Origin of the sequence: Prochlorococcus marinus CUG1438 (genome assembly GCA_017644325.1) — a bacterium.
GTDB lineage: Bacteria > Cyanobacteriota > Cyanobacteriia > PCC-6307 > Cyanobiaceae > Prochlorococcus_A > Prochlorococcus_A marinus_AA.
Map to the genome: position 1 here is coordinate 1 of JAEPLS010000003.1, position 115343 is coordinate 115343.

130 protein-coding genes and 3 tRNA genes (1 of these 133 running past the window's edge) are annotated in these 115343 nt (G+C 32.5%); 65 read left to right on the top strand and 68 right to left on the bottom strand.

Annotated features, from left to right (window positions below; translation table 11 throughout):
• The 3 genes from lgt to JJ847_08300 form a co-directional block, all read right to left on the bottom strand.
• On the bottom strand, positions 1-658 hold a 658-nt coding region (lgt, locus tag JJ847_08290; GenBank protein ID MBO6960884.1), incomplete at its 3' end, for a prolipoprotein diacylglyceryl transferase.
• Positions 659-669: 11 nt separating this feature from the next.
• Positions 670-1623 (bottom strand): apocytochrome f, encoded by a 954-nt coding sequence (locus JJ847_08295; GenBank protein ID MBO6960885.1) that lies wholly within the window; start codon positions 1621-1623, stop codon positions 670-672.
• Positions 1624-1627: 4 nt separating this feature from the next.
• The gene (locus JJ847_08300) at positions 1628-2164 is read right to left on the bottom strand and encodes a cytochrome b6-f complex iron-sulfur subunit (protein ID MBO6960886.1); all 537 of its coding nucleotides are present in this window, start codon (positions 2162-2164) and stop codon (positions 1628-1630) included.
• A gap of 123 nt (positions 2165-2287) precedes the next feature.
• On the opposite strand from JJ847_08300, the gene JJ847_08305 reads away from it, so the two are divergent.
• Positions 2288-2605 (top strand): DUF3067 family protein, encoded by a 318-nt coding sequence (locus tag JJ847_08305; GenBank protein MBO6960887.1) that lies wholly within the window; start codon positions 2288-2290, stop codon positions 2603-2605.
• Here JJ847_08305 and tatC read toward each other — a convergent pair.
• The 3 genes from tatC to JJ847_08320 all read right to left on the bottom strand — a co-directional run bounded on the left by tatC (position 2574) and on the right by JJ847_08320 (position 5404).
• Positions 2574-3332 carry a twin-arginine translocase subunit TatC gene (tatC, locus tag JJ847_08310; protein ID MBO6960888.1) on the bottom strand — a complete coding sequence of 253 codons (759 nt, stop codon included), beginning with the start codon at positions 3330-3332 and terminating at the stop codon, positions 2574-2576. The genes JJ847_08305 and tatC overlap by 32 nt on opposite strands.
• A gap of 81 nt (positions 3333-3413) precedes the next feature.
• Positions 3414-3674 (bottom strand): hypothetical protein, encoded by a 261-nt coding sequence (locus tag JJ847_08315; protein ID MBO6960889.1) that lies wholly within the window; start codon positions 3672-3674, stop codon positions 3414-3416.
• Positions 3675-3703: 29 nt separating this feature from the next.
• A complete protein-coding gene (locus tag JJ847_08320) occupies positions 3704-5404 on the bottom strand; it encodes a DUF814 domain-containing protein (GenBank protein ID MBO6960890.1) in 1701 nt (566 codons plus the stop codon).
• A 73-nt stretch (positions 5405-5477) separates the two neighbouring features.
• On the opposite strand from JJ847_08320, the gene gmk reads away from it, so the two are divergent.
• Positions 5478-6032, top strand: a complete 555-nt coding sequence (gene gmk, locus JJ847_08325) for a guanylate kinase (GenBank protein MBO6960891.1) — start codon at positions 5478-5480, stop codon at positions 6030-6032.
• Positions 6033-6047: 15 nt separating this feature from the next.
• On the opposite strand, the gene psaJ is transcribed toward gmk, so the two are convergent.
• Positions 6048-6182, bottom strand: a complete 135-nt coding sequence (gene psaJ, locus JJ847_08330) for a photosystem I reaction center subunit IX (protein ID MBO6960892.1) — start codon at positions 6180-6182, stop codon at positions 6048-6050.
• Positions 6183-6210: 28 nt separating this feature from the next.
• Positions 6211-6765: a Photosystem I reaction center subunit III gene (locus JJ847_08335; GenBank protein MBO6960893.1), complete on the bottom strand. Its 555-nt coding sequence runs from the start codon at positions 6763-6765 to the stop codon at positions 6211-6213.
• A 74-nt stretch (positions 6766-6839) separates the two neighbouring features.
• Between JJ847_08335 and tsaD the strand changes: the two genes are divergently transcribed.
• The 3 genes from tsaD to JJ847_08350 all read left to right on the top strand — a co-directional run bounded on the left by tsaD (position 6840) and on the right by JJ847_08350 (position 9453).
• Positions 6840-7910 carry a tRNA (adenosine(37)-N6)-threonylcarbamoyltransferase complex transferase subunit TsaD gene (gene tsaD, locus JJ847_08340; GenBank protein MBO6960894.1) on the top strand — a complete coding sequence of 357 codons (1071 nt, stop codon included), beginning with the start codon at positions 6840-6842 and terminating at the stop codon, positions 7908-7910.
• A 5-nt stretch (positions 7911-7915) separates the two neighbouring features.
• Positions 7916-8092, top strand: a complete 177-nt coding sequence (locus JJ847_08345; GenBank protein MBO6960895.1) for a high light inducible protein — start codon at positions 7916-7918, stop codon at positions 8090-8092.
• A 164-nt stretch (positions 8093-8256) separates the two neighbouring features.
• Positions 8257-9453 (top strand): cation:proton antiporter, encoded by a 1197-nt coding sequence (locus tag JJ847_08350; protein MBO6960896.1) that lies wholly within the window; start codon positions 8257-8259, stop codon positions 9451-9453.
• 7 nt (positions 9454-9460) lie between these two features.
• Here the strand turns inward: JJ847_08350 and JJ847_08355 are convergent, their stop codons facing one another.
• The 6 genes from JJ847_08355 to JJ847_08380 form a co-directional block, all read right to left on the bottom strand.
• Entirely contained in the window at positions 9461-10894 is a 1434-nt protein-coding gene (locus JJ847_08355) for a glutamate--tRNA ligase (GenBank protein MBO6960897.1), read from the bottom strand.
• Positions 10895-10911: 17 nt separating this feature from the next.
• Positions 10912-10985, bottom strand: a tRNA-Asp gene (locus JJ847_08360).
• Between the two features lie 150 nt (positions 10986-11135).
• Positions 11136-11330 (bottom strand): hypothetical protein, encoded by a 195-nt coding sequence (locus JJ847_08365; GenBank protein ID MBO6960898.1) that lies wholly within the window; start codon positions 11328-11330, stop codon positions 11136-11138.
• Positions 11331-11365: 35 nt separating this feature from the next.
• Positions 11366-11438, bottom strand: a tRNA-Trp gene (locus tag JJ847_08370).
• Positions 11439-11491: 53 nt separating this feature from the next.
• Positions 11492-11962: a 50S ribosomal protein L19 gene (gene rplS / locus JJ847_08375; protein MBO6960899.1), complete on the bottom strand. Its 471-nt coding sequence runs from the start codon at positions 11960-11962 to the stop codon at positions 11492-11494.
• A 32-nt stretch (positions 11963-11994) separates the two neighbouring features.
• On the bottom strand, positions 11995-12303 hold the full coding sequence (locus JJ847_08380) for a PepSY domain-containing protein (GenBank protein MBO6960900.1): 309 nt from the start codon (positions 12301-12303) through the stop codon (positions 11995-11997).
• A 92-nt stretch (positions 12304-12395) separates the two neighbouring features.
• Here JJ847_08380 and map point away from each other — a divergent pair, with 92 nt between their 5' ends.
• A complete protein-coding gene (gene map / locus JJ847_08385; GenBank protein ID MBO6960901.1) occupies positions 12396-13235 on the top strand; it encodes a type I methionyl aminopeptidase in 840 nt (279 codons plus the stop codon).
• A gap of 3 nt (positions 13236-13238) precedes the next feature.
• On the opposite strand, the gene JJ847_08390 is transcribed toward map, so the two are convergent.
• The gene (locus JJ847_08390; protein ID MBO6960902.1) at positions 13239-13958 is read right to left on the bottom strand and encodes an NAD-dependent epimerase/dehydratase family protein; all 720 of its coding nucleotides are present in this window, start codon (positions 13956-13958) and stop codon (positions 13239-13241) included.
• 148 nt (positions 13959-14106) lie between these two features.
• On the opposite strand from JJ847_08390, the gene JJ847_08395 reads away from it, so the two are divergent.
• The 5 genes from JJ847_08395 to JJ847_08415 all read left to right on the top strand — a co-directional run bounded on the left by JJ847_08395 (position 14107) and on the right by JJ847_08415 (position 17466).
• A complete protein-coding gene (locus JJ847_08395; GenBank protein ID MBO6960903.1) occupies positions 14107-15216 on the top strand; it encodes a phosphotransacetylase family protein in 1110 nt (369 codons plus the stop codon).
• Between the two features lie 25 nt (positions 15217-15241).
• Entirely contained in the window at positions 15242-15754 is a 513-nt protein-coding gene (locus JJ847_08400; GenBank protein ID MBO6960904.1) for a DNA recombination-mediator protein A, read from the top strand.
• A gap of 66 nt (positions 15755-15820) precedes the next feature.
• Entirely contained in the window at positions 15821-16318 is a 498-nt protein-coding gene (locus JJ847_08405; GenBank protein ID MBO6960905.1) for a YajQ family cyclic di-GMP-binding protein, read from the top strand.
• Positions 16319-16344: 26 nt separating this feature from the next.
• Positions 16345-16551 carry a hypothetical protein gene (locus tag JJ847_08410; protein ID MBO6960906.1) on the top strand — a complete coding sequence of 69 codons (207 nt, stop codon included), beginning with the start codon at positions 16345-16347 and terminating at the stop codon, positions 16549-16551.
• A gap of 111 nt (positions 16552-16662) precedes the next feature.
• Entirely contained in the window at positions 16663-17466 is an 804-nt protein-coding gene (locus JJ847_08415; protein MBO6960907.1) for a prohibitin family protein, read from the top strand.
• A 71-nt stretch (positions 17467-17537) separates the two neighbouring features.
• On the opposite strand, the gene hemL is transcribed toward JJ847_08415, so the two are convergent.
• Positions 17538-18839 (bottom strand): glutamate-1-semialdehyde 2,1-aminomutase, encoded by a 1302-nt coding sequence (hemL, locus tag JJ847_08420; protein MBO6960908.1) that lies wholly within the window; start codon positions 18837-18839, stop codon positions 17538-17540.
• Positions 18840-19069: 230 nt separating this feature from the next.
• A complete protein-coding gene (gene xth / locus JJ847_08425) occupies positions 19070-19915 on the bottom strand; it encodes an exodeoxyribonuclease III (GenBank protein MBO6960909.1) in 846 nt (281 codons plus the stop codon).
• A 71-nt stretch (positions 19916-19986) separates the two neighbouring features.
• Here xth and JJ847_08430 point away from each other — a divergent pair, with 71 nt between their 5' ends.
• From JJ847_08430 to JJ847_08445, 4 genes are read left to right on the top strand one after another with little or no spacing between them, the layout of a single operon-like run.
• On the top strand, positions 19987-20268 hold the full coding sequence (locus JJ847_08430; protein MBO6960910.1) for a hypothetical protein: 282 nt from the start codon (positions 19987-19989) through the stop codon (positions 20266-20268).
• Between the two features lie 39 nt (positions 20269-20307).
• Complete coding sequence (locus tag JJ847_08435) at positions 20308-20907, top strand: hypothetical protein (GenBank protein MBO6960911.1); 600 nt, start codon at positions 20308-20310, stop codon at positions 20905-20907.
• A 52-nt stretch (positions 20908-20959) separates the two neighbouring features.
• Positions 20960-22186: a nickel pincer cofactor biosynthesis protein LarC gene (gene larC, locus JJ847_08440; GenBank protein ID MBO6960912.1), complete on the top strand. Its 1227-nt coding sequence runs from the start codon at positions 20960-20962 to the stop codon at positions 22184-22186.
• Entirely contained in the window at positions 22183-23139 is a 957-nt protein-coding gene (locus JJ847_08445; protein ID MBO6960913.1) for a hypothetical protein, read from the top strand. The genes larC and JJ847_08445 overlap by 4 nt, the downstream gene beginning before the upstream one ends.
• On the opposite strand, the gene JJ847_08450 is transcribed toward JJ847_08445, so the two are convergent.
• The 4 genes from JJ847_08450 to JJ847_08465 are packed head-to-tail and all read right to left on the bottom strand — an operon-like array spanning position 23136 to position 26604.
• Positions 23136-24674 carry an iron ABC transporter permease gene (locus tag JJ847_08450; protein ID MBO6960914.1) on the bottom strand — a complete coding sequence of 513 codons (1539 nt, stop codon included), beginning with the start codon at positions 24672-24674 and terminating at the stop codon, positions 23136-23138. The two genes, JJ847_08445 and JJ847_08450, sit on opposite strands and share 4 nt — an antisense overlap.
• 26 nt (positions 24675-24700) lie before the next feature.
• On the bottom strand, positions 24701-25789 hold the full coding sequence (locus tag JJ847_08455) for a GTP-binding protein (protein MBO6960915.1): 1089 nt from the start codon (positions 25787-25789) through the stop codon (positions 24701-24703).
• 31 nt (positions 25790-25820) lie between these two features.
• Positions 25821-26111 (bottom strand): 4a-hydroxytetrahydrobiopterin dehydratase, encoded by a 291-nt coding sequence (locus JJ847_08460; protein MBO6960916.1) that lies wholly within the window; start codon positions 26109-26111, stop codon positions 25821-25823.
• A 37-nt stretch (positions 26112-26148) separates the two neighbouring features.
• The gene (locus JJ847_08465) at positions 26149-26604 is read right to left on the bottom strand and encodes a YjbQ family protein (protein ID MBO6960917.1); all 456 of its coding nucleotides are present in this window, start codon (positions 26602-26604) and stop codon (positions 26149-26151) included.
• Positions 26605-26711: 107 nt separating this feature from the next.
• On the opposite strand from JJ847_08465, the gene JJ847_08470 reads away from it, so the two are divergent.
• The gene (locus JJ847_08470; protein MBO6960918.1) at positions 26712-28217 is read left to right on the top strand and encodes a carboxypeptidase M32; all 1506 of its coding nucleotides are present in this window, start codon (positions 26712-26714) and stop codon (positions 28215-28217) included.
• Positions 28218-28280: 63 nt separating this feature from the next.
• Positions 28281-28868: an inorganic diphosphatase gene (locus JJ847_08475; protein ID MBO6960919.1), complete on the top strand. Its 588-nt coding sequence runs from the start codon at positions 28281-28283 to the stop codon at positions 28866-28868.
• Positions 28869-28874: 6 nt separating this feature from the next.
• On the opposite strand, the gene hemC is transcribed toward JJ847_08475, so the two are convergent.
• Together hemC and rpoD are read right to left on the bottom strand one after the other, a co-directional pair.
• Entirely contained in the window at positions 28875-29825 is a 951-nt protein-coding gene (gene hemC / locus JJ847_08480) for a hydroxymethylbilane synthase (GenBank protein MBO6960920.1), read from the bottom strand.
• A gap of 89 nt (positions 29826-29914) precedes the next feature.
• A complete protein-coding gene (rpoD, locus tag JJ847_08485) occupies positions 29915-31096 on the bottom strand; it encodes an RNA polymerase sigma factor RpoD (protein ID MBO6960921.1) in 1182 nt (393 codons plus the stop codon).
• A 325-nt stretch (positions 31097-31421) separates the two neighbouring features.
• Between rpoD and priA the strand changes: the two genes are divergently transcribed.
• Positions 31422-33698, top strand: coding sequence for a primosomal protein N' (gene priA, locus JJ847_08490; protein ID MBO6960922.1), 2277 nt, complete (start codon positions 31422-31424; stop codon positions 33696-33698).
• Here the strand turns inward: priA and JJ847_08495 are convergent, their stop codons facing one another.
• The 3 genes from JJ847_08495 to JJ847_08505 form a co-directional block, all read right to left on the bottom strand.
• On the bottom strand, positions 33699-34808 hold the full coding sequence (locus JJ847_08495; protein MBO6960923.1) for a DUF3153 domain-containing protein: 1110 nt from the start codon (positions 34806-34808) through the stop codon (positions 33699-33701).
• 3 nt (positions 34809-34811) lie between these two features.
• A complete protein-coding gene (argB, locus tag JJ847_08500) occupies positions 34812-35663 on the bottom strand; it encodes an acetylglutamate kinase (GenBank protein ID MBO6960924.1) in 852 nt (283 codons plus the stop codon).
• Positions 35664-35726: 63 nt separating this feature from the next.
• Entirely contained in the window at positions 35727-36257 is a 531-nt protein-coding gene (locus tag JJ847_08505; GenBank protein ID MBO6960925.1) for a DUF2854 domain-containing protein, read from the bottom strand.
• A 41-nt stretch (positions 36258-36298) separates the two neighbouring features.
• On the opposite strand from JJ847_08505, the gene JJ847_08510 reads away from it, so the two are divergent.
• Entirely contained in the window at positions 36299-36478 is a 180-nt protein-coding gene (locus tag JJ847_08510) for a hypothetical protein (GenBank protein ID MBO6960926.1), read from the top strand.
• A 1-nt stretch (position 36479) separates the two neighbouring features.
• Here the strand turns inward: JJ847_08510 and JJ847_08515 are convergent, their stop codons facing one another.
• Positions 36480-36905 (bottom strand): single-stranded DNA-binding protein, encoded by a 426-nt coding sequence (locus tag JJ847_08515; protein ID MBO6960927.1) that lies wholly within the window; start codon positions 36903-36905, stop codon positions 36480-36482.
• A gap of 28 nt (positions 36906-36933) precedes the next feature.
• On the opposite strand from JJ847_08515, the gene JJ847_08520 reads away from it, so the two are divergent.
• Entirely contained in the window at positions 36934-37731 is a 798-nt protein-coding gene (locus JJ847_08520) for a precorrin-6A/cobalt-precorrin-6A reductase (GenBank protein ID MBO6960928.1), read from the top strand.
• Positions 37732-37744: 13 nt separating this feature from the next.
• Complete coding sequence (locus tag JJ847_08525; GenBank protein ID MBO6960929.1) at positions 37745-38050, top strand: divalent-cation tolerance protein CutA; 306 nt, start codon at positions 37745-37747, stop codon at positions 38048-38050.
• Positions 38051-38055: 5 nt separating this feature from the next.
• On the opposite strand, the gene JJ847_08530 is transcribed toward JJ847_08525, so the two are convergent.
• The 4 genes from JJ847_08530 to JJ847_08545 form a co-directional block, all read right to left on the bottom strand.
• Positions 38056-39060 (bottom strand): adenosine kinase, encoded by a 1005-nt coding sequence (locus JJ847_08530; protein MBO6960930.1) that lies wholly within the window; start codon positions 39058-39060, stop codon positions 38056-38058.
• Between the two features lie 14 nt (positions 39061-39074).
• Positions 39075-40385 carry an adenylosuccinate synthase gene (locus JJ847_08535; protein ID MBO6960931.1) on the bottom strand — a complete coding sequence of 437 codons (1311 nt, stop codon included), beginning with the start codon at positions 40383-40385 and terminating at the stop codon, positions 39075-39077.
• 81 nt (positions 40386-40466) lie between these two features.
• Complete coding sequence (gene psb27, locus JJ847_08540) at positions 40467-40904, bottom strand: photosystem II protein Psb27 (protein MBO6960932.1); 438 nt, start codon at positions 40902-40904, stop codon at positions 40467-40469.
• A 24-nt stretch (positions 40905-40928) separates the two neighbouring features.
• The gene (locus JJ847_08545; GenBank protein ID MBO6960933.1) at positions 40929-42731 is read right to left on the bottom strand and encodes a proline--tRNA ligase; all 1803 of its coding nucleotides are present in this window, start codon (positions 42729-42731) and stop codon (positions 40929-40931) included.
• Between the two features lie 173 nt (positions 42732-42904).
• On the opposite strand from JJ847_08545, the gene JJ847_08550 reads away from it, so the two are divergent.
• From JJ847_08550 to lepB, 5 genes are all read left to right on the top strand, one after another.
• Positions 42905-43255 carry a resolvase gene (locus JJ847_08550; GenBank protein ID MBO6960934.1) on the top strand — a complete coding sequence of 117 codons (351 nt, stop codon included), beginning with the start codon at positions 42905-42907 and terminating at the stop codon, positions 43253-43255.
• A 96-nt stretch (positions 43256-43351) separates the two neighbouring features.
• Positions 43352-43606: a hypothetical protein gene (locus JJ847_08555; protein MBO6960935.1), complete on the top strand. Its 255-nt coding sequence runs from the start codon at positions 43352-43354 to the stop codon at positions 43604-43606.
• Positions 43596-44147, top strand: coding sequence for an inorganic diphosphatase (locus tag JJ847_08560; protein ID MBO6960936.1), 552 nt, complete (start codon positions 43596-43598; stop codon positions 44145-44147). Before JJ847_08555 ends, JJ847_08560 begins: the two co-directional genes overlap by 11 nt.
• Positions 44148-44504, top strand: coding sequence for a Spx/MgsR family RNA polymerase-binding regulatory protein (locus tag JJ847_08565; protein MBO6960937.1), 357 nt, complete (start codon positions 44148-44150; stop codon positions 44502-44504).
• A gap of 29 nt (positions 44505-44533) precedes the next feature.
• Positions 44534-45190: a signal peptidase I gene (gene lepB, locus JJ847_08570; protein ID MBO6960938.1), complete on the top strand. Its 657-nt coding sequence runs from the start codon at positions 44534-44536 to the stop codon at positions 45188-45190.
• 49 nt (positions 45191-45239) lie between these two features.
• Here lepB and JJ847_08575 read toward each other — a convergent pair whose 3' ends face one another.
• Complete coding sequence (locus JJ847_08575; GenBank protein ID MBO6960939.1) at positions 45240-46568, bottom strand: histidine phosphatase family protein; 1329 nt, start codon at positions 46566-46568, stop codon at positions 45240-45242.
• A 114-nt stretch (positions 46569-46682) separates the two neighbouring features.
• On the opposite strand from JJ847_08575, the gene JJ847_08580 reads away from it, so the two are divergent.
• From JJ847_08580 to tal, 4 genes are all read left to right on the top strand, one after another.
• Positions 46683-48044, top strand: a complete 1362-nt coding sequence (locus tag JJ847_08580; protein ID MBO6960940.1) for a CPBP family intramembrane metalloprotease — start codon at positions 46683-46685, stop codon at positions 48042-48044.
• An 87-nt stretch (positions 48045-48131) separates the two neighbouring features.
• Positions 48132-48560, top strand: coding sequence for a hypothetical protein (locus JJ847_08585; protein MBO6960941.1), 429 nt, complete (start codon positions 48132-48134; stop codon positions 48558-48560).
• Positions 48560-50311: a penicillin-binding protein 2 gene (locus tag JJ847_08590; protein MBO6960942.1), complete on the top strand. Its 1752-nt coding sequence runs from the start codon at positions 48560-48562 to the stop codon at positions 50309-50311. Before JJ847_08585 ends, JJ847_08590 begins: the two co-directional genes overlap by 1 nt.
• A gap of 90 nt (positions 50312-50401) precedes the next feature.
• A complete protein-coding gene (gene tal / locus JJ847_08595) occupies positions 50402-51403 on the top strand; it encodes a transaldolase (protein MBO6960943.1) in 1002 nt (333 codons plus the stop codon).
• 26 nt (positions 51404-51429) lie between these two features.
• On the opposite strand, the gene JJ847_08600 is transcribed toward tal, so the two are convergent.
• The 5 genes from JJ847_08600 to JJ847_08620 all read right to left on the bottom strand — a co-directional run bounded on the left by JJ847_08600 (position 51430) and on the right by JJ847_08620 (position 55857).
• Positions 51430-52563 carry an NAD(P)/FAD-dependent oxidoreductase gene (locus JJ847_08600; GenBank protein MBO6960944.1) on the bottom strand — a complete coding sequence of 378 codons (1134 nt, stop codon included), beginning with the start codon at positions 52561-52563 and terminating at the stop codon, positions 51430-51432.
• The gene (gene frr, locus JJ847_08605) at positions 52560-53108 is read right to left on the bottom strand and encodes a ribosome recycling factor (protein ID MBO6960945.1); all 549 of its coding nucleotides are present in this window, start codon (positions 53106-53108) and stop codon (positions 52560-52562) included. The genes JJ847_08600 and frr overlap by 4 nt, the downstream gene beginning before the upstream one ends.
• Before the next feature lie 22 nt (positions 53109-53130).
• Entirely contained in the window at positions 53131-53835 is a 705-nt protein-coding gene (locus JJ847_08610; protein MBO6960946.1) for a UMP kinase, read from the bottom strand.
• Between the two features lie 126 nt (positions 53836-53961).
• Complete coding sequence (gene cobO, locus JJ847_08615; GenBank protein ID MBO6960947.1) at positions 53962-54654, bottom strand: cob(I)yrinic acid a,c-diamide adenosyltransferase; 693 nt, start codon at positions 54652-54654, stop codon at positions 53962-53964.
• A gap of 33 nt (positions 54655-54687) precedes the next feature.
• Positions 54688-55857, bottom strand: a complete 1170-nt coding sequence (locus JJ847_08620; protein ID MBO6960948.1) for a site-specific integrase — start codon at positions 55855-55857, stop codon at positions 54688-54690.
• Positions 55858-55922: 65 nt separating this feature from the next.
• Between JJ847_08620 and JJ847_08625 the strand changes: the two genes are divergently transcribed.
• From JJ847_08625 to JJ847_08635, 3 genes are all read left to right on the top strand, one after another.
• The gene (locus JJ847_08625) at positions 55923-57098 is read left to right on the top strand and encodes a ferrochelatase (GenBank protein MBO6960949.1); all 1176 of its coding nucleotides are present in this window, start codon (positions 55923-55925) and stop codon (positions 57096-57098) included.
• Positions 57099-57234: 136 nt separating this feature from the next.
• The gene (gene ilvB / locus JJ847_08630) at positions 57235-58998 is read left to right on the top strand and encodes a biosynthetic-type acetolactate synthase large subunit (GenBank protein ID MBO6960950.1); all 1764 of its coding nucleotides are present in this window, start codon (positions 57235-57237) and stop codon (positions 58996-58998) included.
• Between the two features lie 68 nt (positions 58999-59066).
• Positions 59067-59417 carry a hypothetical protein gene (locus JJ847_08635; protein ID MBO6960951.1) on the top strand — a complete coding sequence of 117 codons (351 nt, stop codon included), beginning with the start codon at positions 59067-59069 and terminating at the stop codon, positions 59415-59417.
• Here JJ847_08635 and pgeF read toward each other — a convergent pair whose 3' ends face one another.
• From pgeF to JJ847_08650, 3 genes are read right to left on the bottom strand one after another with little or no spacing between them, the layout of a single operon-like run.
• A complete protein-coding gene (gene pgeF, locus JJ847_08640; protein MBO6960952.1) occupies positions 59418-60203 on the bottom strand; it encodes a peptidoglycan editing factor PgeF in 786 nt (261 codons plus the stop codon).
• 21 nt (positions 60204-60224) lie between these two features.
• A complete protein-coding gene (locus JJ847_08645) occupies positions 60225-61130 on the bottom strand; it encodes a Tab2/Atab2 family RNA-binding protein (GenBank protein ID MBO6960953.1) in 906 nt (301 codons plus the stop codon).
• Positions 61127-62341 carry a S1 RNA-binding domain-containing protein gene (locus tag JJ847_08650; GenBank protein MBO6960954.1) on the bottom strand — a complete coding sequence of 405 codons (1215 nt, stop codon included), beginning with the start codon at positions 62339-62341 and terminating at the stop codon, positions 61127-61129. The genes JJ847_08645 and JJ847_08650 overlap by 4 nt, the downstream gene beginning before the upstream one ends.
• A gap of 66 nt (positions 62342-62407) precedes the next feature.
• Here JJ847_08650 and JJ847_08655 point away from each other — a divergent pair, with 66 nt between their 5' ends.
• From JJ847_08655 to JJ847_08680, 6 genes are all read left to right on the top strand, one after another.
• Positions 62408-63196, top strand: coding sequence for a creatininase family protein (locus JJ847_08655; protein ID MBO6960955.1), 789 nt, complete (start codon positions 62408-62410; stop codon positions 63194-63196).
• Between the two features lie 111 nt (positions 63197-63307).
• Positions 63308-64036, top strand: a complete 729-nt coding sequence (locus JJ847_08660) for an aldehyde oxygenase (deformylating) (protein MBO6960956.1) — start codon at positions 63308-63310, stop codon at positions 64034-64036.
• Positions 64037-64144: 108 nt separating this feature from the next.
• Positions 64145-65185, top strand: coding sequence for a long-chain acyl-[acyl-carrier-protein] reductase (locus JJ847_08665; protein MBO6960957.1), 1041 nt, complete (start codon positions 64145-64147; stop codon positions 65183-65185).
• A 3-nt stretch (positions 65186-65188) separates the two neighbouring features.
• Positions 65189-66196, top strand: coding sequence for an acetyl-CoA carboxylase carboxyltransferase subunit alpha (locus JJ847_08670; GenBank protein MBO6960958.1), 1008 nt, complete (start codon positions 65189-65191; stop codon positions 66194-66196).
• Entirely contained in the window at positions 66171-66905 is a 735-nt protein-coding gene (locus JJ847_08675; GenBank protein MBO6960959.1) for an SDR family oxidoreductase, read from the top strand. The genes JJ847_08670 and JJ847_08675 overlap by 26 nt, the downstream gene beginning before the upstream one ends.
• Positions 66906-67058: 153 nt before the next feature.
• Positions 67059-67799, top strand: a complete 741-nt coding sequence (locus JJ847_08680) for a GTP cyclohydrolase I (protein ID MBO6960960.1) — start codon at positions 67059-67061, stop codon at positions 67797-67799.
• Here JJ847_08680 and JJ847_08685 read toward each other — a convergent pair.
• Positions 67796-68452 (bottom strand): phosphoribosylanthranilate isomerase, encoded by a 657-nt coding sequence (locus JJ847_08685; GenBank protein MBO6960961.1) that lies wholly within the window; start codon positions 68450-68452, stop codon positions 67796-67798. The two genes, JJ847_08680 and JJ847_08685, sit on opposite strands and share 4 nt — an antisense overlap.
• A gap of 55 nt (positions 68453-68507) precedes the next feature.
• Between JJ847_08685 and JJ847_08690 the strand changes: the two genes are divergently transcribed.
• Entirely contained in the window at positions 68508-69731 is a 1224-nt protein-coding gene (locus JJ847_08690) for a site-2 protease family protein (protein MBO6960962.1), read from the top strand.
• 3 nt (positions 69732-69734) lie between these two features.
• Here JJ847_08690 and JJ847_08695 read toward each other — a convergent pair whose 3' ends face one another.
• A complete protein-coding gene (locus JJ847_08695) occupies positions 69735-70484 on the bottom strand; it encodes a protein ligase (protein MBO6960963.1) in 750 nt (249 codons plus the stop codon).
• 71 nt (positions 70485-70555) lie between these two features.
• On the opposite strand from JJ847_08695, the gene JJ847_08700 reads away from it, so the two are divergent.
• The 3 genes from JJ847_08700 to JJ847_08710 all read left to right on the top strand — a co-directional run bounded on the left by JJ847_08700 (position 70556) and on the right by JJ847_08710 (position 72177).
• On the top strand, positions 70556-70690 hold the full coding sequence (locus JJ847_08700) for a photosystem I reaction center subunit XII (protein ID MBO6960964.1): 135 nt from the start codon (positions 70556-70558) through the stop codon (positions 70688-70690).
• An 83-nt stretch (positions 70691-70773) separates the two neighbouring features.
• On the top strand, positions 70774-71121 hold the full coding sequence (locus tag JJ847_08705) for a hypothetical protein (GenBank protein ID MBO6960965.1): 348 nt from the start codon (positions 70774-70776) through the stop codon (positions 71119-71121).
• A 51-nt stretch (positions 71122-71172) separates the two neighbouring features.
• Positions 71173-72177, top strand: coding sequence for a protochlorophyllide reductase (locus tag JJ847_08710; protein ID MBO6960966.1), 1005 nt, complete (start codon positions 71173-71175; stop codon positions 72175-72177).
• A 6-nt stretch (positions 72178-72183) separates the two neighbouring features.
• Here the strand turns inward: JJ847_08710 and JJ847_08715 are convergent, their stop codons facing one another.
• The 4 genes from JJ847_08715 to JJ847_08730 all read right to left on the bottom strand — a co-directional run bounded on the left by JJ847_08715 (position 72184) and on the right by JJ847_08730 (position 76624).
• On the bottom strand, positions 72184-73071 hold the full coding sequence (locus tag JJ847_08715; protein ID MBO6960967.1) for a ferredoxin:protochlorophyllide reductase (ATP-dependent) iron-sulfur ATP-binding protein: 888 nt from the start codon (positions 73069-73071) through the stop codon (positions 72184-72186).
• Positions 73072-73263: 192 nt separating this feature from the next.
• Entirely contained in the window at positions 73264-74835 is a 1572-nt protein-coding gene (locus JJ847_08720) for a ferredoxin:protochlorophyllide reductase (ATP-dependent) subunit B (protein ID MBO6960968.1), read from the bottom strand.
• 6 nt (positions 74836-74841) lie between these two features.
• On the bottom strand, positions 74842-76098 hold the full coding sequence (locus JJ847_08725; GenBank protein MBO6960969.1) for a ferredoxin:protochlorophyllide reductase (ATP-dependent) subunit N: 1257 nt from the start codon (positions 76096-76098) through the stop codon (positions 74842-74844).
• A gap of 157 nt (positions 76099-76255) precedes the next feature.
• Entirely contained in the window at positions 76256-76624 is a 369-nt protein-coding gene (locus JJ847_08730; protein ID MBO6960970.1) for a hypothetical protein, read from the bottom strand.
• A 97-nt stretch (positions 76625-76721) separates the two neighbouring features.
• Between JJ847_08730 and JJ847_08735 the strand changes: the two genes are divergently transcribed.
• Complete coding sequence (locus tag JJ847_08735) at positions 76722-77492, top strand: BMC domain-containing protein (GenBank protein MBO6960971.1); 771 nt, start codon at positions 76722-76724, stop codon at positions 77490-77492.
• A 6-nt stretch (positions 77493-77498) separates the two neighbouring features.
• On the opposite strand, the gene JJ847_08740 is transcribed toward JJ847_08735, so the two are convergent.
• Positions 77499-78083 (bottom strand): non-canonical purine NTP pyrophosphatase, encoded by a 585-nt coding sequence (locus JJ847_08740; GenBank protein ID MBO6960972.1) that lies wholly within the window; start codon positions 78081-78083, stop codon positions 77499-77501.
• Between the two features lie 328 nt (positions 78084-78411).
• Between JJ847_08740 and JJ847_08745 the strand changes: the two genes are divergently transcribed.
• The 8 genes from JJ847_08745 (at position 78412) to JJ847_08780 (ending at position 85394) form a co-directional block, all read left to right on the top strand.
• Positions 78412-78723, top strand: a complete 312-nt coding sequence (locus JJ847_08745) for a BMC domain-containing protein (GenBank protein MBO6960973.1) — start codon at positions 78412-78414, stop codon at positions 78721-78723.
• Between the two features lie 69 nt (positions 78724-78792).
• On the top strand, positions 78793-80208 hold the full coding sequence (locus JJ847_08750; GenBank protein ID MBO6960974.1) for a form I ribulose bisphosphate carboxylase large subunit: 1416 nt from the start codon (positions 78793-78795) through the stop codon (positions 80206-80208).
• A gap of 93 nt (positions 80209-80301) precedes the next feature.
• Entirely contained in the window at positions 80302-80643 is a 342-nt protein-coding gene (locus JJ847_08755) for a ribulose bisphosphate carboxylase small subunit (protein ID MBO6960975.1), read from the top strand.
• Between the two features lie 78 nt (positions 80644-80721).
• Positions 80722-83019, top strand: coding sequence for a CsoS2 family carboxysome shell protein (locus JJ847_08760; protein MBO6960976.1), 2298 nt, complete (start codon positions 80722-80724; stop codon positions 83017-83019).
• Between the two features lie 7 nt (positions 83020-83026).
• Positions 83027-84556 (top strand): carboxysome shell carbonic anhydrase, encoded by a 1530-nt coding sequence (locus JJ847_08765; protein MBO6960977.1) that lies wholly within the window; start codon positions 83027-83029, stop codon positions 84554-84556.
• A 2-nt stretch (positions 84557-84558) separates the two neighbouring features.
• Positions 84559-84810, top strand: a complete 252-nt coding sequence (locus tag JJ847_08770) for a carboxysome peptide A (GenBank protein MBO6960978.1) — start codon at positions 84559-84561, stop codon at positions 84808-84810.
• A gap of 20 nt (positions 84811-84830) precedes the next feature.
• Positions 84831-85079 (top strand): carboxysome peptide B, encoded by a 249-nt coding sequence (locus JJ847_08775; protein ID MBO6960979.1) that lies wholly within the window; start codon positions 84831-84833, stop codon positions 85077-85079.
• 75 nt (positions 85080-85154) lie between these two features.
• Complete coding sequence (locus JJ847_08780) at positions 85155-85394, top strand: 4a-hydroxytetrahydrobiopterin dehydratase (protein ID MBO6960980.1); 240 nt, start codon at positions 85155-85157, stop codon at positions 85392-85394.
• Positions 85395-85399: 5 nt separating this feature from the next.
• Here the strand turns inward: JJ847_08780 and JJ847_08785 are convergent, their stop codons facing one another.
• From JJ847_08785 to gloB, 3 genes are all read right to left on the bottom strand, one after another.
• On the bottom strand, positions 85400-85627 hold the full coding sequence (locus JJ847_08785) for a DUF3136 domain-containing protein (GenBank protein ID MBO6960981.1): 228 nt from the start codon (positions 85625-85627) through the stop codon (positions 85400-85402).
• 85 nt (positions 85628-85712) lie between these two features.
• Positions 85713-86105 (bottom strand): RidA family protein, encoded by a 393-nt coding sequence (locus JJ847_08790; protein MBO6960982.1) that lies wholly within the window; start codon positions 86103-86105, stop codon positions 85713-85715.
• Between the two features lie 24 nt (positions 86106-86129).
• Positions 86130-86870 (bottom strand): hydroxyacylglutathione hydrolase, encoded by a 741-nt coding sequence (gene gloB, locus JJ847_08795; protein ID MBO6960983.1) that lies wholly within the window; start codon positions 86868-86870, stop codon positions 86130-86132.
• Between the two features lie 40 nt (positions 86871-86910).
• Here gloB and JJ847_08800 point away from each other — a divergent pair, with 40 nt between their 5' ends.
• From JJ847_08800 to JJ847_08810, 3 genes are read left to right on the top strand one after another with little or no spacing between them, the layout of a single operon-like run.
• A complete protein-coding gene (locus JJ847_08800) occupies positions 86911-87549 on the top strand; it encodes an ATP phosphoribosyltransferase (GenBank protein MBO6960984.1) in 639 nt (212 codons plus the stop codon).
• A 12-nt stretch (positions 87550-87561) separates the two neighbouring features.
• Positions 87562-89358, top strand: coding sequence for an ABC transporter ATP-binding protein (locus tag JJ847_08805; protein MBO6960985.1), 1797 nt, complete (start codon positions 87562-87564; stop codon positions 89356-89358).
• Positions 89358-89888: a GNAT family N-acetyltransferase gene (locus tag JJ847_08810; protein MBO6960986.1), complete on the top strand. Its 531-nt coding sequence runs from the start codon at positions 89358-89360 to the stop codon at positions 89886-89888. Before JJ847_08805 ends, JJ847_08810 begins: the two co-directional genes overlap by 1 nt.
• Here JJ847_08810 and JJ847_08815 read toward each other — a convergent pair whose 3' ends face one another.
• Both JJ847_08815 and JJ847_08820 read right to left on the bottom strand, forming a co-directional pair.
• Positions 89889-90572 (bottom strand): TIGR04283 family arsenosugar biosynthesis glycosyltransferase, encoded by a 684-nt coding sequence (locus JJ847_08815; GenBank protein MBO6960987.1) that lies wholly within the window; start codon positions 90570-90572, stop codon positions 89889-89891.
• 5 nt (positions 90573-90577) lie between these two features.
• Positions 90578-91189 carry a TIGR04282 family arsenosugar biosynthesis glycosyltransferase gene (locus JJ847_08820; GenBank protein MBO6960988.1) on the bottom strand — a complete coding sequence of 204 codons (612 nt, stop codon included), beginning with the start codon at positions 91187-91189 and terminating at the stop codon, positions 90578-90580.
• A gap of 190 nt (positions 91190-91379) precedes the next feature.
• On the opposite strand from JJ847_08820, the gene dnaA reads away from it, so the two are divergent.
• Positions 91380-92774, top strand: coding sequence for a chromosomal replication initiator protein DnaA (dnaA, locus tag JJ847_08825; protein ID MBO6960989.1), 1395 nt, complete (start codon positions 91380-91382; stop codon positions 92772-92774).
• Here the strand turns inward: dnaA and JJ847_08830 are convergent, their stop codons facing one another.
• A complete protein-coding gene (locus JJ847_08830; GenBank protein MBO6960990.1) occupies positions 92775-94004 on the bottom strand; it encodes a glutathione S-transferase domain-containing protein in 1230 nt (409 codons plus the stop codon).
• Positions 94005-94055: 51 nt separating this feature from the next.
• Between JJ847_08830 and gorA the strand changes: the two genes are divergently transcribed.
• Entirely contained in the window at positions 94056-95420 is a 1365-nt protein-coding gene (gene gorA / locus JJ847_08835; protein ID MBO6960991.1) for a glutathione-disulfide reductase, read from the top strand.
• A gap of 2 nt (positions 95421-95422) precedes the next feature.
• On the opposite strand, the gene JJ847_08840 is transcribed toward gorA, so the two are convergent.
• Positions 95423-96502 carry a calcium/sodium antiporter gene (locus JJ847_08840; GenBank protein MBO6960992.1) on the bottom strand — a complete coding sequence of 360 codons (1080 nt, stop codon included), beginning with the start codon at positions 96500-96502 and terminating at the stop codon, positions 95423-95425.
• Positions 96503-96619: 117 nt separating this feature from the next.
• Here JJ847_08840 and pyrC point away from each other — a divergent pair, with 117 nt between their 5' ends.
• From pyrC to JJ847_08865, 5 genes are all read left to right on the top strand, one after another.
• Entirely contained in the window at positions 96620-97669 is a 1050-nt protein-coding gene (gene pyrC / locus JJ847_08845; protein MBO6960993.1) for a dihydroorotase, read from the top strand.
• Positions 97670-97770: 101 nt separating this feature from the next.
• A tRNA-Leu gene (locus tag JJ847_08850) sits at positions 97771-97856 on the top strand.
• 74 nt (positions 97857-97930) lie between these two features.
• Positions 97931-98164, top strand: coding sequence for an NAD(P)H-quinone oxidoreductase subunit L (locus JJ847_08855; GenBank protein MBO6960994.1), 234 nt, complete (start codon positions 97931-97933; stop codon positions 98162-98164).
• Between the two features lie 4 nt (positions 98165-98168).
• Positions 98169-98489 (top strand): DUF3007 family protein, encoded by a 321-nt coding sequence (locus JJ847_08860; GenBank protein ID MBO6960995.1) that lies wholly within the window; start codon positions 98169-98171, stop codon positions 98487-98489.
• 28 nt (positions 98490-98517) lie between these two features.
• The gene (locus tag JJ847_08865; GenBank protein MBO6960996.1) at positions 98518-99360 is read left to right on the top strand and encodes a tryptophan synthase subunit alpha; all 843 of its coding nucleotides are present in this window, start codon (positions 98518-98520) and stop codon (positions 99358-99360) included.
• Between the two features lie 80 nt (positions 99361-99440).
• Here the strand turns inward: JJ847_08865 and JJ847_08870 are convergent, their stop codons facing one another.
• On the bottom strand, positions 99441-99797 hold the full coding sequence (locus JJ847_08870; GenBank protein ID MBO6960997.1) for an AbrB family transcriptional regulator: 357 nt from the start codon (positions 99795-99797) through the stop codon (positions 99441-99443).
• Positions 99798-99894: 97 nt separating this feature from the next.
• On the opposite strand from JJ847_08870, the gene JJ847_08875 reads away from it, so the two are divergent.
• Positions 99895-100164 carry a YciI family protein gene (locus JJ847_08875; GenBank protein MBO6960998.1) on the top strand — a complete coding sequence of 90 codons (270 nt, stop codon included), beginning with the start codon at positions 99895-99897 and terminating at the stop codon, positions 100162-100164.
• Between the two features lie 206 nt (positions 100165-100370).
• Here the strand turns inward: JJ847_08875 and JJ847_08880 are convergent, their stop codons facing one another.
• From JJ847_08880 to JJ847_08895, 4 genes are all read right to left on the bottom strand, one after another.
• Positions 100371-100691 carry a hypothetical protein gene (locus JJ847_08880; protein MBO6960999.1) on the bottom strand — a complete coding sequence of 107 codons (321 nt, stop codon included), beginning with the start codon at positions 100689-100691 and terminating at the stop codon, positions 100371-100373.
• On the bottom strand, positions 100692-101060 hold the full coding sequence (locus JJ847_08885) for a DUF1232 domain-containing protein (GenBank protein MBO6961000.1): 369 nt from the start codon (positions 101058-101060) through the stop codon (positions 100692-100694). It lies immediately after the preceding gene.
• A gap of 37 nt (positions 101061-101097) precedes the next feature.
• Positions 101098-102021: a sigma-70 family RNA polymerase sigma factor gene (locus tag JJ847_08890; protein ID MBO6961001.1), complete on the bottom strand. Its 924-nt coding sequence runs from the start codon at positions 102019-102021 to the stop codon at positions 101098-101100.
• 160 nt (positions 102022-102181) lie between these two features.
• Entirely contained in the window at positions 102182-102841 is a 660-nt protein-coding gene (locus JJ847_08895; protein MBO6961002.1) for a bifunctional phosphoribosyl-AMP cyclohydrolase/phosphoribosyl-ATP diphosphatase HisIE, read from the bottom strand.
• Between the two features lie 63 nt (positions 102842-102904).
• Here JJ847_08895 and JJ847_08900 point away from each other — a divergent pair, with 63 nt between their 5' ends.
• Positions 102905-103375 carry a 6-carboxytetrahydropterin synthase gene (locus tag JJ847_08900; protein ID MBO6961003.1) on the top strand — a complete coding sequence of 157 codons (471 nt, stop codon included), beginning with the start codon at positions 102905-102907 and terminating at the stop codon, positions 103373-103375.
• 48 nt (positions 103376-103423) lie between these two features.
• On the opposite strand, the gene JJ847_08905 is transcribed toward JJ847_08900, so the two are convergent.
• The 9 genes from JJ847_08905 to JJ847_08945 form a co-directional block, all read right to left on the bottom strand.
• The gene (locus tag JJ847_08905) at positions 103424-106006 is read right to left on the bottom strand and encodes an AAA family ATPase (GenBank protein MBO6961004.1); all 2583 of its coding nucleotides are present in this window, start codon (positions 106004-106006) and stop codon (positions 103424-103426) included.
• A gap of 61 nt (positions 106007-106067) precedes the next feature.
• On the bottom strand, positions 106068-106418 hold the full coding sequence (locus JJ847_08910; GenBank protein ID MBO6961005.1) for a plastocyanin: 351 nt from the start codon (positions 106416-106418) through the stop codon (positions 106068-106070).
• 59 nt (positions 106419-106477) lie between these two features.
• Complete coding sequence (locus tag JJ847_08915) at positions 106478-107461, bottom strand: NAD(P)-dependent oxidoreductase (protein MBO6961006.1); 984 nt, start codon at positions 107459-107461, stop codon at positions 106478-106480.
• 8 nt (positions 107462-107469) lie between these two features.
• A complete protein-coding gene (locus JJ847_08920) occupies positions 107470-108510 on the bottom strand; it encodes a uroporphyrinogen decarboxylase (GenBank protein MBO6961007.1) in 1041 nt (346 codons plus the stop codon).
• 117 nt (positions 108511-108627) lie between these two features.
• Positions 108628-110892 carry a 1,4-alpha-glucan branching protein GlgB gene (glgB, locus tag JJ847_08925; protein MBO6961008.1) on the bottom strand — a complete coding sequence of 755 codons (2265 nt, stop codon included), beginning with the start codon at positions 110890-110892 and terminating at the stop codon, positions 108628-108630.
• Between the two features lie 59 nt (positions 110893-110951).
• Entirely contained in the window at positions 110952-112526 is a 1575-nt protein-coding gene (locus JJ847_08930; protein MBO6961009.1) for a CocE/NonD family hydrolase, read from the bottom strand.
• Between the two features lie 6 nt (positions 112527-112532).
• Complete coding sequence (locus JJ847_08935) at positions 112533-112799, bottom strand: hypothetical protein (GenBank protein ID MBO6961010.1); 267 nt, start codon at positions 112797-112799, stop codon at positions 112533-112535.
• A 64-nt stretch (positions 112800-112863) separates the two neighbouring features.
• Positions 112864-113259 (bottom strand): DUF4332 domain-containing protein, encoded by a 396-nt coding sequence (locus JJ847_08940; GenBank protein MBO6961011.1) that lies wholly within the window; start codon positions 113257-113259, stop codon positions 112864-112866.
• Between the two features lie 11 nt (positions 113260-113270).
• A complete protein-coding gene (locus JJ847_08945) occupies positions 113271-113714 on the bottom strand; it encodes a hypothetical protein (GenBank protein ID MBO6961012.1) in 444 nt (147 codons plus the stop codon).
• Positions 113715-113829: 115 nt separating this feature from the next.
• Between JJ847_08945 and JJ847_08950 the strand changes: the two genes are divergently transcribed.
• Positions 113830-115343 carry the start of a translocation/assembly module TamB domain-containing protein gene (locus JJ847_08950; protein ID MBO6961013.1) on the top strand. The gene runs 2383 nt beyond the window's last position, so 1514 of the gene's 3897 nt are visible here — the first part of the coding sequence; the start codon lies at positions 113830-113832; the stop codon falls past the right edge of the window.

Genomic DNA, 115343 nt, shown 5'->3' on the forward strand with positions numbered 1-115343 from the left:
CCATTTTATTTTGTTTATTAAAAATAGTAATAAGGATTATGAAAATTAAAAGATTCCATAATGACTCATAGAGAAAAGTAGGATGAAAATATTTGTAATTAATAAATTCTAAAGGCCTATTTTGGATGGGGATAAATAATTTCCAAGGCAGATTTGTTGGAACACCAAAGGCTTCATTATTGAAAAAATTTCCCCACCTTCCAATAGATTGTCCAAGAATAATTGAGGGAATCAATATATCCAAAAAAGTTTTTAAATGAATTTTTTTTGAATTGCAAAAAAATATAACAGCTAATAATGCTCCAATTAGACCTCCGTGGATTGCTATGCCTCCTTCCCAGACGGCTAGAAAAGATGGTATTCGAACTGTTTTGTTGAATAGCTCTAAAGAAGTAAAAAAGTTCTCTCCACTATATTGTCTCCACTCAAAAATTACGTAATAAGCTCTTGCTCCTATTACTGAAAAAATTATTAGTGATGGTAGTATTTCGCTTATGTATTCGGGGTTAATATTCCTTAACTTTGCAAGTTTTTTAGAAATTAATATGCCGATTAAAACTGAAATAGAAATAAGTAATCCGTACCATTTAATGGTTGTAAATCCTAAATTTAAAAATGTTTCTCCAGGAGATTGTATAAAAGCTTGAAATATAAGCATTTAAAAGAAAATTAGATCCCCTCTGCTGCCTGAACTTTTTCTACCTGTTTTTTCTTTAACACTAAAAGGATTTGAGTTAGACCAACACCAATAAAAAATGCAATTAATCCAATTACTCTGTATGGACTCTGAAGTACAACCTCAGCATCTAATTGTCCAAAGCCGCCAACATTTGGATCATTAGTAAGCGGGTCACCTGCGTTAATTTTGTCTTGTGCTTTTACTATAAGTTGAGGACCAACAGGTACTGCTTCAGTAGTTATCTCACCATTCTCATTTTCTATGTTGACCTCATAGCTACCATCTTCAATTGTGTCTATTGAATTAATAGTTCCTGAGGTTGGAGAGGTGAAAACTACATTATTGCTTTTGTCTCCAGTTGGGTATACCTGACCTCTACCTCTATTTCCTCCGATATGTAAGGAGTATTTCCCATAGTGATACTCTTTATTAGTGGATGGATCAGGGGAAAGTACAGGAAAAACTATTTCTTTATTGGTATCCCCGGGTAAAGGTCCAACAATGATGATATTATCTTTCTCTTCACTGTAATTAGTGAAATATACCCCTTCTGTCTCCTCTTTGATTTCTTCGGTCCATCTTTCTTGAGGAGCAAGTTTAAAGCCATCAGGCAACATTACAACAGCACCAACTTGTAATGGAACTTCAGAACCATCAGCGCCGATCTCTTTTAAGTCATTTTTGTAGGGTATTTTAACTACAGCTTTGAAAACACTATCTGCACCAACAGATTGAGGTACCTCTGCAATGGTAGGCATCTGAGCTAGATGACAATTTGCACAGACTATCTTTCCTGTGGCTTCTCTTGGGGATTCATAGTTTTGCTGAGCCCAGAATGGATAAGCAAAAGTTGACTTAGGATAAAATACAATGCTGGAAATAAAAAGCAGAGTACAGATCAATAAACTTGTTTTTTTCATGATTTGATTTTTAAAACCTTTCATTTTTTTATGCCCACCATGGATTTTCATTAGTTCTAAAGTCAATTTCTGACCATTGTTTGACCAGTACAGCATCATCTTCAATATCGACATGAGCCAGGGCCAAGGATAAAGGAGCAGGCCCTCTGACTACTTTCCCATTTGTATCGTACTGACTGCCATGACAAGGGCATATAAATTTATTGGCACCACTATCCCATGGGACAACGCACCCTAAATGGGTACAAATTGCATTTAAACCAAATTCTCCTATCTCTCCACCCTCATTAACTATTAAATAAGTTGGGTCTCCTTTAAGACCCTGCACTAGACTTCTGTCACCTGCTTGATGGGTAGCTAACCAACCTGTCTTAGTTATTGGATTACCTAATTCATCTTTAGCAGAAGTTCCACCACCACCTCCTCCTGCTCTTAGAGGCATGAAATAATTTGCTACGGGGTAAAGGGCGCCTAAAGCTACACCAGTTGCAGTACCAAATGTAAGAAGATTCATAAATTGCCTTCGGCCCATTGAAGGGACATCATTGGAACTTAATTGAGTCATTCGCTACTTGGTTCTGTTATTTATTAGTTATTATGGATCAAATTGATCAATTTCTGTTGCAAATAGATAGGACTTTTAATAATTTAAAGTAAAAGTTTAGGAAGTCTTAATTAATTGATTTAAATGAACCCATTACTAGTAGATGAAGTGATTCATTATTTGATGCATCGCTGGAAAAAAAAATATGACTTTAGGCTTTTTAGAAGAGGAAATTTTGTCTATTTTCAAATGATGTGGGGATTTCTTGGGCAGGAATCATTTCCTTTAAGTGAGGATGAATATAAAAAATCGATAGCTGATAAAATTGAGATTTTAAATAGATGTGGATATTCAGAGGAAGTAAGGGAATGGCTTAAAAGAACTAACGCTAAACCAAGGCTGGGTAGAGCTGTGAGCTTGCAATTAAATGTTAATGAGAAGATGAAAGAGTTTTTGACTTAAGATTTTCTGATAAGTAAGTTAATCCAGTACCCACAAAAAATAAAAAAACAATCGATGTACATAGCAATGACATCGTTAATGGGTCTGTTGAAGGGGTTATCACTGCAGATAAAATTGCTGAAGAGATTACAACAAACTTCCAATTCGAAATCATTTTTTCTGTTGTAATTATTCCAAGAGAACCAAGAATAAATTGTAATACTGGTAATTGAAAAGCTATTGCAGTGCTAGTCATTAATAAGAGAACAAAATCAAAATATCTTTCTATAGACCAAGTTGGTTCAACAATATCAGCACCGAAAGAAATAAAGAAATTTATGGCTGCAGGAACTAATATCCACCATGAAAAAATTAGTCCCAAGAAAAATAGAAGACCTGAACCAAAAACTGCTGGCAAGATAAGGCTTTTTTCTTGTTTTGTTAAACCAGGGGAAATGAATAATATTATTTGATAAAAAATATAAGGTATAGAAACTATTAATCCGCTGTAACCTGCTACTTTAATAGCGACAAATAAAAACTCTCCTGGAGCAAGTTGTAGTAAATGAATATCACCGGCAGGGATTTCTAAAAAAGATATTAACGGCTTTATGATTAGAAAACTAAAGAATATTGAAATAAGTATTGAGTAAATTGAGTTTAGTATCCTGTGACGAAGCTCATCTAAATGATCAGTAAAAGTCATCGAATCTGGTAAGTTATTTTCACTTTGACCTTTAACTCTCATTGATTATTTGATAAAGATTATTTAAGAAAAATGTTTAAAAATACTATTGTCAAAGTCCAATTTATTTTTCCATAAATTTAACTATTTGCTTAATTTAGGATTAGTTGGATCTGGTAATAAGAAAGGAGGAGCATCATTTAAAGATGATTCACCATAAGTTTCATATTCTCTATATCCACCCATCTTCCCATTCGTTTTCATTAAAGCGCTTACGAAGGCAAGTAATAAGAAAACAGTAGGAGCTCCAATTATTAATGCAGCACCAAATAGATATCCAACAATAAATTCTGGAAAGCTATGATTTCCTAAAAATTCATGAGTGCCCAAAAGAAAATCAAACATTTAGATTTTTAAATTTTTTTTATTATAAACTAATTTACTGTTTTAAGATTTTTTTTAATGTAATCTTCTCCTCTTGTAGGATTTCCCCAAATAATTTCTCCATTTTTAAAGGAAACGCACCCCTGTCCTCCTTTCTTGATTTTTTGCAAGTCTTTAATCTTTACTAAATTAATTGGAACTTTAATGTTTCTTTTTGCTTTACTAAATAAAGCAGCTAGATCTGCAGCTATTTGAAGATCTTGTTCAGATGCTACTTGAGATGAAGATTTTAAAACTACATGACTACCTGGTGATTCCTGTGCATGAAACCATAGATCACCTTTTTTTGAAAACTTAAAGCTTATTAAATCATTTTGCCTCATATTCCTCCCTACCTGAAGCTTCAATCCTGTGGGAGTGTCAACTTGAATGGGAAGAGATTGTATCTCAGATATACTTTTCTTGTCTTCTCTTTGCCTCTTGATATTGATATTAAACTCGTTACATAGTTCTTCCATAATTTCTTCTAAAAGTTTGATTCGCATAAAAAGTTTTTCATGATTTAAAGAATTTAGATTTTCTAGAAGTGTATTGAATTCATCTAATCTTTCTATATTTGTTTTGTAAATACTTAATCTTTCTTTTATCAACTCTCTAGATCTCTTGAGTTTTTTTGACTTTTTATATAGTTTTTGTGCTTTATTAATATCTCTTTTATTAATTTCATTTGAACTGAATATATTGTCAGCTTTTTCTTTATATACCTCGTAGTTTTCAGATTTTTTCAGAAGATCATATTGAATATTTAAATTCTTTTTCTCATTATTGGTCTGTTTAAAAATTATCCCTTCAATTTTCTTTCCCAACAATTCAATTTTTTTTTGATTCAGATGATAATCATAATAGTTCTCTAAACCGGTGCATAAATCAATTTTATTTTCGCAATTAATTTCTTTATCAAAAAACCAAACGCAATAAAAATCGTTATCAAATATGGAAAAGTTAAAATTATTGTTTTTAAACCTATTTATCCAAATCTTCCAATTTTTAAATATCTCCTTTAAGTCTGAATCGCTAATGATATCGATATTTTTTCCCATTATTTCCAAATCTTTAGTATTACTTACTAGTTCTAATTGTTTTGTAAGGATAGGACTTACTCCTTGATAGGTGTTTATTAAACAGTATTTCAAAGACTCGGGCACTACAGAAATTGACTCTTTCCATGATTGATAAGACTCATCTTCTCGAGGTTGTTTTTTAAGATTAACCGGAGGGCCAGAATAAATCGATCCTGTTGAAATTGTTCTAAAACTTGATTGACTTGATTTAATTTGTTTACCAACTGCAATTATTTTATCTTTATTATCCAAATAAAAAATATTACTATGTTTTCCCATTAACTCGAAAACTAAAAACTTACTGATTTTATCTCCAGGTTTTTTTGCAAAACCAAATTTTATAACTCTCTCGAAATCATCTTGATCAATCGAAATTAAAGCCATATACTTTAATCCGTATCTTATTTGTTTAGAAAGAGTGCTTTCTCTCCCAATCTTTTCTGGCCTATTTATCTTTAGTATTCTAGGAGAGTCTCCATTCCATGAAACTTCTAACCATGTTTGAGAATCAACTCCTCTTAAACATAATTGAATTGTATTAGGGTCTGGTTGTTGGGCAGTTTCAAACTTTGTAGGTAAGATGTTTTTTGTTAAATAATGCAAGACAGATCTAATAGATGTAATATCCATTATCTGTGGAACACCTTTTTGCATTATTCCTTTTTAATTCACAAGATGTTTATCCTACTGTAAAAAATTTAATATGAAAAATCAAAAAAAACTCATTATTCTTACTGGTCCAAGCGGGGTGGGTAAAGGAACAGTTGTTAAAGAAATATTAGGTAAAGAAAAAAATTTTTGGCTTTCAATATCTGCAACTACTAGAGAACCTAGAGAGGGAGAGAAGGACGGAGAAAATTACTACTTTTTAAATCAAAAAAATTTTAAAGAAATGATTGAACAAAACCTGTTCCTTGAATGGGCTCAATTCGCTGGGAATTACTATGGCACACCTTTGTCTTCTGTTAATGAGAAAATAAAGGAGGGATTTACCGTACTACTTGAAATTGAAGTAGAGGGTGCAAGGCAAATAAAAAATAAGTTCCCTAATTCAGTTTCAATATTTTTACTTCCTCCTGATAAAGAAGAGTTAGAGAGGAGAATAAGGAATAGAGGTACAGAAAAAGAAGAAGCAATTAAAAAAAGACTCTCAAGGGCTAATTATGAGATCTCAGTATCAAATCAATTTGATTTTGCATTAACAAATCATAATGTTGATGAAACAGCAAAAAAAATAATCAAGTTAATAAAAACTTGATTATTCTCTCTTTCTTCAGCTCATTGGATGGAATAATAAATCTGGGAAAAACCTATTAAATTCAATAATTATTCCAGCTGTAAGGCTTAGCCAAATTGCTGCTACTACTGGGGCAGATCTTACAAATTTTGTGTTTAGAATTTTGAACATTTGTTTTATAAAAGTTTTTTAAAGATGTTTAGCGAGGACCATTAAGTGTAATATTCTTATCTTTCTCTCTTAAATCTCCATTTCTACCTTGTTTATTAGCAAGAAGAGGCCATTGTGCTCCTTTTACAAGACATTTTCTAGCTAAGTCTAGGTCAATAATGATCTCAAGATCGGCCGGATTCTTGGTCTTTTTTGATTCAATTAGATACTCTCTTCCTGACCAGCCAATAATACCAGCAATGTAAATAAATAATACTCCGGGAATAAGTAAATCTCCTTCATGACCTCTATTTAATAGGGCTCCCCATGGCTCAAGAGGAGGTCCAATTATTAAATGTGGAAGACCGTCATCTCCGCATGATGCTTTCCCATATCTTTCAAATCTTGCGATGTCTTTTTGAGTAGTTGCTGAATTTGCTCTCTCAATGAATTTAGGATTCTCAGAGCATTTTGTAAGGGCTGAAGCAGTATATTCTGTACTAGCTCTGTCTGCATTTAAGGCAGGCCCATTAGCAGCTAGAGCAGTTGGAGTGATTCCTAGAAACAGAAAAACTGAGGTTATGATTGAAAAAAAGAATTTCATAAGTTGCAATCTTTAATTCCTTATAGTGTGTTAAGTAAGAAATTAATATTAAAATAGAACAAGTTGAATCAAAAATGAATAAAGTTTTAGCTATTGAAACAAGTTGTGATGAGACATCTGTCTCAATAGTCTCTAATATTGGCGATACTTTCAGAATACATTCAAATATAATCGCATCTCAAATTGAAGATCATTCAAAATGGGGAGGAGTTGTTCCTGAACTTGCAGCTAGAAAGCACTTAGAGTTATTACCTTTTGTATTAGATAAGGCTTTAGAAGAATCAAAAATTAAAATTGAGGAAATTGATTATATTGCATCAACTGTAGCTCCTGGATTAGTTGGTTGTTTACGAGTTGGCTCCATAACTGCAAGATCACTTTGCATGTTACATTCAAAGCCATTTTTAGGAATTCATCATTTGGAAGGGCATTTATCTTCAATTCTTTTTTCAGAAAATTATCCAAAGAAATCTTTTCTCACATTACTTGTTAGCGGTGGACATACTGAATTGATAAAGGTTGATGATAGAAGGGGAATGCAGAGACTTGGGAAAAGTTTTGATGATGCTGCTGGAGAAGCCTTTGATAAAGTTGGAAGATTATTAGGCCTGAGTTATCCAGGAGGACCGGCAATTGAAAAGATTGCTAAAAGTGGTGATCCAATGAAATTTAATTTACCAAAATGTAGGATTTCTGATAAAAAAGGTGGATTTCTTAAATATGATTTCTCTTTTAGTGGTCTAAAAACTGCCGTACTTAGATTAGTTGAGAGGATAAATTTGGAAGGGAAGACCATTCCCACTCCTGATATTGCTGCAAGTTTTGAGAGAGTAGTGGCAGAAGTCTTGGTAGAAAGAACAATAAGATGTGCAGAAGAACATAGCTTGGATAATGTTGTTGTAGTTGGAGGAGTGGCTGCTAATAATACATTAAGAAAAATGATGATTAGTGAAGCTTGTAAAAAATCTATTAAAGTTCATTTAGCTCCCCTTAATCTTTGTACAGATAATGCTGCAATGATTGGAGCGGCGGCGTTGTTCAGGATTAACTTAAAGGATCATTTTAGTTCCCTTAAGTTAGGTGTTGCAGGAAGACTATCAATTGAACAAGCAAATACCCTTTATGAAGAAAACCCTCCCTTTTAATTTCAATGAAGAAGCAACCTAAAATCGAGATAAAAGAGACAAAAAACTTCGTTGATAAAAAGGAACTGAATTTGTGGAAAAGAGGTTTTACCCCTCAAGCTGAAATATGGAATGGAAGGATGGCAACCGTTGGTATAGGGGTTATTTTTATAATTATTGCTTTATTAAGCCAATTTTCTTAATAGAAATAAAATGCATTTGACCTGAAAGTATTTTTGAAAGTTTTTAGAAAAATTACTCTTGTTTATCTTATAAATTAAATTAAAAAGTATTGTATTTATTGGACTTCAGATAAGATTATTGATTTAATCAAAATAATAAATATTTCTATTATTTATAATTTTTTATGACGCCTGAAAGGCTTGGATTACTTTGGGGAATAACTGTATTCGCAGGTGCTTGTGCTCGATTATTTTCTTCTTTAACAGGATTTCCTAGTGTTGTTATTTTATTGCTTTCTGGATTACTTATAGGAAGATCAGGTTTAGGACTGGTTGAGCCTTTAGATCTTGGACAAGGTCTTGAAACTATTGTTGGGCTTCTAGTCTGTTTGGTTCTATTTGAAGGGGGACTAAATTTAAAACTGCCTGAGGGGAATATAAGAAATACTGTTTTGAAAATTTCGTTGGTAAGACTTTTTATTTCATTATCATCTGGAATTTTTATTGCTCATTGGCTGGCAGGCCTCTCATGGCAAGTTGCAGGAATATATAGTGCCATCGTTCTTGCTACTGGACCAACAGTTGTCTCTCCATTAGTGGAACAAATAAAATTAGCTTCCCCCCTCTCAGAAGTTTTAAAAGCTGAAGGGTTATTGCTTGAACCAATTGGCGCAGTACTCGCACTATTGCTTTTAGAACTGACTTTAGGAGACCTACGAGGGATTAACGAAGTATTTATAGCGTTAATGCAAAGATTAGGGGGAGGAGTTTTAATCGGATTAAGTGCAGGATGGTTGCTATCAGAAATTTTAAAAAAAATAAAAAATGAAGCCTCATTTGGTATAGAGCTTCAAGTCACCCTTGGATTCATTTTCCTTGTGTATGGAATTTGCGAATATTTTTTGCCGGAATCAGGCTTGCCGGCTTCTGTAGCGGCGGGTTTTATTGTAGGCAAAAGAGAAGTTATAGATAAGGAGAGATTGGATAATCTAATAGGTGAATTAGCTCAATTAGCAATAACAGTTCTGTTCCCTCTTTTGGCTGCTGACGTTTCTTGGGGTGAATTAAGTCCGCTTGGCTGGGGAGGTATTGTTTGCGTTTTAATGTTGATGGTAATTGTTCGCCCTATTTCAATAGGGATAGCAACAATGGGAAGAGAATTGAATTTAAAAGAAAAAATATTTTTAGCCTGGTTAGCACCAAGAGGTATTGTTACTGCAGCGGTAGCATCTCTTTTTTCTATAAGGTTAGAGCAGGCTGGTATCCTTGGGGCTGGCCGTCTCCAAGGTTTAGTTTTTCTTACTATATTAATGACAGTAGGAATTCAAGGTCTCTCAGCCAAACCTTTATCAAAGAGTCTTGAATTAGAACAAAAAATATAATTTAAATTTATTTAAGACATCTTTCAATTCGAGATCTATCAGTTTTACTCTCAGAGAAAAGCTCCCAACTTTGTATTAAATCTGGTCCACTGAGAGATCCAAAAAAGGCTACTCTCAATGATTTCATTAATATCCCTTTTTTAACATTATGCATTTTAGAGATTTCGTTTATTATTTCTTTGGCTTTATCTTTATCTAGTTTTGAAGTGTTTTGCTCAGTTAAATAATTTAAGATTAGTTTTAGAGATGCTTTGCTATCATCTTTTTCCAAAAAATCTTGGCCTTCTTTTTGAATCGTAGGTATTAAGAAAAAGGGTTTTGATTGATCAATGGAATCTTTCAAAAGAGTAATAGAGTCTCTAAGCAAAATTGCTAATTTATAAGCCCATTCTTGAGACGGCGGTACCCAACCATTATCATCCCAGTATTTCTTCATGATCTTACTTAACTCTATTGATTCCATTCTTTTTATATATTGAGAATTAATCCAGTTGAGTTTTTCCCAACTAAATTTAGCTCCAGCTTTATTTATGTCTGATAAGTCAAAAATTTCAGATATCTCATCAAGTGAAAGTATCTCTCTCTCGGCAGATTTTGGAGACCAACCTAAAAAGGCCATATAATTTGATAAGGCCTCAGGTAAATATCCCAACTCTCTAAATTCGTCAATTGAAGTAACGCAATCTCTTTTAGATAATTTTTTACCGTCACTATTCAGTATTAGGGGTGTATGTGAAAAAGTCGGCAAATTAAAATTTAATGCTTTATAAATTAATATTTGTTTTGCAGTGTTCGAGATATGATCTTCACCCCTTACAACATGAGAAATATTCATGAAATTATCGTCCACTACAACTGCAAGATTATATAAAGGATCTCCAATCTCATATCCCTTTGCCCTTCTTGACAAAACTAAATCACCACCCAAGTCTTTCCCTTGCCATTTGATTTCGCCTCTTATTTGGTCTACCCATTTAATTTCAATTTTTTCATCAATCTTAAACCTTATTACTGAAGTCCTCCCTTGGGATATGAATGTTTCTATTTCTTCTTTTGAAAGACTTCTGTGTCTATTGTCATGCCTTGGAGGTAATCCTTTCTTTTTTTGTTCTTCTCTTAATTCAGAAATTTCATTTTCAGTTGTAAAGCACCTATATGCAGCTCCACATTCAATTAGCTTTTTGATGTAACTTTTGTGAATCGAAATTCGTTCACTTTGATTTATAGGTTCTTCATCCCATTTAAGTCCAAGCCATTTCAATCCCTCTAAAATATTTTTTGTATATTCAGATTTAGATCGAAGAAAATCCGTATCTTCTATCCTGATGAGAAACTTTCCGCCTATATTTTTTGCATACAACCAGTTAAATAAGGCTGTTCGAGCTGTTCCAATATGAAATAAACCCGTCGGACTAGGGGCGAGTCTTAATCGTTTTTCCAAATTTCTTTAATAAGAAACGGGACCGACGGGATTCGAACCCGCAACTTCCGCCGTGACAGGGCGGTGCTCTAACCAGTTGAACTACGGTCCCAGAATTTTGGTTCTAAAATTTATTAGAACGCTATTCTAAAATTATCAGATCATAGTGTTTAATTAATGTTGTTGTAATAAAAAAATTTTATTAATTTTAGGATTTTAAAGAAAATGTAAATTTAAGAGATACCAGTAGATAAATAAGTATTTATTTTTGGGGTCTAAACCCCGCAGGTTCTATCAACCTGACTTGGTTACCTCTTGCTGTGAATTCTCTACCTTGGTCACTTTGTACTACAACTCTCCCACCAGATTTAACTCTGATGACTCTTGCACGAACCCATCCTAAAGCTGCTGATTCGAGGACTTTAACTACGTCCCCAGGTTGAAGATCTAACTCCATTTTATAAAAAAATGATTTACATAATGTTGATCAAACGCGTCGTGGAGGACTTGAACCCCCGACATCAGGTTTTGGAGACCTGCGTTCTACCAACTGAACTAACGACGCATTAAATAGATTATAAGCGCCATTGTGACCAATAAGGTTGTAAATTTACAACTTTAACGATCAAAGCGTTGTTTTACGCGAGTAGCTTTTCCTACCCTATCCCTTAGATAGAATAACTTAGCTCTTCTTACTTTACCTCTACGTTCAACTTTTAGAGAGGCAACTTGTGGACTATGTAGCATAAATACTCTTTCAACACCTATGCCTTGGAAAATTCTTCTAACGGTAATTGTCTGGTTAATACCCCCATGTCTTTTCGCTATGACAACTCCCTCGTAAGGTTGAACTCTTTCTTTGTTGCCCTCTGTAATTTTTACTCCAACTTTAACGGTGTCTCCAACATAAATCTCAGGTAATTCTTTTTTTAATTGCTCATTCTCGAATTCTTCAATAAGGTTTGAAACGCTTAATGTTTTAGTGGTTTCAGAAACCAAGTCCCCCCCTTGTTGTTCGACTGACACATCAATTGATCCGTCAGCTTTACTACCGGTTTCTAATTCAATTTCTAGTTTCTCTTTGGCCATTTGGGTCTTTATTGTCCTACAAGTTCTATATCTTAACCTTTTGACTCGCCTTTAGTAACCTTTTTGGTAAATGAAATTGTTTTTGAAAACATTTGGAATCCTGTTATGAGCATCCATAAAACTCCAAGGGAATTCAAAAATACATATACCAATTCTCCATTATCTCCAAGCCATTCGCCCTCATGGAGTGACATTAACCAATGAACTTGGTCTCTAGAATAACCTAATAAATCTTTTGAAACCCTATAAAGTAGACCAGTAATTGAAGATATAAATAATGGAAGAAAAATCCAAGGTGCCAAAGCCTTATGAAATTGCCTAGAATTAGATAAAAGTTTCATTCCTGTTTCCTATTGTTTATTGATAGATTTAAGATGGCCAAGTTAATAATGGCTATCTTGAAGATATTTATCTATTACTATTATTTATTCCAATGAATTATTTTGCAGATCTTTTATTAAATAAAAATAATTCCATCGCAAATGATCAAGTTCCTTTTATCCAGAGGAGAAGAGGTATCGAAATAAAATCTGCACGTGAAATAAATTTGATGAAAAAATCTAGCAGGATAGTAGCAACAGTTTTGAGAGAAATCAATAATCTAATTGAACCTGGAATGAGCACAAAAGATTTAGATGATTTCGCAGAAAAGAGGATAAAAAGTTTCGGAGCAGTGCCAAGTTTCAAGGGTTATCACGGTTTCCCCTCTAGCATTTGTTCTAGTATTAATAATGAGGTTGTACATGGGATACCAAATAAAAATAAAATAATTAAAAATGGTGACTTAGTTAAAATTGACACAGGAGCATATTTAGATGGATTCCATGGGGATAGTTGCATAACAATATGTGTAGGAAAAGTTAGCTCAAAAGCCCAAAATCTTAGCGATGTGGCTTATGAAGCTTTATATGCGGGACTTTCAAAAATCAAGGCTGGAAATACGCTCCTTGAAGTTGCTGGCGAAATTGAAGATATTGTTAAAAAAAATAGCTTTAGTGTTGTTGAAGATTACACAGGCCATGGAGTTGGAAGAAATCTTCACGAAGAACCCTCCGTATTCAATTTCCGAACCAAAGAATTGCCAAATGTAGTTCTCCGTGAAGGCATGACATTAGCCGTAGAACCTATAGTTAATGAAGGGACTAAATTTTGTAAGACATTAAATGATAAATGGACCGTAATAACTGTAGATGGAAAATTATCTGCGCAATGGGAACATACAATAGTTGTTTTAAAAGATGGGATCGAAATATTGACAGATAGAGATTTTTAGAAATTAAGATTTGTATTTGTAGATAATTTTACAATACAAAAAATTAAGAAATTCTTTTAGTGGGAAAAGTAAGTATGTTAAAGGGTTTGGACTAATTATTACTAGGTAACTTTTTGCATTAGCTAAATCATAAATTTTTTCAGATACAAATTTGGGACTCATAACTCCAATTGGATTAAGTTCTGACTTGAAGGGACCTAAGATGATTTTTTTAATAATTAATTTTTTCTTAGTATCTTTGTCCATAAGATTTTTTTTGAATGAAACTAATTGTCCAATAAGGGATTTACTTATCTCATATGATGGGTTGAGGGCTGGCAATATTTCTGCTTCAGATGTGTTGATCCAAATCTCCTTTCTTATTAATGACTTATTTTTTCGGGCAATGTCTTCAAATAAATTCAAAAATTTAAAGTTGCTTAATGCATTTATTTCGATTGAATTTTCGTAATTGGTATTTTCTCTACTCAGATTGTAAATACCGTGGTTCAGAATTAAAATATCTATTTTTTTTAAATACTTAGTTAATTTATATTCTTTCCCACATTCCCATTTAATCCATTCATTAGGAGATTCAAGATTTACTGCAGAATCAGTCTTTCTATGAGAAAATCCAATCACTTTATATCCCTTATTACGAAACAACTTCGTTAGTTCCTTTCCTAGCGTGCCTGATGCTCCTGTAATACCAACTGTTTTCCCTTCTCTAATTGAATCTATCATTTTGTTTGAATTAAATGAAATACCAAAGAACTAAAATAAATTTATCTAAAAAAATATATATTTATTTGATTAAAACTCATAAATAAATATTTGTTTAGTTCTAAAAATAATATTATCTTGAACTTATGGACAAATAACTTTAATAATTATGAGTGATATATTGTTAATTGGTTCATGTGAGCCATTTAGTGGTAAGTCTGCATTGGTTCTTGGGATAGCAAAAAGACTTTTACAAGAAAAAAAACAAGTACGTATAGGTAAACCTTTAGCAACATGTATTGAACTTACTAACCTGCCTTCAATGTCCTATGAAGGCTTAATAGATGATGATGTTAAGTTTATTGGATCCACATTGAATATCGAAGAGGATAATTTAATTTCCTCAGTAGGATTGTTGGATAATATATCAGCAGAAAAAAGAATTTCAAATAAAGACTTACTTCCAGGGAAAGGGTTTGATCAAATTGAGCGTTTAGTTAATGATGATTTTAAAGGATTAAATATTCTTGAAGCAGCTGGCAGTCTTCATGAAGGGATGATTTATGGCTTAAGTCTTCCACAACTTGCTGAGTGTTTAGATGCAAAAGTCTTAATTGTGAATTTGTGGGAAGATTGTAAAAGTGTTGATGCATTACTTGATGCGAAAAAACAATTAGGAGACCATTTGGCTGGAGTAGTATTGAATGCAGTTTTGCCTCAAGAAGTCGAAAAAGTAAAGAATGAAATAATACCCTCTCTAAGAGACATGAATATTGAAGTATTTGGAGTAATGCCTAAATCACCACTGCTAAGAAGTGTCACCGTTGGTGAACTTGTAAGAAGACTAAACGCCAAAGTAATTTGTTGTCCTGAAAAAGATCAATTACTTGTTGAGACATTAAGTATTGGTGCAATGGGTGTGAATTCTGCAATGGAATTTTTCAGAAGAAGACGAAATATGGCTGTAGTTACTGGAGCTGATAGAACTGATATTCAACTTGCGGCTTTGGAAGCTTCGACTCAATGTCTTATTTTAACTGGTTTGGGAGAACCTCTATCACAATTGATTCATAGAGCAGAAGAATTGGAGGTGCCAATTTTAAAGGTGGAATTAGATACTCTTGCCTCTGTAGAAATTATTGAAGAAGCTTTTGGACATGTCAGAATACATGAATCAATTAAGGCATCTTATGCTATTCAATTAGTTCAGGAAAATGTAAATTTAAAAGGAATTCTCGAAAAGATAGAATTTCCCTGCAATTTTTCAGATAAATGCTAATTTCAAATATAGGAACCATTTTATTTTGAGTCGCTCTTTAGATCTACCAGCAACAGAAGGCGTTGATGCATTAGCTCAAGAACTCGCAAAACTCCAAGATAATGGGAAAAGGAGGATTGCTTTTTTGGGGAGCAGACATGTACCTGTCGTCGACGTCCATTTGATTGAGTTGATAGCAAGGTCCTTAGCAGAAGAAGGGCATAACATCCTTACATCTGGCTCTCAAGGGGTTAATGCAGCGGTTATTCGGGCAGTTTTAGATATTAATCCATCATTATTGACTGTTTTATTACCTCAAAGTCTTGATAGACAAATACCTGAAATTAAAGATCAACTTGAAAGGGTCATACATTTGGTAGAAAAAAGTGAAAATGATGAATTGCCCTTGCCACTTGCCAGTAGTCTTTGTAATCAAGAAATAATTTCAAGGTGTGATCAATTAATATGCTTTGCCTTTCACGATAGTGAAACCTTGTTAAATAGTTGTAGATGTGCAGAAGAGATGGGGAAAATGGTTAGTTTGTTATTTTTTGATTAAATAAATCTATTACCGTTTACTTAAATTTAATTTATGCTAAAAATAATCTTGAGTTAAAAATTAAAGATGGCAGAAAGCTTTTCATTTGATGTGATTTCTGATTTTGAGAGACAGGAATTAGTTAATACTTTAGATCAAGTAAAAAGGGAAATCTCTCAGCGTTACGATCTGAAAGGAACAGATTCGATAGTTGTTTTAGATAAAGAAAATATTTTTATTACCACTAATAGTGAACTAACCTTAAATGCGATAAATGACATAATTCGACAAAAATCAATAAAAAGAAATTTATCTTTAAAGATTTTTGACTATGGAGAAATTGAGATAGTGAGTGGAAACAAAATTAAGCAGACCATCCTTTTAAAACAAGGCATTAAACAAGAGATAGCAAAAAAAATCAGTAAAAATATTAGAGATCAAATTAAAAAAATTAATGTAAGTATCAATGGAGAAACGCTCAGGGTGACAAGTAAGAGCAAAAATGATCTTCAATTAGCAATTAAGCTTCTTAGTGAATTGGAAGAGTCTTTGAACATTCCTCTAAAGGCTAATAACTTTAGGTAAGATCATAAAAAGACAATTTTAAAAATATGGCAGATTATCCAGAATCTCTTATTAAAGAATTATCTTTGAAGGTGAAAGAATATCCCCGTTTTTCAAATGGAGAAATAGAGAAATTTTGTTGGATGGCAGTTCATGAGCACAAGCATGGAGTTTTGCCCTCTGAATATGATATTAGGGAGATAGATGAGGACCTTTATTTACAGCTTTTGCAGGAATTTAAATCCAATATTTAAAAAAAATATTTATAATTACCTCTTCAATTATTAAAAAAATATTTTAATTAAATGGCTTATACATGCACTAATTAGTGTATTTAAATATGATTAATTAAAAGAAAAAATTTAATGTCAACATCCTTTAAAAACGTCACGCCAACTGGACCTGGTGGAACAGCAACATTATTGATTGTATTATCCTTTACTGGCTTTCTTTTGCTGACCCAAGCTCTCTTCGTTGTCCCATCTGGACAAGTTGCAGTAGTCACTACACTAGGTAAAGTAAGTGGCCCCTCTAGAAGAGCTGGTTTAAACTTTAAACTTCCATTTATTCAGTCTGTATATCCATTTGATATTAAAACTCAAGTTCAACCAGAAAAATTTGAAACTTTAACTAAAGACCTTCAGGTTATCAGGGCGACAGCAACTGTTAAGTATTCAGTAAAACCCAACGAAGCAGGAAGGATTTTTGCAACAATAGCAAGTAGAAATAGCGATGTTTATCAAAAAATTGTTCAGCCATCTTTACTTAAAGCCCTGAAATCAGTTTTTTCTCAATATGAGCTAGAAACAATAGCTACTGAATTTGCTGTAATTTCTGAGAAAGTTGGTGATACTGTTGCTCAAGAACTTAATTCATTCGATTATGTAGATGTTAAAAGTTTGGATTTAACTGGATTAGAGATAGCTGAAGAATATAGAGCAGCTATTGAACAAAAGCAAATAGCTGGTCAGCAGTTACTAAGAGCTAAGACAGAAGTAGAAATTGCTGAACAAGAAGCACTTAGATATGAAACACTAAATAGAAGCCTCGACGATCAAGTGCTTTTCAAATTATTTCTTGATAAGTGGGACGGCAGTACTCAAGTTGTTCCTGGTCTACCAGGTTCAGAAGGAGGAAGTCCTCCAGTAATAGTAGGTGGTAGAAGATAATTATTTACAAGTAATTTTTTACAACAACTAATCATTTATATAATTTCCATAGAACAAAATTATGTAAATGATTATTTCTTTATAGCATTGAAAGATTGATCAAAAGCCTCAATAGTTTTATCAATTTCTTCTTCGCTATGCGAAAGTGATGTGAAACCAGCTTCAAAGGGACTTGGGGCCAGATAAATACCCCGTTGAAGCATTTCTCTATGCAACTTGCCAAATAATTCAGCATCGTTTGTTTTGGCTTCGTCAAAATTTCTAACCGGACCATCGCATAAGAAAAACCCAAACATAGCACTTACATTTCCACCATTAATAGAAATTCCATTATTCTCTGCAGACTGAATTATCCCTTCAATTAATCTTGAGGTTGTTGCCTCTAGTTTCTCGTAGGTTCCTTCTTGCTTAAGTAGTTCAAGAGTTTTTATTCCAGCAGTCATTGCGAGTGGGTTACCGCTCAAAGTTCCTGCCTGATAGACAGGTCCGGAAGGGGCTACCATTGACATTATTTCTTTTTTGCCTCCATAAGCTCCAACAGGCAATCCTCCACCAATAACTTTTCCAAGTGTGGTTAAATCAGGAGTAACTCCAAATTTTTCTTGAGCTCCTCCATAACTTATTCTGAAACCAGTCATTACTTCATCAAAAACTAATAAAGATCCATTTTCAGTTGTTAATTCTCTTAAGCCTTCTAAGAATCCAGGCTCAGGTTTAATAAATCCAGCATTCCCAACAATGGGCTCAAGAATCACCCCTGAAATGGCATCAGGATTTTCAGAAAATAATTTTTTTACTGCTTCAAGATCATTGTAAGGAGCAGTAAGTGTATTGGCAGTTGTAGTTCGGGGAACACCTGGAGAGTCTGGTAATCCTAAAGTGGCTACCCCCGACCCTGCTTTTACCAAAAACATATCAGCATGGCCGTGATAACATCCGTCAAATTTAATAACTTTATCTCTTCCAGTAAATGCTCTCATCAGCCTTAATACAGCCATACAGGCTTCAGTTCCACTATTAACAAATCTAACCATTTCTACAGATGGAACAGCATCTATTACCATCTCAGCAAGTTTATTCTCTAAAACGCATGGAGCTCCAAAACTGGTGCCTTTCTCAATAGCTTCTTGCAATGCTGTTGTAACTTCAGGGTGGGCGTGGCCACATATAGCAGGTCCCCAACTGCCTATGTAGTCAATATATCTATTTCCATCAATATCCCAAGCAAAGGGACCTTTGACTCTATCAAAAACAATTGGTTGACCACCAACAGACTTGAAGGCTCTTACTGGAGAACTCACTCCTCCGGGCATTAATTCTTGGGCAGCGGAGAAAATTTCTTCAGATTTGGTGCAATTTAATATATCAGTCACAATTTAATAAACAAAAAAAGCTTTGAGAAAAATTTTGGCATGTCTTAACTTAGAAATAAGTAAAAATTTTGTCAATCAGATTGAAATTCTACATTATGATATTTTTATTGCGATATTCTAGATTGTAAATTATTAATTTTTAAGAAATTATCAAATATATCAATATTTATCAATATAATCCTTTGGATATAAGCCTTTTCAGGATTTTTAAAGCAATCTATTTGTTTTATTTATATTTCGAAAAAATTATCATCTTCCTCAAAAAAATCTTCATTTATGTCGTTTAAGTTAATATCTATCATTACTGGAGCATGATCGCTAGGGCGTAAATTTGATCTGGGAGAGCTGTCTATCACGCAACTTTTAAGTTTTGATGAAAGTTCTTTACTGATGTAGATATGATCTATTCTCCAACCTTTATTTAATTCATATGCATTATTACGGTAATCCCACCAACTCCAATGTCCAGTGTTTTTTTCGAAAATCCTAAAAGAATCTATTAATCTTCCTTTGAGAACATTATCTAGTGCATCCCTCTCTATCTTAGATGCCATAATTCCTCCTTCATACTTCTTTGGATCATGAATGTCTGAGTTAGACGGAGCAATATTAAAATCACCCATCAGACAAATTAATTGTCCCGTATTTTCTTGCTCATCCAAGAACGAAGCCAAGTACTTTAACCAATTAATTTTATATTTGAACTTATCAGAGTCTAGTGAAGATCCGTTAGGTACATAGACATTTATGATCTTAGTACCATCAATATCGGCAGAAATTAATCTTTTTTGATCTTGGAAAATGTCGATGTTTTGATCAGAGTCCGTATAACCGTAGAATCCTTTTTTAACATTTTCGGCTTTTGTTTTAGAAATAATAGCAACACCATTGTATGACTTTTGTCCGTACACCTCCACTGAATATCCTAATTTTTCGAAAGGTTCAAATGGGAAACTCTCATCTATCACTTTTGTTTCCTGTAAACAAAGTATATCGGGATCGACTTGATTCATCCAATTTATAATTTGTGTAAGTCTGGTTCTTATAGAGTTAACATTCCAAGTTGCTATTAACAAATTTCTACCAAATTATGTAAAATTAAATTAGCAGATATTTATGGCGTTAAAGAATTTTGAAATTAAATAAAATGAAAAATTTTTGCAAAAGCCTACCTAAGTCAATAACTTTAGTAATTATTTTTATTTTCTTAACTTCCTTAAAAGGTTATTCCTTAAATGCTGAATATATTTTTGAAGAATTAGAAATTGATACCTCAACTAAAAGTGAAGAGGACAAGTCAGCCATTCCAACTAATCCATTTGAGCTTGTTGAAATGATCAGAAGACATAATAGTTTGAATGATGCTACTAAACCATCTGATGCTATTGACGATGCGTTAAAGTCCTTTAATAGTTTGGAGGAACAATAAGAAATTTAATACTTTAAATTCTAATTTCAAATTTTTAATATGTTAAAAAACCCCATCCCAAAAGTTACTAATCAATTGCAGTACAGAGCGATCGGCATTATTAATGGTAAATTTTCTCCCCATGACGACAAGAAGTTAAATAGAGGTTTTTTAATTGACAACAAAGGCGAAAAAATTGAAACAGTAGTACTAGGTAAAACATTATCACTTTTAAAAAAGCATATTGATTTGAAGAAAAGTTATTTTTGGGTTGTTTATCCAAAAAATAAAAATACTCAAAACTTACATTTACAGGTTGCAGGTATCTGGGATCCTTACAAACTGAATGATTTTCCAACTGATTCTTCAAAAACTAACTTCCCTAAATTATTAGAAGAATTAGATTTAAAAGATAATTATTTTTCTGTTAGAGGAGAATTGGTTTTTGTTAATACTAAAAAAAAAGAAATTGTTATAAAGATTTGTTCTGCCTCAAATTTGAAAAATTTAAAAAATAAAAATTTCAAATTAGTCATTAAAGGTGAGCTTTCTCTTGAACTTCTTAATAGTTTTGTAAATTTAGATATCAATAGAGACGGAAATTCTTTGAAATTAATAAGGTATGAAGTCATTAAAAAAGATCTTTCTAAAAAGATCTAGAATGAAAGGTTGATTTTTATCGCAATTTTACTAATCAAGAAATTTTAGATTTATGAATGATCTTTTAATTGAATGTTCGCCAGGCATTTCTGGAGATATGTTGCTAGGAGCTTTTTATGATTTAGGGGTGCCTAAAGAAGTTATTGAACAACCGCTTATTGATCTTGGATTTAAGGATCTCTATCATCTAAAGTTTATAGAATCAAAAAGTTGTTCAATTCGAGGCATCAAGGCAAAGGTTGAGAATATTGAACGTAATCCTACTAAAAGAGATTGGAGAAGTATTAAAGAATTTATTTTAAATGGGAACTTAAATGAGAATTTAAAGCAATTAATTTATGAAGTATTTGAATCGTTAGCAATTGCCGAGGGAAAAGTTCATGGCATCAAATCTGAGGATGTTCATTTTCATGAAATTGGAGCTCTAGATTCACTAGTGGATATCATAGGAGTATGTGCTGCATTGAATTACTTAAACCCAAAGAAGGTTTATTGTAATGAACCAATGTTGGGGAAAGGTTTTGTACAAACTGAACATGGAAAATTATCAGTACCTCCCCCTGCTGTAATAGAGCTAATTAGCCAAAAGAACATAAAGGTTTTATCAAGTTTTGACTCGATAGAGGGCGAATTATCTACACCAACAGGAATTGCTTTACTTTCTAATTTAGTCGACCATTCGCACCCCCCTTCAAGATATTCAATTAATTCTTATGGAGTAGGCATTGGTAACCTAAAATTTCCATTCCCTAATTTGGTAAGAGTTTGTAAAATTACATCATTTGGGAACTCTTCTATTAATCAACAAACCAATCCAAAATGTGAAGAGATATCTATTCAAGAAGCATGGATTGACGACCAATCCCCTGAAGATATATCTAATTTTGTAGAGAAATTGAGAATTGAGGGGGCTCACGATGTTTCTTATCAATCTATAAATATGAAAAAAAATAGAATTGGGTTTTATATTCAAGCAATCTTACCAATAGAGAAAAAAGAATTTTTTAGGCGATTATGGTTTGATTATTCCAAGACTATTGGAGTTCGCGAGAGAATCCAATCGAGGTGGATTTTACTAAGAAGGAGAGGAGAATGTTTGACGACTTTTGGCAATATAAAAGTTAAACAGATTTTGAAGCCTGATGGATCGATAACTATGAAACCAGAAAACGATGAAGTTTTGAGATTGAAAATTGAGCATAAAATATCAACTGACGAAATAAGAAAAATAATAAAAGACTCAAGTAAAGAATTTAAGGCATTTGAAAACTGGAAATGAGATTTAATATATCTAGTCAATCCTATTGGAAATTGCTTAAAAAAATTAATTTTGGTGCTTTGAAGAGTCTTTTCTTTATTTCAAGCTTGTTTTATTTTTGCGTCTATTTTTTTTATAATTTTGATCAAATTTCTTTCGATATCAGTTTTAAAAAAAATGGAATTAATTTATTTTTATCTTTTTTATTTTGTGTTTTAAGTATTTATCTTAACGCCTATGCTTGGGAATATATAGTTAAGTGGTTTGGTAAAGACTATAAAAGTAATAATCTAGTTTCCTTTTATGTTTTAACTAATATTCTTAAATATGTGCCGGGAGGGATTTGGCATTTCGTTGAAAGATTTAACTTTATAAAAAAAATAAGTAATCCACAGATTGCTTTGTATTCGACACTCATAGAACCTTACTTTATGTTGAGTGGATCTTTTCTTTTGGCATCGCTGGGAGTGATTTTTTCACCATTTTTCTTTTTTTTAATTTTGCCCTTAGTATTTTTAAATAGGAAATTAATTTATCTTGTATTAAAAAGATTAGGTTCTCTTAAAGGTAAAGTATTCGACGTTTTGAGACTTGCAAATTCAAAAGAACAATTTGAAAAGAAAATAAATATAATATCTTTTTTCCCTACAAAAGCGTTATTACTTGAAATTGGGTTTGTTTTATCTAAATTTACTGGATTTTATATTTGCCTTAATATTTTTTATACAAATAATACATTAAACATCATATTTCTTTTAGTAATCTTCTCTTTGTCATGGTCTTTAGGTTTGATAGTACCTACAGCTCCAGGAGGAGTTGGAGTTTTTGAAAGCTCCCTGCTTTTTTTTATTGGCAGAAATATTCCTCAAGATATAATTGTGGTTATTTTAATCTATTTTAGGGTTATATCTACATCGGCAGATTTGTTGTTAAGCTTTCCTTTTTTAGTTAAGAAACTTTTTCAAAAAATTTAGTTTTTTTTCTCTAAACTTGGTATCAGTGTTATTGATGCAATAAAGCCTAAAGTCATGACAAGAATTGCTGGTAATATTGCTTCGACTATTCTTTCATCCCCAGCATATTGATATATTCTCACAGCTAATGTATCGAAATCGAATGGTCTTAAAATAAATGTTATGGGTAATTCTTTTATGGTATCTACAAAAACTAAAAGTGATCCCACGAATATTGGTCCCTGGAGTAGAGGTAGGTGAATTCTTTTTATGATTCCTAGCCAATTTTCTCCTAGTCCAAGTGCGGCTTCATCAAGACTAGGAGAAATTCTCTCAAGACTTGAATCAATAGAACCCTTAGAAATTGTTAAAAAACGGACAATATAACCCCAAATTAGTAAGCAAATAGCGATTAAATTGAATTTTGAAGAAGAAATACTTATCAAAGATAAAGCTAATACTGTACCTGGGATTGCGTAACCGATCCCTGCAAGGTTTGTTATTAGTTCTATTAAAAAACTTTTATTTGGACGTTTTGCTAAGGAAATTATTAAGGAGAATAACATTGTTATTACTGCAGTAAAAAGTCCCAGACTAATAGTCCTTAAGGATAGGGTAACTATTTCTATAGACAACCCTTTTTGAATTTGATCGATATTTAGCAGAACCCAAAAACACGGAATTCCAAAAGAGAAAATTGGAGGAAATAAGGATATGGTTATTGCCAAAAAAGCCCTAGTTCTTTTTAACTCCCATCCTTGAGAATCTTGTGACGCGGGATTTTCGCTCCACCTCTTTGATTTTCTTCTTGAGAATTTTTCGAAAATAATTAAAGTGAAAATTATTATTAGGGCTACCAAAGATAATCCAGTAGCACTTTTTGGATTGCCTTCGATTATCCAATTCTCGGTGATGCCTGTAGAAATACTAGGAATATTTAATAATGCAAAAGTCCCGAGCTCATTCATTACTTCCATACACATTAAACTTATTCCTGTTATGAGTGATGGAAACGCCATTGGTAAAGCGATTTTAAAGAAGCTCCTCCATGGCCCAACTCCTAATCCCCTACTAACATTGATTTGATTTACTCCAAATTTATTAAAACTTTCGTTAGCAAGAATGAATACATATGGATAAGTAGAAATCGAAAGTATTAAAACTCCCCACCATAACCCAGTTACTTGATACCCAAAAATACTTCCTAAATCCTGTAGAACAGCTGTTATTAGATATGCTGGGGCAGCTAGTGGAACAAGCTGACATATACGAATAACTCTTCTGAACTTGAAATCGCAATTTGAAAGTAACCATCCATTCAAGGTTCCTAAGCCTCCACCAAATAAACTTGTGAGAGCTAAAACTTTTAAAGTACCAAATACCTCTTCTCCTCCTGCAATACCTAATGATAAATTCCCACTAATTATGAAAACAATCCCTTCTAAAAGAAAATTGGATATTGGAATAATTACTAAGAGTGCAACAAAAAACGAAATGATATATAGAATTTTTAATTCTGATACTGCTTTTTTAAATCCTGTAATAAGTATTTTCAAAAATTAATTAAATCCTGCTAAGTAATCTATTTTGAATTAAATCTACATGATGAAAGTTGATTTTTAATAGTTTGATGATCTAAGTTTTTACCAATTAAAACTATCTTGTTTGATTTATCTTTTGTCCATTCTTCATCATCAAGAGAGAACCGTTTCCCAGATAAGTGAAAAATGTGTTTTCTATCACTTTCCATAAACCATAATATCCCTTTTGCTCTAAATACATTTTGTGATAATTGATTATCTAAAAAATATTGAAACTTCCTTAAGGAAAATGGTTCAAATGTCTCATAAGAAACTGATGTAAATCCTTCGATATTATTGCTCAAATCATGTGAATGGGAGGAGTGATCATGTGAATGGGACGAGTGATCATGTGAATGGGACGAGTGATCATGTGAATGAGACGAGTGATCATGTGAATGGGAGGAGTGATCATGTGAATGGGAAGCATGTTCTTTTTGATTTCCTACTATCTTTTCTTTACCCCTCTCGAATTGGAAAGTATCTGTCTCAAATAAACCTACGCTTAGTATTGTTTGAAGTGCAACCTCACTATTTGTTGATCTCAAGATCCTTGGTTCTTTTTTTATGTTGCTTATGAACTTTTCTATTTTCTTTAATTGTTCTTCATTTGCCAAATCAGATTTATTAAGAAGAATGATATCTCCATATAAAATTTGAGAATAGGCGACACTAGTATTATTAATTTCAAAATCAAAATTTTCTCCATCAACAACAGTGATGATCGAATCTAATCTTAATTTTTCTCTAAGATCACCAGCCGCAAAAGTCATGGCTACTGGTAATGGATCAGCTAGCCCAGTTGTCTCAACAATTAAATAGTCTATGTTTTCAGCTTTTTCTAAAACTTTGGATACTGTACTTATTAATTCGTCATTGATTGAGCAACATATACATCCATTATTTAATTCGATCATATCTTCTGAACCCTTTATTATTAAGTCATTATCTATGCCGATCTCTCCAAATTCATTAACTAAAACAGCTGTTTTAATACCGACTTGATTTTTTAAAATATGATTAAGGAGTGTGGTTTTCCCAGAACCTAAGAATCCACTAATAATCGTAACTGGCAACAAATTTTTAGACATATCAAGTAGTTAAATGAAAAAGTTTATAATTTTATTTATCGAAAATTTTGTTAATTTCTGAAGCTAATGTTTGATCCAAATTTGTAATGCCCCCCAAATCATGTGTATTTAATCTAATTACTACTCTTGAATAAACATTTTCCCAATTAGGGTGATGATTATGTTTTTCACAGATTAAAGCTACCTTTGTCATAAATGAGAATGCTTCAATAAAATTAGCGAAGTTAAATTCTCTTTGGATTTGTTCAGATTTAATTTCCCAGTAAGGTATTTTTACAACTAATTCCTTCAATTCTTCATCTTGTAAAAGGTAAGGTTCCATTCAATAACTAATCTAACTTCTTTACATTATAAATATTTTACTTTTTTTCACCAATTATATGAACGTTTATAATTCTTTCCTTTTGATCAAATCTATGTTCCCATAAATAAACTGCCTGCCATGTACCAAGCATGATTTTACCGTCTTGAAAACTTAGAGATAAACAAGTGTTTGTTAGGGATGTTTTAATATGTGCTGGCATATCATCAGCCCCCTCTTGATAATGTTTATAGGATATTTCTTCTCTATTTTTTGATAAGGATAAATAGGACTCATATGGAACTATTGATTGCATATATTTTTTTAGGTCTCTTAGAACATTTGGATCTGCGTTTTCATTAATAGTTAAGCTGCAACTGGTATGAAGTGAAGTTAAATTGAAAATTCCGGAATGAAAATTATTCTTTTTAATGAATAAATTTATATCTTGTGTTATGTCAACAAAACCCTCACCATTGGTTAAAAATTTTAATTCTGAGAATATTTGTTCCATAATAGTCAAAGCTTTATTAATCAATATCCTATTACGTATAAAAGATATATGTTTTATTCAAACATCAAAATTTTTATCTTAAAATAGATCTAATTAAATTTAGATTTTTGGCTGAAACTCAATGGAATAAGCTGGGGGCTTATCTTAAGGAAACTCAAATATTAGGGTCAATCCAAAATACACTTTATTGGGATCAGAATACTGGAATGCCTAAAAAAGGAGCTTCTTGGAGATCTGAACAACTTACTTATATTGCGAAAGTATTGCATGAGAGAAATTCTTCGGAAGAATTTTCTAACTTAATACAATCTGCTAGAAATGAATTATTAGATATTGAACGAAATTCCGATAATCAACTTTTTATTAAAGAGAAGGAAAGAAATATTAATCTTTTATTAAAGGAATTTAATAGAGAAAGAAATTTAGATCCTAAATTAGTTGAGTCTTTAGCAAAGGCAAAATCCAAAGGTTATGAAAGTTGGCAAGAGGCTAAGAAAAAATCTGATTTTAAAATTTTTCTTCCATTCTTTGAAGAATTAATTAAATTGCGGATTGAAGAATCGAAACAAATATCTGATCAATATTCTCCATGGGAGACACTAGCCCAACCCTTTGAGCCTGAATTGACTTTGAAGTGGTTGAATAAGATGTTTCAACCATTGAAGGAAACTATTCCAGATTTGATTAGAGGAATTAATCAGTCAAAAAAAAATTATTGGGATCTAGGTCCCAAATCTCAACAAATTTTGTGTTCTAAATTACTTGATGAGTTTGGGAGAGATAAAGATCTCGTTATTGTCGGTAAATCTCCTCACCCTTTTTCAATTACATTAGGGCCCAATGATTATAGGATTACAACAAGAATTGTTGAAGGTGAACCATTATCAAGTTTTCTAGCAACTGCACATGAGTGGGGTCATTCAATTTATGAGCAGGGTTTGCCATCTCAAAGTCATCAATGGTTTGCTTGGCCTTTAGGTCAAGCAACTTCTATGGGGATTCATGAAAGTCAATCTTTATTTTGGGAAAATAGAATAGTTAAATCCAAATCTTTTTCAAAAAGATTTTTTAAAAAATTTGCTGCTGTTGGATGTTCCTTAAATGATTATTTAGAACTCTGGAAATCTATTAATCATGTGGAACCAGGATTAAATAGGGTTGAAGCAGATGAATTGACCTATGGCTTGCACATATTAATAAGAACAGAACTCGAAATAGATCTGATTGAAAAAGGATTGCCTGCTGAAGATATTCCAGAGGAATGGAATAAAAGATATGATCAACTCCTAGGAGTAAAACCATCTAATGATTCAGAAGGCTGTCTTCAAGATGTTCACTGGAGTGAAGGTGCGTTTGGATATTTTCCTTCATATTTGTTAGGTCATCTTATAAGTGCACAAATATCTTCTCAAATGGAAAAGGACATTGGCTTGATAGATAAGTTAATCGAAAAAGGTGAATATCAAAAAATCATTTTTTGGTTAAGAAACAATATTCACAAATATGGGAGATCAGTTAATTCTATGGATTTGGTAAAAACAGTAACGAACGAAGAACTATCACCAAACTATTTTATTAATCATTTAAGGTCTAAAATTAATAATATTTTCTGAAACATTACTTTTATAGAAATTGGTTAAGTATGAGGATGTAAGATAAACAAAAATTATTTTTCGATGGCAAATCTTAATCAACCCCCAAGTAGGGTTACACCGAATTTATTGCATATACTAAATGCTTTCACTGATGGCTCAAATACAACAGTTAATACTATTGTTGAATTAAATTCAAATACGATAAATAAATATGAATTAATTACAGAAACGGGCCACCTTAAACTTGATAGGGTCGGTTATTCTTCACTTGCTTATCCTTTTGCTTATGGATGTATACCAAGGACATGGGATGAAGATGGAGATCCACTTGATATCGAAATTGTTAGCGTAACTGAACCGTTGATTCCTGGATCAATTGTGGAGGCAAGGATCATTGGAGTGATGAAATTTGATGATGGTGGAGAGGTCGATGATAAGGTGATAGCAGTTCTGGCAGATGATAAAAGAATGGATCATATTTTAAGTTTTGAAGATCTTGGAGAGCATTGGTTAAAAGAAACAAAGTATTATTGGGAACATTACAAAGATCTAAAAAAACCTGGGACTTGTACTGTAAATGGTTTTTTTGGAATAGACGAAGCTCTTAAAGTGATTAAAGATTGTGAAAATAGATATAAAAAAGAAATTGACCCTAGATTAGTAAATTAACTTATTTTAGTTTTCCCTAAATTGTTCAAATATTTCGCTAAGTATTTTATCTGCACCTTGGTTCTTTAGTTTTTTAGCCAGTTCTTTACCTATTTGTTCAGGGTTATCAGCATCGCCACTATATTGATCTTTAATCAGCCTTTCTCCATCAAGAGAGGCTACCATACCAGTAAGGTGAAGTTGTTCATCCTTAATGTTGCTATTTACACCAATTGGGACTTGGCATCCTCCTTCAAGCTCTCTTAAAAAGGCCCTTTCTGCTAAACACCTTTGACTAGTCGGCTTATCTTCTAAAACATTTATAATTTCTAAAACTTTTTTATCATCAGATTTACATTCAATGCCTAGTGCTCCTTGTCCAACAGCATGAAGAGAAATTTCATTTGGAATAATCTGATGAATTCTTGATTCAAAGCCTAATCTCTTTAATCCGGCGGCAGCAAGAATTATGCAATCAAATTCTCCTGCATCTAATTTTTCTATTCTTGTAATAACATTTCCTCTTATATCCTTGAAATCAAGATGCGGGTACTTATTTCTTAATTGTGCAAGCCTTCTTAAAGAGCTTGTCCCAACAATCGAACCTGTTGGTAAAGTTTCTAATTTATAACTTTCATTTTTTTTGTTTACTACTAAAGCATCTGCAGGGTCTTCTCTTTTTGTTATGCATCCTAATTTAAGGCCACTAGGCAAATTTGTTGGTAAATCTTTGAGAGAATGTACTGCTATATCTGCTTGCCCTATTAGCATTTGTGCTTCAAGTTCTTTTGTGAATAAGCCCTTGTCACCTATTTTGGCTAAAGCTACATCGAGAATTTTGTCCCCTTGAGTTGCCATGGCCTCTATTGATACTTCTAAATTCGGAATATTTTTTTCTAGTTGGTCTTTAACCCACAAAGTTTGTACCATTGCTAGTTTGCTTCTTCTGCTAGCTATTTTTAGTTTAAAGTTAGTCATTAAATATTATTCTGAATTAAATTAAGTCGTATATATTTTAAGCTATTCTTTCGCAACTTTCTAAAGCTGAAAATTATATTTAACCATTTTTATTTAATATATTCTTTTAAAACCCCATTTCGATTTGGATGTCTAAGTTTCCTGAGCGCTTTTGCTTCTATTTGTCTAATTCTTTCTCTTGTTACATCAAAAATCTGTCCAATTTCTTCAAGAGTTTTCATCCTTCCGTCATCAATACCGTATCTCAATCTAAGAACATCTCTTTCCCGTGGACTTAGAGTAGCTAGTACTCCTTCTAAATCTTCTCTTAATAAAGTTTTAGAAACATCTTGTTCTGGATTTTCTATATCAGCCTCTATGAAGTCTCCAAGTCTTGAGTCTTCTTCTTTACCAATAGGAGTTTCTAAAGAAATAGGTAGTTGAGCACTTTTGGCTATAAATCTTAATTTTTCAATAGTCATCTCCATACTCTCAGCTATTTCCTCTTCACTTGGCTTTCTTCCGAATTCTTGGCTAAGAACTTTTGTGGTTTTTTTAATTCTAGATATTGTCTCATATAAATGCACTGGCAATCTAATAGTTCTACTTTGGTCTGCTATTGCTCTTGTGATGGCTTGGCGAATCCACCAAGTAGCATAAGTAGAGAATTTATACCCTTTTTCATGGTCAAACTTTTCAGCTGCTCTAATTAAACCCAAACTCCCTTCTTGTATTAAATCTTGAAAAGATAAACCTCTATTCATATATTTTTTTGCGATGGAAACGACCAATCTTAAATTTGATTGAACCATTTTTTCTTTAGCTCTTCTACCTAAGAGCAGTCTTCTTCTGAATTTAGAAAGTGGCATATCTATCAATTCGGCCCACTCTCTAACAGAGGGGAAATGACCTTTTTCCGACTCATATTGAGTTGCCAGTTCTTCTAGTTGGAGTAAATCAGCAATTTTTCTTGCAAGTTCAATTTCTTCATCTGGTCTTAAAAGTCTAATTCTTCCAATTTCTTGGAGGTAGACTCTTATTGAATCTTCTGTATATATACCTTTTGGACCAAGCTTTATATTCCCAAGCCCTTTGTCTTCCTCTTCAGAATCATTAAATTCATCATTATTTTCTATGCTACTTTCGTTTAAATCTGAAGATGACTGTAAATTTTGGCTATTGATATTATTATTTTCTTCAACTACTGTTTCTAGATTGGTATTGATTTTTTTATTAATCTTTTTGTTAGAACTAGGTTTAGAATTCTTTGATTCTGCTGCGACTGGACACATAATTGACTCCTTTCTACGGTGAATTTAACTAGATAAAATTTTATTTAGGGCTAATTTGTACATTTAGTAGTAATAATCCCTTAGATGTTAAAAAGAACTTTTAGCAATATGTAAATGAAAAAAGTTTTTCTAAATTGTTGAAAAATTTAAATAGTGCTATAGATTACCTAAAGTAAAAAGTCTTGGGATTTCTCAGACAGGCAGATCAGTATTTGAATTTTTAAATCAATGATCCAAGCTTCATGTCTCCCTTAAGAGCAGGATACTTACAATGTGCAAAAAACACTTTGTGGAATGTTCAACAATCCAATACTAAGAAAAAGTTTTGAAGCCGGCAAGTAATCAGTTATCAAATATCTCTTTTAAATTTGAAGTTTTGCTTGATGTAGGTAGTACTATTGATAGTTTCTATTATTTAGATGGAAATAATCTTGGCGTAGAAATTGGTGATATTGTAACTGTAAAACTTAGAGGGAGGTTATTAAATGGGTTGGTGATCTCCAAAGAAAATTTTTCGAAAATTAATGATAATGAAACAAATATTACTGGAAGTAGAAGTATAAAATATTTGTTTATCGAAGGTATTTTGCAGAAAAAAATAATAAATGATTCTTGGAGAGAATGGATAGAGTCTCTAGCTTCTTTTTATATGGTCAGTAATTTAAAAATGTTTAAAACTGCATTCCCACCAGGTTGGATTGGTAAGCATAAGAAAATTTCTCAGGGTTTAAAAAAACAAATATGGATTGAGAGCAAAAAAGATATTGATATTAAAAATAATAGGTTGACCAAAAAAGAATTCTCATTAATAAATTCTTTGCCTCAAAAAGGTACTTGGCAAAGTGAATTAATCAAGTCTGGCTTTGGTTATACTTTGATAAATTCAATGGTCAGTAAAAATTACCTTGTTAAAGGTAAAAGAGAAAAAACGATAAATTCTCAATTAAATTTATTTCTCAATGATCCAAGGTCAATTAAAAAACCAAATCTCACAGTTGAGCAGAAAATTGCATTTCAAGAATTTCAAACAATGAGATCTGGAGATGCGTTAATGCTATGGGGTGAAACAGGTTCAGGTAAAACGGAGGTTTATATGAGAATGTCTGAAGATCAATTGCTTAACAAAAAAAGTTGTTTGATACTTGCCCCGGAAATTGGCCTAATACCTCAACTTATTGATAGATTTAGACACCGATTTAATGACATTGTTTTTGAATATCATAGTAACTGCTCTTCAATTCATAGAACTCTAGTTTGGAAGAAAATTATCAATACTAATGACCCATTAATTGTGATAGGAACAAGGTCTGCAGTATTTCTACCAATTAAAAATCTAGGGTTAGTAATATTGGATGAAGAACATGATGTTTCATATAAACAAGATAGTCCTATGCCTTGTTACGATGCACGAGATGTTGCTATTGAAAAAGTAAAAAAAAATTCTGCAAAACTAATTTTTGGAAGCGCAACCCCGTCAATACAGACTTGGAAAAAGTGTGTTTATGAAGAGAATTTTAAATTGGTACGAATGACCAAAAGAATATCTAAAAATAAGGTACCTGAAATAAGCATTATTGATATGAGGGAGGAATTTAAGAAAGGCAATATGAAAATATTATCTAGTGAATTGTTGGATTTAATTCCCAAAATACGCTTAAAGAATGAACAAGCAATAATTTTGATCCCTAGAAGAGGACATAGTGGGTTTTTAAGTTGTAGAAATTGTGGCTACTTAATAAAATGCCCAAATTGTGACGTCCCTTTATCAGTACATCTTGGTTCGCAAGGAAAAAAATGGTTAAGTTGTCATTGGTGCGATCATAAAGCGAGACTGATTAAAAATTGTCCAGATTGCAATTCAAATGCATTTAAGCCTTTTGGGATAGGGACTCAAAGAGTAATGGAGTTTTTGAATGAAGAATTTCCTGGCTTAAGAGTTCTAAGATTTGATCGAGATACCACCTCCAGTAAGAATGGTCATAGAGATATCCTTTCAAAGTTTTCTAGAGGTGAAGCTGATATTCTTGTGGGAACTCAAATGTTGGCAAAAGGCATTGATATCCCGAATATTACTCTTTCAGTAGTAATCGCAGCGGATGGATTACTCCATCGTCCAGATATTTCAGCAGAAGAAAAATCATTACAATTATTTTTACAATTAGCAGGTAGGGCAGGCAGAGCTCAAAAAAAAGGAAAAGTTATTTTTCAAACTTATAAACCGAATCATCCTGTAATTTCATACCTTCAGAAAAGAGACTATGAAGGATTTTTAAATGAAACTTCGAAATTGAGAAAAGATTCCAATTTATTCCCATTTTGTCAGGTTTGCCTCCTTAAGATATCTGGCGAGAATTATGAATTAACAGAATTAACTGCAATTAAAGTTGCAAAATATCTGATGTACTTTTGTAAACAAAGTAACTGGAAATTAATTGGCCCTGCTCCTAGTATGATTACTAAATTAGGTAAAAAATTTAGATGGCAGATATTAATACATGGTCCTGACGGTTCAATGATACCTTTGCCAGATAGGTCATTAATATGGAAACTTATTCCAAGAAATGTTTTTTTAACAATTGATGTTAATCCAGTAGAGTTGTAATTACTTTGATGGGAGTTGAGGTAAATCTGTCCCTAACTTAAATCTATAGAATCTTAATGAATAAGCCAATATTATTATTATTAAAATAATAGATATCCCAAATATCAATTTGTTCCAGCTCCAGAAAGAAAATTCAAGACTATTAATTTCACCAGGATTTAAATTCCAAATTATTAGATTCTTTTTGATTTCTAAGTTTGAATTATTCATCCCATTAAGGGTTGCTTTGTTTGGGGTTATGATTTTGAAAATTAGTTCTAAATTATCAACACTTTGAATATCGTTGAGATCTAATTCAACCTTGGTAAAGTATTTTTTTAAAAAAATTAAGTTTTTTTGAGTTGTAATAATTTCTATATTTGTTGAACTTCCTGCTAAATCTCCTGCAGTACTTTCGATTATTTTAAGAACATTTTTTGCATTCTCCATATTGAGATTCTTGTTTTTTAGAGAAAAAGTTGATTCTTCTTGTGTAGTTTCTGCACCAGGAAAATTATCTTTAATTGCTTTTTCGAATTTTATCTGCCATGGAAATTTTTTAATATATTTACTCTCTATCACAAGGTTATTAGTAATAGAATCAAGTTCACTAAGATCAAGGGTATTCTCAAATTTAACGCATCCACTTAATAGTGGGATTAATAATAATAGTATAAAAAATATTATGAGTGAAAATCCTCTCTGAAAGGATTTTGTTTCACCAGTTGGAGTATCGTTAACATTGATAAACTTCTTTCTCTCAACTAAATCTCTATTTTTGATAAGTGAATCAAGAGATTTTTTATTTAGTGACGGGTCGCTTTCAAAGTCAACATTCCAATTGTCTGGTTTTTTAATTTCAGGGGATTCTATCACCTCCATCAAATATTTTGCATTTTCTCTCGTCTTATTATCGTAGGATTTGAGAAGTTCTTTACAAAATCTTTTTGCCTCCTCCTTCTTATTTATTCCACAAAGAGCAGTAATCAAAATTGTTCTTAAATTTACTCCTTCTTTACTTGATAAGGGGAATGATTCGATTATAGGCAAAAGAAATTCAATGCAATAATTATACTCACCTTTACCTAAAGCAATTTCTACTATTTCTAAAACTTGCTCATAAGTTTTCATGAATTAGGCAACTATCATTGTTCCAATTCCTGAATTCGTAAAAATCTCAAGAAGTAATGAATGTTCTATCCGTCCATCAATTATATGAGTCGCTTTTACTCCTTGAGCTAAAGCTCTAATACAGCATTCAGTCTTGGGGATCATGCCTTCAGTAACAATTTTTTTATCAATAAAATCTCTCGCTTCTTTAAGATTCATTTTTTCAACAAGACTATTTTTATTTTCTTTACTTTTTAAGATCCCTTGAGTGTCAGTAAGGAGTATAAGTTTTTCCGCATTTATTGAAGCCGCAATTTCTCCAGCGACAAAGTCTGCATTAATATTATGTGAAACACCATCAACAGTTGATCCAATACTTGAAATAATAGGAATATATCCTTTAGAAATAAGAGGTTCTAATATTTCAGGATTTATCTTTGTAACTTCTCCCACTAAACCATGGCTCCCATCTCCTAATTCCCTAGATTGAATTAAATTTCCATCAAGACCCGATATCCCCACAGCTAGGGAACCAGTTTTATTAATGCCTTTCACAATTTGTTTATTTACTCTACCCATAAGAACCATCTCGACAATATCCATTGTTTTTTGATCAGTAATTCTTAATCCATTTTCGAATTTAGGCGATATTTCTAATTTCTCTAACCAATTATTGATTTCGGGCCCTCCTCCATGAATTACTATTGGGCATACACCTACAGTTGACAAAAGAGCTATGTCTCTAAAAAAAGCTTCTTTTAGTACCTCGTCCTCCATGATAGAACCACCATATTTGATGACAATTTTTCTACCTGAAAAGCTTTGTATATATGGAAGTGCTTCGCTTAATATTGATACTCTTTGAGAATCATTCATTATTAAAATTGTTAAAACTTAATTGAATCAAGAAATTAGGTTTTTACAAATATATCCCTATATTTAATAAAAAAGAATAAAATCAAATTCTTTTTTATTATCGTCGATAATAAATTCTGATTCAAGACCTTTTACGAAAAACCTGTTTAATCTCTCTTGTTTCTCAATCCATTTTTCTAAAGGAACAGCATTTAGTTCAAAACGCATTCTAAGCCCATTTTTGTCTTCCTTTGTGACTTCTTCTAATTCCCTCAGTTGAGGAGGATTATCCTCATCCCACAAATTTAGAGCTTCTAATGAAGATTCAAGATGAGCTTTTATCCCATACCTCCATCTTGTAACATCTTTTACTAATGCTGTTAATTCTTTTGGTCTATTAAATCTATCTTCTGCAAAATTTTTATTATCAAATAATTCTGCTGGAGGTATTTCTGAGGTCTTTAATCCTAATCCAATTAAAAAAATAGGTACTCCATAAAAAAATGTAGGTACACTCAAGTTTACTGAGTCTGTAAAATAAGCAGTCATTCCAACAAAAGCTAATATACCTCCAGTAGATACGATTATGTTTCCAGGTGATAAGTATTTCTTCATTTTGATCTATTAGAATGATTTAAGATGTGTTAAAGAGTATTATGCAAGATGCCAATACTTCAAATCAAGATGATTTAATACTAAGACTTGATAAAGATAGAGCGTGGCTTTTAGAAAATCTTGATAAAGGGAGATGGCCAGAAATCAGAAGCGAATTAGCTGCTCTTGAAAGGAAAATCAGCAAACTAATTATAAGTGTTCAAGAAAATAAAGATATTTGATTTAAAAAGGTATTTCATCAACTTCCGGCACCAAAGGTGAGCTGTCCCAATTAGATTCTTTAGATCCTTCTTTTTTATCAAATGGTCCAACATTTTCTTCTTGAACATTTTTATTAACTTCAACTGGCGTTATTTGATGAATCTTTGAAGCTGTAAGTTCTGGTTGCTTCTCTTTGGTTCCATCCTTTCTAGTGACTGAATTCATTTTAAGACGTCCCTCAATAACAATATTTTGTCCTTCCTTTAGTTCTTCTATCATTTCTTTGGCAATATTGCCCCAACCTATAATCTTGAGTTCTCTAGTTGGATCTTCACTACGTAATCCTTTAAAATTAACAATCATTTCTGCAATTGGAGTTTGGTTCTCTTTTGTGTACCTCATTTGGGGAGCGTTATTAATTACCGCTTGAATTAAACAATGATTCATTACTTTCTATTTAATTAAAGACATACTGATGCAGAATCAAGAAAATTGCTACGAAAATGTTTGGATCCTATCAGGAACTTCTGATGGACCTTCAATAGCTAAAAGGCTTATTGAACAAAACTATTCAGTTTTTGTAAGCGTTTTAACTTATAGGGCAGGTCAATCCTATATTAGAAATCCAAAGTTACATATCATTACAGGTAAATTAAAAAATATTAATGAGATAATTAATTTCATAAAAAAAAATAAAATCAAATGTGTTGTAGATGTTACGCATCCATTTGCAACGATAATTTCTAAGAACCTAAATGCTGCATGTAAAGAAATCAATACTCCCCTTCTCTCATTTGAGAGACAATCTCAAATTAAATTTTCTAATAATTTCAATTATATTGAAGATCTAAAGGGCATAAATAAAGGTAATTTAGAAAATAAGAATATTCTTCTCGCGATAGGTTCCAGATTTCTCAATGATACTGCAAAATATTATATGGGTTGTAAGGCAAATGTATTTACAAGAGTTCTTCCGACACCTGAAAGCATAACCAAAGCTTTTGGATCATGTATAAAAAATTCAAATATAGCGATACTTGAACCAAGTAAAAATGACGAGGTTATTTTAGAGAAAAATCTTTGTGATTTTTGGGGAATAGATTATGTAATATGCAGAGAATCTGGAAGTTATTCCCAGAAAAACTGGGAAAGTATTATTTGTGGGAGTAGGATGGATTTATTTTTGGTTAGAAGGCCAAAATTAAAAAATGACTATTCTTACTCTTTCTCTCAATACGAGAATTTGATAGACCACATAATTGGGAAATACTGATGTTTAATTTATTATGGAAGTATTAATTTTAATCACAACTGAGTCAAGTAAAACAAATGCTTTGCGTCTTTCTAAATTACTACTACAAAATAAACTTGCAGCTTGTGTATCTATAAAGCAAATTTTCTCAATTTACGAGTGGAATGATGATATTGAAGAGACTAATGAGTTTGAAATTACAGTCAAAAGCAAACCGGAATTTAAAGATGATTTAATTGATTTCATATATAAAATATCTACCTATGATATTCCTCAAATTATTTATAAGAAATACCATGCTGAGATGAAATATTATGAGTGGTTAAAAAAGACTATTTGAAAAAACTAATTTATTATCTCTTTAAGATCAAAATTGGATCTAGACCCAAGTTGTGTAATTATTTGACCTGCACAAATTGAACCAATCTCTCCACATTTTTTAAGGGAGTAATTATTAATTAATCCATGAATAAATCCTCCGGCATAAATATCCCCAGCTCCTGTCGTATCAATTACTTCCCCTCTCGTCTTAGACTTAATTACCTTGACATCTTTTTTGTTGACTATAATAGAACCATTTGCACCAAGAGTAACTATGACTAATTCACATAAGGAAGAAAGTTCATTTTTGCAATGTGCAAATTTTTCCTTTTGAAATAAACTTAAAACTTCAGATTCATTACAAAAAACTATATCAACATAGTTATCAATTAGTTCCAAGAAACTCTCTCGATGTCTATCTACACAAAATGAATCAGACAATGAAAGAATTATTTTTGTATTAGCTTTTTTTGCAGTTTGAGCAGCTTTAAGAAAAGCATTTTTAGCTAATTCGCTGTCCCATAAATAACCTTCTAAATACAAGTATTTACTTTCTTTAATTAAACTGAAATCAATATCTTTTGGTTCAAATTCAATAGATGCTCCCAGGTAGGTGCACATTGTTCTTTGAGCATCAGGTGTAATCAAAATAATTGAATGAGCAGTTGAAGCGCCTTGATAAGTTGGCGGAGTATTGAATATAGTTTTACTTTTTTTTATATCAGAAGAAAAGAACTTACCAAATTGATCATTTTTCACCCTCCCAATAAATTGGACATGATTTCCTAATTCTGCTAAACACACAACGGTATTTGCCGAGGATCCACCAGATATTTGCTTGATCACTCTGCAATTATTTAATAATGTTTTGGATTCATCAGAATTAATAAGATTCATTGAGCCTTTCTCTAGGTTATTTATTTCGAGAAACTCATCTTCTACATTGACAATAATATCTACTATTGCGTTGCCCAGACCTATGAGGTCAATTTTTTTATCTTTCTGGAAATGTCTAAAGGATTCCCTCATTAAGTATTAAGAAATTATCTTAGAAGTGCTCTTTTAGGCCCATGAATTGGATCCTCAATTACTATAGTTTGATCTCTATTAGCCCCTAATGAAACTATAGCAATTGGAACCTCCATTAATTCAGCTAAAAATCTGAGGTAATTCATGGCATTTTGAGGTAGATCAGATAGATTTCTGCAATTTGCAGTTGAACATTGCCAGCCTTTTAATTTCTTGAAGATTGGCTTACATTTTTTTAAGTCATCTGAATTCGTTGGGAAATAGTCTATTTCCTCTCCATCTAGTTCATAAGCAACGCAAACTTGTATCTCATCTAATTCATCTAATACATCAAGTTTTGTAACTGCTAAACAATCAAGACCATTTACTGATACGGCATATTTCCCAATAACTCCATCAAACCATCCACATCTTCTCCTTCTACCAGTAGTGGTTCCAAATTCACTGCCTCTATCACAAAGTTGATCATTAATACTTCCCTGTAATTCTGTAGGGAATGGGCCTTCACCCACTCTTGTTGTGTACGCTTTTGCAACTCCTATAACTCTATCAATTAACGTTGGACCAACTCCAGCGCCAATGCAAGCCCCTCCGGAAATGGGGTTTGATGATGTAACAAAAGGGTACGTTCCATGATCTAAGTCAAGTAGAGTACCTTGGGCGCCTTCAAATAGAATGTTTTTCTTATTTTTTGAGGCTAAATGGATAGTTCTTGTACAGTCCACGACATGCTTTGATAACCTTTCTCCATAGTCAAGATATTCTGCAACAATGTCTTCCATCTTAAGTGGTTCAATACCATATATTTTTTCTAATAAACCGTTTTTTTCTCTTAATGGAATTTCGATTACATCACTTAATCTTTCCTTGTTAAGCAAATCTCTTACTCTAATGCCGTTCCTTTGGGATTTATCCGCATAAGTTGGGCCAATACCCCTACCTGTTGTCCCTATTTTGTTAGAACCTCTATCAGCCTCCATTGCTTCATCCAATATTCGGTGGTAGGGCATTGTTACATGCGATGTTGATGAAATTTTTAATCCTGAGATATCAATTCCACTATCGATTAACATATCTATCTCTTTTAGCAATATTTTTGGATCTACAACTGTTCCTGATCCAATTAAACAAGTAGTATTTTTATAAAGTATCCCAGAAGGAATTAGATGTAATTTTAAGACTTTATCATCTACAACTATGGTATGGCCTGCATTCACCCCTCCCTGGTAGCGTACAACAACATCAGCCGAGCGGCTCAGTAAATCCGTAATTTTACCTTTTCCTTCGTCACCCCATTGGGCTCCGATTACAACAACATTGGCCAATTTTAGAAGAGCATTATTTTTGTGGGAATATTTAATATATTCAAAAATATTGGTTAACTTTAAGAAAGTAAATGAATTGTATCAACTTTCTCTGAGAGCCATTTTTTCAGCAAGAGAAAATTCTTTAGTTAAACGCTCCTTAAGTTTATCTGGTAAAGGTCTACTTGAAAAGTTTTTGTAATGACCAGCCATAGCATTTAATGCTGTTTGCATGGTGGTAAATGATTGAGTTTTGTTAACCATCCCCCTATTTCTGTATCTAGAAATATAGTCAGTTATAAGGATTAGAGCTTCGCTTCTTATTTCGTCTTTATCTGGAGAATCTTTTGGAGTATCAACAGCTATTTGTAATGATTTAACAACTGAAATTGTATCTTTTGTGTAGTCACCTGTCATTGAGGTTTTTGCGGCAAACGAAGGGGAATTAAAAAATGCAAAAACAATAATCAAGGAAAGGACAAAAGATATAGCTTTGGTTAGATTCTTAAAAATTAATTCAGATCTCCATTTCAGTAACATGACTTAGCTCCTAAAAATTTAGCCTTAAGTTTTTTTATTGTACATTATTTGTGATTCCGAAATAAATGTTTCCAATAATTCGTCGGCACTAATTTTAGATTTAGTATCATTTACCCTGCATAAAAGTTCTATCTCTCTATTAATAGAATCTCTCCCAACAATTATCTGAAAAGGTATACCAATTAATTCTGCATCTTTAAATTTCACACCCGCTCTTTCATCTCTATCATCTAGAAGGACTTCAATTTTATTAATTTTCAAATTGTTATATATTTCCTCCGTAAGATCTTTTTGAATCGGATCTTTTAGGTTTGTTGGGATTATAATAACTTCAAAAGGTGCAATCTGTATTGGCCAACATATTCCCTTTTGATCATGATTTTGTTCGATAGCAGCTTGGACTATTCTTGTTACTCCAATTCCATAACAACCCATCCATAAATTTTTTAATTGGCCATCTTTATCGGAGAACTTAGCGTTTAATTTTTCACTATATTTTTGACCTAGTTGGAAAATATGACCAATTTCAATACCTTTTTTTTCTTTTAATTCCTCATCATCATTAATTTTTATCATATCTCCTTTCTTAGCATTTCTGATATCTTCAATTAGGAAATCTTTTGAAGCAAAGTTAAATTCCTGAAAAACTTTGTGAAAATTAACTTTATTTCCACCACTTATAAACTTTGAGAGACTTTTAGCAGAATGATCAATAACTTTGGTCCATGTTTTTTCCCAATTAGAACTAGTTTTAATAGTTTTATTATCCAAATCTGGTCCTATAAAGCCTAAAGGAAAATCAACAAGGTTTTTTTCGATAATTTTTTTGTCTTCAATTTTTCTAAGATTAAGAAGGTTTGATTTATAAAGTTTATTTATTAAGTTAAAAAGCTTTACTTCATTAATATGTTGATCGCCCCTTATACATGCAAGAATTGGAACCTCTGTTTTATTTTCGAAAATCGCAAGGAATACTACGACTTTGATAATTTGACTAGGGTCCAAATTATTTTTTTTACAAAGTTCAATGATTGTTTTTTGTTGAGGTGTTTCTAGCCAGCCTGAAAGATCAGGCCTTATTGGAATTGGTTGTGAGGGTAAAGAAACAGCTTTCTCAATATTAGCAGCATAAGAACCACTTTTAGTAAACAAAATGGTATCTTCTCCAGCATCTGCGGTTACCATAAATTCTTTTGATGAGGCACCCCCGATAGCTCCACTATCTGCTTCAACCCCAACGGTTTGTAGTCCACAAGATTTAAAAATATTTTCATAAGCATTGCCCATCCTTTCATAAAATGAAGCTAAATCCTCTTTTGAAGAGTGGAAAGAATAGCCATCTTTCATAATAAATTCTCTACTTCTCATTAATCCAAACCTTGGTCTTATTTCATCTCTAAATTTTGTCTGAATTTGATAAAAACATTGTGGTAATTGCTTATATGAGTTAATGATTTCTGATGCAATACTCGTAATCACTTCTTCGTGAGTTGGTGCTAAACCAAATTCTTTACCTTGTCTATCTTTCAGATTAAACATTATTCCTTCTCCGGCAGTGTATCCTTCCCATCTTTCACTTTTTTTCCATAATTCTGCTGGATGAAGTTGGGGTAAAAGTAGTTTAGTGCAACCGTTACTATTAAGTTCCTTTTCAATAATGGCGGATATTTTTTCAATAACTCTAAGCATTATTGGCATATATGCATAAATACCGCTGTTAACTCTACGAATGTAACCAGCTTTTAAAAGTAATTGATGTGAAATAATTTCAGCTTCAGAAGGTGTGTCACGAAGTGTCCCCAGAGGAAATGAGGTGGTTACGCGCATACAAAAATACATTAATATTCGATAATTTTATCAATTAAGTTGAAAAAAAAATTAAAAGTGTCTTGAGTCCCTCAACGCAACTAGTCTGAATATATTCTTTCTGCTAGTTTCTTCAGTAATGAAGGTCAAACTTTTTACAAAGTTAATTATTCCTAAAACATTTTCTTAAAATTATGGAAAATATAGATTCCAATATTTCTAGCGAAGAGGAATTAGTAGGTATTGATGAAGTTCAAAAATTCCTAAACCGATCAAGGGCTTCAGTTTATAGGTACACAAATACAGATTTAAGAAATCTTAATCCAAATTTTAATCCAAGAAAATTAAATCCCGAGTTTAGGACTGATCAAAAAGATCCCCTAAAATTCCATCCTAATGAAGTAGCAAGATTTGCTAAAGATATCTTAAGAATCAAGGAGGTTACTGTAGAGGTATTTAATACACCTTCTTCAGCTGCTCAAAACATAATGGTACAAATATTAGATGAATTAAAATTAATTAGATCTTTGCTAGAAAAAGAATAATTTGAAAGTTACTAAAGAATGTTTTGATTTATTGACATTAAGTATGTAGGATAATGATGTTCAATTATCTCCTTAACATTTACCAATTAAGACTTCTTGAGTTATACGAAATCAAAACACTTTACAAAAAGCCAATTAAGTGAAGAGTCTTCCCTCGGTTCTTCTTTAAGTGATTTTGAAAGAGATGATGATGACCCCTTAAGTATTAGGAGTTTATCAATAACATCTCTAGGTATTATTTTTGCCTTTATGACATTTTTATTGCCTTCAATCAGCATTTTTATTGGAAGGCCTTTCTCTCAAGACAACGAGATAATTTCTAATCAAGACTTTAAAAAAGATGGATCTTAGTTCGATACCTCCATCTCCAATGAATGGGATAGTAAATATAGTTGTAGAGATTCCTGCTGGCAGCAGGAATAAATATGAATATTGTTCTGAAGCAGGGATAATGGCATTAGATAGAGTATTACATTCTTCAGTGAGATATCCCTTTGATTACGGTTTTATTCCCAATACACTTGCTGATGATGGCGCTCCTCTTGATGCAATGGTGATAATGGATGAGCCAACTTTTGCTGGCTGTTTAATAAAAGCTAGACCTATTGGGGTTTTGGATATGCATGATTGTGGAGCATATGACGGGAAGCTTTTATGTGTGCCTATGGCTAATCCAAGGCAGGCCAATATAGTAAGTATTAATCAAATCGCTCCAAATCAGCTTGAGGATGTTGCTGAATTTTTTAGAACTAGTAAGGGACTAGATGGAAGAACAGTTCAAATTGATGGTTGGAGAGATTTTGATGTAGTTGAAAACTTACTGAAAAATTGTACATCCAAAAAAAAGAAAAACTTTAAAGTGCTTAGAAAATCAACCATCAGTAAAAGTTAATTGAATAAAATTATTTTTTATAGTTATTTAAAATGCTCTACTTGTCGAAAAGCGGCAAAGTGGCTTGATAGTAAATCTTTTGAATATCGATTAATGGATATTGTAAAAGAACCTCCATTATATAAGTACATAAATCTAGCTTTAGAACAATATTCTTCAGATAAAAAAAGGATATTTAATACAAGAGGCAAAGCTTTTAAATCGATTGATGTAGATATTCACTCTTTATCAACGGAAGAAATTACTCAAATACTTTTAAGCGATGGTAAATTAATAAAAAGGCCATTTTTGGTTTATGAAGAAAAAAAAGTAATATTGGGATTTAATGAAATTGAATATGCTAAGGAATTTATGTAAGGTTAAAAATTAAAGTCTTTAATAAATTTATGCCTGCTTCTCTTAAAAGTTTTTTAAAAGAATGGGGTTTATTAATCCTATTAACTTTTTTTGTTTCCTCTTGTAGATCCTTTTTTGCAGAACCTCGTTACATTCCCTCAGGTTCAATGCTCCCAGAATTACAAATAAACGATAGGTTAATCATTGAAAAATTCTCACTTAAGAACTCTCTACCAAAAAGAGGTGATATCGTCGTTTTTAAATCTCCATACTCATTTGATGAAAAACTAATTTCGTTGAGATCTAAGCCATTACCGAAAAAAAGATATTGTTTTTTTATGAGTTTCCCTCCGATGTCTTCTATTCCTGGTTTAAGGGATCGAGCTTGCGATGCTTATATCAAGAGAGTAGTGGCACTTCCTGGGGAAATTGTTAGTGTAAATTCTAAAGGTGAAGTAATGATAAACAATAAATTAATTTCTGAACCTTATGTATCTTTTAAATGCTCCTTGACCTTCTTAAATGAATGTGGTGAATTTGAAAATATAAAAGTTCCCAAAGATCATTTTTTAGTTTTAGGAGATAATAGAGCAAATAGCTGGGACGGAAGATATTGGCCTGGTAATAAATTCCTTCACAAAAAGGAGATCATCGGAAGAGCTTATTTAAGATTTTGGCCTCTTAGTAATATTGGATTTTTCAATTAGTAAAATTTAATTAAGACTTAACGAAAATTACTTTTAGAGATCTGTTAATTTAGAGTGCACCAGATGCCGTGGAATCAATAATTCCTCCAAGATGAGTTGTGATGTTAAGTGCACTAATCACAGGTGGTTTGGTGGGATCATTGAAGAGGTCTATTACAGTTATTCCACCATTACCTTGTTTTATCATCCAAATATTTGAATAATTAATCCCAAGGATATTACAAATCAGAGTTTTATTGACTGCATCATGAGCAACTAGGAGGGTTAGATCATTGTTTTTTTGAGATGAACAAATTTTGTCAAAAGCTGATATGGACCTTTCTGAGACATCTTTGATGGATTCACCTTCCGGCATTATTACTTCTTCAGGTTTATCGTGCCAATTTTTTAGTAAATCAGACCACTTCTCTCTAATTTCAGATTCAAGTTTGCCTTCCCATAATCCGTGACTTATTTCTATAAGATCATCTATTTTTTGTATTTTTAAATCTTTGTTATTTTGAAGAATAATTTGTGCTGTTTCGTAAGGTCTATTCATTGAACTTGAAAATGCCTTATTAAAAAAAATATTTCTCAAATATTCAAAAGTTTTTCTCGCTTGATCCCTACCATTTTCGTTTAAAGGTATATCAATCTGTCCTTGGAATCTCCCTTCTTTATTCCAATTTGTCTCTCCATGCCTTATTAGAAATATTCTTGAATCTCCAATTTGACTAGGAATATTTGTATGCAGATGAGATGTTTGATTTAAGCATTCAATTTGGGTCTCAAAAGAGTTATCTTTTCTTGAAATATTAAGAATTGAAATAGAAGCATTTTCTAATCTTATTTTCCTAAAACCTTGCTTAGGCTTTCCAATTAAAGAAAGTATTAAACATCTAAGAATCGCATTATGTCCAACTACTAAAATATTTACATCATCTTTGTTTAAATAAATTTTTAAAATGTCTTTTATAAAATCAGTCGCTTGATCAAATAAATCTTGAATTGGTTTGTAAGTTTTATTATCACTTCGTTCTAAAGTTAGATTTTCTGGATCATTTTTCCATATTTTGTATGTTCCTGGAAATTTCTGTTTTATTTCATCGATTTTTAACCCAGACCATCCACTAAGGTCTACCTCTATCAAGTTCTTATCAAATGCAATACTTTGTTCTGTGTTGAAGTTTTTATTAATAGTTTTTGCAGTCTCTGCTGCTCTTACAAGAGGAGAAGAATAAATTTTATCAAAGTTTATTTTTGATAATGCTTTTCCAGCTTTGATAGCTTGTTCATATCCTTCATCTGTTAATAAAGAATCATCAGTTCTTCCTTGAATTAATCCTTTCGCATTAAAGCTGCTTAAACCATGCCTAACTAAAACTAATCTTATAGTCATTATATTAATTTGAAAATGATGATAATTTAATCATCTCATGGCGTGATAGAAATAGGTATATTTAAAAACAATTTCAAAAGTATTTAACTATAGTTCTAATCTTTAAAATAAATTATGACTTTTAAAAATATTTCTAAGACAAAACTTTCTCTAGCTTTAATTTCCATAGTTATAACATTTTTCGTATGGCAACAAGGCTTAAGAGATAGTTTGAGTAGACCGTCTGTATCATTTGATATAAGTCAAAAAGAACAGGAAATTGTTGAATTAGCAGAGCAATCAATACCAAGAAATATTAAAAAATTTTTTATCATAAATGATCCAGTTGATGAAATAAATAATGCCCTTTCTCAGGTCTCATTTAATGAACTAACAGAGAGAAATAAATTAATTCGGGTAATCTCTTCAGATATAGATGGAACTTTAATTGAAAAAAATACATCCCAATATTTTATAAATACAAAATATAATTTAATATTTGATGAACTTAAAAAAAAATCGAATAATAATTCCTATAAATCTAATTTTAATAAATTTGATCTATACAAAGACGATAAATTTTTATATCACCTTTTAAGCGAGGAATTTGATTTTGATGATAGTTCATTAATAACTAAATCATTTTCAAGCAAAATGTTTTTGAGAATATTAGCCATCAGATTAATTCCACTATTAACAATTTTTCTCGGTTCGATCTTATCTTTAAAAATTTTATGGAAAGCTATATCTATAAGGAAGTTTGAGTGGAAAGAAATTGAACCTTTAAACTTAGACTTGCTAGATATGGTCTTATTAATTGCTGGTGGATTTGTTGTCTTAGGAGAAGTTGTTTCACCTTTATTTTCAATTAGTTTAGTTGAACTGTTTTCTAAAAATTTTTCAAATGAGTTGTCTCAGTCTCTAAAAATATTTTTTGGATATCTTTTTATGGCTATCCCACCATTGTTGATAGTTTTTTATCAAATTAAATCCTTAAAAGGTGAATTTACCCTGAAAAAAGATTATTTTCAGTTTAAGTTCTCGACAATCCAAGATGCGGTTTTTAACGGGATTAAGGGCTGGTTAACTATTGTTCCCTTTGTTTTATTTATTTCACTAATTATGAACAGTCTAATTGACAATCAGAATGGTAGTAACCCCTTGCTTGAAATTGTTCTCAATACTAAGAGTTACTTTTCTTTTATTATTTTATTTGTAACAACTACTGTTTTAGCTCCTTTATTTGAAGAGATTATATTTCGAGGTGTTTTATTGCCAACTCTCTCCAGAGATTTTGGAATAATTTGGAGCATTATTGTTTCATCTTTTGTTTTCGCTTTGGCACATTTAAGTGTAGGCGAATTACCTCCTTTATTCGTTCTGGGAATAGGGCTAGGAATTACAAGAATGGCTTCAGGAAGTTTGCTTTCTTCGGTAATTATGCATTCTTTATGGAATGGATTGACTTTCTTAAATTTGTTCTTGTTAAGAACATAAATAATTTGATTTTTATATCTTGCATAACAAACTAAAAGATGTTTATTTGATGTATAACACTTGTTTTATTATTGAGCTAGATAATAGATGAAACCTTATGGGAAACAATCTTATTTAAGCAAGATTGTTTCATGCGAAGTTCAACAAAATTCAGAAAAAATAAATAACCTAAACCTCAAATTAATAAATCAAATAATAGACACTATAAATATCTCTCTAATTGTTTTAATTTTTACATTATTTTTCTTGTCCTTGGATAGCCAAACGAAATGGTCAAATACATATAAAACTTTATCAATAACAAAAGCAATTAATAACAATCTCATCGACTATATTTCTAAAACAGAAGAGTTTTATGTCACCGAACTTGAGTCTCTGGATACTTATAGAAAAACCAAACCTAAAGATTTAATATATTTAGACAAAATTACTGAAAAAAAAGAAAGTTTTTTTAAGAAAAAATTCAAGATCTTTATTAAAGGTCTTCATGAAAGTAAATATCAAAAAGGATATTGATGAATAAATATAAAAAAATTGTTCATATAGTGCCCCTTGATCAAAGGAGATTTAAAGTCCTCTATATTTTTTGCTTGCTAATAATTTTTTCTTTGTTTGGTAGGTTAGTTAAATTGCAAGTTTTTAATGCACCAGATTTGCAAAGGATCGCTAGATTAACACAATCTTCTAAAACTACTCCCTTAAAAAAAAGAAGATCAATTGTTGATAGAAATAATAGAATAATTGCCTATGATAAACCACTCTACAAATTATGGGCTCATCCAAAATACTTTAATTTTCCTGGTGACTCAGTTAGAGGAATCCGTAGCACTGAAGAAGTTGTTAAAAAATTGTCTCCTATTCTGAATTTGAAAGAAGAAAAAATATTGGAAAAATTTAATAACAAAAAACACGGCATCATGCTTTTGGATAAAATTTCTGAAGAAAAAGCAAAAAAGATTAAAAATCTTAAAATAAGCGGACTTGATTTGTTTAAATATTCCCAAAGATATTATCCACAAAGAGAGCTTTATTCTAATCTTGTTGGGTTTGTTAATGATGAGAATAAAGGTTCTGCAGGTTTAGAGCTTCATTTAGATAATCAAATTAAAGTTTTTAATAAAAGCAATTTAATAAATAGAGGAGGAGATGGAACTCCTCTTCCTGATAATTCATCCCCAGGAGATTTTATTTCTGACTATAAGAGTTTAAGCCTAACTATAGACTCAAAATTACAGAAAGCTTCTTTTGATGCTTTAACAAGGCAAGTAAAAGAATGGAAAGCAAAGAAGGGATTCGCAATGGTTATGGATGTTAATAATGGTAAAATTCTCTCTTTAGTTGCAGTTCCCTCTTACGACCCTAATAAATTTTGGCTGTATGATTCTGAAACCTTCAAAGGATGGTATACACAAGATCTTTATGAACCTGGGTCAACTTTTAAACCTATTAATCTTGCGTTGGCTTTAGAAGAAGAAGTAATTCAAAAAGATGGTTTAGTTGAAGATATTGGAAAGATTAATGTTGGAGGATGGACACTTTCTAATTGGGATAAAAAAGGTAATGGATATATTGATTACCCAAAAGTTTTGCAGGTCTCTAGCAATGTTGCGATGGTAAAAATAATGCAAAATTTAGACCCTAAAATTTATTGGGATTGGCTAAAAAATTTAGGTATAAATAAAAATTTAGAGACTGACTTATATGAATCAACACCGGGTCAATTAAAGAGAAAAGATTTATTTATAAATCAACCCATTGAGCCTGCTGTGGCATCTTATGGTAAGGGGTTTTCAATTTCACCACTTAAGTTGGTTCAACTTCATGCGGCCTTGGCAAATGGCGGATTTGAAGTAACACCCCATGTAACTTCAACTTTTAAAGAAAGAGTTAATAAAAATTCAAAAAAACAATTTTTTTCATACGATGTCTCTAAAACTATTCTTGAATGGATGGAGAGTGTAGTTGATAAAGGTAGTGGTTCTGGAGTTAAAATTGAGGGTTATAGAATTGCTGGAAAAACTGGGACCTCTCAAAAAGCTTTAAATGGTTCATATACAAGTAAAAAAGTTTGTAGTTTTGTGGCGACCTTACCAGTTAATGATCCGAAATATGTTGTCCTTGTGGTCGTTGATGAGCCATCTAAATCATATGCATATGGTTCAACTGTTGCAGTGCCAGTTGCGAAAGAAATTATCGAGAGCTTAATAGTGATTGAAAAAATACCTCCCAAGATTAAAGATCATGAAATGATTGTTAAAAAACTCTAAAATTGTCCAATTTTATAAATATTTAGTTCATTATCTGATGATTTCATCAGGAATAAAAGCTAGTTTATGTATATGTATGATTATCTAGATATGAAATCAATTTTAGAACAATTGTCCACAATGACCGTTGTTGTTGCCGATACTGGAGATTTAGATTCGATAAAAAAATTCCAACCAAGGGACGCCACCACCAATCCATCGCTAATACTTGCTGCGGCTAAGAACCCTGATTATGTGAAATTAATTGATAAAGCTTTAGAAAGTTCAGAAAATACATTGCCCCAAGGATTCTCTAAAATTGAATTAATTAAAGAAACTGTGGACCAAGTTTCAGTTTTTTTTGGAAAAGAAATATTGAAAATTATTACAGGGCGTGTATCTACAGAAGTTGATGCAAGATTGAGCTTCGACACTGAAGCTACGGTAGAAAAAGCGAGAAAATTGATAAATCTCTATAAAAACTTTGGAATTGAAAAGGAAAGAATTTTGATTAAGATAGCTGCAACATGGGAGGGAATTAAGGCGGCTGAAATTTTGGAAAAAGAGGGTATTAAGTGCAACTTAACTTTACTTTTTAACTTCTGCCAAGCGGTAACTTGTGCCAATGCAAAGATAACTCTAATTTCTCCGTTCGTTGGCCGTATATTGGATTGGCATAAAGCAAAAACCGGTAAAACTAGTTTTGTTGGTGCTGAAGACCCTGGTGTTATTTCGGTTACACAAATATACAAGTACTTTAAAGAAAAGGGATTCAAAACAGAAGTAATGGGAGCGAGTTTTAGAAATCTTGATGAAATAAAAGAATTAGCAGGTTGCGATCTTCTAACAATCGCACCAAAATTTCTTGAGGAACTGAAAAAAGAAAAAGGGGAGTTAGTTAGAAAATTAGATGTAAGTACCCAAATAAATAATTCTATTGACTACGAATTTGAAGAAAAAGATTTCAGATTAAGTATGTTAGAAGATCAAATGGCAAGTGAAAAGCTTAGCGAGGGTATAACTGGATTCAGCAAGGCTATAGAAGAATTGGAAGAGCTGCTACTTAAGAGATATTCAGAAATTAAAAATCATAAATTGATTTCTGCTAACTAAATTTAAGTTTGAATTAAAAAAAAGAATTAATCTCCACTTTTTGTTAAAAGTCTTCTGATAACTCTTTTTGCAATATCTTCATAACTCATTTCTCCTGATAATATTTGAGCAATACGTTTAGGCGCTGTTTTTCTTTTGACACCTAGTTGGTACCCAGTTCTGGGAAATCTATAAAATACTTGGGCTATTCTCCTACCCCAAGCCATTGATTTCCCCCAAATGTTGTTAATTTTTTTCGTATAAATATTTAAATCATCTACTTTTCCTGATAAGCACTGATCTATGTATTCTGAAGCATAAAAACTGCTAATTAAAGATGGTCTAATTCCTTCAGCTAAAAATGGATCACATAGAGATGCGGCATCTCCAACCGCTAAAACTTTGTCACCATTAATTGAGTGGAAGCCATTCCATATTCTCAGTTTCTTACTAATTGTTTTATCAGGAAAATATTCAAAACCGAAGCTTCTGATTACTTGTTTGTTTATAGCCTGATTCTCTAGGGGACCATTATTTATAAAAGTACCTAAACCAATATTTAAGCTTTCTCTTAGGGGGAATGCCCATGCAAAACCATATTTTATAAATCCAAACTCAAATCTAACTGTATCTCTAGGTATTTCACCTAATCCTTTCAATCTTAATGAGATTGTGTTCGCAAATTTAGGTTTTCTTGGCCCTAAATTGAAATAACCTGCCCATTTGGAATTGGACCCATCTGCAATTACAAGAAATTCAGAAATATATTTTATTTTGTTATCGCAAGTAATTTCCCACTTATCATTTTTTTTTATGATTTTTTCTATCAATAATGGCCTCATTAATTGAGCTCCATTACTCAAGGACTCATCAAGTAATAATTGATCAAGCTTCTCTCTTTTAATAATCCAAAATGGGGATTCACCAGTAAGATCAGCAGTTACATTATCTGTAGCCTTCCATCTGAATTCAACATTCTTAATTTTTGATTCTATGGAATCTTTTATATCTAAAGGAAGAAAACTTTGCATTGAAGATGCCATCCCACCAGCACATGGTTTATATTCTTGGGATTTTTCTTTTTCGATAATTAAAACAGAATATCCTTTCTTTGATAGGTTAAGAGCAGTGGAAGATCCTGATAAACCTCCACCAATTATTACAACGTCAAATCCTATCAAACTTTTAGAATTTCTTTTTCTTTTTCAGACAATTTAGTTTCTATTAAGGCAATATATTTATCAGTAATTTTCTGAATTTTAGATTGATTATCTCTCGATTCGTCAATAGAAATAAGACCATCTTTTTCATCTTTTTTTTCTTTATCAACAGCATCTCTTCTGATATTTCTTAAAGCTACTTTCCCTTCCTCCGCATATTTAGAGGCTAATTTACAAAATTCTTTTCTTCTTTCTTCTGTTAGAGGAGGAACATTTATTCTTATTACTTTCCCATCATTATTTGGAGTAATACCTAAATCACTCATAGAAATAGATTTCTCTATCGCTTGTAAACATGAAATATCAAAAGGTTGTATTGAAATTGTTTGCGAATCAACAGTGCTTATTGTGGCAAGCGATTTGATTGGTGTCTCCGCTCCGTAGTATTCAACACTTACTCTGTCTAACAAGGAAGCATTAGCTCTGCCTGTCCTAATTGTATTAAAGTTTCTTTGTGTGGCTTCAATACTTTTATTCATATTTTCTTGAATTTCTTTTTCTTTCATAATAAAAAAAATAAAATAATCTTTAACTAATTAAAGAGCCTATTGGCTCACCAGTAACAGCTTTAGAAATGTTCCCTTTTTTGAATATATCAAAAACCATAATTGGGATATTATTATCTTTGCAAAGTGCAATCGCAGTGCTGTCCATTACTGCAATTTCATCACTAAGAACTTGTTGATAACTGAGAGAAGAATATTTTTTTGCATCTTTAAATTTATTAGGATCACGATCGTAGACTCCATCAACTTTAGTAGCTTTCATAACAACTTCAGCGTTTATCTCAGCTGCCCTCAAAGCTGCTGTTGTATCAGTTGTAAAAAATGGATTTCCGCATCCACCTCCGAAAACCACAACTCTGCCTTTTTCTAGGTGCCTCATAGCTCTTCTTCTAATGTAGGGTTCAGCAATTTCCTGCATTTCGATTGCTGTTTGTACTCTGGTTGCAACTCCTACTCTCTCGAGACCATCTTGAAGTGATATCGCGTTCATTACTGTTGCTAACATCCCTACATAATCAGCCGTCGCGCGATCCATTCCGTCTGCAGATCCTTTAAGCCCCCTAAAAATGTTCCCACCACCAACAACTATTGCAAGTTGTACATTATTTTCGACTACTTTTGAGACATCCTCTGCAATTGACTGAACTATAGCTGGATCAATACCATAAGGTTTTTCACCCATTAGTGCTTCACCACTAAGTTTTAAGAGAACTCTTTTGTAAGTCATTCATTAATTGTACTTTTAAGACCTTAGCAAGTAAATGCACCAAATTTATTTTTTGTTTGGATATTGCTTGCGTCTTTAAACATTTCTAAACTTGCCTAAAAAAAATTAAATAATAATTTGCTGTAACTAAAATTCAACACATTTTTGTGCTTTTATTCCTTGTTCTTTAAAAGGATGACTTATTAGTTTCATCTCTGTAACTAGATCAGCGTAATTGACAATTGAATCAGATGCTCCCCTTCCAGTTAAAACAATATGATTTTTTCTATTATTTAAGCTTTTTAAAAAAGTGATAATTTCTTCTGGTGCAAGATAACCTAGTTTTGTCGCAATATTAATTTCATCAAGAATGATGAGTTTATAAGATTCATTTTTAATATATTTTTTGGCTAGTTGCCATGCTTCTTGAACTAATTTTTCATCTCTTACTCTGTCTTGTGTTTCCCAAGTAAATCCTTCCCCTAATGAATGCCAAGATATGTTTGAAGACAAATTTTTAAGTGCTTTTTCTTCTCCAGTGGTCCAGCCTCCTTTAATAAATTGAATTATTGCTACTTTATATCCATGCCCTATCGTCCTTAAAGCCATACCTAAAGATGCAGTTGTCTTGCCCTTGCCATTTCCTGTAAAAACAATCAATAATCCTTTTTTTGTTTTTCTAATTTGTAGTCTTTCGGTTTGAATATCTTTTCTTTGCTGCATTCTTTTTTTATATGAGCTTTCATCACTATCTGGTGAAAGTTTTCCTCCCATTCCAAGTTTATTTGCTTGATTATCGAGGTTATATATTTTCTTAGAAGATGAAGGTTTTTCTTGCATATTACCCAAATTTTATTTAATGATTATAAATCTTTAAATATTTTTAGCTCTTTTAACTTTTAATAGTGCATTATTTACTGCCTGTTGTTGATCTCTTTTTGTAATCCAGTGGTGATAAGTTTGAGTATGTAAACTAACCGAATGTCCCATCATTCTGGCTGCCACAGTATCAGGTAGATCGTAGAAAATTGTTCTTACTGCCCACGCATGCCTGAGATCATAAGGTTTTATTTGTAAAGAGTATCTCTTAAACTGATCTGTAATTTTTTTTCCAATATTCTGTAAGGTTGTGATTTTAAGATCTCTTTTAATATTTGGTAGTAGTTCTGGATTTTCACCAAGTTTTGATAATTCGAACTTTTCTACCCATTCAGGATGAAATGGCCAAACTTGATGTTCCCCCGTTTTAGTGGTGGGTAAAACTCTAATAATTTTGTCTCCAAAATTAGTTAGAGAACTTAAATCACAAAAAAATACTTCATGATTTCTTAATCCATATGTAGCCATTAAACCAAAAACAAATTTCCAAGATTTGTTTGGTATAGTCTCCCAAAGTTTCTCTATTAACTCGTCCGTGGGGAGATCCCTAAATCCCGCTTTGTTCAGACCATATCCTCTAGAATTTATTTTCCAATCTTCTGGGAGTTTAATTTCCAGAAATTTAGCCAGAACACTCAGAGAAGTACCACATTGTTTTCTGCTTCTGCTACCTTCTTTATAAGTTTCGAGTGTTTTTTGAAATATTTTCTCTAAAGCTTCATTCTCATAATCATTGTAGATATTTAGGATCCTTTTTATATAAGGTTTGTAAGAACTTCTCCAAGTGGTTTTTCTAGTGCTGGTTCGAAAATCACTTTTGGTTTCTTTAAAAAAAAATTCCTCAAATTGATTTAATCTATTTGGGAATTCAAAACCATCTTTTGTTTGCTTTTTATAAGGGTTATCTATCCAATTAATCCAATTAAATTGATTCAATTCCAATTGCAAATTGATTAATTGTAATTTTTTTTTGGCCTCCTCTAACCCAGAAATATCAGCCTTTAAACCAAGAGATATTCTTTGGATTTTAAAGTTTTTATTATCTTCTTTGGAGGGTAGTGATCCACGAATATTTAATTTTTCTCCTCTTTTCTCAATTTTAAGCTTGCAGCCTTGAGTAGCAAATTTATCATTGACACTATTAATTTCCTGAATTACGTTCATTTACTTATATAATTGACCATATAATGACGTTTTTAATGTTGATTTTCAATCTCCATAAATTTTAAATGGACAAAATAGGCGTCTTACTAATGAATTTAGGAGGGCCCGAACGCATTACTGATGTAGGCCCATTCTTATACAATCTTTTTTCTGATCCAGAAATAATCAGGACACCTTTCCCTGTTTTTCAAAAGCCCCTGGCTTGGTTAATTAGTACTCTTAGAAGTACCACTTCACAACAGGCCTATCTTTCTATAGGGGGAGGTTCACCCATCAGAAGGATAACTGAACAACAAGCAAGAGAATTACAATCTAAATTAAGGGATAAGGGGTTTAATGCTACTACTTATATCGCAATGAGGTATTGGCATCCTTTTACCGAATCAGCTATCGCTGATATGAAAGCAGATGGCATAAATCAAGTTGTTGTAATACCCTTATACCCACATTTTTCCATAAGTACTAGTGGCTCGAGTTTTAGGGAATTAAAAAAATTGCGAGATTCTGATGATGAATTTAAGAAGGTTCCAATGAGATGTGTAAGGAGTTGGTTCAGTCAATCAGGATATCTAAAGTCTATGGTCGAATTAATTTCTGAACAAATTGCACTTTGTGAATCACCTTCAAAAGCCCATATATTTTTTACTGCACATGGAGTTCCTAAGAGTTACGTAGAGGAAGCTGGAGACCCTTACAAACAACAAATTGAAGATTGTTCTTTATTAATAATTGATGAGCTGGAAAAATGTTTAGGGCACAGTAACCCTCATACGCTTTCTTATCAAAGTAGAGTTGGTCCTGTTGAATGGCTGAAGCCATATACAGAAGAAGTATTAGCTGATCTTGGAAGGTCAAATGTTAATGATCTGATTGTGGTTCCAATAAGTTTCGTTGGAGAGCATATCGAAACATTACAAGAAATTGATATTGAATATAAAGAAATTGCTGAAAAAGCTGGCATTAAAAATTTTCGCAGAGTCAAGGCTTTAAATACTCATCCTACTTTTATTGAAGGCCTTAGTGATTTAGTGATTTCCTGTTTAGAGGGACCTCTTGTTAATATAGAGGAGGCTTCTCAGTTGCCTGAAAAAGTTAAACTTTATCCCCAAGAGAAGTGGCAATGGGGTTGGAATAATAGTTCAGAGGTGTGGAACGGAAGGGTTGCAATGATAATTTTTCTCGTTCTTTTTATTGAACTTATTTCAGGCTCTGGACCTTTACACAAACTAGGTATTTTATAAAAAACAATTGATATTTATTTGAAAATTTTAAATTTATTGAAAGGATTTTTTGAATGTATTTCTGACATTACATTTCTAAATGAGGCAAAAGTATTTAATTAAGCTTAATATTTATAGTAAATAATGACTTTTTTTAGTGACCCTTACTTCGAGATCCTTTTCAAAGGGTAGTTCAAAACATGAAAACCCAGTTTGGATAACTGGTGCGGATGCACTGATGGATTCTTTAAAAATTCATGGGGTAAAAGTTATATTTGGATATCCTGGAGGAGCCATACTTCCAATATATGACGCTGTTCATAAGGCAGAACAAGAAGGTTGGTTAAAGCATTATATGGTTAGGCATGAACAAGGGGGCTCACATGCGGCTGATGGATATGCAAGATCTACTGGTGAAGTAGGAGTATGTTTTGGAACCTCAGGCCCAGGTGCAACAAATTTAGTAACTGGAATTGCCACAGCGCAAATGGATTCAGTCCCCTTAGTTGTAGTTACAGGTCAAGTCCCAAGACCTGCTATAGGGACAGACGCTTTTCAAGAAACTGATATTTTTGGTATAACTCTACCAATAGTGAAACATTCATGGGTAATAAGAGACCCTTCAGATATCGCGAAAGTAGTTTCTGAAGCTTTTTTTATAGCCTCATCTGGAAGACCTGGCCCTGTTTTAATTGATATACCCAAAGATGTAGGACAGGAGTTCTTTAATTACCAAAGGGTTTTGCCAGGTGAGATTATTCCGAAAGGATTTAAAAGGAATGGAGAAATTAATGATTGCGATATCAATAAAGCAGTTAAATTAATAGAAGGTTCTGAAAGACCTCTTCTATATGTAGGAGGTGGGGCAATATCTTCAGGGGCTCATGATGAAATAAAAACTTTGGCTGAAAATTATCAAATACCAGTTACGACAACTTTAATGGGGAAGGGCGCTTTTGATGAAAAAGACAATTTATCAGTAGGGATGCTAGGAATGCATGGAACTGCTTACGCAAATTTCGCTGTTACGGAATGCGATCTTTTAATTGCTATTGGAGCTAGATTCGATGATAGGGTGACAGGAAAATTAGATACTTTTGCACCTCATGCGAAGGTGATTCATATAGATATTGACCCTGCAGAAGTTAATAAAAATAGACGTGTTGATGTCGCAATTGTTTCTGATGTTTCAAAAGCTGTTCACAAAATTAATAAACAATCTCTAAGTAACAATTTTACTTGTAAGACAAAAAACTGGTTAGAAAAAATTAATTTTTGGAAAAATAAACACCCTTTATATGACCCACCTAAAGAAGGAGAAATTTATCCTCAGGAGGTTCTTTTAAAAGTGAGGGAATTTTCTCCAGAAGCTTTTGTAACAACAGATGTAGGACAACATCAGATGTGGGCTGCTCAATATCTTAGGAATTCTCCAAGAAAATGGATTAGTAGTGCTGGCTTAGGAACTATGGGTTTTGGATTGCCAGCGGCAATTGGAGTAAAAGCAGCCTTACCTAATTCAGATGTAATTTGTATTGCAGGAGATGCAAGTGTCTTAATGAATATTCAAGAGTTAGGAACTTTATCTCAATATGGTCTAAAGGTAAAACTTATTATCATAAATAATCGCTGGCAAGGGATGGTAAGACAATGGCAGGAAAGTTTCTACGATGAAAGATATTCCTCATCTGATATGAGTTGTGGTGAACCTGATTTTGTAAAACTTGCTGATTCTTTTGGAGTTAAAGGGTACTTAATTTCAGATAGAAAACAATTACAGAATGAATTAAAAAATGCGCTTGATCATGACGGCCCTGCTTTGATTAATATTCTTGTCAGAAGAGGTGAAAATTGTTATCCAATGGTTCCCCCTGGTAAAAGTAATGCTCAAATGGTTGGATATGTTAACTGTGAAGACTAATTTTATTAAATTCTTCATTTTTAAAAAATTAATTTTAAAATATCTAATAAAACCTAGATATTTTTGAATTGAAAAAATTATCAAAATTTTTAATTATAATCTGCTTGATTGTTTTTAATCCTGTAACAGTTAACTCGGCTGAAATTCTTCAAGTTAAAAGTTCAAACACTATTTTGGTGGGAGATCAAAATAGGAGCTTAACGGTTAAATTATTTTGTATAGATGTAAATGAAAATAATGAAATTGAAGCAACTAATTTACTAAAAAGTGAATTTCCAAGAGGAACCAAAGTAAAGATAAAACCTTTTGGTTTTAAAGATAACTTATTGTTAGCCAAAGTTTTTAATATTAAAGGTACTAAGGAGATGTCTGAATTATTAGTTGCAAAAGAATTAACTAGAGAAGATTGTACAAATTAACTATCTTTGAGAGCAAATAAAATTCCATTGCCTAGAAATTGTTTTATTCCTTCTCCAAGAATTAAATTCATTTCTTTTGTAAGTACATAAATTTGAGATGTCAATATTTCTATTTGGGATGTTTTCATTCAAAAGTTGTCCATAGGCAAATCTTTTAAGATCAAGTTGATTTAAGTCTTGCTCTTCAAAGTGATTTGAATCATTAAAACACAGATCTTTTTTAGTTCTAATAATATTGGTTGCTATTCTTTTGTTTTCAGTAGAAATATAAAATTCTTTGAGTGTCTTGTTATCAACTACATAATGTTCCTTGGATATTGCAGGCCCAATCGCGACAAGTAAGTTATCTCTGGAAGTCCCTAAATTATCGAAAAATTTAACAAGATTTTTTATTATTTTTTTTTCTAGGCCTTTTCTTCCACAATGCAAGGCTGCTACGTTCCTCGTCTTTTTATCTGCAAAAAATATTGGCATGCAATCAGCTGTATAAACCCATAGATTTTGATTGCCTTTATCACCAACAAGACCATCAGCCTCAGTTTTGCTCCCTTCTTGCGAATGTGATCCAAAGACAATCACGTTGCTGTGAGTTTGATTAGAAACACAATTTACGTAATTTTTATTAAATTGGTTTCCCAATAATTGAAGAAATTTCTCAGTGCTAGACTTCGTGAAATATGCATGAGGGAAATCATATCGATTGAGGATTGGTGATGAAAAGTACTCAAATTTTTTGTTTTGAATGAAAATTTCAGATTTTGTGAAATATATTTCTTTGTAAGGAATAGTTCCAGCTCCTAACTAATTTTATGAAATTAATTCAATATCTCTCAAGATCCAGAATCCTGCAAATTTTTCGATGTATGGCGTTGACTGGATGGAAATAAATTGATAACCAAAAGAATTTTTTTTATTCTCTAAAAACTTTGCACTTAAAATGTTTGCATCTTTTTCTGGCAAATCTGTTACTAGCCACTTGTCGTTTTCGGAGGCTTCAAGTATGAGCTGGTTCTTACTTATGATTAATTTAATAGGTTCTAAACAACTGAACCATGCAGAAAGTGCTAGAGATCTATCTTTGCTAAAAAGTCTTAGTCCTGGAACTAAGTGATTGTCATCTAAATGTGACTGAATAGGGAAAATATCTCCAAATTCCATAGGCCAATTTTCTGCTGATTTTAATTCGCCAATCGATATCTCAGAGATAGTTAAAGCATCACCTCTCACTGCTTCTGGTAAAGGTTGAGGGGAGGATTCGATTTTAGAAGTAAAAGTAGGGGCTAGTATGCCCCTCACATAGCCTTTTTCATTTGGATAAATTTCTTTTTCAAGATATTCGATTCTGTCGAACAAATCGTAAGTTCTTCTACTAACTAGTGCTTCAATACTTGTTGCCTCCAGAGATTTCTTAATGATTGATTTCATTGAAGATCTCCAAAATCTAACTATTGAGGGTTTTGCCCATCCTTCTTTTTTTGCATCATTTATTGCTTCATTTAGTGCCTTTGTAAGCCATACCGAATTAACTTCATTCGCAGGGCATTTTTTATTCCAAAGAAAAATATCATCTGTCTTATAACTTCTTGTAGAGCAAATAATTAACTCCCACCTTTTTTTTCCATTTGGTTCGATAATTGGTCTTGAATAAAAGTCTAATTCCCAATCTGAAACTTTTGATTCAAGACTTGGTTCTGTTTTATTGTTGATGTTCATTTATCCTGTACTTTTTTATCAAAGAGTGCTTTAGTTTTTAGTGCTCTCTCTGTGGCTTCTTGCATAACTTTTTGCTTATCAATTATTAATTCACCTGCAGTATTTTCTAAAAGTGCTGTATTTAGACCAATACGCCCTTTTTCAAGGTCAATTTCAGATATTAAAGCTTTTATAATTTCCCCTTCTCTAAAAATTTCTCGTAGAGAACGAATCGATCCATTTGTTAGCGAAGATTGATGAAGTAGTCCACTAGCTCCACCTAAATCGATAAAGAAGCCATATGGTTTTACTGCTAAGACTTCTCCTTCAATTAATTGACCCAATTCTAGATTTGAAAATTTAGACACTAATGATGCTTTTTTTTCAGAGAGAACTAATTTTCTGGATTCAGGATTCACCTCTAGAAAAGCTACTTTTAAAGTTTTGCCAACAAAAGATTGATGATCTTCACCATTTTCAAGTTGTGATCTTGGGATGAATCCTCTCAATCCATCTACATCGCATGTAAGCCCACCTCTATTAAATCCGTTAATTAGAACATCAATTAATTCGCCATTTTTTGCAGAACTTGATACTTTCTCCCAACTTTGCCTGAGGATTAATGCCCGAGCACTCACTGTTACCATCCCATCAGCATTTTGTTCTTTGATAACCAAAACTTCCATTTCAAGGCCTACAGAAAATCTTTCTTTAAAGTTAGTAATGACCCCCAACCCACATTCTTTCTTTGGCATAAAACCAGGAGCTTTCCCACCAATGTCAACATATAAGCCATCACTTTCAATAGCTATAACCTTTCCTGAAATCGTGTCTCCCGTAGTCCCTATTGGTTCATTTGCATTTAAAGCCTCCAAAAAAGCACTTTCATCAAAATCAAATTCATCAACTGTTCTTTCTAATTGAAAGTCTGTGTTTTGATCAGAAAAATTAAAGGGTTTCTTTAAGTCTTGTTGAGAACCATCAAAAACTTTAATATTTTCATCGCTATTATCATTTTCTTCAATGGATTCATCATAAATAATTTGTGTTTTGATTGCGATGTTGTCACTTTTAATGTCTTCTTGCGAAATACTTTTCTCACTCTGTATTTCTTGAGATTTTTTTTGCGTATCTTTCTTGCTGATGTGAAGAACCTGAAGAGGTTTCTTTAAATCTTTTTTATTGCCCTTTGATTGGATATTATTTTGGGCATTTTTATCACTGACTCCCATCGTAGGTAAAATAAGAATAATTAACTATTAACATACTCTAAATGTTAGTACTAGAAATTAAATTTAATGAACTTTAAACCTAATAAATTTGAATATTTAAATTGGCAAGAAATTGAGAGTATTGCAAAAGATAAAAGATCTACAGTGATTTGGCCGTTCGGTGCTGTTGAGCAACATGGGCCGCATTTGCCTCTTGCTACAGACAGTATTTTTGTTGATGAAATTATTAGCGAAGTTTTTAAATTATTATCTGCCGATATACCTTTAAAAAAACTTCCAACTCAATATATTGGTTTTTCTCCAGAACATAAGGGTTTTGCCGGGACAATTTCACTTTCCTCAAATTTAATAACCTCAATGATAAAGGAAGTCGGAAGTCAATTATCTGAAATGGGTTTTAAAAGATTGATATTAATTAATGGACATGGAGGTCAAATTTCACTATTAAATACAGCCGCAAGAGAGCTAAGAAGTGTCTCACCTGGGATGGCAATTTTCCCTTGTTTCTTATGGAGTGGTGTGAATGGATTGAGTGAATTGTTAACAAAAACTGAGATTGAGGATGGGCTTCATGCTTCTTTAGCTGAAACAAGTTTGATGCTGGCTTTGAAACCAGAATTAGTAGGTAATGAACGCCCAAATGAGGGTAATAAAGTAGAGATCCCTGAAGGTTGGAGTCTAGAGGGCAATGCGCCTACTGCTTGGCTTACTGACGACTTTAGTAAATCAGGTGTTATTGGAGATAGTAGAGGGGCAAATGAATCTCTAGGGAAAAATTTAAAGGAATTATTGATTAATCATTGGTTCAAATTGATTATGAATCTGATGCAATCAGATTGGCCAAACAATTCTTAAGTAAGTTTAAGTAATAAATGTGACTTAACAATTGAAACTATTTTCATGATATTTAAATAAACTCTCTATAATCGTGTAATATTCATGCATAATGAGCTAAAGATTACTGACATGCAAACTCTAGAATCAAATAAAAAAACTATTGAAGAATCGAATAATCCGATTTCTTCAGATTTGCCCGACTTCACTACAGATTCTTATAAGGATGCATATAGCAGAATTAATGCGATTGTTATTGAGGGAGAGCAAGAAGCTCATGATAATTACATTTCAATAGCAACTTTAATACCAAATGAGTTAGAGGAGTTAACTAAATTGGCGAGAATGGAAATGAAGCATAAAAAAGGTTTTACTGCGTGTGGAAGAAACTTAGGTGTAGTAGCTGATATGGAATTTGCAAAAAAATTCTTCTCTAAATTACATGGTAATTTTCAAGTTGCTCTTGAAAAAGGAAATTTAACAACATGTCTTTTAATACAAGCTATCTTAATTGAAGCATTTGCAATCTCTGCTTATAACGTCTATATAAGAGTTGCCGATCCTTTTGCAAAAAAAATAACAGAGGGAGTTGTTAAAGATGAATACCTTCATTTAAATTACGGTCAAGAATGGCTTAAAGAGAATTTATCTACTTGTAAAGAGGAATTAATGGAAGCTAATAAGGTTAATCTTCCTTTAATAAAGAAGATGTTAGATGAAGTAGCAGATGACGCATCAGTTTTAGCTATGGACAGGGAAGAATTAATGGAAGAATTTATGATTGCTTATCAAGATACATTGATGGAAATAGGTCTAGATAATAGAGAAATAGCAAGAATGGCGATGGCTGCAATTGTTTGATTTTATTTCTAGTTAATTAGGGATTTTAATAATTAATCATTCCTATTTAAGTAGGTACCTCTGTGCTATTGTTCATAACATCATATAGAAACCATTTATAAATTTTAAATGTTTGGGTTAATTGGCCACTCAACCAGTTTTGAAGATGCGAAAAGAAAAGCTTCTATGCTAGGCTTTGACCATATTGCAGATGGCGACTTGGATGTTTGGTGTACAGCTCCACCACAGTTGGTTGAAAATGTTGAAGTTAAGAGTGCTACTGGAATATCTATTGAAGGTTCTTATATAGATTCTTGCTTTGTTCCTGAAATGCTTTCTAGGTTTAAAACGGCAAGAAGAAAAGTATTAAATGCTATGGAACTAGCTCAAAAAAAAGGTATTAATATTACAGCTTTAGGTGGATTTACTTCTATTATTTTTGAGAATTTTAATCTTCTTCAGCATAAACAAATCAGAAATACTTCATTAGAATGGGAAAGATTTACTACTGGCAATACTCATACCGCCTGGGTTATTTGTAGACAACTAGAAATAAATGCACCACGTATTGGGATAGACCTTAAAAAAGCAACTGTTGCTGTTATTGGTGCTACAGGAGACATAGGCAGTGCTGTTTGTAGATGGCTTATAAATAAAACCGGTATTTCTGAACTTCTTATGGTCGCAAGACAACAAGAGCCACTAGCTTTATTACAAAAAGAGTTAGATGGCGGCACAATAACAACTTTAGATGAGGCATTACCTCAAGCGGATATTGTTGTATGGGTAGCAAGTATGCCTAAAACTATTGAGATTGATACTGACAACTTAAAAAAACCATGCCTGATGATTGATGGTGGATACCCAAAAAATCTTGATGAGAAATTTCAGGGCGAAAATATACATGTTTTAAAAGGAGGTATAGTAGAGTTTTTCAATGATATTGGCTGGAATATGATGGAACTTGCAGAAATGCAAAACCCTCAGAGAGAGATGTTTGCTTGCTTTGCAGAAGCTATGATTTTAGAATTTGAAAAATGTCATACTAACTTTAGTTGGGGAAGAAATAACATTTCTCTTGAAAAGATGGAATTTATTGGAGAAGCTTCTTTAAAACATGGTTTTTCTGCGATTGGACTTGATAAACAGCCCAAAGTATTAACTGTCTAAATTATGGCTAAACGTTACCTCCTTGACTTTGAGAAGCCTCTTGTTGAACTTGAAAAACAAATTGAGCAAATTAAAGAATTAGCTAGAGATTCAGAAGTAGATGTAAGCCAACAGCTTCTACAGCTTGAAACCTTAGCTGCTAGGAGAAGAGAAGAAATATTCAAATCTCTCACCCCTGCACAAAAGATTCAGGTAGCTAGGCATCCTCAAAGACCTAGTACTTTGGACTTTGTTCAAATGTTTTGTGATGATTGGATCGAATTACATGGAGACAGAAATGGTGGCGATGATATGGCATTAATTGGGGGGATAGGTTCGATAAATAATAGACCAGTTTTAATGTTAGGCCATCAGAAAGGAAGAGATACAAAAGAAAATGTAGTAAGAAACTTTGGGATGGCAAAGCCAGGAGGTTATAGAAAAGCTCTTAGATTAATGCAGCATGCAAATAGATTCTCTTTGCCAATTCTTACATTTATTGATACTCCTGGAGCTTATGCTGGTTTAAAAGCTGAAGAACAGGGCCAAGGGGAAGCAATTGCAAGAAACCTTCGAGAGATGTTTGGATTGAAAGTCCCCATAGTGGCGACTGTTATTGGAGAAGGAGGTTCAGGGGGTGCACTTGGGATAGGTGTTGCTGATAGGTTACTAATGTTTGAACACAGTGTTTACACAGTTGCTAGCCCTGAAGCATGTGCATCAATTTTGTGGAGAGATGCTGCGAAGGCGTCAGAAGCTGCTTCAGCTCTTAAAATTACAGGTAAAGATTTACTTAAATTGGGGATAATAGATGAGGTATTACAAGAACCTTCTGGTGGGAATAATTGGGATCCTTTAGATGCTGGTAATACACTAAAAGAGGCTATTGAGAGACACCTTAATTCTTTACTGCAAATGCCTGAAGATGAATTAATTGAGGAAAGATACAAAAAGTTTAGGGTTTTAGGTAAATTTATCGAAGCAAATAATATTGAAGAGATTTATAGTGAAATCCCTAAAAAAACTGAATAAATTGAAACTAGCTTTTATAACAGGTGCTACGAAAGGTATTGGTAGATCAACCGCAATTACTTTTGCGCATGCTGGCTGGGATTTAATTTTGCTCTCTAGGAATTTGGATTTGATGGAGAAACTAAAGAGCGAACTTTTGACTACTAAATCAAAAATTAGCCTTATTAAATGTGACTTATCAAATCCTCTAGAAATTGAGCATTGTGTTAAAGAAGCAATTGAGAAGTATGGGTGCCCTTCAGTCTTGATCAATAATGCCGGTTGTGCATTTAATGGCCCTTTAGTTGAAATGCATCTAGGCCAATGGGAACAAACAATTCAAATAAACCTCACAAGTGTTTTTCAAATTTGTAGTTTAATAATTCCTCAAATGAGAAAAAATGGTGGTTTAGTAATTAATGTTAGTAGTCATGCCTCCTATAATGCATTCCCTCAATGGGGAGCTTATTGTGTTTCAAAATCTGCACTAGCTATGTTTACTAAATGCTTGAGGGAGGAGGAGAGATCTAATTCAATAAGAGCGTGCACAATAACTTTAGGTTCAGTAAATACTCCTCTTTGGGACTCAGAATCTATCAATGCTGATTTTGATAGAACTTCTATGCTCTCCTCAAGCGAAGTATCAGATACTATTCTCTACATGGCTCAACAACCTCAATCACAACTGATTGAAGATTTAACTTTAATGCCCTCTGGAGGAGCTTTTTAAATATTTTTTTTCTTTTCTTAACCCTTAAAAAGTGATTTTTTTTAGGGCTAAGCGAGCCCGATTAAACAAGAGAATGTGATATAGTGTATAAGCAATTAAGCTTTAGGAAGATACAGTTAATTAAGTTGCGTACAATTTTCTGTCAAGAATTTTATGACCTCTACATTACCCAACGATAATATTAGAAACTTTGACGACCAGATTACTAATAAATTAATCTCCGAAATTATAAGAGACAGAATCAAGAATTCTGGAACAAGATTTAGTGCCAACGATAACATTGCAGATTTTATAAACCCTGGAGAACTAGAGATTTTAGAAAGAGAAGTTGCCTCAAGAGTTAAAGACTTACTGAAGTCTCTCATAATAGATGTCGAGAATGATCATAATACTCAAGAAACTGCTGAAAGAGTTTCAAAAATGTATTTAAATGAAGTTTTTAAAGGCAGATATCATCAACAACCTAAAGTTACAAGTTTCCCAAATGACAAGAATCTTGATGAGATTTATACAGTCGGCCCAATTTCTGTTAGATCTGCATGCTCGCATCACTTAGTTCCAATTCTAGGAGAGTGTTGGATAGGTATTAAACCTGGGAATAAAGTCATAGGACTTTCAAAATTTGCAAGAGTTGCTGATTGGGTTTTCTCAAGACCTCATATTCAGGAAGAAGCTGTAATGATCCTTGCAGATGAAATTGAAAAACTGTGCGAACCTAAAGGTTTAGGAATTATTGTAAAGGCCCAACATTATTGTATGAAGTGGAGAGGGGTCAAAGAACCAAATACAAGCATGATTAATTCTGTGGTGAGAGGCGATTTCAGACACGATTTGAGTTTAAAACAAGAATTTTTTGAGCTTGTAAAGCAACAGTCCGCTACTAATAATTACTAAATTCTTTTTAAAAACTTAAAAAGATCCTCTGTTTTTTTTATATCCTTTAAACCTGGAGATATTTCAATACTACTTGAAATATCTAGTCCATCTGGTTTGAAGTCAGTGAGGATCTCATTAATCCATTCAATTGATATTCCACCTGCCAACCACCATGGTTTGCTAAATTGCAAATTCTTTAAATAAATAGAATTTATTTTTTTCCCTGAACCTCCATAAGTTTCTTTATTCCAAGAATCAAGAAGTATTGCATCTACAAAATCCTCAAAAGGTTTTATTTTATCTATGTCCTTTTCCGTTTTTATTCTGAAAGCCTTCCATAGGCCAATATAGGGAATTTTTTCCCTTATTTTTTTGCAATAATCAATATCTTCATCTCCATGTAATTGAATGATAGTTTCACTTGGGTTGCCTAAGAAGTTTTTGATAATTAAATCTATGGGACAATTTTGCACAACAGTTACTCTATCGATTTTTGGATAAAAAATTTCTAGGGTTGTAAATATTTTTTTCTTAATTTCAGCTGATACATACCTTGGAGACTCTTCAACCGCAATAATGCCAATAGCATTTGCTCCTAATTTAGCAACTTGAAGAGCTTGTTCTTCAGAAGTTAGTCCACAAACTTTAACTAAAGGATTAGTCTTGGGCATATCATTATCCTGCATGTAAGATTAATATTATTGTTAAATATAGCGGAGATTATTTTTGAGAAGTTGGCAAATTTTTAAAATATGGGGAATCCCCTTTAAAGTTCATCCGTATTGGTTTGTTATTCTCTTTTTATTCTCATGGAGTATAAGTAATCAGGTCAATATATCTTCTGGAGATATCTACAATAATAAAGAAGCTTGGATTATAGGGTTTTTAACTTCTTTTTTCTTATTATCTTCAATTATTTTTCATGAGGTTTTTCATACTTTTGTTTCACTTAATCAGGGTGTAAAAATAAAAAAAATTACGTTTTATTTTTTAGGAGCAATTTTACAAATAGATAAGTATTGTCAAACTGCTTTAGGTAATATAAAAATTGCAATTGTTAGACCTTTTTTATGTTTCGTTACAGCATTTATCTTACTTTTAATTAGTAATAACAGTGCATCTCAAGAACAAATAGCAGTTAATGTAATTTCAAGAGTAGGTATATTTAATTTATTCTTAGGCTTCTTAAATCTGATTCCAGTTGGTTCTTTAGATGGAGGGAATTTATTAAAAAGTATTATTTGGCATTTCTCAGGGAGTAAAAATAAAGGAAGAAATTTCCTTAATAAAGTAAATTTATTATTATCTTTTTTTGTTTTATTTTTTGGGATAATTTGTTTATTTAGATTTAACTTTTACTTTGGTTTTATTCTTTCTTTTTTGGGATTGTTTGGAGTTAATTCTTCAAAATCTGAAAGTCAATTTCTTAAAATTGAAAACATACTTAAATTTAGTAAAGTTTCTGAGATTAAATTAAAGCCTTTGAGGAAAATTGAATTCGATTCAAATTTATCAGAATTAAATTCATTAATAAATAATAAAAAGGACGCATCAGATAAATATTTTTTTGTTACGAATAATGGTAGATGGACTGGTTTTGTTGATGAGAATATTTTAAAAAATGTCTCCATAAAAAAATGGGAACGGAACTTCGTTGGAGATTTTAAGAAACCAATCGATAGTTTTGTAAGTGTATATAGTAAAGATAAATTATGGAAAACTATAGAGAGACTTGAAGAGACAGGTGAAGGTTTTATATTGGTTCTTAATGCAGCAGATATACCTTTGGGGACGATTGATAGGTCTAAAATTGGAAACTTTGTATTGAATAAATTAGGATTTAATTTGCCTTCAGAGATTGTCAACAAATTAAATTATAAAAATCAGTATCCCTTAGGAATTGAATTGCCAAGAATTATTAATTCAATGAAGCAGAGAGGAGATCTTTAAGAATCAGTTGCATGAAAAATTTGTAATATTTTTATTATCTATGTTGATATTTTTGAAATTTATATTTGATTTATTCTTTAGGAATGAATTTTTTAAATGTTCAACTATTTCATTATTTGTTAGGTCTAGATTTATTTTTGGTGGAGCTTCTTCTTTAAATATTTTGAACCATAAATCTTTTGAAGGATTTGTTTGAATCTCTCCATGTTGAAGGAATGCACCTTTTTTGCGATATTGGGCGCTTCCTATCCTTTTAACACCATCCTGATCAACTAAATCAGAAATTAACGAAGTCCCAAAACAATTTGATATTAAGGATGATTTTCGTAAATTACCATTTTGTAAGCTTAAGCCTAATTCTTTAAAACTCTTAATTAACCAATTATTTACCATTTCATAACTTAGGATTTTATAGTAAGTTTTTTTAAATGTTAATGCATATGTTATGCCCCCTGAATGCAAGACAGCTCCCCCTCCAGAGGGACGTCTTACAATATTAATCTCCCCATTTGATAATAATTTTTCCCAATGATCCGGAATTTTCTTTTGGTGATAGCCAATTGAGAGCCAATCCCCATTCCAATAGTAGAATCTCAATGTGAGAATTATTTCAGGATTGGAAATAGTCTGATCTAAAGAATTTAAATCAAAAGCCATTTGATCAAATCCAGATAAATTATTTGTCGAAAAAATTAAGGCTTGATTTCCTATTCTCAAAATTAACTTTGTAGGTCTATTTATAATAATTTTCAATAAAATTTTTCTTTCAATTTATTAATTACGTAACATCATTTTGTAATAGTGTGTCAAATCTTCTCTTTTGGGTGGAGAATATAGAAAATATTTTATTAACTATGGAGCCAACTCAAACAATAAATTTAATTGCACTAAGTCTAATAGTAGTTATTCATGCAGGGGTCCTTGCACTAAGACTAGGAATTAGTTTGGGTAGAAACTAAAACCCACTAGAAAAATATATATTTTTAAGGTAATAATAAAACTAAACTGAATCGACCTATTCAGTTAATTTAACGGTATCATTTTGTCAAAATCTTTTTATAAAAATAGTATTTTCTCCAAAAAATATCTGGATTCTGAATTTAAAATAAAGCAAAAGAAACAGGAGGAATTTGTAGCCTTAGTTTTTTTAATTATAAAAATTTGTTTTTCTCTTTTAGCAATAATAAGCTTGATTAAACTTGGCTATAGTTCCAAAGTCAGATTAACGAGATTAAGGGAAATAAAAGATTCATTTTCGTACGAAAAATATCGATTTAATGTTTTGACAAGTAGGTTTGATGATATATTTTCTTCAGAAGGTGAGCAAAGATTTATGAAGGATCAGGATCAAATGATTTCTAGGGACATTATCAGAGTAATATGGCGTTGATAAGTATGCCCTAGGGGCATTTTTATCATATTTCTATTATCATCTTTGCCAGTGAGTAAGAACATCAAGGGTTTAGCCCTTATAACAGGTACTACTTCGGGAGTTGGATTAAATACTCTTAAACCCCTTATAAGATTTGGATGGGAAGTAATAGCCGTTAATCGATCAAATAAAAGAGCGAAAACAACAGCTGAGGAATTCTTGACAAAAGAGGAAATTAAAAATGTTCACTTTATAGAAATAGATCTTTCTAACTTGGATGATGTAAGGAAAGGTTGCGCTGAATTATTGGAAAGATTTAAAAACCCAATAAATTCTCTTATTTGTAATGCGGCAGTCTACAAGCCAAGATTAAAAAGACCTGAAAGATCTCCCCAGGGTTTTGAAAACTCCATGGCAGTTAATCATTTTGGGCATTTTCTTATGATAAACCTACTTCTCGAGAATATTTTATCTTCGGAGAGAAAAATCTTCTTAAATGGCAGATCTACAGTATTTAAGCCAAGAATTACAGTATTAGGAACTGTTACAGCTAATTATTCAGAACTTGGGGGAAGAATTCCAATACCTGCCCCAGCTGACTTAGGGGATTTATCTGGATTTAAAAGAGGTTTTTTGTCCCCAATTAGTATGGCGAATGGAAAGAAATTCAAACCAGGTAAAGCATATAAGGATAGTAAGCTTTGCAATATGGTGACCGTTCAGGAATTATCAAAAAGAATTCCTTCAGAAAAAATTATTATTAATTCTCTTTACCCTGGATGTGTTGCTGACACAAAACTTTTTAGAGATACCCCTTTTTTATTCAGATTACTTTTCCCGATTTTTCAGAAATTTATAACAAGAGGTTATGTTTCACAAAGATTGGCAGGAGAGAGGGTTGCTCAAGTGGCGACCTACAAACAATATGCTAAACCCTCAGTCCATTGGAGCTGGGGAAATCGTCAAGAAACTGGAAGGAAAGCTTTTTCTCAAAAGTTGTCAAAAAGAATAATTGATCCAAAGACTTCTCAACAAACTTATGATTTAACAATGCAATTGGTTGGATTAGATTGATCAAGACTAATCAAATCCTAATAAATCAAAGATTTCTCTATCTTTAAGAGGATTCCCTTCTAGTGGTTCTACATTTTCAAGCATATTTTTAGCAAGAGATAAATATTCATTCTGAACTTCAACGACGTCTTCGGTTGGTTCCATTTCGAAAATAGTACATTTCTTTAATCTTGATCTTCTAATGGCGTCTACATCTTTAAAGTGAGCCATGGTTTTTAAACCAGTTCGGGCATTAAATTTATCTATTTGATCTGTATCTTTTGATCTATTCGCTACTACTCCACCTAATCTAACTTTATAGTTTTTTGCTTTTGCTTTAATAGCAGAGACTATTCTGTTCATAGCAAATATTGAATCAAAGTCATTAGCGGTAACAATTAGGCAGTAATTTGCATGTTGCAATGGTGCTGCAAAACCCCCGCAAACAACATCTCCAAGGACATCAAAAATTACAACGTCAGTATCCTCTAATAAGTGGTGTTCTTTGAGAAGCTTTACAGTCTGACCAGTTACATATCCCCCGCATCCTGTACCTGCAGGAGGACCCCCACTTTCGACGCACATTACACCATTAAAACCTTCAAACATGAAATCGTTTGGTCTCAATTCTTCGCTATGAAAATCTACCTCTTCGAGAATATCAATAACGGTAGGAACCATTTTATGCGTCAAAGTAAAAGTGCTATCATGTTTTGGATCACATCCAATTTGTAGAACCTTTTTCCCTAATTTTGAGAATGCGGCAGAAAGGTTGGATGATGTAGTTGATTTTCCGATACCTCCTTTCCCGTATACGGCGATAACTAACGCTCCTTCTTCGATCTTTATTTTTGGATCTTGCTTTACTTGAACACTCCCTTCCCCATCAAGAGGTTTATTTATAGTACTTGTCATTTAAAGCCTGAGAAACACATTATTGTTTATATTCTGGCAGTGTAAACACCCCACATAATATATTTCTAAACAAAAATTTATTTATTTGTATTAAAAGTAAGAACTATGTTCTTATAACTACATTTATAGGGATTTTTATGTTTATTTATGGGTGAAAATACTCATGACTTAATTATAATTTATTAGTAAAAATTAACTGAAATATGCCTTAGCGTCGTAAAGGGTTTCATCGCTGATTTCCGGAATCCCTTTCAAAGTAGCGTATTTTTCAGTATTTGTTTTGACTTTACCTCTAACAAAAAATGGAACCTTTGTTAATTCAGCTCTACCAGATTCAGTCCAAATAATTTCTTCTTTACATTTTTTATCCTTTTTTTCGTCAGAATTTATAACTTCCTTTGATTTTGTGGCTGTGTGTCCCAAATGGCTTTGATGACCGTCTACAAACTCAAAGTCATGTTTAAACATATCAATAAGATGCTCTTCTAATCCCATCATTAGGGGATGCACCCAATCATCAAAAATCACATTTGCTCCCTCCCATCCCATTTGTGGACTATATCTTGCAGGAACATCTTGAACATGCATTGGTGTACTTATTACTGAACATGGAATACCAAGTCTCTTGGCACTATGCCTTTCCATCTGAGTCCCTAAAACTAATTCAGGTGAGGCTTTTTTTATTGCATCTTCTACTTCTAAGTAATTATTAGTAATTAAAGCTTCAATATTTAGTTCATTTGCAGTTGCTCTTACTTGTTTTGCCATCTCCCTGCTGTATGTCCCAAGACCAACTACTTCAAAACCTAATTCATCTTTGGCAATTTTTGCGGCCGCGATTGCATGTGTTCCATCACCAAAAATAAAAACCCTTTTGCCAGTTAAGTAGTTTGAGTCAACTGATTTTGAGTACCAGGGAAGTTTTGAATTATGTTCTAATTCTTCTTTATTAGTCAGAGGGAGATCCAATTTATTATGAACTTCATTTATAAATTCAATTGTATTTTTTATTCCAATTGGAATAGTATTTGTATATTCCATTCCAAAGTTCCGTCGAAGCCATTCACATGATGCTTCGGCAATTTCTTGATAAAGACAAATATTTATTTCAGCATCAATTAATCTTTTAATATCATCTGGACTTGCACCTAAAGGAGCAACAACGTTTGTATCAATTCCTTGTTCTGAGAGTATACGTTGAATTTCAATAACATCATCCCTACATCTAAATCCAAGTAATGAAGGACCAAGAATATTGACTTTGGGTCTTCGGCCTAATTCCTTCCACCTTTGAGGGCTTATTTTCCCTGTAGAACTTACTTTCTCTTTTAAAAGAGTTCTTGTTAATTGATAAAAAGTTTCTGAAGCGCCCCAATTTTCTTTCTTGCTGTAAGCAGGTAATTCAAGATTAACAATTGGCATATCAAACCCCATCCCTTTTGCAAGTGCTCCAGGTTGGTCTTGGATAAGTTCTGCTGTACAGCTTTCTCCAACTAAAAGAGCTTTTGGTTTAAATCGCTCTACAGCTTCCTTAATATTTTTCTTAACTAATTCAGCTGTATCTCCTCCGAGGTCTCTAGCCTGAAAAGTTGTATAAGTAACAGGAGGTCTTTGCCCCCTCCTCTCAATCATTGTAAAAAGAAGATCTGCATATGTATCTCCTTGAGGTGCATGAAGAACATAATGTATATTTTTCATTGAAGAGGCAATTCTCATCGCTCCAACATGTGGTGGCCCTTCATATGTCCATAGAGTTAATTCCATATTCTTTTAATGCGTTACTAAAGTTTTTGAAGTTAGGATTTGATTCCTTCTCAAAGGTTTGGAGAAGAGACCTGCTAAATCTGCGGCTTGATCAATTCCATGAATTGGACTAAATACCATTTCTATCGACCACTTAGTACTAATTCCTTCAGCCTCAAGAGGGTTAGCCAAACCCATTCCACAAACAACTAAGTCTGGATTAGATTCCCTTACTCGATCTAATTGTTTTTCTACATGTTGCCCTTCGACAATTTTTGTATTGTCAGGCAGTAAATTAATCTCCTCTTTCATTAAATCCTTATTTAGGTAAGGAGTGCCTACCTCTATAAGATCCATTTCGCATTCATTATGCAAAAATCTTGCCAAAGATATCTCCAGTTGCGATTCAGGAAGAAGAAATAATCTTTTCCCTTTAAGTATTTCTTTGTGAGATTTAAGAGCAAGTTTTGCTCTATTGATTAAAGGCGAAATAATCTCATGAACCTTAAGTTCATTGATTTTGAAAGCTTTCGCAGCAGCTAAAAACCATTTAGTACTTCCTTCGATACCAAGAGGAAATGGAGATGAAATTATTTCACAACCGCGATGTTTGAGGTCTCGAACTGTATCACTTAAATAAGGCTGAGTTAATAATACTTTTGTATTTTTGCCGATCTTTGGTAATTCTGTTGATTGACGGGGTGGAAAGCTCTCAATATTTGAAATTCCTAAATTTCTAAAAATCTTTTTAAACCTATCCTCTACATTATTTGCAAGGGTCCCAACTAATAATAATTTCTCCTCATTTGAGGACTCCATCAATGGAATTAAAGCTTTTAAGGCGCCATCCTCTCCTTGGGTAAAAGTTGTTTCTATCCCACTGCCAGAGTAATTAACGAATCTTACTCGACCTAAAAATTTTTTATTTAATTTCTCTGCGACAGTTGCAAGATCTAGTTTGATTACTTCACTTGGACAAGATCCAACTAGAAAAAGAGTTTTTATTTCTGGTCTTCTTGCAATAAGATCATTAACAACTCGATCTAATTCTTCATGAGCGTCAGCAAGACCAGCAAGATCTTTTTCTTCAAGAATAGCCGTTCCAAATCTTGGCTCAGCAAAAATCATAACTCCGGCAGCGCTTTGAATTAAATGAGCACATGTCCTTGAGCCTACCACTAGAAAAAACGCATCAGGCATTCTTCTGTGGAGCCAAACTATTGAAGTTAAACCACAAAAAACTTCCCTAGGTCCAGTTTCCTTATTAAATTCAACTTTACTCATCAAAAATTTTTAAAAGCTTATATTTCAAGCTTGCATAAACTTTTTAATTTAAGAAAGTAATTAATAAGTTCTCTTACAAAATGCACACATTTAAAAAACTTATATGAATGTTTAAAAACTTAAATGAGAATTATGGAAATTATTTTTTGGGTATATTCTAATTTCTATAGAAGGATTTTCCTTGACTGGTTTTTGAAATCTTCCATACATTTCTAGCTATTTTAGTAGCTAGTAATCCTGCTCTTTCTATCTTAGATTTTCCGGGCTTTGCGCCAATTAGAGCTGTCACTTCTGAAGTTGTTAAAGGTGCTCCAGTATCTATGGCTAATTGGGTTAATTCCAATCTATCTCTAAGGTTCTTAAGATTTACTTTTTCATTTTTATCTTCCTCTAACCAACTAAATGATGGGTCTTTCTGAGATAACTTTTGCATCAGGCTTAGGCTTACTAATCCAAGAGTTTGATCAGGAGTTAATTCATTTTCAGTACCAGAAACATTTTGTTCTTTTTTTTGAGAAGTTCCCATAAAAATCTATATCTTTTACTTGAAGTTATCGTTTTGTAGGAAGCATGCAAGTAAATTTAATAGAAAAAATGAACCATTATCCGTTATAGTCGCGTGAATGGAACCAACTTCTAGTTTTAACAGAGGGGAACGAAAAAAAGGTAGTTCTCTTGTCACAGGATCTGAGGTGCAATCTCAGGCTAGTGGTGCAAGCTGTTTTATTACAACTGATTCAGAAAAGTCTTTGGTGTCCAGGCAAGCAAGTCAAGTTGAGCAAATTGAGTTAAGAACATATGTTTTTTTAGATTCTCTTCAACCTCAACTAGCTGCATATATGGGAACGGTTAGTAGAGGTTTTTTGCCTATACCTGGAGATTCATGCCTTTGGATGGAAGTTTCACCTGGGATGGCCGTTCATAGAGTCACTGATATTGCTTTAAAAGCAAGTAATGTAAGACTTGGTCAGATGATTGTTGAGAGAGCATTCGGTTCTCTGGCTCTTTATCACAAAGATCAAAGTACTGTTTTGCATTCTGGGGATGTTGTTCTAGATGCTATTGGAAGTGAAGTTAGAAAAAGAACCAAACCTTCAACAAGTTGGACAGAAGTTATTCGAGCTATTACTCCAGATCATGCCGTCTTAATAAATAGACAAAACAGGAGTGGATCAATGATTCAATCTGGAATGAGCATGTTTATATTAGAAACTGAACCTGCTGGTTATGTTTTAAAAGCGGCAAATGAAGCAGAAAAAGCATCTAATATAACTGTTGTTGATGTAAAGGCAGTTGGTGCTTTTGGTAGATTAACTCTTGCAGGTAAAGAAGGAGATGTAGAAGAAGCAGCGGCTGCTGCTATAAGAGCAATTGATGAAATCGCAAATTATTGAGAATTTTTAATTTAAACCAATTTCTTTTTTTAGGTACGGTGACATGATTTTGGCGGCTTTACCTCTGCTCCCTAATTTACTTAGCTGTGATTCTGAGAGCTCTCCGTAAACACAGTTAGCTTCTTTTACCCAAAAAATAGATTCGAACTCCCCATCTGGGTATTTGGGGTTCTTAAGAATCTCCCCCCAGCATATTCCAGTAGTATCCTTAACTAGGTTTCCCGAGGGATCACATAAAACCATACAACTTATGAATCTTGCGCTTCTATAGGGACTATCAGAGAGTTCATTAATTAATTTTTTAATTTTTTCAGCGTTGTTTTTAGCATATCGAGCAGAAAATATGCCTGGTCGACCATCCAAAATATCTACTTCAAGCCCCGAATCGTCAGCTAATGCCCAAGTTTTTGTCTCTAACGCAGCTGCTTTTGCTTTTAGCAGTGCATTCTCAAAATATGTTTTTCCAGTTTCTTCTACATTTAAATACTCTGGTTGCTTTTCTACCTTTAAAGATAAAACATCTAACATCTCTGAAATTTCAGAAACTTTTCTTGTGTTACCACTTGCAATTGTTAGAACTGGCAGGTTCAAAATAACAAATAAAATTATTGTGAATATTATCTTACTTCAAAGCTTGATACGGAGACAGGAAGGGTTGAACATTCCACACCTGAATAGACAGGGCCTGCCTCGTACGCAAATAACATAATGTAAATTTTTTCTTAACACAACATTATGTTTTGATGCACTAACTAATTTGCATAAGTATTGACATATCAATAGTACCAAGGGTGATAAGTTTAACTTATGAATGATAGAAAAAACATTAATGGAGAATTTATCTGAAATGCTTGACTTATAAGTACTTAATGAAGCATTGTTCGGATTGAACATTCCACATTTAGTAATTTAGTAGGCAATGGCTACAGAAACAATGGGTATCGCTCTCGGCATGATCGAGACACGCGGACTTGTACCTGCAATTGAAGCAGCAGACGCAATGACCAAGGCAGCAGAAGTTCGTCTTATTGGTCGTGAATTCGTTGGTGGCGGTTATGTCACAGTATTAGTTAGAGGCGAAACAGGCGCGGTTAACGCAGCTGTAAGAGCTGGTGCTGATGCTTGTGAAAGAGTTGGAGACGGCTTAGTTGCAGCTCACATTATTGCTCGTCCTCATAGAGAAGTTGAACCTGCTCTAGGTAACGGTGAATTTCTTGGTCAAAAGGACTAATTAAGTAAAGCAAGATTTATAAATTTTGCATAATAATTATTTTCCCTTCACAGACCTAAATTTATCCTTATGAGTAAGAAGTATGATGCAGGGGTAAAGGAGTACAGAGATACCTACTGGACTCCTGAATATGTACCCCTAGACACCGATTTACTAGCCTGTTTCAAATGTACAGGTCAAGAAGGTGTCCCAAGAGAAGAAGTTGCAGCTGCTGTTGCCGCTGAATCTTCAACAGGTACTTGGTCAACAGTTTGGTCCGAGTTACTTACAGACTTAGAATTTTACAAAGGACGTTGTTATCGAATCGAAGACGTTCCTGGAGATCCTGAAGCATTCTATGCTTTTATTGCATATCCTTTAGATCTTTTTGAAGAAGGTTCTATTACAAACGTATTAACATCTCTTGTAGGAAACGTTTTTGGATTTAAAGCTCTAAGACACTTACGCTTAGAAGATATTAGATTCCCAATCGCTTTCATCAAAACTTGCGGTGGCCCACCAAATGGAATCGTAGTTGAAAGAGATCGTTTAAATAAATATGGAAGACCTCTACTTGGTTGTACCATTAAACCTAAATTAGGCTTATCCGGTAAAAACTATGGCCGAGTTGTATATGAGTGCCTCAGAGGCGGTCTTGATTTAACTAAGGATGATGAGAATATTAATTCTCAACCGTTCCAGCGTTGGAGAGAAAGATTTGAGTTTGTTGCAGAAGCTGTTAAGCTCGCTCAGCAAGAAACTGGAGAAGTCAAAGGCCACTACTTAAACTGTACTGCTAACACTCCTGAAGAACTCTACGAAAGAGCTGAATTTGCAAAAGAGCTAGATATGCCAATCATCATGCATGATTATATAACTGGTGGTTTTACTGCAAATACTGGATTAGCAAACTGGTGTCGTAAAAATGGCATGCTTCTGCATATTCACAGAGCTATGCATGCTGTTATTGATAGACATCCAAAACATGGTATCCATTTCAGAGTCCTAGCAAAATGTTTGAGACTCTCCGGAGGAGATCAATTACATACAGGAACTGTTGTTGGAAAACTAGAAGGTGATCGTCAAACAACACTTGGTTACATTGACAACTTAAGAGAGTCATTTGTTCCTGAAGATAGATCAAGAGGTAACTTCTTTGATCAAGATTGGGGTTCAATGCCAGGAGTATTTGCAGTCGCATCAGGTGGTATTCACGTATGGCATATGCCTGCACTCTTAGCGATTTTTGGAGATGATTCTTGTCTTCAGTTCGGTGGAGGAACACATGGTCATCCATGGGGTTCAGCTGCTGGAGCTGCAGCTAACAGAGTTGCTTTAGAAGCTTGCGTTAAAGCTCGTAATGCTGGTCGCGAAATCGAAAAAGAGAGTAGAGACATTCTTATGGAAGCTGCTAAGCACAGTCCTGAATTAGCTATTGCTCTTGAAACTTGGAAGGAAATTAAGTTTGAATTTGATACCGTCGACAAGCTTGACGTTCAAGGTTAAACCAGATTTCAAAATTGAGGAGATTCTTTTTCTCCTCAAACTTCTATAAATCTCGTTCTTTTACGAGTAATTCCATTCACATTTAAATTTATTATGCCTTTCCAGAGCACAGTAGGCGACTATCAAACAGTTGCAACCCTGGAAACATTCGGTTTCTTACCACCGATGACCCAGGAAGAGATATACGATCAAATTGCATACATAATTGCTCAAGGCTGGAGTCCTGTTATTGAGCATGTTCATCCTAGTGGAAGTATGCAAACTTATTGGTCTTATTGGAAACTCCCATTTTTTGGGGAAAAAGATCTTAACTTAGTTGTAAGTGAATTAGAGGCTTGTCATCGAGCATACCCTGATCACCATGTAAGAATAATCGGATACGATGCTTACACTCAAAGCCAAGGAACAGCTTTTGTCGTTTTCCAAGGACGTTAAATCTACTTTATGTAGTAAATATCTTTCTCCAAAAAATTTTGGAGAAAGTTTTTTTAAAGAGTTTCAAATTTGAAGATTATGTCAAAAAAAACCAGTAGAGAGATTGCACTAGAACGAAGAAAGGCGATGAGTGATAGCGGCAAAAAAGCTGCTGCTTATTCTTCCACTACTAAAGACAGAGTTCGATCTTCTGAAGATATACAGATTTCTGGTACTCAGTCTTCTTCTAATAATCAAAATATTTCTAAACCAGCTACAAAACATATTCCAAAAAGTCAGGTTACTAGAAAGTCCTCTTCAACAACTTTATCTAGTAAAGACTTAGTAATCGAGAGAAGAAAGGCAATGTCTACTCATGGTAAATCTGCTATAACTTCATCTGATAGAACCCGTACCGATGTTAAAAAAGAAATTCCCGTAAATACAGTAAAATCAACCATAAATAAAAATCAAGAAGTTCAGAATTCACATAATATGGAAGCTAAAACATCAAAACCAAATGTCAAAAGAAGAATTAATCAGAAGAGAAAGCCTATTACTAATACAAGTAGAGATATTGTTTTAGCAAGAAGAGAAGCTCAATCTAAACACGGTAAATCAGCATCAAAACAAAATACTAGTGCAGCTTCTTTAGCTAGAAGGGGAGACCCAGATCTAAGTAGTAGAGAAATTTCTCAGAGAGTAAGAGAGCTAAGAAGTAAAACTGGTGCCACAGGTAAAAAAGGCAATGGTAAATGTAGACCATGTGGTCCAAATAAGAATGGAGCCAAACAAAATATTGCCGATGCTAGTTGGAAAGTTGGCACAAGTGAAACTGATTCAGGTCAAAAAGTCACTGGTACACAAGCAAATAGATCTGTAAAAACTACAGGTAATGAAGCAAGTACATGCAGAACAGTCACTGGTACACAATATATGGGAGCAGAAGTAGCTGATCAATTTTGTCAAGATAGACCAAGTTATAAACAACCACTTAGATCTACTGTTACCGCAACAACATCAGGTAACAAAGTAACTGGGAACGAAGTTGGCAGATCTGAGAAGGTCACAGGAGATGAGCCAGGAACTTGTAAAAACCTTACAGGTACTGAATATGTATCTGCTAATCAATCACAGAAGTATTGTGGTGATATCCCAAAAAATCCTTCAAAGGTTAAACATAGTACTACCATCGATGGTTTAAAAGTATCCGGATCTCTTCCTGGTAGGTCAAATCTAGTTACTGGAGATGAATCAGGTTCTGGACATCAGTTAACAGGAGATCAATATCTTGGCTCTGAGCCAAATCCACAAGGTAAAGTATTTGAAAAAGTTGGCAGTTACAACACTCTTAATGGGAATAATGTAACTGGTACAGGTGTAGGAAGATCAGATCATATGACAGGTAACGAACATGGGAGTTGCAAAAATATAACAGGTGATGAGTACATAGGGTCTCAACAATATGAGAAGTTTTGCGGTTCCAAACCAAAACCTGAAGCTAGAAAAGTAGGTTTAAGCCTTTCATCAAAGTCTAATTTGATAAGTGGTACTATGACAGGAAGATCAAAAATCGTAACTGGAGATGAACCCGGCTCATGCAAAGTTTTAACGGGAACACCATACGCTGGCTTAGATCAGATTAATGAAAATTGTAGTACTGAGATTTCTGAAGATGTGAAATCTCGAACGACAGTTAATTCTGGAAATAATTCAAATGCAAGACTTACAGGTCAGCAACCAGGGATTGGCGGAGTAATGACAGGTGCAAAGAAAGGTGCTTGTAAGAATCTAACAGGGACTCCTTATGTTGGTGGAGATCAGTTCTCAAAAACTTGTGATAATCCTCCACATGATACTGAGTATGCAAATCCTGAAAAGTCAGCAGGTAATTCTTGGAACGAATTCTCTGTTAAATCTCCATCAAGAGACAAATATTCTGAAAAAAATACTCAAGGTGTTACTGGGAATGAATATGAAAATGGTTCAAAGGTAACAGGGCCCTTTGATATGGCAGTTGATAAGGTCACTGGCACTGAAAAATTTAGATTCGAACCGAATAAAAATATTACTTATAAACAAAAAATGGAAATTGAAGAGACAGATCGTGCTGCAAATACACCAGAGAAAAGAGTTGCATCTAGGATTACTGGTGAAGGACAATCAGTTGGAAACGTAACTGGTGATGATTGGGATCGTGGTGATAAGGTGACAGGTACAGAGGGAGCTTCTTCAAGAAAGAGAAATCCATCGAGAGCAGGATTTACTAGCGCAATGCCCCCTTTAGAGATTAAGAGAAATGAGGATTTAGAAAAACCGGATTTCTTGATAACTGGATCTAGTGGTAATACTCGTGAAGGACAACTTGTTACCTTTTCAGGTGGTGCAAGAGGTTAATTAAATAATGCCTTTAAGAGGACTGGCTAAAGCCAAGAACTTCACATTGGGGCCAACAGCTCCAATGAAAACTTTTACGGAAAATATTCATATACAAACTAAAGAATCAAATAATTTTAGAAATTCAGGAAAGTCTCACAAATTAACTAATAATATTCAGAATGAGAATTTGTACAAGTATGAAAGCAAAATAAAAAGTGATTTTGACGAAATTGTTCCAACTCTTAAGGAAATTGCACGAATACAACATCATGAAGATTTTATAAAAAAGGCTCAGACAATATCTAGAAAAAATTTGGGAATTGATTTACCCCTTCATATATTAGATAAGTCTTGGGTAAAACCTCTTGATATGAGAGCTTTATATGCATGGTGTGCTTTCAAACAGCATGAGAAACTTAGTGATAATTTTTTTAATAATGATCCACTTGAAGGTGCTGCCGGAAGTAGGGATGCGGAAGACTTTGAGAAATTTCTTTTAGATTGTGGAATACATTTACTTGATATAACTCCTTGTTCAGATGGGAGATTAGCTCATTCAGTTGCTTATGTCATGAGAATACCTTTTAGTTCAGTAAGAAGGAGATCCCATGCTGGAGCACTGTTTGATATCGAAAATACAGTAAATCGATGGGTAAAAACTGAACATAAAAGATTTAGAGAGAATATTCCTAATGAAGCTCATAAAGATACCAGGTACTTAAAAGTTGTAACCTATCATTTTAGTTCAGTAGATCCTTTGCATCAGGGATGTGCAGCTCATGGGAGTAATGACGAGTTAGCTGCAGGAGAAGGTAGAAATAAACTTTATGCTTTCAAAGAGGCTGTAGAGAATAGCTTTTGCTGCGGAGCATCTGTGGATTTAATGTTGATTGGACTTGATACAGACACTGATTCATTGAAAATTCATTTGTCAACTAGTGATGGCAATATAGATTTAGAAAAAACTATTTCTACATTAGATATTTATAATTCAACAATTAATTTTTCGAAAGAGGATGCAGAGAAAGAAATTTGTCAAATAATTTCTGAGCATTCTTCAAAAGAAAAACTTCAGGGTCTGGAAAAATTTATGTATAAATTAATTGTCAATAATATTTCTCAAATTGACTATGTTAAGAGTTTCTATAATGGTTCTTATGAAGATATTGGTCATGCAGAGAGGTTTATTGGAGTAGGCATTGGTTTCAAAGAAGTTCATCTCAGAAATTTAACTTATTTTGCTCATTTAGATACGGTCGAAGAAGGGGCGCCAGATTTAGATGTAGGAGTGAAGATTTTTACTGGATTAAATGTCTCTCAAGATCTACCCATTCCAGTAGTTATAAGATTTGATTACTCTGGCAAAGTACCTGGTGCAAAAGAGAGAGCAATAAAAGATTGTGAAAGAGTTAATAATGCGATATCACTTAGATATAAAGATTTAGTTAATCAAGGATTGTTACATACTTGCTCTACTATTAGAGATAGGGACAACATTCATTCCGCCCAAATTATTGGAATGTCTTTAGATAAAAAATCAGAGGAGGCTCACTAATTATGTTAATTTGTAAGGTTGTAAAACCACTTGTTTCTACCAATAGAATTCCTGGTTTTGAACATAAGCATCTACAAGTTGTATTGGATGGTTCATCAAGTAAGGTTGCAGTAGATGCTGTTGGCTGTAAGCCAGGGGATTGGGTTATTTGTGTTGGAAGTTCTGCTGCTAGGGAAGCTGCAGGAAGCAAATCATATCCAAGTGATTTAACTATTGTAGGAATAATAGATCATTGGGATCCTGACAAAGCATAAAAAATAGGAGGATAGAAATAGTGGAAATCATGAAGGTACTAGGAAGAATGGTATGTACTCAAAGAGTTCCTGGCTTGGGCCATATGAATTTAAGAATTTTGGAAAATAACAAGGGAAAGAAGTTAGTTGCTGTTGATCCTGTAGGGGCAAGAGAGGGGAACTGGGTTTTTACAGCTAGTGGCTCTGCTGCGAGATTTGCTTGCCCTAATCCAGAAGTTCAAACAGATTTAACTATTGGCGGGATTATTGATTATTGGGAGAGTGACTAAAAATTTTAACTTCAAAAATTTATTGAGAAACTTTCTTGAAGGTATAGTGTAATTAGTCTTGAAAAAAAGAATTTAATGTGGACTGAAAGAGAATCACCCTTGAGGATTGAAAAAAGATTTGAATTTGAGAAATACTCAAAAATTAGTAAATTCATGGAGAGAATTGAGAAATTATGTAAAGAAAGGGATATCTATCCAAATATCAGCTTCGGTAAGAATTTTGTAAGTCTCTCAATATTTCTAGAAAGTAAAGCTATATCCATCAAGGAAAAGGACTTTTCAAAAGATATAGATAAATTTTATTTAGAAGATTAAACCTTTTAATAATTATTTGGCTTGGCAATATCTCTTTTAATTAAAGCCATTAAATATTTTGGGGCCTTATATCTTCCTGGCAGACATCTGTTAAGAGTTTCGAGATGACCCCAACATACAGTTTTTTCTATATCTTTAACTGAGTTCCCTTTTAAAATTAATAGTCTTAGCGCTTTACAAAATAAAGGATAGCCTGCTTCTAATTCATCTATATTTAGCTTTGCTGCTGACATAGATTCAAGAGGATTAACCAATTAATAATCTATACAAATATGGTGCAGATTTGGATTATATTTCAAATTTCTCAATAATTAGAAATTAATCTAGAAATGCGACGCAATCTATCTCAACTTGAACTCCTTTTGGTAGAGATGAAACTTCCACACAGGCCCTTGCTGGAGGATTCTCTTTATCAAAAAAATCACCATATATTTTATTGACAATTTGAAAATTACTAAGGTCGGTTAAATAAATAGTCGTTTTTATTACATCCTCTATTTTTGCTCCACCAGCTTTAAGAACTGCTGAAAGATTTTTTAAAACTTGAATAGTTTCCTTCTCTATATCACCTGAACATGTTATTTCATTTAAAGCTGGGTCAATAGCAATTTGACCAGAACAATAGATAAAATTACCAGCCTTTATTGCTTGATTATAAGGTCCGACTGGATCCGGAGCATTTGATGTTTTAATTACTTGTTTGGGGGACATTTTTCTAATAAGATACCCATCTATTTAAACCCATAAATCTTTATTTGCTCTTAAAAAAGTAAATTCTTCTAAATTTTTTGCTCTTAAGAAAAGGTTTATTTTCATTTCTTCATCCAGTAAAAATGGAATTGTCAATTCATTAAGAGAAAGTTTTTTTTCAACTTCCGAAAGTTTATTTTTTATAAGTCGATCATTAGGCTTGAGGTTCAATGCCCACAATATATTTGCCCTAGTATATTCATGAGCACAATATACAAGAGTATTCTTTGGTAAAGACTTGATTCTTTTTAGTGAAGAATACATCTGTTGATAAGTTCCTTCAAAAATCCGGCCACAGCCTCCAGAAAATAATGTATCTCCAATGAAAAGAATAGGATTTCCACTATTCAAAAAGAAAGCAATATGTGAGCTTGTATGCCCTAAAACTTCAATTATTTCTACTTCCTCTCCAAGAATATCCAAAGTCTCTCCATCTTCTACAGATACATTTTGAAAAGGTATTCGCTTTTTTTCTTTGCAGGAAGCAATCACCTTTGAATTTGGCCATCTTTCAATAAGAGACTTCGTCCCTCCAATATGGTCTGAATGATGATGAGTTTGCAAAATAGCCTCTAAGTGAAAATTGTTTTCATCTATGTATCTAATTACTGGTTCGTGTACAGATGGATCTACAACTACAACGGATTTATCTTTTACCCACAACCAGATGATGTTATCACTTAAAACTCTAAGTCCTATTATATTTCGAGCTTTATTAAATTCCATTGTTAAATTAGAATGAAGAAGGCTTGGAAGAAATTGATCTATGTTTACTATAGCTTTACCAAAAGGAGCTCTGTTAAAAGATTCAATTTCAACTTTTAAAAGAGCTGGGTTAGATTTTTCTGACGCTTTGGAGATTAATAATAGATCATTAACCTTTGAATCAAATTGCAAACGAGCCAAAGCCTTATTAGTAAGGAATGGGGATGTCCCTGTTTATGTAAGTTATGGTCAAGCTGATTTGGGTATTGTTGGGTATGACGTGTTACGAGAATCTGAATCAAGAGTCGCAAAGTTGCTCGATTTGGGATTTGGTGGCTGTCATATGTCATTGGCGGTTAAGAAAAATAGTAATTATTCAAAACCAACTGATCTGCCTGCTAATTGTAAAGTAGCGAGTAAATTCACAAAAACAGCAAGATCTTATTTTGATGAACTGAATATACCAGTTGAAATAGTCCATTTGACAGGATCAGTCGAACTTGGACCGATTACAGGTATGGCGGAGGCAATCGTTGATTTGGTAGCAACTGGAAAGACTCTTAAAGAGAATGGTTTAGTTAAAATAGATGATCTTTTCTACTCGACTGCCAGACTAATTGGAAATCCTTTATCTATGAGGTTAGATGATAACCATCTCAGAGATACAATTTTATCAATAGAATCTATTAATGCTCTATAGAAGATTAGCTAAATGTTTTTCAATGATTTTAGAAGAATTAAAAAGTTAGGTAAATATTTAACTAGAGATAAAAAAGCAATTTATTTAATTTTAATTATTTTGTTGCCTGTGTCTTTCGCTGGAGCTATTCAACCACTATTAGTAGGTCAAGCAATAACTATTCTTAAAAATGAAAGTACAAATGTTTGGCTAAGTAAAACTTTCTTTGGGCAGTCAATAAATGCAATAATCTTAACTTTATTTGTAACTGTTTTATTTAGGTTGGTTTTACAAGGATATCAAACCTACAATATCCAAGCAGTTGGTCAACGATTGACAGCAAGGATAAGAAGAGAGCTTTTTGACCATGCAATATCCTTGTCTCTTAAATTTCACGATAAAATGCCTGTAGGTAAATTATTAACTAGATTAACAAATGATGTTGATGCTCTAGCAGAGGTTTTTGGGAGCGGTGCAGTTGGAGTTATTGCTGACTTTGTCAGCTTGATAGTAATCTCCCTGACAATGCTTTCAATTGATCGGGGACTTGCCATTTTATTACTTTTAACTCAAATCCCAGTCTCATATTTTATTATTTGGCTTCAAAAACGTTATAGAAGGGCAAATTATCAAGTAAGAGAGGAGTTATCTCAACTCAATTCTGATTTTCAAGAGAATCTTCAAGGTTTAGAAGTCGTCCAGATGTTTAGAAGAGAGGCTTTCAATAGCAAGAAATTTTCTAATACTGGAGTTGCATATAAGAAAGCAGTAAATGGAACAATATTTTATGACAGTAGTATTTCAGCATTCATAGAGTGGATTTCGCTTGCTGCAGTTTCTTTGGTTTTAGCAGTTGGCGGGTATCTTGTTACTTCTGGAAATATTGGTTTGGGAACACTAACCACCTTTATTTTATATTCCCAAAGACTTTTTGAACCTCTAAGACAGCTTGCAGAAAGATTTACCCAGATTCAGGGGGGACTCACTGCTGTTGAGAGAATAAATGAGTTATTGGATGAGGAAATTCAAATTAAAGATTCTATTTCCACAAAACATTTTCTAGAAGTTGTTAAAAAATCTAATAAACAATTTAAGGGTAAAATTGAGTTCAAAAATGTTAATTTCTTCTACAAAGAAGGAGAGCACATAATAAAGGATTTATCTTTCTTGGTTAACCCAGGAGAGCATGTGGCTTTCGTAGGGCCAACTGGTTCAGGTAAAACTACCATAATTAGATTGTTATGTAGATTGTATGAACCTCAATCAGGCCAAATATTAATTGATGATATAGATATTAAGGATATTCCTATAGCAACTCTTAGAAATATGTTAGGAGTAGTTTTGCAAGATACCTTTATCTTTAGTGGAAATGTTGCAGATAATTTGAAACTAAATGCGAACATAGACAATCTTGAATTAAAAAATCTTTGTAAAGAATTAGGATTAAATAATTTGTTAAAAAAATTACCTGAAGGTTTGAATACTGTTCTTAGAGGGAGAGGGGGGAATCTCTCTTCTGGAGAAAGACAACTTCTTTCAGTAGCTCGAGTGGCTATTAGAAATCCTGTTGTTTTGATAATGGATGAAGCAACAGCATTTATGGATCCCACTACAGAAGCAACTTTACAAAAGGATCTTGAGAGAATTCTAAAAAAAAGGACAGCATTAGTAATAGCTCATAGACTTGCAACTATTGAAAGTTCTGATAAGATTTTAGTCCTGAAGTCAGGTGCATTAATAGAAGAGGGTACCCATAGTGAATTGAGATTGAAAAAAGGTTTATATTTTCAGCTTTCTGAACTGCAACAAAAAGGATTTGCAAATTTTTAATGATTTTTAAGAACCCAGCTTCATTAATAAAGAAATCTAGTACTATTCCTAGAAATGAACTTATACAAAACTATGGCTTAAATTCTTATGAATTCACTCAAAAAAATAATGAAGAAGTTTTTGTATGTAGTAAAAGTAAAGAGTTAGATCTAATAGAGCTAGATCAACTCTTGCAAACTGTTGGTTGGAGCAGGCGACCAATAAGGAGAGTTAAAAGGGCTTTAGATTTTAGTATTTTGGTAATTGGGTTATGGCGTCATGACGATAAATTTCCTAGATTAGTAGGATTTGCAAGATGCACTGGTGATGGAATTTTAGAAGCAACAATATGGGATGTGGCTGTTAATCCTGTTTATCAAGGGCAAGGGTTAGGTAAGGAGTTAATGAAATACATATTGAAAGAGTTAAAAAACATTGGTATTTCAAAAGTTACTCTTTTTGCTGATGCAGAAGTTGTTCCATTTTACAAAAGACAGGGTTGGATATTAGAACCAAGAGGTTCTAAATGCGCCTTTTGGTATGCAAATTAACTATTTTTTGTAGTAGTCAGAATATATAGATTTCGTCGATTCACCTTTTAACCATCGTCTTCTAAATTTCCAGTTCTTAAATGCTTGGAGAAAAATATTGGTTCTTTCCCACTTCCTTGGACTGATAAAAATAGGGATATTCAATTGCTTTAAATCTTTTTTATTTTTTAATCTCCTTAAAAAATCTAAGTCCTCCATAAGGGCTATTTTTCTAAAACCATTATTCTTAAGATAAGTAGATTTATGAATTATTAAACCTTGGTCCCCATAGGGTTTTTTTAAATATTGGCTCCTAAAATTTACAAGAATCTCTAGGATTCTGTAAATCACCTTTTTATGATTAATTTTAAATGTAAAAAAGTAAATATTTTTTTTGTCTCCTTTTAAGAGGGATTTTATTTTCCAAAACCAATCATGAGTTAATCTAGTATCAGCATGTAAAAAAATTAGCCACTCTCCCTTTGAATACTTAGCTCCGATATTGAGTTGTAAACCACGATTCCTTTCATTGCACTTATAAACTTTTGCACCGTAAATATCAGCTACATCAAGAGTTTTATCATCACTGCCGCAATCAACGATAAGAATTTCTCCCTCTTTCTTAACAATCGACAAGTCTGAAAGCAACAATGGTAAATTATTGGCTTCGTTGATAGTTGGAATGATAATTGAGATTTTAGACATATGGATTACTTTCTATTTTCAATATCAGTTATTGTATCTAAATCAATTTTTTTATCTAAAAATTTATATTTTAAATTTGTAGAGGCGAAATTATCAATTGTATTTTGAAGAACATTTTCTCTACCCCAATTAATGTCAATAAAAGGAAGATGTAGATATTTAGATATTATTTTTTTTGATAAACCAATAAGCCAATATCCTCCATCATTAGACGGTCCTAAAATTAGATCATTTTGTTTTAGCTCTTTGATACTATTTAATAAATCTAAATGGCATAAATCTGGAAGGTCAGTACCAATAAATATAATATTTTTTATATTATTTTGAGCACAAAAATTTTTATTGATAAGTATTTGTCTCTTCATTTTTTCTCCTAAGCAACCTTTCCCCTGTAAATTAAATTTTTTAATTCCTAATGCTTCAGACCATCTTTTACAATTTTTCATCCCCAGGCCAGATATGGCTATAGAAATATCAATTAGTTCATTTTTTTGGAGAGATTTGACTACACGAATAGTGTGATTGGTCATCACACTTTGTACTCTTGCAGAATTACTTTTACCTATATCATTTGCCAATCTTGTTTTGCATCTTCCAAAGGCATGCCATTTTGCCATTATTATCAATAAAGCTTTCTCCAATACTTCACCACATTTAAGATAATTATATTCCTATTAAAAAAATAAAATTCACTTATTAAAGTTAAATCATGCTTTGTTAAAAAATTTTAAATTTGTTGTGATCTTGTGATTTGATAATGGCCAATTATTAAATTCCAACTAGATTAATAATCTAGATAAAAAAACTTTGCAAGCAACTAATCCTATTTGGGCGGAAGTTCAACAATTACTCCAAAAAACTTTAAGTAAGCCTTCATTTGAGACATGGATAAGGCCAGCTAAATTTAATTGCTTTGAGAATGGCTTATTAACCTTAATAGCTCCAAATACATTTTCAAGTGATTGGTTAAGAAAGAATTATTGTGAAACTATTGAAAAGGCTGCAAAAGAAATTTGTGGCCATGATGTAAAAGTTGTTTTTAAATCTGAAACAATTGTCAATAGCGATTTTATAAATAAGGAGAGCTTAAATGAACAAAACGTTAATCACATAAAAAAATCTTTTTCTAATACTAGCCAAGATAATTCTTCAAAAAATCGATCTAAAAATCCTAACGGTTTAAATTTACGTTACGTCTTTAAAAGATTTGTTGTAGGTCCAAATAGCAGGTTAGCTCATGCCGCGGCTTTAGCAGTTGCAGAATCTCCTGGAAGGGAATTTAATCCACTTTTTATTTGTGGTGGGGTGGGTCTTGGAAAAACTCATTTAATGCAAGCGATTGGTCATTACAGAGTTGAAATTGATCCAGAAGCAAAAGTCAAGTATGTATCTACAGAAACTTTTACTAACGATGTTATTAGTGGTATTAGAAGAGATGGAATGACAGCTATTAGAGATAAATATAGAAATGTAGATTTAATTTTAATAGACGATATACAGTTCTTAGAAGGTAAAGAGTATACCCAGGAAGAATTTTTTCATACTTTTAACGCTCTCCACGAATCAGGAAGTCAAATAGTCATTGCAAGTGATAGGCCTCCAAATCAATTGTCGGGAATTCAAGAGAGATTAATTTCTCGGTTCTCAATGGGGATGACTGCAGATATTCAACCCCCTGATCTTGAGACAAGGACGGCTATCCTTCAGAAAAAGGCCGAACAAGAGAGGATGAGTCTTCCCAGAGATTTAATTCAATTTATAGCAGGAAGATTTACTTCTAACATAAGAGAATTGGAAGGGGCATTCACTAGAGCTGTTGCATTCGCATCAATAACAGGTCTGCCAATGACAGTTCAATCAATTGCCCCGATGCTTGATCCGAATAGTGTTGGAGTAGTTGTTACTCCAAAACAAGTTATTGATAAAGTTTCAGATTTCTTCAAAGTTTCTACAGATGAATTGATTAGTTCAAGTAGAAGGAAACCAGTAAGCCAAGCAAGACAAATAGGCATGTATCTTATGCGTCACGGAACGGATCTAAGCTTGCCGAGAATTGGAGATGAATTTGGTGGAAAAGACCATACAACTGTTATGTATGCAATTGAACAAGTTGAAAAAAAATTATCTAGTGATCCTAATATTGCAAGTCAAGTTCAAAAAATAAGGGATTTACTCCAAATAGATTCTAGAAAAAATTCATAATCAAGTATGAATAAAATATTTAGGATCTTGATCATATCTATGATTGAGCGAGATCTTATCAATTTCATTATCTAAACTTTGTTGTTCAATTTTATTTAATGATTGTCTTAATAACCTTGCAGAAATAATTGGCATATCTCTTGGAACTGATATTCTATTTTTTAAGTATCTAAGAGAATTTCCTGAGAGTTTATCTGGGATTCTTAGTTCACCTGTAATCATATGTGTCAATGCCGATCTCAATGATTCGTCAAAGGATCCTTTATTGTATGGGTTTACTTTAAGTAAATTCTCTTTATGCTTTATTACTCTTTTAAGAGCTATCTTGGAGTAATATTTTGAATCATAATTTTTATTGAATTCATAATTACTAAGACCCTCTCCAGAGTCTATTGACTTAGAAAATGCAATCTGTTGTTCATTAATTTCTGTGTAACATCCACCCATTTGTGGAGGTAAATCATGAGAGTGAGTATGAAAATCTCCCTGTGTCCCTCTATAAGAACTAGTCCCTTCAAAAAGAGTAAGCCATTTATCTATATAAAAGTAATTAGATCTTAAGCTAAAACCTTTATAGTAAATCAGTGATGCATTCATTCTCTCCATATAGGGAATAAAAATTATATCTCCAACACCAGGCTCTAAATCACCAGTATTAGATACTGATGGGTCAACGAATCCTGATTTAGATCTGCTTAAGATTTCATCAAGTTTAGAAATCGATTCTTTAAATCTCTTTTTTCTAAAAGAGTTGTCTATAGAATTAAAGCTTTCTCTGCAGAGCCAATTACACCAGGATCTGAAAATTTCTCTTTCTAATTTTCGAATTTGTGTAAGGTGACTAGATGTTATAAAAGATCCAAGTGCTCCGAATTCATTTTCTAAAAAAGCTATGATATCGTCGCTTTCAGTTATAACTTGCTCTTTAAATTGAATTGCAGGTAATTTCCCAGATCTGACTTTTTCAAGGAACCAACTTTCTTTTTGACCGTAGCAAAACATATTTATTTTTTTGACTCTGTATGGAATTCTCTTGAATTCAAGCCATAACCATATCTTCTGACAGTAAGGGCACCAAGAATGCCTATCCCTATAAAGGGTAACTAATACATCATTTTCACTATGACCAAATAATCTTAAATTTGCGTAGGAATTATTTATACCATGAACTCTGTCAAGATCTTCAACTTCAAACTTATTAAAATCATCCCATGTCAAAATCCCATTCATTATTTGAATTAAAGCTATAAACTAACGTTATAATAATTGATTAAAAAAGTCTTGGAATTTGAATTTGATTTAATTGTTGTTGGTGCTGGATCTGGAGGACTTGCGGCGGCAAAACGTGCGGCTAGTTATGGAGCAAAAGTCGCAATCATAGAAGCAAATAAAATTGGAGGGACTTGTGTGATAAGGGGATGTGTCCCTAAGAAATTGATGGTTTATGCAGCTAAAAGTAAAGAAAATATGGATTCTTCTGAAGGGTATGGATTAAAAAATGAAGGTATTAATTTTGAGTCAAATATTTTATTGAAGAATGTTAGAGAAGAGGTTTCTAGACTAAGTGATTTACATAGGAATTCTTTAAAAAGATTTAATGTAACAGTTTTTGAGGGTTTAGGAAGATTTATTACTCAAAATGAATTAGAAATTATTTGTCCAAAAACTAAGAAAATCAAAAATAAAATAAGTTCAAAAAAAATTCTTATTTCAGTTGGAGGTAAACCTAAGAAATTAAATATTCCTGGGGAAGATTTGGCATGGTCTAGTGATGATATTTTTGAATTAGAAAAGTTTCCCAAATCAATATTAATAGTAGGAGGAGGATATATTGCTTGTGAATTTGCTTCTATTTTCAGAAATTTAGGTACTGAAGTAACTCAATTAATTAGAGGTAAACATTTACTTAATGGATTTGATGAGGATCTTTCTTCATGCCTAGAGGAATCACCTACTTTTACTGAAATTAATATAATCTCCAATACTCAATTAAAGTCTATCAATAGGGTAAAGAGAAACCTGGAATCTACCCTAGACACGGGGGATAAACTCCTAACTAATAATATCCTTATTGCTACGGGAAGAGAACCAAATCTTTTGCCTTTGAATTTAGATTTTTTAAATCTAAAGATGGATGGCCAATATTTAGATGTTGATGAACTCAATCAAACAAGCAATGCAAATATTTTTGCAGTTGGCGATATCATTAATAAACCAAACTTAACTCCAGTAGCAATAGAACAAGGGAGAGTTTTTTCGGATAATTTTTTTAATGATCAAAAAAGAAAAGTAAATTATGAATATATCCCTAAGGCGGTTTTTACTATTCCAGAAATTTCAACAGTTGGCTTAAGTGAGAAAAGAGCTAAAGAGATTTACTCTGAAAAAAATATAAAAATTTTCAAATGCCAATTCACCCCTATGTCTAATACCTTTAGGAAGAAAAAATCAAAATGTATGTTGAAGATTGTAGTTCATAAGATGACTGAAAAAGTCCTAGGATGTCATATGTTTGGAGAAACATCGTCTGAGATTATTCAAATGGTATCAATTTCATTAAATGCAGGGATAACAAAAAAAGACTTTGATATTACTATGGCTTTGCACCCAACTATCTCAGAAGAATTTGTGACTATGTATGGATGAATTTATGAATTAGAAAATTTTAATTTTTCTTGAAAAATCAGAAACACTATAAGTAACGCGAAGTAAATAAATAAACCTATCCTTAATTCAGAGAGATAATTAAATCCATTCAAAAAAAATATCTTATCGAGAATGTAAAAAATATAAAAATTAATCAAAATAAACCCTTCAATTCTAGTGATTTTCCCTTTGCTCCAGAATATTGGTAAGCATGCAAAGGTAGTTAAAACCATAAAAGGTAAGTCAACTTTTATTAGACTTTGTTCAATTTCTAAACCTTTAAATCCTGAAAAAATACTACAGCTTCCAAGGATTAGAAGTTGATTGAGCAGATTACTTCCAATTACATTCCCAATCGCAAGATCTGTTTTACCTTTAAATGCAGCAATTATTGAAGTTACTAATTCTGGTAAAGATGTTCCTGTGGCGACAATAGTTAAACCAATAACAATTTCATTTACACCCAAAAGAGTAGCAAGTGTTTGAGAACCATTTACTAAAATATTTGAACCTAAGCTTAAAAGAAATATTCCCAATATTAACTTCATTAAAATATTAAGTCTCCCTTTATCGTTATCTTTGAATTCTTCTATTTCTGGTTCCGCATCTTTTGTCTCCTCTCCTCTTTCATTGATAGTATTAATTTCCCATATTGTATTTAAGATTAAACAAAGTATTAGAAAGATACCTGCTTGAAGTGTTAATAAGCCTGTTGATGACATAGCCCAAACTGCACAAGAGATAGCCATTAACAGAGGTACATCTCTTCTGACTATTCTGCTTTTCACCTTAAGAGGTTTTATCAATGAGCTTATACCTAAAACAACGAGAACATTGAAAATATTGCTTCCAATTACATTGCTTGCGGCAATTGAATCACTCCCTTTTAAAATTGAACTTAAACTTACCAACAACTCAGGAGAGCTTGTTCCAAGAGAAACAACTGTTAAGCCAATTACTATTTGGGGTATTCCTAAAATAAAAGATAAGAATATGGCTCCTTGAATAAAGAACTCTCCTCCAGCAAAAAGTAGAACTACTCCTAAAACTATTTCTATTATTGGAAATAAAAGATCATTCATATTTAGGTTTCTATTTAGAGAATAAAAATTTTATAGTTGGTTAATAACTATCCTCGATTATCTATAATTTATTGTCAATTTTAATTTGCTGTTAAAATTAATTAAATAAAAAAAATTTTGAATACTTTAACCATAATAAAACCTGATGATTGGCATTTACATTTAAGAGAAGGTCTTGTATTAAAAAATATTATTCATTTTACTTCGGAATTTTTTGGGAGAGCTATCGTTATGCCAAATACTAAAACTCCCATTACATCTGTTGAAAGCGCTGTCTCTTACAAAAAATCTATTGTTGAAGCGTTACCAGAAAGTTCTAAGTTTGAACCACTAATGACAATTTATCTTACAGATGATACTGATAAAGGAGAACTACTAAATGGTTTTAAAAATAATGTCTTTTTCGCAGCAAAATTATATCCTGCTAATTCCACAACAAACTCCAATCATGGAGTTAGGAAAATAGAAAATCTATATAAGATTTTTGAATTAATGCAAGATTCTGGAATGCCTCTTTTAATTCATGGGGAAGTTACTGATTCGGAAGTAGATGTATTCGATAGAGAAGAAGTTTTTATAGATAAAGAACTCTCTCAAATAATTAAAAGATTTCCAAAATTAAAAATCGTTTTAGAGCATATAACTACCTCTTATGCAGTGAATTTTGTTCAAGAAAATAATATTGGGGCTACTATCACTCCTCATCATTTGCATATAAATAGAAATGCAATGTTTTTTGGAGGCTTAAATAGTGATTTTTACTGCTTACCAGTTGCTAAGAGGGAAAATAATAGACTCGCTTTAAGGAAAGCTGCAACAAGTGGCGATAAATGTTTTTTCTTGGGAACTGACTCTGCTCCTCACCTCAGGAAGTGGAAGGCTTTTTGTGGATGTGCAGGTATTTTTAATTCACCAGTAGCAATAGAAAGCTATTTAACAGTTTTCGAAGAGGAGGATGCTCTAGATAATTTTGAAAAGTTTGCAAGTTTGAATGGCCCTAATTTTTATAACTTGCCCCCAAATAAAGAAAAATTAAAATTAGTGTCTAGACCAAATAAAATTAAAGAATTTATCGAAGTTGTTGAAGAAAAAAATATTGTAGGACAAATAAAACCATTTCATGCAGGTGAAACTTTACAATGGCAAGTTGAAGGGATAGTAAATTAAAAAATTTTGATTTAATCAGACAATTAAAAGTGTAAATATTCCAATTTTTCTTGGTTAAATGGGTTACTTTCAGCTACGATTAGAAAGCGCAAATTCCCTTTGGGAGTGTGGCGGAATTGGTAGACGCGCCGGACTTAAAATCCGTCGAGCGATTTAGCTCGTGGGGGTTCAAGTCCCCCCACTCCCATTATTTAATTATTTTTAGTTCTGACGATAACTTCCAAGAGTTGTTATGTTTTAACTAAGTAACCATAAATTAAAATGGAAAGTTTTTTCAATAATTCATTTGCTACTTTAATTGCTTATATTGGAATTATTTCAACCTATTTATTGGTTATCCCTTTGATACTTTTTTACTGGATGAATAATAGATGGAATATTATGGGCAAATTTGAAAGATTAGGAATTTATGGCCTTGTATTTCTTTTCTTTCCAGGTTTAATTTTATTTTCTCCATTTTTAAATCTCAGACTAAAAGGAAGTGGTAAAGGGTAAATAATTGACTAAAGGAAAAGTTATACAAATAGGTCTATTTATTTCATTAATAGGATTAATTAGTTATAAATTTGCACCGCAAATCGGGATCGATAATTTTACAGCCACTACTCTCTCAAGTTGTATCTTGATTTTGATTGTTATTACTTGGGTAACATCTTATGTTTATAGAGTTGTAAATGGAAAAATGACTTTTATGGAACAAAGGAAGCGTTATAGAAAAGAGTATGAAAAAGTTGTTAATGATAAACTAGAAAGCAAATTCAACTCATTGTCAAAGGAAGAGCAGGAAAAACTAATGGAAGATTTAGAAAAAAATACTTAAATTATTCATAGAAAAATATCTAAAAATTATGAAAGATAGCAAAATGCAAATTACTAAAAATGAATCTTTATCTAAGGTAGATGAAATGTTTTGTGAGTTAAAAAATAATAAAAGATTAGCTTTGATGCCTTTTATAATGGCTGGGGATCCCAATATTGAAATAACTTCTGAGATCTTATTAAAGTTACAAGAGAATGGAGCTGACCTTATTGAATTAGGTGTCCCTTACAGTGACCCACTTGCAGACGGACCTGTTATCCAAGTGGCGGCCTCTCGCGCCTTAAAGTCTGGTACTAACTTAGGTAAAGTAATTAAACTTTTAGAATCTTTAAAACGTAAATTAAATATTCCCATCATCCTTTTTTCTTACTTAAATCCATTACTGTGTTTTGGATTTGAAAAGTTTTGTGAGATGGCATCCAATGCTGGTGTTTCTGGACTCATAGTTCCTGATCTCCCTTTAGAGGAAGCTTATAAATTTTCTAGAATAGTTAGTAATTATTCTATGGACTTGATTTTATTGGTAGCTCCAACTACTCCTTTTGAAAGAATGAAACAAATATCAAATCATACAAAAGGATTTACTTATTTAGTAAGTGTTACAGGTGTCACTGGTGAGAGAAACAAAATGGAAAATAGAGTAGAAAATCTTATTGCTAAATTAAAAGATGTAAACAGCAATCCAATTGCTGTTGGCTTTGGAATATCCACTCCAGAACATGTTAATAAAGTTCGTGAGTGGGGAGCTGATGGAGTAATTATTGGGAGTGCATTTGTAAAACGAATTTCTAGTTCAAGTGAAAAAGATGTTGTAGATCACGTTGGTGAATTTTGTAAAGAAATGCGTTTAGCTGCTGATCAAAAAAAATAAATATAAAGATTTTTTATTAATTAAAAAAAATTATTACAGAAAATTAATTAAAAATGATATCCAATTTATTTTTGTTGTCTTTAAGATTCTTCTGTAGGTAATAATCTGATTTGCTTTCTTCCGAGCTTAATTTCGAATTCATCACCTGCTTTTAAATCAAGAAGTGCTGTATATGCTTTTCCAATCAGAAGATTACCATTGCCTTGAACTGTAGCTATATAACTAAGTTTTCTTCCACCCTTCCCAATGCCCGCAACTCTAGAATCACCAAGATTAACCCCTTTTGCTTCTAAAAGTGCTTCATAAAATGCAGTAAAGTTTAAGCGTTCACTTCCGTTTTTCTTAGTGGAAACATATCCACAGGCGCGAACTAGGTCAGATTTGCTAACATCACCTAGTTCTTTTACTTTTGCAAGGAGATCGCTACCAGTTAGCATAATTAATTAAAAGAAAGTTGTATTAAATAACATAGCAATTTGCATGTAATATATGCAATTATTTAGTATATATTTATTCTATTATTTATATTTAAAAATGGAAAAGTTTGTAGTTTTTGGAAGGTACTGTGAAGATGCAACTTTTAAAAGGGAACCATTTCGTGAACAACATCTTAATAGGCTTAAAAACTTAAAAGATCGTGATATTCTAATTACATTAGGGCCAACAAAATGTACCAAATATTTGTTTGGAATTTTTAATGCTAAAGATGTAAAGGAGTTGAAATATCTTATTGAGGAAGATATATATTGGGAAAAAGGTATATGGATTAATTATGATATATATCCCTGGATTCAGGCATTCTAAATATGATTTATAAAAAAAAATTAGTAATTATTAACTATTAATTAAAATAACTAATTGTATTAACTATTCATAATATTTTTGCTTTAATAATGCAATTATTTATCATATTGAGGAGTTAAAACGATATTTATTTAACGGTTAGTTTTAAGAGTTTGTATCATTTTTTATTAAAAATATAATATCTTAAATAATATCTAAAATATTATTTATTTACTAATATCTTGATTTATCTGGTTTACTAATGAGTCGATATCTAGTTGATTATAAGGTGGTGTTTGTTTTGTTTCTCGATAATCGTTCTTGATATCGTTTAACCATTTTTGCTCAATCTTTATAAGATTTTTTGCAATATTGAATATGCCCCCTTTTTTATATAATTCTTTAATTTTGAGAATAATCTCCGAGGTTCTGCTCGATTTAATATTTAATTCATTTGCTAAGTCTTTTTGGGTAAATCCATGCGACTTTAACCAATCTTTAATGAAGGCGACGAGTTCTTTTTCTTCCTGTATAGATAATTTACTCATTCAATAAAAAGGGAATAACTTGTTAAGCTTATTTTCTGCTCTTGCTCTTATTGAGGGAGTCATGTATTTGCTCCATATACTTAGTACTGCTGTGAGGGCTACAAAATCATCACTAAAACCAACTAATGGCATAAAGTCAGGGAAAAGATCAAATGGCATAATCAAATATGCTAGAGCAGCCATTAATGAAACTCTTACTTGTGCTGGAGTATAAGGATCTAAAGCCATCTCCAAAACTTCTAAGGCAGGCTTGGCAATTGTTCTTCCTGCTTTAATAAGAATCTTAATAATGATATTTTCATCTAATGTTGAACTCTCTAAAACTTCAGCATCATAGATTTTTTCTTGGGTTTTGTAATTCTCTTTCATCCTTATAAATGAAATCTAAATATTGTTAATGGAATTTTTAGCTAATACTATCAACTAATCCGTTCTGTATTCCTGCTTTTCTAAGTTTTCTTAAAGCACGTTGAACAACTTGTCGGCAATATTCCCGGCTACAACTCATATGTCTTGCAACTTCAGCTAAAGTTCTCCATTCATTTGAGCCGTCTAAACCAAATCTTAGACTTACTATTTTTCTTTCCTTCTCAGTTAAATTTGCTTTATCTAATAACTTCCAAGCCGAGGCTGTCCTTTCGGCTAATTCGGCTAATTCCATTGGGGGAGTCTGATCACTTGGAAGAATATCAACTAACTCGGAAGGGTCTGATTTTGATTTAACAGTACCTTGGAGACTAACAGTGATACTTCTCAATTCACAAGAAAGGAGTTCGTCAATCTCCTCTTTGGTTATTTTCAATTCTTCTGCAAGCTCATCACTAGTGGGTGGAATACCCTTAAGTTGCATAAGCCTTGATTTTGCTGATCTTAGTTTTGTAAGTTTTTCATTAATGTTAACAGGGATCCTTATCGTTCTACTTTGAGTTGACAATGCTCTATTTAAACCTTGCCTAATCCACCAATAAGCATAAGTAGAAAATCTATGTCCTCTAGAAGGATCATATTTTTCTACGGCCCTGGTAAGACCTAATGTCCCCTCTTGAATTAAGTCCAGTAATTCTAATCCTTTCCCTTGGTATCTCTTGGCAAGGTTTACAACTAGTCTTAGATTCGCTGTTATCATCTCGTTTTTAGCTTTCTCGCCAATTTTGATCTTTTTTCTTTCATCTTGGGAATATTCACAAGCCGGACCTTTCCCTCCTGCCTCTTGACATCTATTAACAAGTACAACCATTTCCTGGACTTTTCTGCCCATTGTGAGTTCTCTTTCGGGAGTCAAAAGTTCATGACGACCTATTTCACCAAGAAAATCGCTTAATGAACTCACGATTTACCTCATCGTTGATATATTTAACTTATAGTCAATTCATTAATAAGCCATACATGTAATAATTAATTAATAATTAATTAATAATTGTTAATTAACTAATTAAAACTATTTTTTTTAATTTTCAGGTTAAAAGTTATAAACTATAAATTTTAATTTTTTAATTTTTTCGTCTTGATTCTAGAACAGCAAGTACATCTCTCCACTCAATGCCTTTATGCATAAGAGCTACTTGCAGATGGTAAATTAAATCGGCAGCTTCATTTGAGATTGAATTTTTATCATTATCTTTGCAAGCCATTATAAATTCTGCAGATTCCTCTCCTATTTTTTTTAAAATAGTGTTACTACCTTTTGTTAATAAATGATTTGTGTAACTTTTTTCAGATGGATTGATGGATCTTTCGTTAATTGTATTAAATAATTCAGAGCAAATATTTGAGAAGGGAGTTGTTTTTTTCTCTTTTTTATCACTTTGATTAATTTGGATTTCGTTGAAAAAACAACTTTTTTCCCCAGTGTGACATGCTCCTGAACCATTTTGTTCAATCAAGAGGATTAGTGCATCATTATCGCAGTCGAATCTTATCTCCTTAAGTATTTGAGTACTTCCACTGGTAGCTCCTTTTCTCCAAATTTCAGATCTTGATCTACTCCAATAATGAACGTTTTTGGTTTCAAGTGTCATCGTTAAAGATTCTTTGTTCATCCAAGCAAGCATAAGAATTGATCCGTCAAGCCAATCTTGTGCTATTGCAGGGATTAATCCATAATTATCAAAGCGTAGATCCTCTATCGAAAAATTAGTTGAATAAGTCATTATGTTCTTTATGTTAAATCCTACTCAATGTGTTTTATTAAAATTTATCCTAACAGTTAATTGATGTATATTCATTCTCAGAAATTTTCATGCACCAAAAGTTACGAGGATTTCCCCTGCGCACATAGGCAATGGCGCCATGAAGGCCACTGCAGATTTGTGCATGGATATTCAAGATCATTTACCTTTTGGTTCACTGCAAAAAAATTAGACCTAAATGGTTTTGTTGTCGATTTTTCAAGTCTAAAGCCCCTCGAAAATAGACTAAAGGATCAATTTGACCATACTTTTTTAATAAATAAAGATGACCCTTTGCTTAATTACTGGAAAAAATTACATGACTTAGATGCTTTAGACCTGAGAATTATGGATAATGTGGGCATGGAGTTCACCTCTGAATTAATTTGGAGATGGGCTAATGAATATTTAAAGGATAAGGATAAGGGCAGAACATGTTGTTGGAAAACAGAATCAAAAGAAAATAAATCGAATAAAGCAAGTTATCAGGAAATTCCTGATTGGTTCAAATCTTAGATTAAAGTTGTTAAATTTCAAGTCATATAGGTTTCTTTAATTTTGAATTTAATCAACAATTATCTCTCCATTAACCAGATAAATATTAATCTCGTCTTTATTAAGGTAATGATTATTCAATATATTATTTGAAATTTTTGTCTCAATTTGTTTTTGAATAATTCTTTTTAAAGGCCTTGCACCATAGGCATGATCGAAACTATTTTCAACAAGTTGGTTAATTGCCTCATCAGTAATTTTGAAGTTTAATTTTTTTTTGTTAAGTCTTTTTTCTAATTCTTGAAGCTGAATTTTCGCAATTTCTTTTATGTCATTTAATTCTAAATTATTAAAAATAACTATTTCATCAAGTCGATTTAAAAACTCAGGCTTGAAAAATTTTTTAATTTCATTATTTACAACTTTTTTAATTTCATTTGCATCTTCTTTTCTAACTGATAAATCATTAATTGATTGACTTCCTAAATTACTTGTTAGAACAATTATTGAATTTTTGAAATTGATTGTACGACCTTGACCATCAGTAATGATTCCATCATCAAGAACTTGTAAGAGAATATCTAAAATATCTTTGTGAGCTTTCTCTATTTCATCAAGAAGTATCAATGAATAAGGATTTTTGCGTACAGCTTCAGTTAATTGACCGCCTGATTCGAAACCTAAATATCCAGGAGGCGCACCTATAATTTTGCTCACTGAATGCTTTTCCATATATTCAGACATATCCAGTCTTGTAATTGAAGAATTTGAATCAAATATAATTTTGGCGGTTACTTTACTAAGTTCTGTTTTCCCAACACCAGTTGGTCCTAAAAAGAGAAAACTGGCTAATGGCTTGCTTGGATCATTTAGACCAGTCCTTGATCTCTTTATGGAATCTGCAACAGCCCTAATTGCACTACCTTGTCCAATGATTTTTTCTTTAAGGATTGACTCGAGGCTCAAAAGTTTATCTTTTTCTGGCTGGTTTAAGTTTTGTACTGGAATAGAGGTCCACTTTGAGACAACTTCTGCAATATCATCTAAAGTTACCTCTTGTCTTAAAAGACTTGGATCTCCATTTTTTTGGGAATTTACTAGGGCCTCACTTTTTTCTTTCAATTTTTTTTGCAAAGAATTTAAAGTTCCAAATTCTAATTCTGCTGCTTTATTGAGGTCAAAACTCCTTTTGGCTTGTTCTATCTGCAATTGAACTGATTCAATTTCTTCTTTTATGGTGCTGATCTCATCAATTTCATCTTTTTCTTTTTTCCATTGAGTGCCTAATTCTGTCTGTTTATCTTTAAGGGATATAAGTTCATTATTGATTTTTTTTAATCTTTCTATAGAAAAATCATCTGTTTCTCTTTTTAAAGATAATTTTTCCATCTCAAACTGTAGAACTTTTCGATCAATTTCATCAATTTCTTCAGGTTTGGAAGTTATGACCATATTTAATCTTGAGGCTGCTTCATCGATTAGATCTATTGCTTTGTCAGGAAGAAATCTATCGTTAATATATCTTTCGCTAAGAGTTGCTGCAGCAACTAAAGCATTATCAGAAATCCTCACACTATGGTGAACTTCGTATCTTTCTCTCAATCCTCTTAAAATTGATACAGTATCATCTATTGAAGGAGCATCAACTTTTATTTTTTGAAATCTTCTTTCTAAAGCAGGATCTTTTTCTATATTTTGTTTATGTTCATTAATAGTTGTAGCACCAATACACCTAAGTTCTCCTCTCGCAAGCATTGGTTTTAATAAGTTGCTTGCATCTAATGAACCTCCGCTAGCACCAGCACCAACAACAGTATGAATTTCATCAATAAAAAGAATCATCTTACCGTCTGATTCCTTAACTTTCTTTAGGACATTTTTTATTCTTTCTTCAAATTCTCCACGATATTTTGCCCCAGCTATGAGTGAACCCATATCTATTGAAATTAATTGCCTATCTTGTAGAGCAGAAGGTACATCACCATTAATAATTCTTTGAGCCAACCCTTCAACTATGGCTGTTTTACCAACCCCAGGTTCTCCAATAAGAACTGGATTATTTTTTGTTCTCCTACTCAATATTTGAATGGTTCTTCTAATTTCTTCATCCCTACCAATGACTGGGTCTAAAATTCCATCTCGTGCAGATTGAGTTAGATCAATACCATATTTTTCCAAAGACTCATTAGAAGTATTAAATTCGTTTTTTAATGCTGGATCTGACTTCATTTTCTTTATAGTTTCAAGAAATTCTGGAATACCTTTTTGATTTAAAATTTGAAATCTATATTTATCATCATAAGTGAAACCGTAAATTAAGTGTTCTGTTGATATCACTACATCATTTAAAGTATTTTTTATATCATTAGCTTTTAAAAATATTTTGTGAAGACTATCACCAATATATAAATTATCTTGTTTATTCTTCATTTTTGCCTTCGAATTTAATGAAGAAATTATTTCGTTCTCAATCTTTTGAATATTTACATTAGTTTCCTTTAAGATTTTTTTTGTAAAGTTGTCTTGTTTTATAAGAGCTAATAATAAATTGTCAGAGTCTACGTTTTGTTGATAATTTTTATAAGAAATTTCTTTGGCTAAAATAAAACAGCTCCAAGCTGAATTTGAAAATTCGCTTGGAAATATTTTCATCAATCAAACAAGATATGAATATGACGGTAGTAAGTATTAAGTAGATTAAGTTTTAAAAATATTATTCAACAATAACTTTACCTACCATTCCTGCTCCTCTGTGTGGCTCGCAATAGTAATCATAAGTTCCTGCATTTTCAAATGTTTCTTCCCAAGACTCTCCTGGGGCAAAAGCTAGGTCAGCATGACTTAACTCCTCATGTCCATCAAAAACAGCATTATGTGGGGCTAATTTATTATTGACGAATTTAACTGTGTCACCAGTACTAATGGTTACTGTACTCGGTTCAAACGCAAGCATTCCAGCATCTGTTCCAAGTTTTACTTCAACAGTCTTAGCTGAAACTGATGAAATACCTAGACCTAGAGTTAAAACTATTGCGAATAACCCTGCAAAGATAGAACGTAACATAATTAAAATTTACTTATTTATATATATTACAAGGCTTTGGGAGCCTAACTGTGAGAATTTTAATTGTTATTACAGGTTGGTAACTTTGATAACCTTAAAATATCATTCAGGGACTTGGCATAACTTTTTAGTTTGAAAGTCTCAGGATTAGTGATGGGGACATGATTAAAGTCATATTTCTTGATGCTAAAGCTATCCCAAGGGGTGGTTTGGATGGGGAGAATTCTTAATAATATTTTTAGAATTTTTTTTGTAAGGGGTATCGCAAAATATCTCCTCCTATTATTTCTTTTTAAAAGCGTAATTATGGCCTGATCAATTGAAATATATTTCTGACCTAAGACAAATTTTCTAAAGCCTTTGTATTGTTCTTCTTTATGATTTTTAATAAGAAACCCACAAATTTGAGCGATATCATTTGCGTGTATAAAGTGAAATTTGGAATCTAGTTTTAAAAATCTTGCTAACCAAAGCCATTTCACAATTTCTTTCAATCCACTAGTTAAATAACTAACTGGATATTTACTTTCTTTCCCAAGATTTCCTCCAAAAACTAAGGTCGGAAAAACAGCGAAAGTTTTTTCTGCAAACGAGCTTTCTCTAAGTCTCTGGAAACATTCATATTTTGTTTGAATGTACTCTGTTCCATAAATCAATGATTCCCTCATTAATTCTGTTTGGGTATCAAGAATGCTTGCGGTTGAAAAATAAATAATCTTTTCTAATTTTTCAATATCAAGCATTTCAAGTAATTCTTCAAAAGCTTTAATATTCACTTCATAGGCTCTTCTTGGATCTCCCCAAGCTGTAGCCGTATGTATTAGGTAATTTATTTGACTAATTTCCTTTTTATACCGACTTGATTCCCTGATGTCACACACCATTAACTTGACTTTTTTATTTTCTTGAACAGAAATTGGCAACTTGCTTTTGTCTCTTACCATTAGATAAAGCCTGAATTTTGTGTTTTTTAAAAACCAATCAACTAAATATTGGCCAACACATCCATTCGCACCTGTGATTAATAAGTTTTTATATGACAAGACTTTGACTAGTAAGTGAGTTTTTTTCCATGTTCAAAAAATGTTTGCGCATTTTCTTCTGGAGTTCCAGGTAAAATCCCATGACCCAAATTGAGAATATATTTCCTGTCTTTAATTTTATTGAAAGTATTATCTATCCTTTCTTTTATTGATTCTTTGTTTCCGAATAAAATGCCAGGGTCAACATTACCTTGAATTCCTATCCCATTAGGGATTCTTTTACAAGCCTCTTCTATATCTACTGTCCAGTCTAATGAGATTATATCTACTCCAGTTTTTGCCATCCTTTCTATGACACCGGCACTCCCTGAAATGTAAAGAATGACTGGTGTTTCAGGGTGTTCGGCTTTTACAATGTCAATAACTTTTTTTTGATACGGCCCAGCAAAGATATCATAATCTTGTGGGCTTAGTTGACCTGCCCATGAATCAAAAATTTGTACTACTTGGGCTCCAGATTTTATTTGATATTTAAGATATTCACCAATAGATCTAGCAAAATGATTAAGAAGTTTATGAAGTAAATCTGGTTCTTTAAAAGCCATTGATTTTATTAAAGAATAATTTTTACTGCTTTTACCTTCAACTACATATGCAGCAAGAGTCCAAGGTGCTCCAACAAAACCTAAAACTGTTGCCTCATTATTCACATCTTTTTTTAGTGAAGAAAGAACCTTTCCCACAAAACTTAAACTCTCACTTGGATTTAACTCTTTTAAATTTTCTATCTGGTTAAGAGTTCTTATTGGGTCCTCAATTATTGGACCTTTACTTTCTATTATTTCAAAATTTATACCCATCCCCGGAAGAGGTGTGAGAATATCTGAAAAAAGGATCACACCATCTGGTTTGAAAGCATGAAAAGGCTGCATTGAAATCTCATATGATAGTTCTGGATTTTCAGACCTCTCTCTAAAGCTCGGATAACGCTCCCTTAAATCTCTATAGATTTTCATATATCTTCCTGCTTGCCTCATCATCCATACTGGAGGCCTATTTACTTTTTTACCTAATGCGGCAGAAAGTAGTAGTGGTAAATCTTGAACCATTTTCAATTCAATATGTTTTTAAAAAATTAAAATTCCAACTTAAAAATCTTACAATGCAAAGCAGAGCAAAAGTGTTATATGAACATTTATATGAAGCACTAAGTTAAATGAGCCTTCTTATTTTTTTGATTGATGTTTGAAGATACTCACGCTTAATGGGGGTAAAGCAAGTTCTAGAGCATTTTGATAATCATGAATATTGTAATTTATGGTTTCTTTACCCCCCATATTTCCTTTGTTACTGCCTCCGTATCTAGAGCTATCCGAATTAAATATTTCTTTATAGAAACCTTCCACCGGAACCCCTACTTTGTATGACCCATGAGTATTAGGTGTAAAGTTAGCAACAACGACAAGCCACTCATTGGTGTAGTTTTCTCTCCTCATAAAACTTATAACCGAATTAGATTTATCATTACAATCAATCCATTGGAATCCATAAGGATCAAAGTCATTTTTCCATAACGCGGCTTCATTTTTATAAAGTACGTTTAGGTCATCAACCAAGTTTCTGATACCTTTATGAGGCTCAAATTCTAGTAACTCCCATTGCAGATCATCCCAAACATTCCATTCTTGCCTTTGTCCAAATTCCATTCCCATAAATATCGTTTTTTTACCAGGGTGTGTCCACATATAAGTTAGTAAAGCTCTAGTGTTTGCATATTTCTTCCAGTCATCGCCCGGCATTTTATGCAAAAGATGACTTTTCCCATGGACAACCTCATCATGACTAAGAGCAAGCATAAAGTTCTCTGTGTAGTTATATGTTATTGAGAAAGTTACACTATTTTGATGGAATTGCCTAAACCAAGGATCTATCTCAAAATAATCGAGCATATCGTGCATCCATCCCATATTCCATTTTAAATTAAACCCTAACCCTCCCATGTCAGTTGGTTTGGTTACCATTGGCCAGGTTGTTGATTCTTCAGCGATAGAAAGTGCACCTGGGAAATGTTGAAAGAGTACATGATTAGCCTGTTGAAGAAATTTAACGGCTTCTGTATTTTCATTGCCCCCATTTTCATTTGGTATCCATTCGCCATCTGGTCGCAGATAATCTCTGTAAAGCATTGAAGCTACGGCATCTACTCTTATGCCATCAATATGAAACTCTTCAAACCAATAAACGAGGTTGGCTACTAAGAAATTTCTTACCTCATTTCTGCTGTAATTAAATATTAGGGTCCCCCATTCTTTGTGTTCCCCTATGCGTGAATCTCCATGCTCATAAAGATGACAACCATCAAAAAATGCTAAACCATGCTTATCTTTTGGGAAATGACCAGGTACCCAATCAAGAATTACGCCTATGCCCTCTTCATGACATTTATTGACAAACTCTCTAAATTCATTTGGGGTGCCAAATCTACTTGTTGGTGCATACCAGCCAGTAACCTGGTATCCCCATGAACCATCGAAAGGATGTTCAGATATTGGCATTAGTTCGATATGAGTGAATCCTCTCTTTTTTACGTAAGGGATTAGCTTTTCGGTTAATTCTGGATAAGTTAATAATCTTGTTCCAGGTTTTAAATCGGCTGCAGGTACTGGGTCTCTTGGTTTGCCATTGTCTTCAAGATATTTATTATCTGTTGATTCATGGAGCCAACTTCCTAAATGCATTTCATAGACAGAAATTGGCTTGTTAATTTGACTAGAAGAATCTCTATTTGAAATCCAAGAACTATCACTCCAATTGAAGTTTTTTAACTTTGAAACTATTGAACCATTTTGAGGCCTGATTTCATGAAGAAAACCATATGGATCAGCTTTCTCATAAATATGTCCTTGTTGCGTTCTTATTTCATATTTATATGTATCCCCTTCTTGCATGGTTGGCATGAACAGTTCCCAAATCCCCCCTAATCTTTTTTGCATTGGATGATATCTTCCATCCCAAGAATTTATATCTCCAATTATCGATATTGATTTTGCATTGGGAGCCCAAATGCAAAACATGACACCTTTTTGATTATTTTCTTCAATGAGATGTGCTCCCATTTTTTTCCAAATATGATGATGGTTACCTTCTGCAAAAAGATGCCTATCAACTTCCCCCATCCATTCTTCTCTATATGACCATGGGTCATATTGTGTATGTGTGATCCCTCCTCGTGAAACATTTATTTCATAATTAGAATATGGATTCTCGGGCAGGATTACCTCAAAAAGCCATTTATGGTTTATGTTTTCAGCATCGTAGGTATTATTTTTAAAATTAATTTTTACTTCGTCGGCCTCAGGCATCCATACCCTTATTACCCATTGCTCTTCATAAAAATGAGGACCTAATATTTTTAATGGATTATCATTGCAACAATTTTCTAGGTTGATAGCTTCTGATTTAATCCAGTCTGCTTGAATTGTCTCGATCATGACTGGTAGATATTAAGGATTTATAATATCAAATGATTAACCAAAAAAATAATTATTTATTAAAAAAAAGGGGTCATTTTCATAAATGTTTCATTCAGGTTAAAACTTAGAGTAATAATTCTATGGTTTGCTGAAGGCGCTCCAACATTTTTCACCCCAAATCCAGGGTTAACTCCAATAGCGGGATATGCTGCTCCAGATATAGATAAACGAAGCTTGGTACCTTTAATTAAACAAATATTTGTTGGCTGCATCTCGATCCTATAAATGCATTCCTCATTAACTTTAGAGTCTTTAACTCTTAAGAATCCAGTTGAAAATTGATTTACCTTTTCATCACCTTCTTCAACTAGAGATAAAGCAAGGCAGATATCAAAATTTGGCTGATCACTTTTTACAAGAATTTCTAATGTGGGGACTCCTCTAAAAAATTGATCTTCTTCAAAATAATTCGTTTGAAAAACACCTACATCCAAGCGCTTATCAATAATATTTCGATTAAACTTTCCTGGATTTGGACCTAAATGACCACCGTCAGACGGAGTAGGTCTCCATGGGTCATTAACTATCGTAAACCAACCTGTTCCTTTTGAATTTATGGTAAGACTTCCATCTTCAACATCTACATTTGCAGTTCCATCGCTTTTTAGCCCAAAAATATATTCAGGATAAAATTTATTATCTAATGCTTCCCAATCATTTAATGAAATATTCCATATTTTTTTTTCGCCTTTTGAATTCTTAGAATTAAATTTTTCATCTGATTTTAAATGTTTATCAAAAAATTTTAATAAAGATTCTTGTGATCCTTCCCACCAATTTAGGTGGCTAGCATCCCCAATTATTATCTCTGGACTGCCTCCAGCTTCTTTAGATTTTTTGTAAAGATCTAATGCACCTTTTAAATGTGGATCCCAAAGCCCTCCAATAATTAACATGGGTTTTTGAATCCACGATGAGATTGGTTTGAATTCTTCAAAAGAGTATTCATTATTTAAATTATTAAGCCATTCCAAAACAAAATTATTAGGGTCATATCTTTTTAAAATATTAATTCCTTCTCTTAGATAACTTTTATCTTCTAAAGCTAATCTTATCTTTTCCCATGCGAGTAAATTTTTTTCTCTTTTCATTTTTAGTGCTGCAATTTGCATACCCCATGCGATATTGTTGTGCCACCAATATGCCCCACCATCTGAGCACCAATGATTTTTAATATTTAACCCTGTCATTGCTGGAGATAAACAATTGGGAGGATTTGAATTTAATACGCCGGTTAGTTGAGTAAATCCTTGATATGAAAATCCATATAAACCAAGCATTCCATTGCATTCTTGAAGAGATCTTACCCATTCGTGTGTTTCTGAAGTGTCACTTGCTTCTTGTGTGAACCCATTGAAAACTCCTTCAGAAGATCCTGTACCTCTGACATCTTGAATAATTACCATATACCCTTTTGAAGCCCACCACATTGGATGAGAATAGGTAATCGTTGAGGCTATTTCTTTACCGTAGGGTTGTCTCATTAATAATGCAGGCCATGGCCCATCTCCATTAGGCAACCAAATCCTTGATGTAAGTTTGACTCCATCTCTAAGAACTAGAGACTTGTCAAACCATCTTGAATTGAACATCTAATTTTAGATAATATCTGGACAGTGCAGTCCAATAACGTAAATAGAAAAAATCTCAGCATTAACAGGAGTTAACTTATTTTTTTTTGATACGTACTCTATGGCTTTATCTGAATTAGCGGAAATACCTTTTGAATTAAATTCTCTAAACTTATTACATATATTTAAAGCTGCATCTGGATTCTTTTTTACATTTTCTAGCAAATTTGATTGACCGAAAACCTGGGATGGTGAGCTGAAAAATAAGAATATAAAAAATAAAAAATATTTCATTATTTAGGAACTTTTTTAAATTCTACATTAAAAAAATTTTTTAACCAAGGGTTCAAATGGATTTTTAGATTTGATTTGCTCTTTCAATCCATTTTTTTAAAAGGGCAAAGGTTATTTTAGTCTCAGTTTTAACTTTAAGACTTCTTTCTAATCTTCCTATTTTGCGTTCTAGTTCGTAAGGTGTAGATATTGATAATGATTTAATAGATCCAATACCGCAATGTAAAAGTAAGTAAGCTTCTGGTGGGGAAATTGCTATTTCTTTTTTAAAAATGGCAATAGCTCTTATTTTTTTTAAATTATTTAAGGTACATAACGGAGATTTACTTTGAATCTCATTTATATCTAATTCCGAAAGATTACTTATTCTCTCGAAGTCAATTAGGTTATTTTTAATAAAAAAAGATTTCTCATGTCTATAGTTAGCTGGTAAAAAATCTAAAAAGCTTTTTTTTTTCATTTTTTAAAAGACTAATTCATTCTGACACTTTTCTTAATTTCTCCTACTACGACTGGTTTACTTATCCCATCTGAAATTTTTTCAAGTTTTCTTATCTTTATTTTCACGTTCGCACCAGATCTGCTACCTTTTCTTAGGTTTTCTGATAATTGTTTTAAAGTTGGTTCAATAGACTCTTCAGGAAAGTTTTCCTCAGCTTTAGCAATAATCAAATCGAATCCATTGTCATAAACAATTGGAAGATATTTTGCACCTTCTATTATTACTTTTTCACTATAACTTTGTATAAATGCCCAACTACTTAAAGAAAGTAATAATGAGAAGATAGTTGCTCCTATTATTCTAAATTTAAAACCAAAATTAAATATAAAAGCAATTGCAGTGACTATTGAAAGTAATATTCCCATTATTCCAAATATTTTCGGAGTGTTCTCAAATAGTTCAAAAAGAGACATTTACTGGCCTTGACCTAATTAATTTCTTATATTTTGTAAGCCTACACTATTTTTGGGCTCTAACTTGAAAAAAATTAGATCTCTAAATTTAAATACAAAAATTATTTTCCTAGGGATGGTTTTGTCCTTAGGATTTCTAGGCACCATTTTATTGAATAATTTTTTAAGGGAAATTTATAGTTCTAGGAAATCACAACTTGAAGAAAGTGTTGAGAAGTTTCTAAATAAGAAAGTTGAATTAGGTGATTATTACGGATTGAGATTTTTAGGAATTTCTCTAGGTAATTCAAGAATTATTGATAAAAAAAATATAAATTCAGAAATTAAAGCAAAAAATTTATATGTTGGGATTATGCCTATTAGATCTTTTTTACAACAAAAATGGATATTAAAAATAAGGCCTGAGAAAGCTCAAATTGATGTAGATAGAGATTTTTTTAAATGGGATAAATCTTATAAAAAAGGTTTGATTTCAAATAAATCAAAGCTTAAATTCGACTTAAATTTTAATTTAAATAAATATTCAGTTTTGAAGCTAAAAAAATTAGGATTCAAAACAAAAGTTAAAGGAAATATTTTTTATAAGTCCAGTAGTAGAGAGATTATTGCAAATTTAAAATCTAATTTTGATAGGAAAGGTTCCTTGAAATTTAAATTTAATACGAAGTTAAATAAAGACTTTTTAAGTTTGGAGTTATTTTCAAAAGGATTAGACCTTGGAGATACTGAATATAATATTGCCAACAGGAAAATTAGTCTTAAAAAAGGTAATTTTAAATCTAATTTTAAATTTTATAAATCCTCAGAACAAACATTTTGTCAAGGTAGATTCTCTTTTACTAGTTTAAAAATAAAACCTGAAACTTTATCAGAGAATATAAATTCAGAATCAACTAGTTTTTATTGTAAAGATAAAAAGTTAATAGTAAATTCAAATAACTTAAATTATGGAACTTTAATATCAAATTTTGATATAAATGTTCCATTAAACAAAACTTCTAATAATATTGAACTTAAGGGAAGTATTGGTTACATTAATAGTCTTAATCCAGATATTAAATTGTTTGGCTATTTGCCATATTGGTTTGATAAAAGAGGAGTTAACTTTGGAAATATAGACTCAAGTTTTAATATAAATAGAACTCAACTATCAAATTTAAATATTTTTAGAAAAAATAATGTAAGAGGCTTTATTACTGCTAAAGGAGAATTAAAAGGAAAGATTAATGATCCCAATCTTTCTATAAAATTTAATGTTGATTATCCGCATTACAAAGGAATTCGTATAAGGGAAACATGGGAAGGAGATATTAAAAACAACAATAATAAATTTCTGTTAAACATGAAAAATAGATATTCTCCAATCCCTTCATTTCTCTCAATTGTATTTAATTCTGAGCTTAAATTAGATAATGTAGCTTTTAGTAGGGTTTTTAATTCTAATAAAGGGAGTATAAAGTTAGTTAAAAAGGAAAATGGCTACTCTTGGAGCGCTGATAATTTTCCCATTGATGAACTTGAATTATCTACAGGTGATAATCAATTTGATAGAATTAAGGGAATCATAAATGGTGCGGGATCATTATCTGCGGATCAGACCTTTATTGATGGAAAACTGGCTTGGAATTC

What these genes read in the sequence shown, in the direction of transcription:
- JJ847_08295 (MBO6960885.1), bottom strand. Translation starts at nt 1,623, where the DNA reads ATGAAAGGTTTTAAAAATCAAATCATGAAAAAAACAAGTTTATTGATC.
- JJ847_08300 (MBO6960886.1), bottom strand. Translation starts at nt 2,164, where the DNA reads ATGACTCAATTAAGTTCCAATGATGTCCCTTCAATGGGCCGAAGGCAA.
- JJ847_08305 (MBO6960887.1), top strand. Translation starts at nt 2,288, where the DNA reads ATGAACCCATTACTAGTAGATGAAGTGATTCATTATTTGATGCATCGC.
- tatC (MBO6960888.1), bottom strand. Translation starts at nt 3,332, where the DNA reads ATGAGAGTTAAAGGTCAAAGTGAAAATAACTTACCAGATTCGATGACT.
- JJ847_08315 (MBO6960889.1), bottom strand. Translation starts at nt 3,674, where the DNA reads ATGTTTGATTTTCTTTTGGGCACTCATGAATTTTTAGGAAATCATAGC.
- JJ847_08320 (MBO6960890.1), bottom strand. Translation starts at nt 5,404, where the DNA reads ATGGATATTACATCTATTAGATCTGTCTTGCATTATTTAACAAAAAAC.
- gmk (MBO6960891.1), top strand. Translation starts at nt 5,478, where the DNA reads ATGAAAAATCAAAAAAAACTCATTATTCTTACTGGTCCAAGCGGGGTG.
- psaJ (MBO6960892.1), bottom strand. Translation starts at nt 6,182, where the DNA reads ATGTTCAAAATTCTAAACACAAAATTTGTAAGATCTGCCCCAGTAGTA.
- JJ847_08335 (MBO6960893.1), bottom strand. Translation starts at nt 6,765, where the DNA reads ATGAAATTCTTTTTTTCAATCATAACCTCAGTTTTTCTGTTTCTAGGA.
- tsaD (MBO6960894.1), top strand. Translation starts at nt 6,840, where the DNA reads ATGAATAAAGTTTTAGCTATTGAAACAAGTTGTGATGAGACATCTGTC.
- JJ847_08345 (MBO6960895.1), top strand. Translation starts at nt 7,916, where the DNA reads ATGAAGAAGCAACCTAAAATCGAGATAAAAGAGACAAAAAACTTCGTT.
- JJ847_08350 (MBO6960896.1), top strand. Translation starts at nt 8,257, where the DNA reads ATGACGCCTGAAAGGCTTGGATTACTTTGGGGAATAACTGTATTCGCA.
- JJ847_08365 (MBO6960898.1), bottom strand. Translation starts at nt 11,330, where the DNA reads ATGGAGTTAGATCTTCAACCTGGGGACGTAGTTAAAGTCCTCGAATCA.
- rplS (MBO6960899.1), bottom strand. Translation starts at nt 11,962, where the DNA reads ATGGCCAAAGAGAAACTAGAAATTGAATTAGAAACCGGTAGTAAAGCT.
- JJ847_08380 (MBO6960900.1), bottom strand. Translation starts at nt 12,303, where the DNA reads ATGAAACTTTTATCTAATTCTAGGCAATTTCATAAGGCTTTGGCACCT.
- map (MBO6960901.1), top strand. Translation starts at nt 12,396, where the DNA reads ATGAATTATTTTGCAGATCTTTTATTAAATAAAAATAATTCCATCGCA.
- JJ847_08390 (MBO6960902.1), bottom strand. Translation starts at nt 13,958, where the DNA reads ATGATAGATTCAATTAGAGAAGGGAAAACAGTTGGTATTACAGGAGCA.
- JJ847_08395 (MBO6960903.1), top strand. Translation starts at nt 14,107, where the DNA reads ATGAGTGATATATTGTTAATTGGTTCATGTGAGCCATTTAGTGGTAAG.
- JJ847_08405 (MBO6960905.1), top strand. Translation starts at nt 15,821, where the DNA reads ATGGCAGAAAGCTTTTCATTTGATGTGATTTCTGATTTTGAGAGACAG.
- JJ847_08410 (MBO6960906.1), top strand. Translation starts at nt 16,345, where the DNA reads ATGGCAGATTATCCAGAATCTCTTATTAAAGAATTATCTTTGAAGGTG.
- JJ847_08415 (MBO6960907.1), top strand. Translation starts at nt 16,663, where the DNA reads ATGTCAACATCCTTTAAAAACGTCACGCCAACTGGACCTGGTGGAACA.
- JJ847_08430 (MBO6960910.1), top strand. Translation starts at nt 19,987, where the DNA reads ATGAAAAATTTTTGCAAAAGCCTACCTAAGTCAATAACTTTAGTAATT.
- JJ847_08435 (MBO6960911.1), top strand. Translation starts at nt 20,308, where the DNA reads ATGTTAAAAAACCCCATCCCAAAAGTTACTAATCAATTGCAGTACAGA.
- larC (MBO6960912.1), top strand. Translation starts at nt 20,960, where the DNA reads ATGAATGATCTTTTAATTGAATGTTCGCCAGGCATTTCTGGAGATATG.
- JJ847_08445 (MBO6960913.1), top strand. Translation starts at nt 22,183, where the DNA reads ATGAGATTTAATATATCTAGTCAATCCTATTGGAAATTGCTTAAAAAA.
- JJ847_08455 (MBO6960915.1), bottom strand. Translation starts at nt 25,789, where the DNA reads ATGTCTAAAAATTTGTTGCCAGTTACGATTATTAGTGGATTCTTAGGT.
- JJ847_08460 (MBO6960916.1), bottom strand. Translation starts at nt 26,111, where the DNA reads ATGGAACCTTACCTTTTACAAGATGAAGAATTGAAGGAATTAGTTGTA.
- JJ847_08465 (MBO6960917.1), bottom strand. Translation starts at nt 26,604, where the DNA reads ATGGAACAAATATTCTCAGAATTAAAATTTTTAACCAATGGTGAGGGT.
- JJ847_08475 (MBO6960919.1), top strand. Translation starts at nt 28,281, where the DNA reads ATGGCAAATCTTAATCAACCCCCAAGTAGGGTTACACCGAATTTATTG.
- hemC (MBO6960920.1), bottom strand. Translation starts at nt 29,825, where the DNA reads ATGACTAACTTTAAACTAAAAATAGCTAGCAGAAGAAGCAAACTAGCA.
- rpoD (MBO6960921.1), bottom strand. Translation starts at nt 31,096, where the DNA reads ATGTGTCCAGTCGCAGCAGAATCAAAGAATTCTAAACCTAGTTCTAAC.
- JJ847_08495 (MBO6960923.1), bottom strand. Translation starts at nt 34,808, where the DNA reads ATGAAAACTTATGAGCAAGTTTTAGAAATAGTAGAAATTGCTTTAGGT.
- argB (MBO6960924.1), bottom strand. Translation starts at nt 35,663, where the DNA reads ATGAATGATTCTCAAAGAGTATCAATATTAAGCGAAGCACTTCCATAT.
- JJ847_08505 (MBO6960925.1), bottom strand. Translation starts at nt 36,257, where the DNA reads ATGAAGAAATACTTATCACCTGGAAACATAATCGTATCTACTGGAGGT.
- JJ847_08510 (MBO6960926.1), top strand. Translation starts at nt 36,299, where the DNA reads ATGCAAGATGCCAATACTTCAAATCAAGATGATTTAATACTAAGACTT.
- JJ847_08515 (MBO6960927.1), bottom strand. Translation starts at nt 36,905, where the DNA reads ATGAATCATTGTTTAATTCAAGCGGTAATTAATAACGCTCCCCAAATG.
- JJ847_08520 (MBO6960928.1), top strand. Translation starts at nt 36,934, where the DNA reads ATGCAGAATCAAGAAAATTGCTACGAAAATGTTTGGATCCTATCAGGA.
- JJ847_08525 (MBO6960929.1), top strand. Translation starts at nt 37,745, where the DNA reads ATGGAAGTATTAATTTTAATCACAACTGAGTCAAGTAAAACAAATGCT.
- JJ847_08530 (MBO6960930.1), bottom strand. Translation starts at nt 39,060, where the DNA reads ATGAGGGAATCCTTTAGACATTTCCAGAAAGATAAAAAAATTGACCTC.
- psb27 (MBO6960932.1), bottom strand. Translation starts at nt 40,904, where the DNA reads ATGTTACTGAAATGGAGATCTGAATTAATTTTTAAGAATCTAACCAAA.
- JJ847_08545 (MBO6960933.1), bottom strand. Translation starts at nt 42,731, where the DNA reads ATGCGCGTAACCACCTCATTTCCTCTGGGGACACTTCGTGACACACCT.
- JJ847_08550 (MBO6960934.1), top strand. Translation starts at nt 42,905, where the DNA reads ATGGAAAATATAGATTCCAATATTTCTAGCGAAGAGGAATTAGTAGGT.
- JJ847_08560 (MBO6960936.1), top strand. Translation starts at nt 43,596, where the DNA reads ATGGATCTTAGTTCGATACCTCCATCTCCAATGAATGGGATAGTAAAT.
- lepB (MBO6960938.1), top strand. Translation starts at nt 44,534, where the DNA reads ATGCCTGCTTCTCTTAAAAGTTTTTTAAAAGAATGGGGTTTATTAATC.
- JJ847_08575 (MBO6960939.1), bottom strand. Translation starts at nt 46,568, where the DNA reads ATGACTATAAGATTAGTTTTAGTTAGGCATGGTTTAAGCAGCTTTAAT.
- JJ847_08580 (MBO6960940.1), top strand. Translation starts at nt 46,683, where the DNA reads ATGACTTTTAAAAATATTTCTAAGACAAAACTTTCTCTAGCTTTAATT.
- JJ847_08585 (MBO6960941.1), top strand. Translation starts at nt 48,132, where the DNA reads ATGAAACCTTATGGGAAACAATCTTATTTAAGCAAGATTGTTTCATGC.
- JJ847_08590 (MBO6960942.1), top strand. Translation starts at nt 48,560, where the DNA reads ATGAATAAATATAAAAAAATTGTTCATATAGTGCCCCTTGATCAAAGG.
- tal (MBO6960943.1), top strand. Translation starts at nt 50,402, where the DNA reads ATGAAATCAATTTTAGAACAATTGTCCACAATGACCGTTGTTGTTGCC.
- frr (MBO6960945.1), bottom strand. Translation starts at nt 53,108, where the DNA reads ATGAAAGAAAAAGAAATTCAAGAAAATATGAATAAAAGTATTGAAGCC.
- JJ847_08610 (MBO6960946.1), bottom strand. Translation starts at nt 53,835, where the DNA reads ATGACTTACAAAAGAGTTCTCTTAAAACTTAGTGGTGAAGCACTAATG.
- cobO (MBO6960947.1), bottom strand. Translation starts at nt 54,654, where the DNA reads ATGCAAGAAAAACCTTCATCTTCTAAGAAAATATATAACCTCGATAAT.
- JJ847_08620 (MBO6960948.1), bottom strand. Translation starts at nt 55,857, where the DNA reads ATGAACGTAATTCAGGAAATTAATAGTGTCAATGATAAATTTGCTACT.
- JJ847_08625 (MBO6960949.1), top strand. Translation starts at nt 55,923, where the DNA reads ATGGACAAAATAGGCGTCTTACTAATGAATTTAGGAGGGCCCGAACGC.
- JJ847_08645 (MBO6960953.1), bottom strand. Translation starts at nt 61,130, where the DNA reads ATGAACATCAACAATAAAACAGAACCAAGTCTTGAATCAAAAGTTTCA.
- JJ847_08650 (MBO6960954.1), bottom strand. Translation starts at nt 62,341, where the DNA reads ATGGGAGTCAGTGATAAAAATGCCCAAAATAATATCCAATCAAAGGGC.
- JJ847_08655 (MBO6960955.1), top strand. Translation starts at nt 62,408, where the DNA reads ATGAACTTTAAACCTAATAAATTTGAATATTTAAATTGGCAAGAAATT.
- JJ847_08660 (MBO6960956.1), top strand. Translation starts at nt 63,308, where the DNA reads ATGCAAACTCTAGAATCAAATAAAAAAACTATTGAAGAATCGAATAAT.
- JJ847_08665 (MBO6960957.1), top strand. Translation starts at nt 64,145, where the DNA reads ATGTTTGGGTTAATTGGCCACTCAACCAGTTTTGAAGATGCGAAAAGA.
- JJ847_08670 (MBO6960958.1), top strand. Translation starts at nt 65,189, where the DNA reads ATGGCTAAACGTTACCTCCTTGACTTTGAGAAGCCTCTTGTTGAACTT.
- JJ847_08680 (MBO6960960.1), top strand. Translation starts at nt 67,059, where the DNA reads ATGACCTCTACATTACCCAACGATAATATTAGAAACTTTGACGACCAG.
- JJ847_08685 (MBO6960961.1), bottom strand. Translation starts at nt 68,452, where the DNA reads ATGCCCAAGACTAATCCTTTAGTTAAAGTTTGTGGACTAACTTCTGAA.
- JJ847_08715 (MBO6960967.1), bottom strand. Translation starts at nt 73,071, where the DNA reads ATGACAAGTACTATAAATAAACCTCTTGATGGGGAAGGGAGTGTTCAA.
- JJ847_08720 (MBO6960968.1), bottom strand. Translation starts at nt 74,835, where the DNA reads ATGGAATTAACTCTATGGACATATGAAGGGCCACCACATGTTGGAGCG.
- JJ847_08725 (MBO6960969.1), bottom strand. Translation starts at nt 76,098, where the DNA reads ATGAGTAAAGTTGAATTTAATAAGGAAACTGGACCTAGGGAAGTTTTT.
- JJ847_08730 (MBO6960970.1), bottom strand. Translation starts at nt 76,624, where the DNA reads ATGGGAACTTCTCAAAAAAAAGAACAAAATGTTTCTGGTACTGAAAAT.
- JJ847_08735 (MBO6960971.1), top strand. Translation starts at nt 76,722, where the DNA reads ATGGAACCAACTTCTAGTTTTAACAGAGGGGAACGAAAAAAAGGTAGT.
- JJ847_08745 (MBO6960973.1), top strand. Translation starts at nt 78,412, where the DNA reads ATGGCTACAGAAACAATGGGTATCGCTCTCGGCATGATCGAGACACGC.
- JJ847_08750 (MBO6960974.1), top strand. Translation starts at nt 78,793, where the DNA reads ATGAGTAAGAAGTATGATGCAGGGGTAAAGGAGTACAGAGATACCTAC.
- JJ847_08755 (MBO6960975.1), top strand. Translation starts at nt 80,302, where the DNA reads ATGCCTTTCCAGAGCACAGTAGGCGACTATCAAACAGTTGCAACCCTG.
- JJ847_08760 (MBO6960976.1), top strand. Translation starts at nt 80,722, where the DNA reads ATGTCAAAAAAAACCAGTAGAGAGATTGCACTAGAACGAAGAAAGGCG.
- JJ847_08765 (MBO6960977.1), top strand. Translation starts at nt 83,027, where the DNA reads ATGCCTTTAAGAGGACTGGCTAAAGCCAAGAACTTCACATTGGGGCCA.
- JJ847_08770 (MBO6960978.1), top strand. Translation starts at nt 84,559, where the DNA reads ATGTTAATTTGTAAGGTTGTAAAACCACTTGTTTCTACCAATAGAATT.
- JJ847_08780 (MBO6960980.1), top strand. Translation starts at nt 85,155, where the DNA reads ATGTGGACTGAAAGAGAATCACCCTTGAGGATTGAAAAAAGATTTGAA.
- JJ847_08785 (MBO6960981.1), bottom strand. Translation starts at nt 85,627, where the DNA reads ATGTCAGCAGCAAAGCTAAATATAGATGAATTAGAAGCAGGCTATCCT.
- JJ847_08790 (MBO6960982.1), bottom strand. Translation starts at nt 86,105, where the DNA reads ATGTCCCCCAAACAAGTAATTAAAACATCAAATGCTCCGGATCCAGTC.
- gloB (MBO6960983.1), bottom strand. Translation starts at nt 86,870, where the DNA reads ATGGAATTTAATAAAGCTCGAAATATAATAGGACTTAGAGTTTTAAGT.
- JJ847_08800 (MBO6960984.1), top strand. Translation starts at nt 86,911, where the DNA reads ATGTTTACTATAGCTTTACCAAAAGGAGCTCTGTTAAAAGATTCAATT.
- JJ847_08805 (MBO6960985.1), top strand. Translation starts at nt 87,562, where the DNA reads ATGTTTTTCAATGATTTTAGAAGAATTAAAAAGTTAGGTAAATATTTA.
- JJ847_08810 (MBO6960986.1), top strand. Translation starts at nt 89,358, where the DNA reads ATGATTTTTAAGAACCCAGCTTCATTAATAAAGAAATCTAGTACTATT.
- JJ847_08815 (MBO6960987.1), bottom strand. Translation starts at nt 90,572, where the DNA reads ATGTCTAAAATCTCAATTATCATTCCAACTATCAACGAAGCCAATAAT.
- JJ847_08820 (MBO6960988.1), bottom strand. Translation starts at nt 91,189, where the DNA reads ATGGCAAAATGGCATGCCTTTGGAAGATGCAAAACAAGATTGGCAAAT.
- JJ847_08830 (MBO6960990.1), bottom strand. Translation starts at nt 94,004, where the DNA reads ATGAATGGGATTTTGACATGGGATGATTTTAATAAGTTTGAAGTTGAA.
- JJ847_08840 (MBO6960992.1), bottom strand. Translation starts at nt 96,502, where the DNA reads ATGAATGATCTTTTATTTCCAATAATAGAAATAGTTTTAGGAGTAGTT.
- JJ847_08855 (MBO6960994.1), top strand. Translation starts at nt 97,931, where the DNA reads ATGGAAAGTTTTTTCAATAATTCATTTGCTACTTTAATTGCTTATATT.
- JJ847_08865 (MBO6960996.1), top strand. Translation starts at nt 98,518, where the DNA reads ATGAAAGATAGCAAAATGCAAATTACTAAAAATGAATCTTTATCTAAG.
- JJ847_08870 (MBO6960997.1), bottom strand. Translation starts at nt 99,797, where the DNA reads ATGCTAACTGGTAGCGATCTCCTTGCAAAAGTAAAAGAACTAGGTGAT.
- JJ847_08875 (MBO6960998.1), top strand. Translation starts at nt 99,895, where the DNA reads ATGGAAAAGTTTGTAGTTTTTGGAAGGTACTGTGAAGATGCAACTTTT.
- JJ847_08880 (MBO6960999.1), bottom strand. Translation starts at nt 100,691, where the DNA reads ATGAGTAAATTATCTATACAGGAAGAAAAAGAACTCGTCGCCTTCATT.
- JJ847_08885 (MBO6961000.1), bottom strand. Translation starts at nt 101,060, where the DNA reads ATGAAAGAGAATTACAAAACCCAAGAAAAAATCTATGATGCTGAAGTT.
- JJ847_08895 (MBO6961002.1), bottom strand. Translation starts at nt 102,841, where the DNA reads ATGACTTATTCAACTAATTTTTCGATAGAGGATCTACGCTTTGATAAT.
- JJ847_08900 (MBO6961003.1), top strand. Translation starts at nt 102,905, where the DNA reads ATGTATATTCATTCTCAGAAATTTTCATGCACCAAAAGTTACGAGGAT.
- JJ847_08905 (MBO6961004.1), bottom strand. Translation starts at nt 106,006, where the DNA reads ATGAAAATATTTCCAAGCGAATTTTCAAATTCAGCTTGGAGCTGTTTT.
- JJ847_08910 (MBO6961005.1), bottom strand. Translation starts at nt 106,418, where the DNA reads ATGTTACGTTCTATCTTTGCAGGGTTATTCGCAATAGTTTTAACTCTA.
- JJ847_08920 (MBO6961007.1), bottom strand. Translation starts at nt 108,510, where the DNA reads ATGGTTCAAGATTTACCACTACTACTTTCTGCCGCATTAGGTAAAAAA.
- glgB (MBO6961008.1), bottom strand. Translation starts at nt 110,892, where the DNA reads ATGATCGAGACAATTCAAGCAGACTGGATTAAATCAGAAGCTATCAAC.
- JJ847_08930 (MBO6961009.1), bottom strand. Translation starts at nt 112,526, where the DNA reads ATGTTCAATTCAAGATGGTTTGACAAGTCTCTAGTTCTTAGAGATGGA.
- JJ847_08935 (MBO6961010.1), bottom strand. Translation starts at nt 112,799, where the DNA reads ATGAAATATTTTTTATTTTTTATATTCTTATTTTTCAGCTCACCATCC.
- JJ847_08940 (MBO6961011.1), bottom strand. Translation starts at nt 113,259, where the DNA reads ATGAAAAAAAAAAGCTTTTTAGATTTTTTACCAGCTAACTATAGACAT.
- JJ847_08945 (MBO6961012.1), bottom strand. Translation starts at nt 113,714, where the DNA reads ATGTCTCTTTTTGAACTATTTGAGAACACTCCGAAAATATTTGGAATA.